This window comes from Paraburkholderia unamae (assembly GCF_003268775.1).
Classification (GTDB): domain Bacteria; phylum Pseudomonadota; class Gammaproteobacteria; order Burkholderiales; family Burkholderiaceae; genus Paraburkholderia; species Paraburkholderia unamae.
Window position 1 is genome coordinate 170717 of the sequence record NZ_QLSU01000006.1, and the last position, 115343, is coordinate 286059.

Below are 115343 nucleotides of genomic sequence, written 5' to 3' on the forward strand. Positions count from 1 at the left end.
GTGCCCGCTGAACTCGTTGCCTGGCAGCCGCCTGTTGATCACCGCGTCAAGGCCCTGGTGCTGATGGATCCGCTGGCCATGATGTTCGGAGCCTCGGGCTTGTCCGTTGTGCACGTTCCGGCGATGCTCTATCGACCGCAGGATGACAGCTACCTGGGTGCCGCGAGAAACGCGCTTGCCGTTGAGGCGAATTTGCCTGGCCCACCGGCGGTGCATGTCGTGCCGGGCAACCACTTCGTCTTCATCGATCCGTGTCCGCCGTCGGTCGCGGCCAGTGCGGCGCTGATTTGCCAGGATGCGCCCGGGATTGACCGGGTGGAGATTCATCGCCAGATGGACCACGAGGTCGTGGATTTCCTGCGCGCGCATCTATGACCCACCCGAGCTTGATCCATCGGCGGGGCACGCGGCCCTAAGGTTCGTCCTGGCTGTTTGTTCGCGCGGTGAGCGCCGCATCGAGCGCCCAGGTTTTCACTTCGTGGCGCGCGGGGCAGGCGATTACATTTACGCTGCGCCGGGCTTCTCCCGTGCCGTCGGCCTGGTTTGCCGGGGCGGCTAGCCAGCCGCGCTGTTCCAGCGCCTGCACACGCTGGCGGAACGCAATCTGCAAGGCGTCCGATTTCACCGATACTTCGTTATGCCAACCTTGCGGCACGCATTCGGGGCGAATCCTGCGCAGCACCGCGTGGTCTTCGGCAAAGATGCGCAGGTTGCGCCGGCGAAAGCGCGCGTCGAGCAGCGGGCTTCGCAGGAAGGTGCGGCCCATCATCCAGACGGTGCGCGTGTGGAGCGCATCGACCGGGACATGCGCCGACGCGATAAAAATTTGCCAGCCGTTGCCGAGGGTGAGTTCCAGCGTGGCGCACGGGCCGCTCAGATGAAAACCCGTGCGCGTGACAACATCGACGTGTTCGCCGCTGGGCGTGCGCCGGAACACGCCCTTGCGCACGGGCCGCCGCATGACGAGCTTCGCTTGCGCGCTCCAGTCGTCTTGCGCTTCGACGTCGAACGTATCGATGTCGGGCCGATCCGGGGCGCCGAACGACGTCCCGTGCACGAATGGCGCGTGCGCGAAATCGAGTCCGTTCTCGACGATGCGCTCCCAGTTGGCCGCCCACTCGAACGTCCCGTATATCACGCGCACACCGGGATCGTCGGCCCACGACAAATCGGGCAGCGGTGGGCGCGCCTCCTCGGGTAGATCGCCGAGAAACGCCCAGACCCACCCGTGTCGTTCGACTACCGGATAGCCGTCCACGCGGGCGCGCGCCGGAATGCGCGCCTGCGGCTGCGCGGGAATGTGCACGCAGACGCCGTCGCCGCCATAGCGCCAGCCGTGATAGGGGCACTGCACGGTGCCGTCCACGCGCCGCCCCGCGGACAGCGATGCGCCGCGGTGTACGCAGATGTCGGAGAGCAGGCGGGCGTGCCCCGCGTTGTCGCGCAACGCCACGAAGCGATGGCCGAGTACGGTGACGGGCAGCAGCGCGTCGCGCAGATCGGCCGACGCGGCTACGGCATACCACAGGTTCTTGAGCATGAAGATCGGGGCATGTTGAAACTGTCATGCAGTGTAGAGGAGTGTGTGGCGCTGTCGCAGAAGCCGTGCAAGCCGCGCAGCACACGTGAGAACTGTCCTCACTGAGCCCATGCAGCCGCTCCTCACAGCGGATATATCCGTGGCGCTGGATTTTCCATTCAATGCACGGGATTTCGCGTCACGTTGGTGCGCGGGTCGGCAGCCACGGTGCATGGGAAACGTGGATGACCGGCGATGCGACGCCCACGCGCGTAATGCGCTTCTTCTATCAGGCCCGGACTGGCATGCCTCGAACGACAGTCGTATCACTATATTGATACATGATATTCTTATAGTGGCACATCTCTTGCGATTGAACTATGGCCAGTGCATCGATTTGCACTGGCGTACATTTCAAACTTCAAGAGGATTGTGATGGCGGATTTTTTTGCGACACGACGTAAAACCCTGCAAGGACTGGCACTCGGTGCAGCGGCGCTGTCCGGCGCAACGTCGGCACGGGCAGCCGACACCAGCAGCAAGACGATTGGCGGCATTCATGCCATTCCAGAGATGGCGCCGCAATGGAGGGAACTCGATCTCGCTGAGATTCTGTCCCGTCCCGCTGCCTATTGTTCCGTTAGCCAGACGAAGTCCGTCTACGATCCGGGCGGCTTGCAATCCGGCGAGGGCCACAGGCAACGCGGCAGTCTGGAAGCCACCATCAAGGTCGTGCAGGCTGCCCGGAAGAAAAAGAATTTCGTGTCTTTTAACTGGATCGGCTACGAGCTTTTCCGTCAATCCTATCCGCAGAACGACTTCGATCATGCGCAATTTGGAACATGGACGAAAGGCATTAACTGGACGAAGGAGCAGCAGGCCCGGGATAACGAACTCGTAGGTGAACTGCGTGCGCTGGTGCGTCCCGGCGATAACGAATTCAACGAACGCGCCTTGCAGTCGGCGTGGATCGGCACGGCCATGCCACTTGAACTGACACGGAAGCGGGTTCAGGTGATTGTCCTCACCGGAATCCACCTCGACTGGTGCATAGAAGGGAACACACGGATAGCGCGAGATAATGGCTATCTTCCTATCGTCATTGGCGACGCATGTGGTTGCCAGAAGCCGGAACAGGAGCCCGCAGCGATGGAGCGAATCAACAATTTCTTCGCGCCCGTCATTTCGGCCGATACATTTGTGAGCTACCTGAATAAAGCCACCTAAAGCGAAACGGCCATGACGACGACTGACCCGGTTTCATGGCCGTCCTGACGATTCAAGTAACCATTATGATGAACGATGACAGAAGAGATTGATCGCCGCATTGGCGCGCGGATACGGATTGAACGGGAAGCCCGTGGATGGTCGCTTTCGGAACTGGCTGAGCGAGCCTCGGTGTCACGCGGGATGATCTTCAAGGTCGAGCGGGGCGACAGCAGCCCGACAGCAACCCTGCTCGGAAAATTGTCTGGCGCGTTCGGCTTGAGCATGTCAACGTTGATCGCGCGCGCTGAGGTCAGCAAGGGAAAACTCTTGCGCAAAGCCGACCAGCCTCTCTGGGTCGACCCCGACACAGGCTATGTGCGTCGGCACGTTTCGCCGAACTCTGATCTCCCGCTCGATCTGATACACATCACCTTGCCTGCTCGCGAAAGCGTTGCCATGCCGGCATCCGCCTATGCCTTTCTACGTCAACTCATCTGGGTGCTGGAAGGGGAACTTGTGTTCAGCGAAGGAGAAGCAAGACACGTCATGAGTGAGGGCGATTGCCTCGAACTCGGGCCGCCCACTGATTGCCTGTTCAAAAACGAAAGTGACCGCACGTGCGTCTACGCTGTTGCCGTGCTGACGGGTAGCTGACCCGCGCTTCACATCTCGCTCTCATCGAGGTCGGACGGATCAGCCGACCGCTCATGGTGATGTGTTCATTCTTGAATACTCCAGCGCACGGCTGAAACATACGGCGCCAAGGCCAGTTCGCCCACCAGCGTTTCCAGCGCACCGGCCTGCCTCTCCAGGCCAAGCACGACGGCATTGACTTCGGATTTTCCGCCGCCCTTGAGGCCGTGACTTTCGAGACTTTGCAATGCGAGGCCCTGCTCATTCAACTTGAGCAGAAGTGCGGAGCGAACCAGTGCTTCCTGCTGACCGTCGACCACGATCTCCACCTCGAAGAGGCACTGAACGACAGTCTCCGCAGGCGCGACCCGATAGACCCATCGGGCCAGATACGGCAGCGACAAGTTGCAGAAGACGATCATCATCGTAGAGAGCACTGCGCCCCCCAGAAGCCCGCATCCCGCCATGACGCCTACCGCACCTGTGCACCAGACGGTAGCGGCTGTGCTGAGCCCCCGGATGCTCACGCCATCACGCATGATGACGCCTGCACCGAGAAACCCTATCCCCGTCACGACTTGTGCAGCCATGCGCACCACATGTTCCTGCGCACCCAGCAGGAACGGCAGCGCTGCAAAGGTGGCGGCGCCGATTGCCACCAGCGCATGCGTCACGACACCTGTGAAACGTTGACGCCACTGACGCTCGAAACCGATTACCGCACCCAGCAAGAACGCGGTGAATATGTGCACGGCCATCACGTAGTACATGACTGACTCGCTTGGCAAGGGTAAAGCCCGTCGTGGATCAGCGCCTGGATGGCGCGAAGGCAGAGGGTGGCTTCGCCGGACCCGGAAATGATAGCGTGTGCCGCTGTTATCGAGAGGCTGGCCGTCTGTGACCATCTACGGCCGCGACCCGGCAAATCCCGCCATCCCACCCGTCACACGACGCACAATCGAAACACGCTAAGATTATCTTTTCGATTCCGCATGGGAGCGCGAATGGCGACGGCTTCACACGACATGGATCGCTACGCGAAGCGGCGCGATCCCGTCGACGTCGAGATCGCCGCTCATGACGGCGTGCTGACGACGCTCGAAGGCCCGGTCTCCTATCGCGCCGGCGACGCGCTGCTCACGGGGGTGCGCGGCGAGCGCTGGCCGGTCGCGCGGCAACGCTTCGAGCGGACCTATGAGCCCGTAGCGCCCACGCAGGCGGGGCAGTCGGGCCGCTACGCGCGTTTGCCCAACGAGGTGCGGGCGCGCAAGATGCCCGAGGCGTTCAGCGTCGCGACGAGTAGCGGCGACACCTTGCAAGGGCAGCCCGGGGACTGGCTGCTCGAATACGGCCCCGGCGACTGGGGCATTGTGGCGAACGATATTTTTGCGCAGACATACGTGCGCATTCAGGATCCGGATTAAAGCGCGCCGCGACAATGCGCGGCGCATAACGACAATAACCTGACCAACTATCCATGCAAGCAAGCTACCGGCAAGCGCATGTTCCGGCAGTATTCGGGGTTGCCGTCGCCGCGCAGGCGACGAATTCATTCGTGGAAGACCTGCTCGGCGCACTGGAACCGTCCTTCACGCATACGGACTGGATCATCGTCGTCGCGAACGGCACGGACTGCGTGCACGTCCTCGCCCGCAATGCCGCGGGCACGCTGGTGGAGCGCGAGCGCGTCGATCCGCGCGCGAGCCTGCCGCCCGACGAAGACATCGCGCCGGACGTCGCCAGCGCCACCTACCTGCTGCGCAGTTGCGCCGTGGTGTTCGTGGCGACGGGCGCCGCCGCGCCTCCCGGCACGTTACGCAAGGCGCTCGACGATCATGCGGGTGCGCTGCCGCTCAATACGCCGAACGCCGGCAACCAGGTCTCGGTATTCAGCCTGCCCGAACCGGCGCCGATCGTGCGCGTGCCCGACGATCTGCCCTTGCCGCGCTTGAGCGCCGACGCCGCGCGCGCCATCGACGGCTTGCGCGCGCGCCCCGCACGCGTGGCGGCGAGCCTGCTGTATGGCGAGCGGGAGGTGAAGGCGCCCAGACACGATCCCGCGCTTGCGTTGTTCCGCACGCGGGAAGTGCTGCGCCAGTGGGCGAGTATCGAAGAATTCAATCGCGACGCGCGCGCGGCGGAGGCCGAACATGGCGCGCGCGGCGCGGTCCCGGACGGTTCACCGCTCGGCGAGCGCGCCAAGGCGCTGGGCAGCCTCGGCGTCACGCCCGAGCCGCGCCCGGATCTCGCGGCGATGAACCGCGCCTTCGTGGCGGCCGACCAGCTCTCGGGCGAACGGCAACGCGAATGGAGCCGCTTGCGGCTGACCGAGGTGAAGGCGCTCGCGGGCGGATTCGCGAGCGCATGGCCGCGCATGCTCTCGCTCTTCGTGCTGGCCATTGTGGCGGCCTTCTCGCTTGCGGTCGCCTCCGAGTTTGCCGAGACGTCGCCGTTTCCGCATGGCCTGCTGCCCGAGTCGCTCGAGCGGCTGCCGGGCTCGCTCTTTTTCATTGCGTACGCATCGATCCTGCTGTTCGGGCTGGGGCGTTTGATCCTTCACCGCGCCCGACGCATCGAGGGCCGCCACCAGGATTACCGCTTGCTGGCAGAGGGCCTGCGCATCCAGTTCTTCTGGTCCGCCACGGCGCCTTATGGTTCGGAGGCGAGCGGCGCGATGCGCTCCTATGTGGCCGACCACATTCCGCTCGCGCGGCGCAGTGCGATGTTCTGGGTGCGCGCCGCCTTGCATGCGATCCGCTTTTCGGCTGCGCCCGCGCGCGGCCTCTACGCCGACGCGCCGCAGCGTGCGCAGGCCGAGTGGGATTCGATCGCCAAATCGCTGATCGAGCATCAGCTCCACTACGGCGAGAACACCTTGCTCACGCGCCGCCGCGCTGCCCTGCGCAGGCTGCACATCTGGTCCCGCGTTTGCCTCGTGACCTTCCTGCTGTGCCTGGGCGTCCTGCTCGCACGCGCGGTGGTGCAGGTGGTGGAATCGTTGCACGGCGGCCTCTTGCCCGAGGCCATCGTCCAGTTGTTCGAGCATCCGGTGGCGGGGCACTGGTTCGTGGTCGGCATGGTGGTCTCGCTCGTGATCAGCCTTTCGGCGGGCGAAGCCGCGGAGGGCTTCGGGCTCGAAGCCGAGATCCGCCGCGGCGAGGCGACCAATGCCATGCTGCTGTCGGCGCAATGCCACTGGGGCGCGACGCAGGAGGCCGCGGCGGCCGACCCGCGCGGCCTCGCGCGCGCCGTCAAACAGCGCGAAAAGCTGCTGTTCGACCTGGGCCGCCTGATGATCGACGACTACACCGAGTGGTTCCACATCCATCGCGAACGTCCGGCGCAGCCAATCCACGGCTGACGAACGCGGCATACGGTTTTCCCCTCTTTCACAACGACTGGAACGGAGTACAGGCGATGCGCGCAGATTCCCCGGAGCTTTGGCAACTCAGTACGGCGGAACCGGAGCCGCCGGTCGATCACGACGACCTGCGGCTCTCGCCCGATTCGATCGAGATCGATCGCGACGAGCACACGGCGCTGATGCTGCTGCGCGAGCGTCACGGCGAGTCGACGTGGGTGCTCCAGCAGCCGGATGGGCGGCGCGAGCCTTTCACCGAGAACGAGGCGCGCTTCGCCATTCCGTCCTATACGCAGCAGCGCGAGATCCGGGTGTTCCTCTCGTCGACGTTTCAGGACATGCAGGCCGAGCGCAGCTATCTGGTGAAGGTGGTGTTTCCACGGCTCAAGCGCCTCGCGTCGTCGCACGGCATCGTGCTCAGCGAAATCGACTTGCGCTGGGGCGTGTCGCTCGAAGAGGTCGAGCGCGGCGAGACGGTGGCGATCTGCCTGGACGAGATCGACCGCTGCCGCGCGTGCCCGCCGTTTTTCATCGGCCTGCTGGGCGAACGCTATGGCTGGACGCCGGAGCCGGCGGCGCTCGACGCGCTCGATAACGCCATGGCCAGCCGCGCCGGCGGCGGCGCCAGCGAAGGGATTCGCCAGCGCGCGCGCAGCGAAGCCCTGAGCGTGACCGAGATGGAGATCCGCTACGGGGTGCTCGACACGCCGCAAATGCAGCCGCACGCGTTTTTCTACCTGCGCTCGCCCGCGCTGTCGAAGCAGCTCGCCAGCGCGGTGGCGGGCAGCGCCGGGCATGACGCCTGGTTCGACGAAGCCCACGCGGCGCGCCAGCACGCGCTCAAGGACGCGCTGCGCGAGCGCGGGCTCGTGCGCATGGACGGCTATCGCTCGGTGGTGGAAATGGGCGACGACATCGAGCGGGCCGTTTCGGCGGCCATCGTCCGCCTCGCGCGGCAACTCTCGGCGGTGGCGCGATTCACCCAGGGGCCGATGCCGGGCGGCTGGGAAGTGAACGAGAGGCTCACGGAGGCGATCCGGGCGCAGACCTTCTACATCGTGCGCAACGAGCCGGTGCTGTGCGCGGCCGATGCCTGGGCGGACCGGGAGAACCCGGGCCGCGTCCGGGTGATCGTGACGGGGCCGGCGGGCAGCGGCAAGGCGACGGCGGCCGATTACCTTACGCTCTGCACGCGCGCGCGCTGGCTGGCCGCCCCGGAAATTACCTTGCACTGTCGCACCGGCGTGGCCGTCAACTCCGACGACGCGTTCTATTACCTGCGCACGATGATGAGCGCGCTGGGACTGTTACCGCCGTGGGAGGGCGCGGCGCGCGTGGGGCTCGTGGAGGCCCTGACGGCGATCGAGCGGCCCGTCATCCTGACGGTGACTGACATCGACCTGCTCGACAACTGGCAGGACCTGATCCAGATGCTGGGCGCCAACGGGAATCCGAAGGTGGCGGTCATCCTGACGACCAGCGAAGCAGATCTGAACGTCCCCCCCGCGATGTTCCAGGTGACGGCACTGCGCGAACTGGACCCGGACGAGCGCCGGGGCTTCGTGCGTGACTATCTGGCGCGCTTTCGCAAGTCGCTCGATGCGGCGTTGCTGGAGCACGTCGTCGCGATGCCGCTGGCCGGCTCGCCTTACTTCCTGCAACTGCTGATGGACGAACTGCGCCGCGGCGCCGTGTTCGAAACGCTGGACGCGGCCATCGACGCTTACGCGAACCTGCGCACGCTGGATGACGCCTTCGAGCGTTCGCTGGCGGGCTGGGTGAGCGACATGGCGTCTGACGCAACGAGCCTCGCGCGCTGGCGCGTCGCGCTCGAAGCGCTGGCGGTGGCGCACCACGGCGTGCCGAACGACTTCTTCGTTTCGGAGCATGGCGCGGCGCTCAGCCCGCTACAGTGGTGGGCGTGGCAGGGCCGCGCCGAAACGGCGCTGCTCGACGTGGGGGGCGCTTCGCGCTTGCGCGACAAGACATTGCGCCACAGCCTCCTGCGCTACTGCTTCGGCGCCGAGACGGACTCCGCGCCCGCACTCGCGGCTCAGGCGGCGGCACGGCGCCGCTTCGCGGCCTGGCTGGGCGCGGGGCGCGGGCTCGACGACGTAACCGGCTTGCTGGAGCGCATGGACCAGTTGCTCTGGCTGAGCGCCCACGACGACAACCCCGACGACCTGGCCGCGTTGCAGGCGACGCTGGCGATCCCTGAGAACGCCGTCGCGCTAATGGCGTACGGCACCGGACGACTGATGGCGGGCTGTCGCCAGCTTCTGGCCCGCAATGGTTCGCTGACTCCCCTGGCGGATGCAGCCCTTGCGGCGAAGAACGTGGTTTGCCTCGAATACGTCTGCCGTACCTACGCGGAACTCGGCAAACCTAAGGATACGGAAGCGCTTGCGCGGCGCGTGCTCGCCGAAGTCGAGCCTGCCGATGCCGCGACATTCGAGTTCTTCGTGAGCGACGGGTTGTTCTTGCAGGATCGATGGGACGAAGTGCTCGCCTATATCGAACCGGGCCTGCGCAAATGGGCGGCCGCGCCGGGCGGCACGCCGCCGCTCGCGCTTGGGGTGCTGGCGTCGTTGGTCGCCGACGGCCATGCGCCGCTCGAACCGTGGATTGACGCGATCAATGCAGGCGTCGCGGCCGTGCTTGCCATGGAACCGACGCAGTCGCCCGATTTCCAGGTTCGCATGCTATCGAGCGTGCTTCCGATCGTCGCGAGCCAGCAGAACGCGGAACTGACCTGGTCCCTGGCCATGCGCGCGCTGTCGCTCTCTTATGGCATGCCGAACCCTGGTGGCCCGAGGATGCGCTGCACGGTCGGTCCTTACGCCGTCGACGCGCTGCGCATGCTCGGACGTTACGACGAGGCGGTGGCCGTTGGCGGGAGCGTGCTGATGACGGATGTCGGGGATTTGCCGGTGCTCGAACACTCGCGGGCACTGTGCGCGCGGTGTGTCGGCCACACGTTCGTGGAGATGCAACGGTTTGGCGACGCGGTGGAGTTGCTCGAATATGCCCTGGAGGCCGAGCCGATCGACGAGACCGATTACGTGCCGAAGATCGTGGGCACGGGCCTGCTTGCTGTCTGCATGTTCCATCTGGGCGAAGAGGCGCGCGCGCAGGGCTACGTCGATGCGTTTGCCGCCTGGTATCCGCATGCGCTGGGCGCCGGCATTGCCGTGAAAGGGATGGTGAAGGCGCATCTGGAACACCTTGGGCGCGCGGACGCCGTCAATCGGCTGGAGGCGATGTGTCCCGCCGTGTGATCGACTTTCAGCGCTTGCCCGCAAGCCCGAGTGCGCCCGCCGCGAGTGCGGCGACGCTCAAGCGGGTTTGAGCGGGCAATCCGTCCTCCCGCATCCACAGGGCGGAAAGGCCCGACCAGGCGAGTATCCATTGCAGCAGCCTGCGCCGGTCGAGCCTGGCGCAGTCGGCCACGAGCGCCACTCGCCGGGCGAAGCGAAGCGGATCGACGGCGATGTGATCGTCCGGATTGCAGAACAGATTGGCGTAGTCGAATGTCCGTTCGCCAAGCAGTCCTTTGGGATCGATGGCAAGCCATCCCCGCGCGCCGAAATAGAGAATGTTCTCGTGATGGATGTCACCGTGCAGGACGGCTTCATCGGTGCGCGGCTCACGCAACAGGGTGTTCGCGACCGTGGCGCAAAGCCGGAGGACAGGGTCCGCAGGCGCTGACAAGGACCGTAAGGGCTCGAACCATTCGGCCAACGGCACGACGCCAGGCCGGTGCGGAGATCGGTGCGCGTGCAACTTGTTGACCACGGCGCACGCAATGCGCGTGGCGTCGTCGTCGCGTCCTGAACGGGACATATCGGCAAGCGACGAAGCCGGTTGCGCGCGTTCGATCAGAACGGCGTCGTCATCGTGGGCCCACACGCACGCCGCGCCGTCGCCATTCCACCATGTCATGAGCGCATTGCCTCGGCGCTCTTCGGCGCAGGCGGCGACCTTCAGCATCGCTTCGCGCTCCTGATACTTCACCGGCAGCAGATGACTGGTCGCGCTCAGAATGGGCGAGCCGTCCGGGATCAAGTCCCACAGGCGGAGGTATTGGTCGAACATGTCCGCAATGGTACAGCCCGATTACTTGCGGAGCGGCGAATCCGAAAAAGACCCAGACCGGAGCGGTCTGGGTGAAACCAGCGGGGACGGGGCCCCCGTGGTGGAGGTGTTCGTACTGCAACGACGCCGGAACAGCGCGAAAACAGCGCGGAGAGCGGTTCGCTGCGGGCTTCGTTGCGGGAGTGCTCAGGTCACTCTATCGGGAGGCGCGCGACTGCGGCGCCTCCCTGGGGATATTCGCTAATGCGGCGGCTTACTGGCCGAAATAGACGGGCTTCATGCCGTCGAAGGCAGGGCGAGCGGCGACCGGCACAACCGGTGCGCCCGAGGCGCTCGAGCCGTTCGCCACACCGCCAACGTCGCGGTTTTGCGCGGCAACCTTCGCTTCCGCAGCCAGCAGGTCGTCGGGGTAGTGCGGGTCTTCGCCGCGCGACGGGCTATAGCCGGCCTTTTCGAGCTGTACCAGTTCGGCGCGCACCTGCGCGCGGGTGATCGGCGCATTCGACTGGGCGAACGAGGCAACCGGAACGACGATGGCAACAGCAAGGGCAACCGCTTGAATCAGGGACTTCATGATGACAACCTCCATTGTGCTTTGGTATTCGGTGCGCTGTGTTGCCGCATCCGATGAACAAAGTCTAGGAGTTTCATTGCCTGGGGTTAACCATGTATTCAGGAAAGTATCCTTTCACCCCGTAGAAGGATCCGCCTCACTCGCGCGCCGCCGCATTCCTGCCTGGGCTTAGTGGAGAAGGCCCCCATGTAATTGCTTTACGACGAATACCGCGAGGATGCGCGGCTCATCGAACATGGTCGCGAGTTCGAAGAAGAACAGGAAGGCGAGCATGTACCCCACGGCCGGCCGAAGTTCCATGAAACGCAGAAAGAACGGCGCGATGCGGCTGCGGATCGGCGCGCGCGTGAAGAGCCATGCGCAAAAGGCGCCGATGGCCGCACCCGCGATGACATCGGTCGGATAGTGCAGTCCCAGGTAGACGCGAGGCAGGCACACGAAGAGCACGCAATGCGCGATCGCAAGCACGCCGATCCATCGCCAGACGAGGAAAATGCCGACGGCCACGGCCATCCAGAGCGCCGCATGGTCGCTTGGGAACGAACTCCACAGCCGCATGGTTTCGGGGGTTTCGCTGGCGACCGGAAACGACAGATGCACGGCAGGGTCGTAAAGCGGACGAAGGCGGAACGGTAATGTCAGCGCGAACAGGCGGCCGAGCAGGAACGCCGAGAGCGCGCCGCACAGCGTCGCGACGACAATCTCGCGATGCGATCGCTGGGCGTCGCCCGGATGGAACCAGATGGCGCAGAGAATCGCGAGCGGCACGACGCCTTTGGTGAAATAGAACTCGGCGATCGCGTGAACCGCGTGGGTAAACGCGAAGGACGATGAGCCGATATGAACGAGCCAGGCCTGAATGGCCGTATCGAATGCGTTCATGTCCCGCGTCTCCGTTCGAATAGGTTGGTTGTCTTAACAGCTTGTGTGGTCGGCGGTTTAATTGAGGGGAGCCGGTTGCGTCTTTATGCGGCGTGGTCGTTTTCGCCCCCGGCGGTGTTACTCGGCCGCAGCGACTGGCGACCCGCTGCTTGCGTGGAGCGTGGGGAGCGGTCCGGTTGGGGCGTGTGGCGCTCCGTAGAGGAGAGGCTTGGGCGAGCGCATGCCCGCGACGACGTAGTAAGGGGTGGACCTCGTGGCGAGTCGTCGTACGCCAGGCGCCGCGAAAGCCGCGCCGACCAGAACGAGGACATCGCCCGTCCGGGCGGGAGAGGTCTGGTGGCGATATGACATGGCAGGGCCCCCCTTGCACAGGTTCATGTATCGCAGCCAGCGTTTCGGCAAGCCACAAACAACGATGACTTCGACACGTGCGCAACCGCCGTGCCGATGGAGCAAGCCACTGGCACTTCATTCGGACGATGAAGCGCGCCGTCTTCTCGTCACTTGTAAATCATTCGCATTCCGAACGAAATGGTTAGCATTCGTTCACTGCGGTTCACATGATCGCCCGAAAGCGCTGCACAAGACGCCACCTGGTCGCGCACGGCTGTGTTTTGGCGGCGAGCGACTAGTGGCCGCGGTAGCGTGCGAGCGAGTTTTGCGCGTCGTGCAGGGAAGTCTATACCCGCTGCAACACCGGCGAAATGGCGGCCTGCCCTAAGCGCGGCGGTCGGCGCGCCGCACAAAAAAAGGCGCCGCGGGCTGAATGCCCGCGGCGCCTTTGCGTGTCGCTGCAACGAGAACTTACGACGAAACCATCGCGTCGCAGCCCGACAGCATGCTTACACCGTTACGGTGTCGGCGACTTCCTTGAAGTCTTCGATCTGGTCGAAGTTCATGTACTTGTAGATCTTGTCGCCGTTGGCGTTGATCACGCCGATGTCGGCCATGTACTCTTCCTTGGTCGGGATGCGGCCCAGACGCGAGCAGATCGCCGCCAGTTCCGCCGAGCCGAGATACACGTTCGTGTTCTTGCCCAGACGGTTCGGGAAGTTACGGGTCGAGGTCGACATGACCGTTGCGCCTTCACGCACCTGTGCCTGGTTGCCCATGCACAGCGAGCAGCCCGGCATTTCGGTACGCGCACCCGCGGTGCCGAACACGCCGTAGTGGCCTTCTTCGGTCAGTTGCTTCTGGTCCATCTTGGTCGGCGGCGCGACCCACAGCTTGACGGGGATGTCACGCTTGCCTTCGAGCAGCTTCGACGCGGCGCGGAAGTGACCGATGTTGGTCATGCACGAGCCGATGAACACTTCGTCGATCTTGGCGCCAGCCACGTCCGACAGCGTCTTCACGTCGTCCGGGTCGTTCGGGCAGGCCACGATCGGCTCATGCACGTCTGCCAGATCGATCTCGATGACGGCCGCGTACTCGGCGTCCGCATCCGGTTGCAGCAGTTGCGGATCGGCCAGCCACGCTTCCATTGCCTTGATACGGCGCTGGAGGCTGCGCGGGTCCTGGTAGCCCTGGGCGATCATCCACTTCAGCAGCGTGATGTTGCTGTTGAGGTACTCGATGATCGGTTCCTTGTTCAGGTGCACCGTGCATCCGGCAGCCGAACGCTCGGCCGATGCATCCGACAATTCGAACGCTTGCTCGACCTTCAGATCGGGCAGGCCTTCGATTTCGAGAATGCGGCCCGAGAAGATGTTCTTCTTGCCTTGCTTGGCGACCGTCAGCGTGCCTTCCTTGATGGCCCACAGCGGAATGGCGTTGACGAGGTCACGCAGCGTGACGCCCGGCTGCATTTCGCCCTTGAAGCGCACGAGCACCGATTCCGGCATGTCCAGCGGCATCGTGCCGGTGGCGGCCGCGAAGGCGACCAGGCCCGAACCTGCCGGGAAGCTGATGCCGATCGGGAAGCGCGTGTGCGAGTCGCCGCCGGTGCCGACGGTGTCGGGCAGCAGCATGCGGTTCAGCCACGAGTGGATCACGCCGTCACCCGGACGCAGGGCGATGCCGCCGCGCGTGCTGATGAAGTTCGGCAGCGTCTGGTGCGTCTTGACGTCCACGGGCTTCGGATAAGCGGCCGTGTGGCAGAACGACTGCATGACGAGGTCGGCCGAGAAGCCGAGGCACGCCAGGTCCTTCAGTTCGTCGCGGGTCATCGGGCCGGTCGTGTCCTGCGAGCCGACCGAGGTCATCTTCGGTTCGCAGTACGTGCCCGGGCGCACGCCCTGGCCTTCCGGCAGACCGCAGGCGCGGCCGACCATCTTCTGCGCGAGCGAGAAACCCTTGCCGCTGTCGGCGGGCTGTTGCGGCAGGCGGAACAGCGTCGACGGGGCGAGACCCAGCGCTTCACGCGCCTTGGTGGTCAGGCCGCGGCCGATGATCAGCGGAATGCGGCCGCCGGCGCGCACTTCGTCGAACAGCACGTCGGACTTGACCTGGAATTCGGCGATCACGGCGCCGTTCTTGAGCGCCTTGCCTTCGTACGGGCGCAGTTCGACCACGTCGCCCATTTCCATCTGCGACACGTCGAGTTCGATCGGCAGGGCGCCGGCGTCTTCCATCGTGTTGTAGAAGATCGGGGCGATCTTGCCGCCCAGGCACACGCCGCCAAAGCGCTTGTTCGGGATGAAGGGGATGTCTTCGCCCGTGAACCACAGCACCGAGTTGGTGGCCGACTTACGCGAGGAGCCCGTGCCGACCACGTCGCCCACGTAGGCGACCAGGTGGCCCTTTTCCTTGAGCGATTCGATGAACTTGACCGGGCCGCGCTTGCCGTCTTCTTCCGGCGTGATGCCGGGACGCGCGTTCTTCAGCATGGCCAGCGCGTGCAGGGGGATGTCCGGGCGGGTGGTCGCGTCCGGTGCCGGCGAGAGGTCGTCGGTGTTGGTTTCGCCCGTGACCTTGAAGACCGTGATGGTCAGGCTTTGCGGGACTTCCGGACGGCTCGTGAACCATTCGGCGTCGGCCCAGCTTTGCAGCACGGCCTTGGCGTTGGCGTTGCCCTTGTCGGCCAGTTCCTTGACGTCGTGGAACTGATCGAACATCAGAAGCGTCTTCTTCAGCGCGTCGGCGGCCACGGTGCCGACTTCGGCGTCCGACAGCAGCTCGATCAGCGGGGCGATGTTGTAGCCGCCCAGCATCGTGCCGAGCAGTTCGGTGGCGCGCTGGCGCGAGATCAGCGCGCAGGCGGTTTCGCCCTTGGCGACCGCGGCGAGGAAGCCGGCCTTCACGCGCGCGGCTTCGTCAACGCCTGCCGGTACGCGGTTGGTGATCAGGTCGACCAGGGTTTGCTCTTCGCCGGCGGGCGGATTCGTCAGCAGTTCCACCAGCTCGGCGGTTTGCTGAGCCGTGAGAGGCAGGGGGGGGATGCCGAGCGCGGCGCGTGCGGCTACGTGAGCACGAAAGTTTTCAAGCATGGGGGACCTGCTGATTTTGCGTTTCAGGGGAAGGCTTTTCGGGCACTACGATGCTGTGCCGGTACGGCTTCGAACGCGATTTTAATTGCAATCGCCCCGTAGCGTCAAATGTCTTATGTCTTATATAAGAGTTGGCGGGCGAGCGTGAAGCGGATCAGGCCCGAGGGGCGGGCGATCCGCGCGATTGCGGCGCCGTCCGCCCCCTTGCGTCATGGTGCGGCCCTTTTAGCGGCTTCCGGCGCGTGTTGCTGACGATCCATGCCAGGCAGCGGCACAAGACCGGGTTCGCGCGCATGAAGGCGGCTTTCAGGCCAACTTCAAGCCGACATCAGGCCGACAGCTTGCGCATCTCGGCAAACAGGTCGGCCTTGCCTTCGAAGCCGATGCCGGGCAGCTCCGGCAGGGTGATGTAGCCGTTGTCGACCTTCACGCCATCGGGAAAGCCGCCGTACGGCTGGAACAGGTCCGGATAGGACTCGTTGCCGCCAAGGCCGAGACCGGCCGCGATGTTCAGCGACATCTGGTGGCCGCCGTGCGGAATGCAGCGGCTCGGCGACCAGCCGTGTTGATGCAGCATGTCGAGCGTGCGCAGATACTCGACGAGGCCGTAGCTCAGCGCGCAGTCGAATTGCAGCCAGTCGCGATCGGCGCGCATGCCGCCGTAGCGAATCAGGTTGCGCGCGTCCTGCATCGAGAACAGGTTCTCGCCGGTCGCCATTGGCTTGTCGTAGTAATTGCGCAGCGTCGCTTGCAGTTCGTAGTCGAGCGGGTCGCCCGCTTCCTCGTACCAGAACAGGTCGTATTGCGAGAGCGCTTTCGCGTACCGGATGGCGGTGTCGAGATCGAAGCGGCCGTTCGCATCGACAGCGAGTTTCTGGCCGTCGCCGAGCACGCTCAGGATCGAGTCGATGCGGCGCAGGTCTTCGTCGAGCGACGCGCCGCCGATCTTCTTCTTCACGACCGTGTAGCCGCGGTCGATGTAGCTGCGCATCTCGTCCTTGAGCTTGTCGTGATTCTGGCCCGGATAGTAGTAGCCGCCCGCCGCATAGACGAAGATACTGCGATTCGGCTGGCCCTGGCCGTAGCGCTCGGCCAGCAACTGGAAGAGCGGCTTGCCTTCGATCTTGGCCGCCGCGTCCCACACCGCCATGTCGATCGTGCCGATGGCCACCGAGCGCTCGCCGTGGCCCCCCGGCTTTTCGTTGGTGAACATCGTCGCCCAGATCTTGTGCGGGTCGAGATTGTCGCCGGCGTCGTTGACGAGCGAAGCGGGATCGGCTTCGAGAATGCGCGGGATGAAGCGCTCGCGCATGAGTGTGCCCTGACCGTAACGGCCATTCGAATTGAAGCCGTAGCCCACGACCGGCTTGCCGTCGCGCATCACGTCGGTGATCACGGCGACGAGGCTCAGCGTCATCTTGCTGAAGTCGATATAAGCGTTGCGGATCGGGGAGCTGATCGGAACGGTGTGTTCGCGAATCTCGACGATTTTCATGAAGGTGTCTCCTGGTCTGACACGTTGGCTGGATCTCTGGGTGGCATGCGGCGCCGCTGCAATGGGACCCAAGCATAGCCGCGCAAGCCCCGCCTATACTTCACTTCAATTCATTTCATTTTTTACCCAAAGTGAGAACTGACTCCACCACCGACTTCGAGTTTTTCGTCCAACTGGCGAAGCTCAAAAGCCTTTCCGGCGCGGCGCGCTCGCTAGGGCTCACGCCTCCGGCGGCAACCAAACGGCTTGGCATTCTCGAAGAAAGATTCGGTACGCGGCTGGTCAACCGGACGACGCGCAGCGTGAGCCTGACCCCCGAGGGCGAGACCTACGCGCGCTACGCCGCGCAGATTCTCGATCAGGTGCGCGAGATGGAGGACGCCATTGCGGGCACGCCGGCCGATCCGCACGGCCGCCTGCGCGTCAATGCAACGCTTGGATTCGGGCGCACGACGATTGCGCCTTTGGTGTCGGAATTCGCAAAACGCTATCCGCACGTCGATATTCAGTTCGTGGTCACGGATCGTCCTGTCGATCTCGTCGAAGGCGCTTTCGATCTGGCGATCCGGTTTGGCGAGTTGCCCGACCAGCGGTTGCGGGCTCGCCGCCTGATGAGCAATCGCCGGTTTCTGTGCGCGTCGCCGAAGTATCTGGAGCGGCACGGCGTTCCGCGGCGCATGGAGGATCTGGTCAATCATCGTTGCATCATCCACACGCAGAACGACGATGCCTTCGGCGTTTGGAGATTCATGCAGGACGATCGTCTGGAAGCGTTGAAGGTGCACGGCTCGCTCTCCAGCAATGACGGCGATATCGTGCTGCGGTGGGCGCTGGACGGCCACGGCATCCTGATCCGCTCGGAGTGGGATCTCGCGAAGTACGTCCAGAGCGGGAGGCTCAGGCTGGTGCTGCCCGACATCGCGCTGCCGTCGGCGGATCTGTTCGTCTACTATCCGGGACAACGCAACGAATCCACTCGCGCGCGTGCGTTCATCGACTTTCTCGTCAAGCACTTCGAGGCGCCGTTTGTTCCGGTCGATGTGGGCAAGGCCAAGGCGGTTGCGGCCCGCAAGAGAGCGGGGCGCGCAAAGCGCTGAGGCGAGGCACGGACGGTGGCCATACGAACCTGCGGGGCGAGGCAGCGAGCGGTCGCTCATCTGCTCACGGCCCGGCGCATGGGAGCCGTGCGCTTTACGCCTTCAGGTTCAAAGCAGGCGCGCCCTTGCGGCTGCTGGTCCAGCGCTTTCCTGGACCGAGCCTGTCCACGTGGCGTTGCAGGTTTTTTCCCCACGCAAAGCCGCTCGCGTCGCCAAGGTCCCGCACGAGTTTGACGACCTTCACTCTCGTACAGTGGGCAAGGAGGGTGCCGAGCACCTTCGGCCGCAGATGGCTCAGCGAGGACGCGATATGGAACGCCTCTTCGAGTGACTGGCCTTTTGCGTGCCGTTTGCCGATATCGCTCGCGAGTTCGAGCAGCGCCCGCTCGGGCTCGGAGACAAGGATCGACGGATCCAGATGGGGAAGCGGCGAGATGGCGAAGCCATCGGGCAGGTCTTCATCGAACAGTTGCGTCGTCTGTAGCGTGTGGGACAGTGCCTCGCCGACCCACGCAGGCATGACATAGGGCCGCCCGGCCCAAAGTGTGACGCGTTCACGGATATTCGGAGCGTGGCGCGCGCCCTGCCAGTCGAGCGCGGTCTTGCCGCCTACATGCAGATCCGTCACATGCCGGCTGAGGTACGCGAGTACGCCGTCGCGCGCCGGCGTGTCGCCCGCGAGCAGGTAGGCCCCTTTCGAAAGGCGCTGAAGCCAGCCGGCGTTCACCAGGTAGGTGGTCTGCTGGGCGCTGACACCGCAGTCGCGGAGCATCTGAGGATCGAGCGGCTGTCCGCGCAGGGCGGTTTCCATGAGCCGCTGGAGCGTTTTACTGGCCATTGTTCGTAGAGACGGGAATCCGAGGCTGGATTTGCCGTCAGTGTATGCGATCCGGGACCGGTAGACACATGATTTATTCGAGGTTGGTTCGGAAAAGTTTGTATTTACGAAGAAAAATGTATGAAATAGATAGGCGATCGCCTTGGTCGGCGTTCGGAGTTCATAGAGGCATATCGGCCAATATGTTGCAACTAACCGCCAAGCCGTGCCGCAGTCTCCAAACGCCTTTCGGCGACAACCACGGTTCGACAACGGGGAACCGCGCATGTACCACGAGCCTGACTTTGCCGTTCAGGCATCGCTTTGCGGCGGACACATCATCGCCTGGTACTTCAGCGGCGTGACATTCAGCACGCGCTTGAACATCACAGCGAAGGTGTTGGCGTCGGCGTAACCCAGGCGCGCGGCGACCTCGGGTATCGGCGTGCCGGTGGAAAGCTGGCACATGGCCTCGGACACGCGCATCTGCTCGCGCCACTTCGCGAACGGCATGCCCGTTTCGCGCTGGAAATGGCGGGCGAGCGTGCGCGAGCTCGCGCCGAGCCGGTCGCCCCAATGCTCCAGGGAGTCGGCGTTGGCGGGATGGTCCACCAGGACCTGGCAGATCTTGCGCAAACGCGGGTGCTGCGGCATCGGCAGGCGGCCCGCCTCGGCGGCGGTGTCGGCGAGGGCGCCCGTTGGCGTGGCCAGGGCATGGGCCGCCTCCAGAAGGGACGTGGGCGTGCCATTGATTTGCAGCGCGCTTTCGAGCAGCCGCGCGATGAGCTGCGACAACACGTCCGCCAGGCTCCCCGGCTCGCGGGGGCGCGCGGGCTCGACCACCATTTGCAAGATCGCTTCGCGCAGCAGGCCGCTCACGGGCAGCAGCCGTCCTTCCACGTCGCCCAGCGCAGGGCAGGGCTCGATATAGAGCGTGCGAAACGCGACCTTGCCGACCATCTCCAGTTCGTGCTCCACGCGCGGCGGCACCAGTAGCGCGCGATTGGGGCCCACTACCCAGCTTGCTGCGGGCGTGCGCACGCGGATCAGGCCGCTCGTCGCGTAGAGGAGCTGCGCGCGCGGGTGCGTGTGCGCGATCTCGCGGGCGCCCGACTCGTATTCGATCGACTGGCCGAACACGTTGGGCAGTTCGCGCCGCGCGGCGCCCGTCCGCGAGCGCGACTCGTGCACTCCGGCGGGCAGGGCGGTGTCGGGCATGGTGTCCATTTGATGTGAAATTGCTGTCAATTCGTTTAGGGCGGACGATTCTCGTCCTCGTGCGGCCTCAGGTTGTCCGTCTCTATGGCCGGGGCCCCGGTCTCAATTGCAACAGACAGGCTTGCTTTCGCCTTGGGCGCCGCGGGCAGTTTTCCCACAAGAAGTCCGAGTCCCTTCAAGCACGCGCATTTGCCGAATCCCACGGCCTCCATTGTCCGGGAATTCGTGGTATCTGCATAATTAATAAGACTCATTATCATTCAAGTTCGATCGATAGATCGACGATGAAGCGACGCGAGAGGAACAAAATGACGGGGCGGCACGGGATTTCGGCGCGCCTGGCCGTGCCCGGCGTGCCGCTCGACGATTTCGTGGCGAGCGATCCCGCAATGATCGCTCGGGCGCAGGCGATGATCGAGCGCCTTGAAATCGCGCACAAGGTCAGCGTGGAAAACGGTGCGTTCACGACCACGGATCTATCCACGGGCCAGCGCAAGCGGCTCGCGCTCGTCCAGGCGATGCTGGAAGCGCGGCCGGTCATCATGCTCGACGAATGGGCGGCCGACCAGGATCCGACGTTTCGCGCCGTGTTCTACCGTGAGTTCCTGCCGGCGCTCAAGCGCCTCGGCAAAACGGTGATCGCCGTGTCGCACGACGACCGCTTCTTCGACGCCGCCGATCGCGTGATACGCGTGAGCGAGGGGCAAATTGTCGAAGTCATCGGGCAAGGGGCGGAGCGCGCATCGGTGGCTTGAAGGTCGCCGCCGCGAGCGCGTGGAGGGACGCATCTCCCTCCACGTACAACGGCAGACGGTTACTGCGCGAGCCAGCCGCCGTCCACCTTGAGCTCCGCGCCGCGCATTTCGGCGGCCGCCTCGGAGCACAGAAACGCGGCGACGCCGCCAATCTGCTCGACGCTCGCAAAGCGCGCCGACGGCTGCTTTTCGCCGAGCAGTTTCAGCGTGGCGTCCTCGACAGAGATCGATTCGCGATGGGCGAGATCGTCGATCTGCTTCTGCACGAGCGGCGTGAGCACCCAGCCCGGACAGATCGCATTGACGGTGACGCCGCTGCGCGCCGTCTCCAGCGCGGCCACCTTGGTGAGCCCGATCACGCCGTGCTTGGCCGCGACATATGCCGACTTGCCGACCGAGCCGACGAGCCCGTGCACCGAGGCGATATTGATCACGCGTCCCCAGCCCGCCGCGCGCATGATGGGCAGCGCCGCGCGTGTGGCGTGAAACGTCGCGCTCAGATTGATCGCGATGATCTGATCCCAGCGTTCGACCGGGAAATTCTCAATCGTTTCGACGTACTGAATGCCCGCATTGTTGACGAGGATGTCGAGGCCGCCGAACGTGCTCGCCGCGAAGGCCACGAGCGCTTCGATCTCGGCGGGGCGGCTCATGTCCGCGTTGTGATGCACGGCGCGCACGCCGGTCGCTTCGATCTGGGCGAGTGCGGCCGCCGGGTCGCCGAAGCCGTTGAGCACGATATTGGCGCCCGCCCGGGCGAGCGCCGTTGCGATGCCGAGTCCGATGCCGCTCGTCGATCCGGTGACGACGGCTGTTTTTCCGGCGAGGGCAGGCGTGTTGAGGAGTTGCATGAGTGAGCCTCGTGTGAGTGCCGGTCAGACGATACCGGTGAGATAGAACACGGCGATGACGAAGAAGACGGCAAGCGTCTTGATGATGGTCACCGCGAAGATGTCGCGATACGACTCCCGGTGCGTGAGGCCCGTGACCGCGAGCAGCGTGATGACCGCGCCGTTGTGCGGCAGCGTGTCCATGCCGCCGCTGGCCATGGCCACGACGCGGTGGAGCACTTCCATCGGAATGTGCATGGCCTGCGCGGTCTTGATGAAGGTGTCCGACATGGCCGCGAGCGCGATGCTCATGCCACCCGATGCCGAGCCCGTGATGCCCGCGAGCGCGCTCACCGAAACGGCGGCGTTCACGAGCGGATTGGGAATCGCCTTGAGCGCGTTGCCGATCACGAGGAAGCCGGGCAGCGCCGAGATCACGCCGCCGAAGCCATACTCCGACGCCGTGTTGAGCGTGGCGAGCAGCGCGCCGCCCACCGCCGTTTTCGTGCCGGTCGCGAAGCGTTCCTTCACGCGGCCGAACGCCGTGACGATGACGAGCAGAATGCCGAGCAGCAGCGCGCCCTGCACGGCCCAGATGGCCACGACGCTCTTGACCGGCACGGTCACGGGCGCATGAATGCCGGGCAGCACATCGGGCGCGACGGTGAAGCTCTCGCCGTACCACTGCGGAATCCACTTGGTCAGCAGGAAGTTGGCGACGCCAACGAGCACGAGCGGTGCGATGGCGAGCAGCGGGTGCGGAAGGTTGCCCGTTTCCACGCGCTCCGGCTCGTTCACGAGCGACGTGCCATAGCCTTCGCCCTTGGCCATCGCGCTGCGGCGGCGCCATTCGAGGTAAGTGAGACCGACCACGATGATGAAGACCGAGCCGATCACGCCGAGCCAGGGCGCGGCCCACGCGGTCGTCTTGAAGAACGTGGTGGGGATGATGTTCTGGATCTGCGGCGTGCCGGGCAGCGAATCCATCGTGAACGTGAAGGCGCCGAGCGCGATCGCGCCAGGCATCAGGCGTTTGGGAATGTTGCTCTGGCGATAGAGTTCGGCCGCGAACGGATAGACCGCGAACACCACGACGAACAGCGACACGCCGCCATACGTGAGCAGCGCGCACACCGCGACGATCACGGCGTTGGCGCGCGAGCGGCCGATATAGCGGATTGCCGCGGCCACGATCGCCTCGGAGAAGCCCGATAGTTCGATGACCTTACCGAATACGGCGCCGAGCAGGAACACGGGGAAGTAGAGCTTCACGAAGCCCACCATCTTCTCCATGAAGATGCCGGAGAACACGGGCGCGACGGCGGCGGGATCGATCAGCAGGACGGCGCCCAGTGCGGCGATGGGCGCGAAGAGGATGACGCTGTAGCCACGGTAGGCCACGAGCATCAGGAACGCCAAAGCGGCGATCACAATCACAAAGGACATCTTGTCTCCAGTTGGTTTATTCGTGTGCAGGCACGTTTGCTTGTTCCGCGCTTCGAAGACGGCGCGACTGCGCTATAGAGCACGATATGTGCCAATGCGCGGCAAGCCTTGCGGGAGGCGGCGCGGCGAGGCTTGCGGCAGGGCGCGTGGCATGCGCCGGATGGTTGCGCGGGCAAGGTGTCTCAAATCCGGGACGGCCTGGGTGCGTGCGCACGCCGCCGCCGTCAGGCGCATGCGAAAAGGCCTTGAATATCAGGCATGCGGCGCATTCTCATTTCTGAGATAATCTGTCCCGAAAACGAGAATCCACGGGCCGGAACAGGCCACGACCTGCCAAAAGAAATCGAATGGAAATGGAAACGACCGCGCTGCTGGCCGACTACGACCACGTGCGCAAACTGGCGATGCAGTCGCTCTTTCAGTCGCTGGAAAACTTCAGCGAAGGCACCGTGATCGTCGATCGCAACGCGCGCGTGGTCTGGATCAACAAGCACTACGCGGCGCGCTTCGGGTTTGACGACCCGGCGGCGGTGATCGGCCTCGACTGCGAAAGCGTCATTCCAAACAGCATGATGCGCGACGTGGTGAAGGGCGGCGAACCCATCCTGCTCGACATTCTCGAAACCGATCGCGATCCGATCGTCGTCACGCGCCTGCCGATCAAGGACGATACCGGGGAAACGATCGGCGCGGTCGGCTTCGTGCTGTTCAACGAGCTCAAGGGACTGTCGCCGCTCTTTAGCCAGTACGCGCGGCTGCGGGCCGAACTCATCAGCACGCGCCAGTCGCTCGCACAGGTGCGGCGCGCGAAGTACAGCTTTTCCAGCCTGATCGGCACCAGCGCCGTGAGCCTCGAAGTCAAGCGCCAGGCGCGCCGCGCCGCGCGTCTCGCGTCGCCGGTGCTCCTGCTCGGCGAAACGGGCACGGGCAAGGAGCTGCTCGCGCACGCCATACACGGGGCGTCCGGGCGCGCGGACGGCCCGCTCGTCACGGTGAACGTGGCGGCGATTCCCGACACGCTGCTGGAGCTGGAGTTCTTCGGCGCCGAAGCCGGCGCGTACACGGGCGCGGAGCGCAAGGGGCGCATCGGCAAGTTCGAGCTGGCCCAGGGCGGCACCCTTTTTCTCGACGAGATTGGCGACATGCCGCTCGCGCTTCAGGGCAAATTGCTGCGGGTGTTGCAGGAACAGGAATTCGAGCCGCTCGGGTCGAATCGTATCGTGCGCACCGACGCGCGCATCATTGCCGCGACGTCGGCGGATCTGCCCGCGCTGGTCGCGCAGGGCCGCTTTCGCGCGGACCTCTACTATCGCATCAACGTGCTCACGATCCGCGTGCCGCCGCTGCGCGATCGCCTCGCCGACATCGAGGCGATGGCCTATGCGATTCTCGACAAGCTATCGGTGGAAAGCGGGGCCGTGCATCTCGAACTCGACCGCGACGCGCTCGCGGTGCTGTGCGCGTACCATTGGCCCGGCAACGTGCGCGAGCTGCGCAACACGCTGGAGCGTGCCGTGCTGCTCTCGGAGAACGAGCGGATCGACGCGCGTTCGCTCGCGCGCTTCATCGGTGACGGGCGCGACGAGCGCAACCCGCTCGACTCTCGCGCCGGACAGCAGACGCCTCACGCGCCGCTCGCTACGCCGCTTGCCGCGCCGCCGGATCAAGCCGATGCACAGCAATATGACGAGGCGATGCAGGCGTTCGAACGGCGCTTTCTCACCGACGCGCTGCGTGCAGCGGGCGGTCACGTGACGAAAGCCGCCGCGCAGATCGGCATGGCGCGCGCGACGCTATATCGTCGCATTGTTGCGCTGGGCATCGAGGCCTGATGGCGCGCCTTCGCGCCATCAACCGCCTGCAATGAGCTTGCGCCGCGCGGCCTTCACGCGCGCGAAATGCGCTTCGTCCCAGTCGTAGAAGCCCGCGCCGCTGCGCACGCCCACGCGGCCCGCACTGACTTGCGCGCGCAACAAATCGATCACGTCTTCGTCCTTCGCGAGTTCGGGCATGAGGTGCGAGGAGATGTCGACGAAGGTGTCGAGGCCGCCCATGTCCGCGCTCTCGAACGGGCCGACGATGCCCCAGCGGCGGCCAAGCGACGCCTTCATCACGCGATCGACCACCTCGGGGCTCGCCGCGCCCGAGCGCACGATATTGAGCGCCTCGCGCAGCACCGCGAACTGCAAGCGGTTGCCGACGAAGCCCGGAATCGCCTTGGCGAGCACAACGGGCTCCATGCCGATCGCGCGCATGAGCGCTTCCGCCCGTGCGGTCACCGCGGGCGTGGTGGCGCTTCCCGGCACGACTTCGACGAGCGGGATCATGTGGGGCGGATTCCAGAAGTGCGCGATCACGAAACGCTCGGGCGCGGCCAGCGGCTGCGCGAGCAGGTCGGGCTCGAAGCCGCTCGTGTTGCTTGCGAGAATCGCATCGGGGGCGAGCACCGCGCCGAGTTGCGCATAGAGCCGGTGCTTGAGATCGAGCACTTCGGGCACGGCCTCGAAAACGAACTGGGCGTCGGCCATCGTGTCGAGCGACGCGCTCGTTTCGATACGCGCGAGCGCCGCCGCGCGAGCAGCCGCGTCGATGCGGCCAGCATCGATCAGCTCGTCGAGCACGGCTTCGGCTTTTGCCGCCACGCTCACGAGCCGCGCGGGATCGACGTCATGCACGATCGTGCGCAGGCCGTGCAGCGCACACTGTGTCGCGATGCCGACGCCCATCAACCCTGTGCCGACCACGCCCGCCACTGTTACCGTTTCGTTCATGCCTTGCGTTCTCCATGCTGTTTCTGATCCGGGGCCGACAGCATAGCGCTTCGTGCGCGCTCATGCGACGCAAGCCCCGGCGCTCGTGTAAAGCCCGCTCTATTGCGGGTGGTCCACGATTGAATAAAAACAATTCCTGTTGCATATTAGGTTCCGTCGATTAATCGACTCAATCTTTTCTCGCCGGGAACGCCGCTTTGCTGAAAGCCGGCCGAAGCGAAGAAGGATAAAGCGGCATGAAATCGTCAAAACCTGCTACGCTAAAGCGCACGTCAACCAGGCTTGCGGGTCTTGTACCAAGGCGTTGCCGGCCGTACCGCAGAGCAGGGTGACGCTGTTGCGCGAGACTCATGCGCCCCCGTTTTATCCGCTTTCCGAAGATTGAATGATTCGTCGATCGACATTGAATGGCTGTTTAACTAAAACGCGGTTTCAATTGCTTTACGGTGAATCACCAGTATGGATGAGCTACTTGAACGGCTTTCGCAAAAGGTTGTGTCGGCGGATAATCTCGAAGGTCTCGTGCGGCCGCTGCTCGAGATGCTTGGGATATTGACCGGACTCGAGTCGACATACCTGACTTCGGTGGATTTCGGCCGCGAGGTACAGACCGTCCTTTATTCGCGCAACGAAGGCAACGTGCAGATCACGGAGGGCTTGCAGGTCCAGTGGTTTGACACCTTGTGCAAGCGCAGTCTGGAAAGCGGGCGGCGCGTCGTGAGCAATGTGCGCGAGATCTGGGGCGATTCGCGCGCGGCCTCCGAGCTCGAGATCTGCACGTATGCGAGCGCGCCGGTGTGTGCGGAAAGCGGAGCGGTGATCGGCACGCTATGCGGCATCAGCCGGGAGAGCCTGGAAATCAGTTCGCGTGCGCGCGGTGCGCTGAACGTGTTCGCCAAGCTGATTTCGGAGCATATCGAGCGCGAGCGGCTCATCGAGCAACTCACGCTTGCCAACGAGCATCTCGCGCGCCGTGCGCTCATCGACGAAATGACGGGCCTGCCGAACCGGCGCGCGCTGCATGAGGAACTCGGTCGCCTGATGGCAAGCGCCGCATCGGACGGCGCCTATGTTGCGGTTTGCATGATCGATCTGGACGGCTTCAAGGAACTGAACGATCGACGGGGTCATGCGGTCGGCGACCAGTTTCTGCAAACGTGCGCCGAACGGCTGTTGACGGCGACCTCGGGCAAGGGGCTTCTCGCGCGCATTGGCGGCGACGAGTTCGCGTTCGTTGCGGCTGCGTCCGCCGACTACGATGAGGCTGCGAGCCTGGCGGAAGTCATCGCCGGGAGCATAACGGCCGTGACCACGGGCGACTACATTTTGCCGAACGTTCGTCTGCATTACGCGGGGGCGACGGCCGGCTGCGTGGCGGTGCGCTTCGCCACGATCCAGCAGGCGCTCGATCAGGCGGACCAGGAGATGTATCGCGTCAAGCGTTCGCGTCACGCCGCACGCGGCGGCAAAAGTACATGGACATTCAACCAGGGCAGCGCGTGACGGTTGCGCGCACCGGTCCAACAACAACCGCCGGCAGGCTGTTCGCACTGCCGCACCGATCGCCTACGGGGGAGCCATGCGTCCCGAAGTGGTGCTGGATACCGAGAAGCAGGCACTGCAACGCCTGCTGGACATCGCGCGGGGCAATACGGGCCAGGCCCTGCGCGTGGCCGACTTCCTGCTTGCCTGGTGGAACCCGGCGGCCTGCGGCCGTTACGATCTGACGACGGCGTGGAGTCTTGACGACGACATCGTGGAGGACGTGATCACGGTGTTTCGTCTTGCGTCGCGCGTGAAGCGCTACCCCGATGCGCTGGGCTATGGCGCGCAGTTCGAAGCGGTCGTGGCCGCGTGGCGGCCGGAACTCGTGCACGAAGAACGCGGCGCGCCGCGTTAAGCGGTCAAGCGCAGGAGAAGCGCAGGTCAGGCGGCGCGCAACGTTCACCGGCAATGGAAAGTTGCCGTGGCTACCCGTGCCGCAGCACATAACCAAGACTGAATATCAATCAGCAATGAGCACGGCATTGAACGACGATTCGCCCCACACATACAACATCGTCGCGACCGTGCCCGGTCGCCTGTTGCTGCCGCCGGAACCACCCACGCTCGCGCCCGGCATCGTCCACAGCAGTTTCAGCGTTCAAGGAGACGCGCGCCGAAGCTTTCTGGCCTGGCAGGAGCGGATGAGTCCCGTCTACGACATACGGCCTGCGTCGAAGCAGCCTGAAGACACGTTCGACGCATCGCTGTCGCGTTACACGATCGACGACATGAGCCTCTTCGACTTTCGCACCGGACCGAACGTGGCGGTGCGATCGTTGGGCCGGGTGTCGACAGAGAGCATTCGCGACATCACGTTCAGCGTGTTTCTGGAAGGACAGCCGGGGCAGTTCCTGGACGCAAAATCGCGCTCGCAAGCGGCTCAGTCGTTCCCCACGCCGCACACGCCGTCCATTCTCGCGCTGGACATGGACCAGCCGTGCACGATCCGGAGTTTCCCCGGCCGGATATTGCTCCTGTTCGTGCCCCGCGCCTTGGTGGAAAGATCGATTCCCGATGCAGCCTCGCTGCATGGTCGCTGGGTTCACGCCAACACGCCGCTGACGCGTCTTCTGATCGAGCAAGTGGTGGCGCTCAGGCGAAGCATCGTTGGATTGAGCCAGGCGCAAGCGCACGCGTCCTTCTTGACGGCGGTCGAGCTGGTCCTGGCGGCTTTCAGCCGTCAAGCTGGTCTTGCCGGTAACGCGCGCGCCGCGGTGCGCGCGGCGGCATACGGGCAGGTCCGGCGATACATCGAGGCCAATCTGCATGATCCGGGCCTGTCGCCCGATAGCGTGCTGGCGTCACTGCATCTCTCTCGCGCCAGCATGTACCGCCTATTCGAGCATGAAGGCGGCCTGGCCGCTTATATCCGCAACCGCAGGCTGCGAATGGCGGCTGATGAACTGGTGCGCTTTCCTCATGTGGCGATCCGCGACATTGCCGCGGGGCTGGGTTTCAATGATGCGTCCAGCTTTACGCGCGCCTTCCGCCGGGCCTTCGACGTCGCGCCGCAGGAGTTGCACGAGTACGCGCCGTTGCTCCATCGCGGGTACGCGGAGCGCGTGCGTTTCAAATAGCGCCTGCGCCGCTCTCCACAAACGCAATCAACGCCCGCACGCCCGCACCGGCTCGGTGAAATCCCTGGCTCGCATTTAGCCAGGTATTACCTGCTCGGGCGCTTCAGTCGCTACATTGCTTCCCAACGGCCGCCATCGCGGCCGGGCAACGGCGACCCCCACAATGTCCCCGCAAGAGCGGCCCATGCCGATCTCGACCCGTCCCCGCGCGCGCTCCGTGCGGCGCATTGCGGCCTGCCTGCGCGAGCGTCTCGCCCCCATTCCATCACGCAAACCGAGAGGAAACGAAACATGTCCAAGCGCATTCTCATCATCGCCGGCGACTTCGTCGAAGATTACGAACTGATGGTGCCGTTCCAGGCGCTTGCGGCCGTTGGCCATACGGTGCACGTCGTCGCGCCCGACAAGCGCGCGGGCGACGCCATCCGCACCGCGATCCACGACTTCGAAGGCGATCAGACCTACACCGAAAAGCGCGGCCACAACTTCACGCTGAACGCCGACTTCGCCTCGACGAATCCCGCCGACTACGACGCGCTGCTCGTGCCCGGCGGCCGCGCGCCCGAATATCTGCGTCTGAACGACACGGTGATCGAGTGGGTGCGCCATTTCGCCGAAGCGAAGAAGCCGATCGCCGCCGTGTGCCACGGCGCGCAACTGCTGGCGGCGGCGGGCGTGATCGAAGGCCGGCGCATCGCCGCGTACCCGGCCTGCGCGCCGGAAGTGAGGCTCGCGGGCGCGCAGTACGCCGCGCTCGACTGGCCCGACGCGATTACCGACGCGAACTTCGTCACCGCGCCCGCATGGACCTCGCACGCAAACTGGCTCGCGCAGTTCCTCGCGCTGCTCGGCACGCGCATCACGCATTGAAGGAGCACGACGTGGCCAAGCTCATTCACACCATGATCCGTGTGCGCGATCTCGAACGCTCGCTTGCCTTCTATGACGCGGTGCTCGGCATGACGCCGAGCCATCGCCTCGATTTCGACGACTTCTCGCTCGTGTATCTGCGCAACGCCGAAGCCGACGCCGAAATCGAACTCACCTGGAACAAGGGCCGCGAGACGCCGTACACGCATGGCGACGGCTATGGCCACGTCGCGGTGGTGGTCGACGATGCGCGCGCCGAGCGCGAGCGCCTGCTCGGTCTCGACGCCGGCCTTGGCGTCGCGCCGAAAGATTTGCGCGAGTTCAGGAACGACGCGGGCGACTTGCTCGCACGCTACTTCTTTATCGAAGACCCCGACGGCTACAAGATCGAGGTGCTGGAAAAGCACGGGCACTATCGCTAGCCCGGCACCTGCCCGCGCGTAAGGACGCCAACAGTCCGCGCGCCAACATGGAAGGAGACGACGATGACAGGCAAGACCATAGGCATTGCTCTCGATGAGCGGGCGGCGGGCGACACGCGCGCGCGCATCGCGCTCACGCGCCGCGAATGGCTCAAGGGCACGGGTATTCTGATCGGCACGCTCGCGGTATCTTCCTCGCTCGCGGTGTTCGCCCCCAGCCGCGTGTGGGCGCTCGAACTCCAGCATCTCGACACGCATCAGGGCGCCGTACTGCTCGCGATGACAAAGCAACTGTTCCCGCACAAGACGCTCGACGACGCCGTGTACGCGCTCGCGGTGAAAGATCTCGACGCCAAGGCGCAGGGCAGCGCGGCCGTGCGCAAGCAACTCGCCGATGGCGTACAGGCGCTCGACAAGGCGGCCCCCGGCGGCGACTGGACGAAGCAGTCGGGCGACGCGCAGGCGCGCGACGTCGCCGCCATCGCGGGCACGCCGTTCTTCGAGACCGTGCGCAGCACGGCCGTGGTGTCGCTCTACAGCAGCACGCTCGCGTACCAGCACTTCGGCTATGGCGCGAGCGAGGGCGACGGCGGCTATCTCTTCAAGGGCTTCAACAATCTCGCGTGGCTGCCTGACCCGCCCGCACAGGACAGCGGCCCTGTTCCAGCGGCGTGACTTCGGGAGACCCAACATGGCAACGACTCAAGGCAGCACGCAAGGCAGCAAGCGTTTTTCGCTCGACGACAGCCATGTCGTCGTCATTATCGGCTCGGGTGCGGGCGGCGGCACGCTCGCGAACGAACTCGCGCAAAAGGGCATCGACGTAGTCGTGCTCGAAGCGGGCGGACACAACACCCAGGCCGATTTCAAAACGGAAGAGTGGGACGCGTTCAAACTGCTCTCCTGGCTCGACACGCGCACGACCTCGGGCACCTGGCGCGTCGCGAAGGATTTCCCCAATCTTCCCGCGTGGATCTGCAAGACGGTGGGCGGCACGACCACGCACTGGGCGGGCGCGAGCCTGCGCATTCAGCCGCACGAATTCAAGGCGCGCACGACCTACGGCGCGATCGACGGCGCCACGCTGCTCGACTGGCCCGTCACGCGTGAGGATCTCGATCCGTACTACGTCCGCGCCGAGAAAAAGATGGGTGTGACGCGCACGAACGGTTGGCCCGGCCTGCCCGGCAACAACAACTTCAAGGTGATGTTTGCGGGCGCAACCAAAGTGGGCTATCGCGAGTGCAACACGGGGCACATGGCGATCAACAGCGTGAATCGCGACGATCGCAGCCACTGTTACCAACGCGGTTTCTGTTTTCAGGGCTGCCGCTTCGGCGCCAAGTGGTCCACGCTCTACACCGAGATACCGAAGGCGCTGGCAACGGGGCATATGGAATTGCGCCCGCGTTCGCATGTCGCGCGCATCGAGCACGACGCGCACGGCAAGGTGAACGCCGTGCTCTATTACGACGACAAGGGCAAGCTGCAACGCCAGAGGGCGCGCGTGGTGGCGGTGGCGGGCAATTCGATCGAAACGCCGCGCCTGCTGCTCGCCTCGGCGTCGAGCCGCTATCCGAACGGCCTTGCCAATTCGTCTGACCAGGTGGGACGTAACTACATGCGCCACACCACGGGCTCCGTGTATGCCGTGTTCGAGGACAAGGTCGAGATGTACAAGGGCACGACGATGGCCGGCATCATCGAGGACGAGGCGCGCTTCGACCCGAAGCGCGGTTTCGCGGGCGGCTATCACATGGAGACGATCTCGCTGGGCCTGCCGTTCTATGCCGCGTTTCTGAATCCCGGTGCATGGGGCGCGGATTTCACGCGCGCGATGGATGCGTATCCGTACACGGCGGGCATGTGGATCGTTGGCGAGGACATGCCGCGTGCGAGCAATCGTGTTACGCTCAATCACGGCGTGAAGGATCAGTACGGCTTGCCGGTCGCCAACGTCCATTTCGACGACCATCCCAACGATCAGGCCATGCGCGAGCACGGCTTCAAGCAGGGCGCGGCCGTGTACGACGCGGCGGGTGCGAAGACCGTGTATCGCGTGCCGCCTTACCCGTCAACGCATAATCTCGGCACGGCGCGCATGAGCGCTCGCGCGCAGGATGGCGTGTGCAACAAGTTCGGCCAGGCGCACGATATGGCGAACCTGTTCATTTCGGATGGCAGTCAGTTCACCACCGGCGCGGGCGAGAATCCCACGCTGACCATCGTGACGCTCGCAATCCGCCAGGCCGACTATATCGCCGGGCAGATGAACCGGCGCGAAATCTAGTGGCCGCGCGTCGCGGCGCGCCAGATGCGCCGCGACGCAGCCACACTTCCATGAGGTTGACCGCATGTGCAATGTTTATGTCAACGCCGATCCGATCCTGTATGAATCGCGCACGCGCGCGCTGCGCATTCATGGCGTCGTGACCACGGTGAGGCTCGAAAATCTCTTCTGGGACGTGCTCCAGGAAATCGCCAACCGCGAGAACATGACCACGACCCAGTTCGCCGTGAAGCTCTACGACGAACTGCTCGCGCTGCGCGGCGAGGAGCCGTTGAATTTCGCGTCGTTCTTGCGCGTGTGCTGTTTGCGTTACCTGTCCACGAGCGCCGCGCGCAACGAGGCTGCGGGCGACGTGCCGCGCAATGCCGCGTTTCAGCCCCGAGTCGTGAAAGCGGCCGTGTGAGCGCTCGCGCGCTTACTGCGTTTCGGCGCTCAACGCATCCTGGGGCTGCGTTTGCATCGTGTCGGGCGTATTGAGTGTTGCATCGCGCACGCGGCGCCCGCCAATCCATTCGTCGAGCCAATAGGCGCCGTGCTGGTGCCGCGCGATGCCATTGCAGCCTTTCACGAGCAGGCTGCCGTCCACGAGATTGCTCAGGCCGGTGATCGGGCCTTGTTCGTGGATCGTCCAGTACGCGCTCGCGCGTCGAGCCGGATCATCCGGATTGCCGTTTAACCGAAAGACGCTCTCGCTCACGGTGACGCTGGGCTGCCCCGTGGTCATGCAGGCGAGCGGAGTGCTGTCGCGGTACACGCACGGCTGCCTCGATGGATCGAGCAGGTCGTGGATGGCGATACTGTCCCTGCGTATCTCGACGATCGTGTGCGCGTCGGCGGTCCCGGCGAAGCGCGTGTCCTCCCATACCCGGCCGTCAAGCGTCCGGATCGGGCCGCCCGTTTCATCGAACACGCACCAGCTCGTCGTGCCGAATACGGCGAAAGCGGGGCGCGGCGATGCGGTGGAGCGTGCCGTCGCGCCTTCGGTATCCAGATCCGCTGGCGGGCGCGCATCGGCATCGATCGCGGGCAGGCCGCTGAGCCTCGTTTGCCGCCCGGCGGCGCGATCGATCACGTCCACGTGCTGCTCGTCGCCGCGCCGCATTTCGACGAAGAACCGCTGCGTGGCTCCGGCGCTGATGCGCGTGAGCGCAAACCCGCGCGCGGGCACGCCTTCCACAAGGCGCTCAAAGGAAGCCGCGTTGTAAAGCGCGTAACGGGATGCGGACGCGATCATCAAACTCCCGCGCGCCACGACCGCCTCGCGAATCTTGCCGCCTTCGATCGTCAGTGTGTGCAGGCGCTCGGCGTTTTCCGCCCAGATGTGGACCGCCTCCTTACCGATCGTGGCGAACCGGCGGCCTTCGAGCAACTTCACGTCGAAAACCTTTTCTTCGCCTGCGCAGAGGATCTGCGGCGGGTCTTCCCGGTCGAGTCGCACGAGCGACGCGCTGCCCTGGTGCACCAGCACGATCGCATTTGCGCCGATCGCGAAGCCTTTGGCGTGGTCGTCGCCGGTCAGCGACAACATGCGATGTCCGACACACGCGCCGTCGTCTAGGCGATAGGCGAGCGCATGCAGGCATTCGGCATTTGTGTCTTCGTACAGGCACACCGCGACGTCGTCGTGCAGCGTGACGTGGGTCTGGCTGCGCACATCGTGGTCTTGCGGGAAGGCCAGCGTGGCTATGCCGTCCGCGTCGAGTCCTTCGCCACGCCGTTTCCAGAGCGACCAGCAGATGTCGCTGTCGTCCCAGAGCAACAGGTGGTCCGGTGTGAGCAGTCGTGCCTCGGCAAGGTTGCCTGAGTTAGGCACGCTCATGAGCGGTTCGCGGTCGGCGCAGCGCCACAGCACAGCGTCCTGATCGTCCTCCCAGGTGAGCGCGTGCGCGTCGCCCACCTGAAGGCCGCCGCAAATACGCGGAGGCGGCGCGACATACGCGCAGTCGAAGCGCACGAGCGTCGACCAGATCGCGATCAGCACGGTGCCGTCGTCGAGCGGGCGAACCGCGTCGACCCATGTGCGGCCGTCGAACACGGCGCGCGGCTTGCCCGTGTGGGGTTCCCACGTGCGCACCACGCCTTCGTCGAGCGCCCACGAGACGATCGTGCCGTCGGGCAGGTCGATCGCATCGTCGATGAAATGGGCGTGCCCTGTCATGCGCGCCACGACGCGGCCGTTGATCGGGTCGCGGCGTTCGAGGCTCCGGTCGGCGTCGAGCCTGCGGTCGCGCCAGAAACGTTGAAGGAGCATGCCGTCGCGGCACAGCGACATGCCGGTGATCTTGCCGTCGCCGGGCCAGTCGGCTAGCAACACGCCGCCCGCCGACCAGCGGCGCAGGGCGTGGTGCTCGTCGTCGCTGTGCCAGTCGCAGAGTTCGCCGTTGGGCAGGCGCAGCACGCCCTGGAAAAAGTATTGGCCTTCGTCGGCGCTCACCGTTGTCGTGCGGCGCGGGTCGAGCACCGCGAGCGCGGGGCGGCCGGGCCCGTCGAGCACGACGATGCGGCCGTCCTCCAGCCAGAGCGCCGCGCTGCCGTCGCCGAGCGAGGTCGCGCTTCGCACGGCGACCGGCGCGCCGGACTGCCCGGAGGCGTCGCCGGTAGCTTGCGCCACGAGCGGCGCGAGTTCCTGCGACTCGCCGTTCCACGCGATGCGCGCGGGGCCCTCTGCGTCGGCACTGCTCCAGCTCAGCACGCGCGGCGATGTGGCAGAACCGGTTGCGCTCGCAACGATCAGGTCGCCGCCATCGAGCAGGCGCAGCGTGTCGGCAGTTTCGACGTTCCAGAGCCAGCGCTCCACGACATCCTCTTCGCGCTTGGCGCGCACGATCACGCGTTGCGCGTCGAACGCTTCCAGATCGGCGTAGTCGCCGCCGTGATCCAGCCGCGCGTGGGGCTGGAAGTCCGCGATGCGACGCGACTCGACACACTCGCCATAGGTGATCGCAAGGTAGTCGGCGCCGCAGCGGACCATGCCCTGCAACGGCGCGCCGCCCGTGTCGAACACGCCCGTGCAGGCGCCGTCGTCAAGCGACCAGATGCGCAGCGTCCCGTCGAGCGAGGTGCTGGCGATGCGAGCGCCGGGCAGTTCGACAAAGCAGGTCACGCTGTTACGATGCCCGTGCAGTTCGAGTTCGACGAGGCCGCTTTCGAAGTCCCAGATGCGCACGAAGGTGTCGTACAAGCCGCGGCGTCCTTCGAATCTTTCGGTATCCTTATCGGCGTCTGGCGCGTTGCCGAGCGTGGCGAGCCGGCCGCCTTCCAGCACGCGCAGGTACTCGAAGCTGCGGAAGTTCGCATAAGGCTCGGTGGAGAAAAAGCGCGCGCGCACGGCGGGCGCTGAGGCGTGTGCGGCGCGCTCGCGCAAGCGGAACCAGCGCCAGTCGCACGCGCCCGAGGCCAGCCAGCGATCGGCGGCCATGCCCGGCACGCTGTCCACGGCCTCTTCCGCGGCGAGCTGGAGCAAGATGCGGTGCGCCGGCCAGTCGTCGCGCGCGTGTTCGAGCAACGCCGCGTTCGAGCGCAAGAATGCATGCCACGCGCTCAACGAGGCGGGAACGTTCGCGAGTGCCGCACGGGCAGCCGCGAAACTGTCGAGGAGATCGGGCAGGCGCCGCGCGGCGCATGCGGCCAGCAGGTAGGTCAGGTCCGTGAGCGTGGCGGCGGCCGCCTCGGGGTCGCCCGCAGCGTTGAGTTGCCAGACCTGTTCGGTGAAGCGGCGCAACGCGCGCGGTTCGTCGTTGAGCGCGGCTTGCAATAGCGCTTCGCCCTGCGGTGCGGCGAATAGTGCGGCGATACGGCGGCGGCACGCGTTACGCCGTACATCGCCCACGCGCGCGAGCGCCGCGCTCGCGAATTCGCGGTGAAAATACGTGCACAGCAGGCTGCCGTCGACGCGCTTCTCGGTCAACCAAGGCGCGAGATCGAGCCGCAAACGCGACCCGATGACGGGCGGCAGGCCGTTCGCCTCCACGTCCCATGCGTAGTAGCTGCCCGCGCGGAATTCCTCGACCACCTCGGGCGTCGCGGCAAGCAGCCGGGCGAGTTCGGCTTCGCTTAGCCCGTGGCGGCTCGTGGCCAGATAGCCGAGCGCATGTTCGAGCAACGCGCGTGGATGACGCGCGCTCAACGCGTCGAACGTCGCGCCGATCATCGCTTCCAGTGTTGGCGGCAACGGCGCGGGCGTGGCGGCGGCGTGCCAGCCGGCCGCGCGCTCGAATGCGAGCTTGAGCCAGAGCGGCAGCGGGCACGCCGCGAAGCCGTCGAGCACGGTAGCGCGCTGCAAGGGCGTGAGCGTGCGTGCGCGGCTTGCCAGCCAGCGCGTGAGCAGACGGTCGGCGTCGGTGTGCGCAAGCGGCGCGAGCGGCAGCGAGTCCGCGCGATCGGGCACGGTGAGCGTGTCGCGGCACGAGAGCAGCACGCGCACGTGGCGCGGCAGATTGGCCGGCAGCCACAGCAGCATCCATGCGCGGTCGCTGGCGGGAAACTGGTCGAGCGCGTCGACGATCAGCACGATGGGCCGCTGCGCGCTCGCGCGTTCGAGCCGCGCGGCAAGGGCGGCTTTCGGCGACTGCGCGACGCTCGCCTCCATTTCCGGCGGCGGTCCGCCGAACCGATGATCCAGTTGCGCGCAGAGATCCGCGATCATCGAGGCGAGCGCGCTACTGGCGGCCGTCGTGCCGACGAATCGCGCTACAGCAACACTGCCCGCAGGCGGGTTGGCGCACGCCGCGGCCAGCACGCTCGACTTGCCCGCGCCGCCTGCGCCGGTCAGCACAAGCGGGAGGCGCTTGCGTTTGGACGGCGCGAGATACCGCGCGATCTGTTCGAGCACGGCGTCGCGACCGGTCAGGTCGCGCGCGCGTTCGGCGGCGAAGTGCGCATGGGCGGCGTTCTCGACATCGAGCGCGCTTCTTTGTTCGAGCGCGCGCATTTCCGCGCGAATCAGCCGTAGCAGGCGCGTGAGCACGTGCCGTGCGAATGCGTGGAGATAGGCCGCGCGTTGCGGGCTCTCCTGGGCGAGCGTATCCAGGGAAAGCGAGCGCCCGCTCACGAGCACCGGGTCCACACGCTCGCGCACCTGCGCCTTGAGCGCGACGAGTTCGTCGTGCGTGGCGCGGTCGAGCGCGCCGTCTTCCTGGTAATCGGCGAAAAGCGTGGCGGGCGGCTGCGCCGGATCGATGCGCGCGGGCAGTCCGTCGAGTTCGCGAAACCAGCCGATGACGTGATTGCTCGCGTCGGGATGCGTGAACACGCCTTCGACGATTTCCTGGTGCGTCGCGCCGCCTTCGAGCTTCAGGCGCACCGGCGTGTCGCAATGCCGGGCCGCGAGGCGAAAGTGTTGTGCGAGACGTCGCTCCAGCGCGGCGGCCTGCGCGTCGCCGCCGGCGCATGCGGCCAGCGCGTCGGTCGCCTTGAGCATGTAGCGCGCGGGCACGGCGTTATCGTCGCGCAAATAGGCGAGCGCAAGATCGGCGCGCGCCGGTGCGTCGAGCGTCGACGTGATCGCTTCGTACACCGCGAGGGGCAGGCTGTCGGGCAGTGGTCGCCAGCCGTAACGGTCGCCGAGCAGGGCGAGGAAATTCGGGCGTGGCGACAGCAAGCGGCTGCGCTCGATTTCGGCGAGACAAATCTGCATGGTCTGCCGGTCGCGCGCCTGTTCGTCGCCAATGCCCCAGCGTAAATCGATAGGTTGAAACGTTGCGCCGTGGCGCTCGCAATAGCGCCGCACGCGCGGAAAGACCGCATTCTGAAGCACGGCGCGCTCGAACTGAAAGTCGCTGAACGTGGAGCTGACGAAGAGGCGGAATATTTTTGTGCCGAGCATGGGGCGCACCGAGTTTCACCGGGATCGCGACATTCTACGGGCAGTCAGCGTTGCGGTCGTCCCTGGGATCGTGGAGGCATGCGAGCGTTGCGGGCCGTCGTTGCGTCCGTCGCGCATCAGCTTCGTACGCGCGGCGCTTGCCAGGCGGAGTCGCGTGCGAACTCAACGAATGAATTCAGATAATCGACCACGGCGTCGCCTTCGCGCGTGCCCAGAAAGATCTGCTTCGCGATGCCTTGCTTGCCGAGTTTCAGGCTCACGATCGGCATGCGCTCCGCGTATTCCTCCGCGAGCCAGCGCGGCAACGCCGCCACGCCGCGACGGCTCGCGACCATCTGCAACATGATGTCGGTCGTTTCGATCGTCTTGTGACGGCGCGGCGTGATGTTCGCGGGCCGCAGGAACTGGTTGTAGATATCGAGCCGGTCCGTTTCCACCGGGTACGTGATGAGCGTTTCGTCGACGAGCTGTTCCGGCTTCACGTAGTTCATGTTCGCGAGCCGATGGCCTTCGGCCACCACGAGCACCTGCTCGTAGTCGAACACGGGCTCGAAGCACAGGCCGGGCCGGTTGAGCGGGTCCGGCGTGACGAGCACGTCGATGTCGTAGCCGAACAGCGCGCCGATGCCGCCAAACTGAAAGCGCTGCTTTACGTCCACATCGACATCGGGCCAGCGCGCGAGATAAGGCGACACCACCTTGAGCAGCCACTGGTAGCACGGGTGACACTCCATGCCGATGCGCAGCGTGCCGCGCTCGCCGGCGGCGTACTGCTTCATGCGCTCCTCGGCCAGCTCGAACTGCGGCAGCAGTCTTTCCGCGAGCGAAAGCAGATACTGGCCCGCCTGCGTGAGGCGCAGGCTGCGCCCCTCGCGGTCCCAGATCGGCGTGCCCAACTGCTGCTCGATCTTCTTGACCGTATGGCTCAGCGCGGATTGCGTGAGAAAGAGAGAGGCGGCCGCGGCGGTCAGCGAGCCCTGGCGGGCCACTTCGCGGACGATGACGAGATGAACGCGTTCGAGCATGGAAAAGGACAACCCCGGAACAACCGCGCGCCAATTGGGCGACAGATGAAAGAATCTAATGGATGGATGAAATAATGCCATTTTTCTTCATCGGACGATAGCCTTATGATCGCTGCCACTCTGGATCGTTTTCAGCACTTTTCTATCGGATGGCAGCGCATATGGTCACCACGCACAATCTCGGCTTTCCGCGCATCGGCGCGAAACGCGAACTCAAATTCGGCCTCGAACGTTACTGGAAGGGCGAGTCCTCGCGCGACGAACTGAAGGCGCTCGGCGTGCAACTGCGCGCGCGCCACTGGGAGAACCAGAAGGGCCTCGACCTCGTGCCCGCGGGCGACTTCGCGTTCTACGACCAGGTGCTCGACATGAGCTTCACGCTCGGCAATCTGCCCGAGCGCGTGCAGGACTTTCACGGCGACAAGCTCGACAACTACTTCCGCGTGGCGCGCGGCCGCTCGGCGGCGGGCGCCGAGGATCACGCCGCGTGCTGCGGCGGCGTGGCGGCTGGCGAAATGACGAAGTGGTTCGACACGAACTATCACTACATCGTCCCCGAGTTCACGGCCGGCACGCAGTTCAATCTCGACACTTCGCGCCTTTCCGAGCAACTGCGCGAAGCGCGCGAACTGGGCGTGAAGGCGAAGCCTGTGATCATCGGGCCGCTCACGTACCTGTGGCTCGGCAAGGCCAAGGACGATTCGGACAAGCTCGCGCTGCTGCCGCGACTCATGCCCGTGTATCGCGCGCTGCTCGATTACTTCCGGGTCATGGACGTGGAGTGGGTGCAGATCGACGAGCCGATTCTCGTGACCGAACTGGATCCGGCATGGCGCGCGGCGTTTGCCACGGCGTACGAAGGCTTCGAGCAGCGCAGCGTCAAGCTGTTGCTCGCCGCCTACTTCGGCCAGCTTCAGGAAAACCTCGACCTCGCGTGCGCGCTGCCCGTCGACGGTCTGCATATCGACGCGATCAACGCCCGTGCCGAAGTCGCGCTGGCCGCGCAAAAGCTGCCCGCGCAGAGCGTGCTTTCGGTTGGCGCGATCAACGGCCGCAACATCTGGAAGACGGACCTGAGCGCCACGCTCGAATGGCTCGAACCGCTCGCGCAGCAACTGGGCGAGCGGCTGTGGATCGCGCCGTCGTGCTCGCTGCTGCACGTGCCGGTCGATCTCGCGAGCGAAGAGAAGCTCGACGCGGAAATCCGCTCTTGGCTCGCTTTCGCGCTGCAAAAGCTCGACGAAGTGAAGGTGCTCGCCACCGCGATCAACGAAGGCCGCGACAAGGTTGCCGCCGAACTCGCGGCGAACGCGGCCGCCGTTCAAGCGCGCCGCCAGTCGCCGCGCGTGAACAACCCGGCGGTGAAGGCCGCGCTCGCGCGCATCGATGCGAAGCTCGGCAATCGACAGCACGCCTACCCCGAGCGCGCCGCGAAGCAGGCCGCGCGCCTGAAGCTGCCCGCGTACCCGACCACGACGATCGGCTCATTCCCGCAAACGGCGGAGATCCGCCAGGCGCGCAGCCAGTTCAGGAGCGGTGCGCTCGACAACGCGGGCTACCAGGCCGCGATGCGTGCCGAGATCGAGCGCAGCGTGCGCGAGCAGGAACAACTGGGCCTGGACGTGCTCGTGCACGGCGAAGCCGAGCGCAACGACATGGTCGAATACTTCGGCGAGCAACTCGACGGCTACGCGTTCAGCCAGTTCGGCTGGGTGCAGTCGTATGGCTCGCGCTGCGTGAAGCCGCCTATCCTGTTCGGCGACATCAGCCGCCCGGAGGCCATGACGGTGGAGTGGATCACCTACGCGCAGTCGCTCACGAACAAGCCCATGAAGGGCATGCTCACGGGCCCGGTGACGATCCTCAACTGGTCCTTCGTGCGCGACGACCAGCCGCGTTCGGTCTCGTGCTACCAGCTCGCGCTCGCGATTCGCGAGGAAGTGCTCGACCTGGAGAAGGCCGGCGTGCGCGTGATCCAGATCGACGAGGCCGCGTTGCGCGAAGGCCTGCCGCTGCGCCGGGCGCAGTGGGGCGAGTATTTGCGCTGGGCCGTGGAATCGTTCCGCATCACCGCGAACGGCGTGGAAGACGAGACGCAGATCCACACGCATATGTGCTATTCGGAGTTCAACGACATCATCGCGTCGATCGCCGATATGGACGCCGACGTGATCACGATTGAAACGTCGCGCTCGGACATGGAACTGCTCGATGCGTTCGACGACTTCAAGTATCCGAACGAAATCGGGCCGGGTGTGTACGACATTCACTCGCCGAACATCCCGACCGAAGCGCACATCGTGCAGTTGATGCAGAAGGCTGCCGGGCGGATTCCGGCGGAGCGCCTGTGGGTCAACCCCGACTGCGGCCTGAAGACGCGTCAATGGGCCGAAGTGATTCCCGCGCTGACCAACATGGTTGCCGCCGCCAGGGTGCTGCGCGCTCAGGCGCGCTAGGGAAAACGCGGAGGCAAACGCGGAGGCAAACGCGCTCGCCGACGGCAACGCCGATGCCTGCGTCCCGAGCCCGGCTCGGGACGCATCAGGACATCGCCCGCACCCGCCGCGACGCCGCGCGCATGCGCCGGCACTTCTGTTCCTCCAGCCATTGCAGCGATTGCTGCACGACCTCAGGCGGCACCTCGCTGAACGACGCGCTGCGAATCAACGTTTCGCTTGCGGCAATGTCGTTGAACTGCCCCAGTTTGTTCTGCACGGCCGTCAACGTCTTGATGGTGCGGCCATGCCCGCCTTTGATAACGGGCTGAAAAAATTCGAGCAGATAGCGCAGCTTTTTGCCCGCCTTTCTAACATCGTGAAGATCTTCCTCGTGTGTGGCCTCGCCGCGTGCCGCGCGCCGGCTCCGCTTTTGCAGCGCGCGCTGCGCGAGACGCACGCGCTTTCTCGCGAACGCCCGAATCGGCAGATCATTGCAACGCGATTGCAGTGCGGTTTGTGCGTGCAGCAGGGCGTCGTTCAGGAACGCTTCGACGGCGTCGCCCTGGATCATCGTCTGGCTATGCGCCACCGCCTGTGCGCGCTTCTCGCGCGCCGCGGCCACGAGCGGTTCGACCGATGCGCCGGACGCCTGGGCGGCGCTCAGGAGCGCGCCTGCAATGTCCCAGTCACGCGTGCCGCCTGCCACCGCCGCGAGACGCTTGAATTCTTCGGTGGCGTGCGCGGTCGCTTCTTCCCCGAGGTAGGGGGAGTACGCCCAGTACAAAGCCCTAAGCTTTCTGAAAGCGACGCGAAGCTGATGAAAGCCCTCAACGTCGCTCGTGGTGGATAGCGCTCTCGCTCGTTGCACGGCCTCGGCCACGACCGGTGTGGCGAGTGACGAGAAGGTGCTGGCGATAGAACTCGACTTCGATAGTGATGAACCGGCTGGCCGGTGGTTGACTTTGAAGAGAGTGTTTGGCCGGGGCAACAGCCAGTCACCATCCATATCCATTGCAGCCTCGAGTCGGACAAGAAATGTGCTTTGCCCAGACCATACCACAGCTAATTTCGTGCACCGTCATTGTGACGCTTTGATGAAACACCTTAAGGTATCGCGCGTAAGTCGCTATCGCTTCAGAATATTTCCGGCTTTTCATTTTCTGTATTAGGATACTGGGCAACGTCTAGCACCGCCCGATACGCTGCGGCGTCGAGCGTGCCTCGAAACTATCTGGGGCATCAGTGGGAGTCCGGCTTGAAGAAACGCGCCACCGTGATCTGTCGCAGAGGTAAGCGAATCCTCCTTGTCGCACGTAGTCAAGCCAAGTGGGCTTTGCCGGGCGGGATTCTCAAGCGGGGTGAGCATCGCACGGACGCCGCGCTTCGAGAACTCAAGGAAGAGACTCAACTCGCCGGCAAGGCGGCCAAGCATCTCTTCGACTTCCGTGGCAAGCAGAAGCACCATCACGTGTTTTCCTGCGAAATCTCCAATCGCGCCAAAGCGCGCCCGAGTAATGAAATCGTCCGGTGCCGCTGGGTCCATCTGGACGACATTGCGCGCCTCCTCACCACCGGACCGACGAACGATATCGTGAAGCTGATGAGCCAGCGGCGCAGGAAGTAGACCTCTGCGTCCCGCGGGCATGCCATCTGCACTATCTGATGCTTTCGAAAGCGTAGGAGTGCTGTTTAAATCCGGCTGCGTGATTCCGCCGTTCGATTCCCGGTGCGATAGCGCGTGCATCATCGCATCTTGCGGCCACCAGGCGTTGCCGTTTCGCTTAGTTCGCGGGTGCAGCCGTGATCGGTTCGAGCCCGCTTCTCGCAATCGCGGGCGCCGCGTCGGGCGACGACAGAAAGCGGATCAGTGCTTCGGCTCCCGCTGGGTTCCTTGCCGTGGTGACAATGGCCCCTGAGAACACCGTGTACCGCTGCACCTCGGCGGGCAAACTGCCGGCCACCGCCACGCCCTTGACCGGCAACAGTTCCACGACCTGCTGCAATCCGAGTTCCGCATCGCCGCTCGCGACGAGCGTGGCGACTCTTCCGGACGGCACCATGCGGCTCTTGCTTTTGACTCGTCCGTCAATGCCAAGACGCGAAAACAACTCGCCGGCTACGTAGACGCCGGTCGCGTTGTCCGGATAGACGATGGATTTCGCCGCAAGCAGCGCGCGGCGCAATCCATCGACTGAACTGATATCCGGTTTCGGCGCGCCCTCGCGAACCGCGACGCCGATGGGCGAACGCGCGAAATCCACCTTGCTGCCCGGTACGATGCTCCCGGCGTTGCTCGAGTCGTCGAGCGCATCGCTCGCCACTATCAGCACGTCGGCCCACTCGCCGCGTGCAAGCCGCACGGGGATGGCATTCAGGGCCGTACCCACGGCAGGCCCCCAGACCGTGACCAGCGTATCGCCGCTCGCGTCCTGATATTGCGGGCCCAACTCACGATACGCGGGCGCAAACCAGCCCGAAATCATGACCTTGACCGGGTCTGCCCATGCCGTGCCGCTGCCGAATATCGCGAGCGTCACGCAGAACGCGAGTGTGCGAATCCTCGGCTTGTGGATGGTCACGGCTGCGCCCCGTTACGTGCTTCGCTGATGCTACGACGAAACGCGCATGCCTCGTGCACGGGATGTGCCTGGTGCGGTGCACCAGTCGACATCGCCCGACGTCGCCGAAGGTGCCCTTGAGGAATCTTTCCGTGCTGTTGCTATCGTGTTGAAATCGACGTGACGTGCGGCTTTTATCGCTATAGTTAAAGTGCTTTCTCAAACGCTTGATGCAATGCGGCAGCGATTGCGCCATGCATCAAACGTCCCCGGTTTGTGCGGGGCCCTTTCGCCGTGATCCGGCAAAGAGGGCTGCAAAAGTAACCGATCTCCGGGAGGAGTCGATGAGAAACACAAAGACGCAGTCGCTGCGCTACCAGGTCGAGAAATGGCTGGCGCCCACCACGCCGGTCCATGTGACCGCATTCGGGCACACGCGCTCGGGCGGGGCGCGCTACGTGTGCGTGGAAACGCGTCAGGCGACGGGATTTCACGCGCTGTTCTTTTTTCGACACGACGACGGTTACTGGAACGTGTTCCCGCCCGCGTAATGCGCTGATACCGGATCGCAGTCCATGACTCACCCAGGATTCGCTTTAATCAATTAGCTTTGCTTGCTAATGATGTTAGCAATCCTGGACAATCTGGATTGTCGATCCAGCTATTGCAGACGCACAGAGCCATACGCCATCATGGTGACGGTCGGCCTGATCCTGCGCGATCTCGCGTAGCGCGCCAGCGGGCCATGCGTCATGATCCGCTTGACGGATAACGGCAACACGCTCGCATCGCTTCGAAAGCCTCCTGTTTCCAGGAGGCTTTTATTCGAGCGGCCAGGGATGACTACCCCGGCAGGAAACCACGCGGGTTAGTGCCCGTGCGCTTCCTGAAAACCGATGTCTTTCTTGAGTCGACGGCCGCGGGAACCGGCATGGAATCCCGCTGAGATCACGAAGAGAACCCCGGCGAATGGCCAGGTGTAGATTGCCAGCGAGAAGCAAAGCCAGCATGCGTCCTGTGGGGGGTACGCGTTGAGCGCCCATATGAGACAGGCAACTGGAAACATCAGCAGACACAGCGCCGACCGGTTCAGAAAAGTGGCGGCTCTTGCTTTTTTGAGCGTTTCAGATTGCATGCCGGGCTCCATAGGGAATGGCACTGCGGTATAGAGTCGCACGGTAGCCACTTTACGAATACTTGGTAATATCCCTGACATGCGCCCGTGCTGCGGGCAGTAGCGCCATGTGGCGAGAAACGTGGCAATAGCGCGGCCACGCAGATATTCAGATATCTTGATCGATTGGGATAGAACAGTAAGTAAGCCTTGATATTGCGGGCCGGGATTTGTTGCGAAGCAATGCACAACAAACGCATGCGCATCACATTTTGGCCCCATTTTATCCTTTTCAGCTTCCACGGCGCTAACGTTTTGTTCGCCTTTCTGTTTATCCAATCTCTCGCAATAAAATACGGAATACTAATTAATCGTGCGTGGTCGATCGTCGTTTTCGGTTCGCGTGTGAGTGGCGCCAGGGCGCGATTGCCAGGGGGGGCACGCGGCCACGACGCGTAGCTTCGCCGGCCTCGCTTCGCGAGTGTGGTGCAGCGCTTGCCGCTTGTGCCGGTTCAGGCTGAATGACGGCCTTTCCGGTAGACTCCGCATCTTCGAAAATGACAAAGGGCGGGGGGCAATTTGGCCCGGCTTGAACCTATTCCGATGAACGTGACGCTTCGGCAACTCAGTGCTTTCGTTGCCCTTGCAAAGACGGGCGGATTCACCGGCGCGGCCGCGCGACTGCACGTCACGCAAAGCGCACTCAGTGCATTGATCCGGGATCTCGAACAGGCGCTGGACGTGCAACTGGTCCATCGCACCACGCGCAGCGTTCAGCTTTCGGAAATCGGCGAACAGTTCCTGCCGTTGGCGCAACGGATCCTGGACGACCTCGAGCTTGCCAAGCACTCCATTTGCGACCTGAAATCGCTGAACGCCGGATACGTGCGGGTCGCGGTGCCGCAATTGATGGCGTGCACGCTGATGCCCCAGGTGGTGGCTGCGTTCAGGCAGAAGCACCCGAAGGTCGAAGTGCGGCTCGTCGATTGCATGGTGGAAGACGTCGCGCCGCGCGTGCTGACCGGCGAAGTCGATCTCGGCGTGGGCCCCGCGCGCGCCGTGAACGAGGAGTTTGTCACGCTGCCTTTGTTCGACCAGCCGTTCCTTGCCGTTTTCCCCGAAGGACACGCGCTGGGCAAGCAGGCGCAGGTGTCGTGGGCGGATCTCGCGCGCTATCCGCTGATCTCGCTGCGGGACGACTACACGCGGCTCTTGAACAACCAGTTGGTCTCGATCGGCCAGCGCGCGCTCGAACCGGCGAGCGAAGTGGGATTCATGACCACCGCCTTGAGCATGGTGGCCTCCGGTCTGGGCGTCACCACCTGCCTGCCGTATGCCGCCTCGCTGCTCGATTTGCACCGGCTCCAGCGGCGCGAACTGGTCGAGCCGACCATTACGCGCCAATTCTTTCTGTACGGCCGCGCGGGCGTGCGGCTTGGCCCGGTGGCCCAGGGATTCGCGGACTTCCTCTGCGCGTACTTCAACGAGCAGCATGCGCATGCCTCGTAGCGCCGCTCGCGCGCGTCAAGCGCGGTGAGCACGCTCACTCATCACTTCTTCCGATCAATCCACAAGAAAAAACTGTTTGTCCTCGCGAACGGCTTGCGCTTGAATGAGCGTCGCTTCGAGGCAAGGCGTGAATGCGGCCTCGTGCACAGATAAAGCGAGATCGGTATCAGCGTTCCAGAGGAGACAGTCGTGGTCGAAGCAAGAAGTGACCGGCATTCGGTCGAAAAAAGCACTATCCGGAAGATAACGTGGCGGGTCGTTCCGTTCCTCACGCTCTGCTATATCTTCGCCATCCTCGATCGCAACAACGTCGGTCTTGCCGCGCTACAGATGAACAAGGACATCGGCTTGTCGAAGTCGGTGTTCGGATTCGGCAGCAGCCTGTTTTTCATCGCCTATTTCCTGTTTGAAGTGCCGAGCAATGTCTTGTTGCAGAAGGTCGGCGCGCGGCGCTGGCTTGCGCGCATCATGATCAGCTGGGGGCTGGTCGCTGCCGGCATGGCTTTCGTCAATGGTCCGGTTTCGTATGGCGTGGTGCGATTCATCCTCGGGGCAGCCGAAGCCGGCTTCTTTCCCGGCGTGATTCTTTACCTCACGTACTGGCTGCCTTCCGCGTGGCGCGCGCGCATCATCGCCTGGTTCATGGTGGCCATTCCGCTCGCGGGCTTTATCGGCTCGCAGTTGTCGGGGTGGCTCCTGTCGCTGGACGGCCTGCTCGGTTTGCGCGGCTGGCATTGGCTGTTCATCGCGGAAGGACTGCCCGTATTCGTGTTCGGCCTGATTTGCCTCGTCTTGCTGACTGACCGGCCCGAGGACGCCAACTGGTTGTCGCCCGAGGAAAAGACCTGGCTGATCGCCCGCATCAAGCAGGAGCGCGAGGCGGAGCGTCCGATGAGCGCGGTGTCGCTCGGTCAACTCGCGCGCAACGGATACGTCTGGGGGCTCATGCTCGCCTGCGCCGCGGCGTTGGCGGCGGGAAGCGTGCTTGGCGTCTGGCAGCCGCAGTTGATCAAGGCGCATGGCTTCAGCGACATGCAAACCGGCCTGATCAATTCCATTCCCTACGGTATCGCGTCGGTATTGATGATTGTCTGGGGCTGGAGTTCGGACAAGCTGAACGAGCGCCGCTGGCACACGGCCATCCCGTTGCTGATGATCGCGGCAGGGTTTTCCGCGGCCGGCACGACGAGCAGCCTCACGGTCATCATCGCCCTGCTGTCGGTCGTGCTGATCGGTGCGTATTCGTTCAAGGCGCCGTTCTGGGCGCTGTCGCTGGAGGTTCTTCCCCCGCGCGTCGCGGCGGTCGGGCTCGCGGCGATCAATGCCGTCGGCACCCTCGTTGGCGGGCTCATGGTCAACGTCTACGGCGAGATACTGGAGCGCACGGGAAGCACCAACCTCGCCATGTTGCCAACCGCCGCCATGGGGCTGGCCGGCGGCCTGGTCATTCTGGCGATGGCGGCCAATCGCCGCCGCCTCGTGGCGTCCGGCAAGGGCGCGTGAAGCGAGAACATCTCACACCCTCGCGGAATCGTCCCGATTCCGCAGCGCGTCTGCGTGCGTTTCGTGAATCGAAACGCACGCAGACGCTCAACACTGGCAACTGCACGCGGCGCTGCTTCGCAAGCTCGCCTCGCAGTTTGCCTGGCAGTTCGCCTGGCAGTTCGCCTCGCAGTTCGCCTGGCAATTTGCCGGCAATTCCTGATTCGTTCCCACATAATCCAACGCTGTCGCGTTGATTGCTTCGCGCGATTCACAACTGGCGCAGCATCCGACCGCTTCGTGCGCGACGACTTCGCTGACCGGACGGAAAGCGCGGCCGTGGATGGACATGATCAGGAAGAAGATGAAGATTTCGTTTGTTGCCGTCTGCATGCTCGCGGCGGCGCTAGTCGGCGGCTCCGCGCGCGCTGCGCAAGCCGTTGCATCGGATACCGCATCGTCGAACGAGGCATCGTGGTGGTCGCGCGGCGTGCAGCTCGAAAAAAAGACCGCGGACAACACGTGGACCGTGCGCTGGTTCGACGATCTGACCGTGCACGGCACGCCGAAGTCATACGCCGGCAATCCGCAGGACGAGCCCTGGGTGGAGATCACCGCCCTGCGAAGCGCGGATGAAGCGGGCGACGCCCGCTCGATCGTGGTCCGCTGTCTGGGCACGTACGCGCGCCGCGTCGTCGTTGCGGCCGTTGTGGTGCAGGCGAGCGACATCGAGCCAAAGTGGATGCAGCAGTTCCGGTGTGGCGGCGGCGAATGGCGGGTGAGAACGATCAACGTGGGCAAGTTGCCGTCGGCCACGCATTGACGCAAAGCGCGGGGCAAACGGCCTAATCCGCCGCCATGCGCTGACGCGCGCTCATGAAAGGGCCCACCGGCCGCCGCTCCGGCGCGAAGCGGTCGAACCCCACGGGGCCCGGCATGTCGATATAGACCGCTTCCATGCCCTGACGGCTATAGCTTTCATGCCAGAAGCCCGCGCCGCCGCTGTCGCGCAGGAATTCGCGCCACCAGCGCGAGTGGGGTTCGCTGCGCGTGAACGCTTCCAGACTCGGGAGATCGCGCCAATACTGGCGAATGCCCACATGGTTGAGGGCAAACAGGAACTGCTCGCTCGACAGCAAGCCGGGCGGCGGGTTCGACTCGATCTGCCGCAGCCCCTTGCCGATGCCGAGCACGGCGGCGATGCCGCGCAGCCGGCGCACCCGGAACCCCAGAATGACGACCACGAGATCCGGATAGGCGCTGAGGTCGACGGACCTGCGGGAAACAGAGGCTTGCATGGCGGCTCCTTGCTGTTTACGCTGTAAGCATAGTCTCGAATGATTACGGTGTAAACAACGATGAGCGAATCCGTAGTGTCCCTTCATGACCGGCTGGTCGACTGCGCGCTGGCCTTGCTCGAAGCGGGGGAAAGCGATGTGAGCCTGCGTGCGGTGGCGCGGGCGGCGGGGGTGTCGGCAATGGCGCCGTACCGGCATTTCGAGGACAAGGTCGCGCTGATGGGCGCTGTCGCGCTAAAGGGCTTTGCCATGCTGGAGGCGGGCGCGGCGCGCGCCAATGAAGCGGCCGATCCTGGCGAAGCGCTCACCGCGCAGGGACTGGCCTATGTGGGCTTCGCGCGCGCGCATCCCGCGCTGTTCCGGTTGATGTTCGCGGACGGGGCGGGGCTCGACCTGCCGCACGACGATTGCAAGGGCGCGTACGCGTTGATGGTGCGGCGGGTGGCGGAACTCGCGCCGCATCAGGCCGAGGCCGGGGCGCTAGCCTGCTGGGGGCTGGTTCACGGACTGGCGACCCTCGCGCTCGACGGGCGTATTCCGGCCGATCCGGACGGCGAGCGGGCGGCGCTGGCCCTGATGACGCAAGCGCTGCGGGCGCCGCCGCCCGCTGTCACGGGTTCCTGATTCGACCTGCGGGAACACAGGCCACGGTCATCAAAGCAGGCCCATTGCCGACGCCTTGAGCGTCGCCGCCGCGCGCGTGGAGCATTCGAGCTTGCGGAACACGCTCTCCACGTGCGTGCGCACCGTGCTCGGACTGAGCGTCAATTCCCGTGCGGCTTCCTTGTTGCTCGCACCACGCGAGATGGCGCGCAGCACGTCGATCTCGCGCGCCGACAGACGCGCGCGCGGCTCCGCCGCGCTCACCGGGCGTTTGACGGCGCGCGCGCCTTCGGCCAGCAGCGCGTCGACGGCTTCGCCGCACAGGCGGCCGGCTTGAACTTCGGCGCGCAGTGCTTGCGCGGCGGCTTCGGCGCCGAGCGCGGCGCGCCACGGCCGCGCCGAGCGCAACGCAACCCATGCCACGGAAGCGGCCAGCACGCGCGCCTCCGGCGTCAGCGCCGCTGCGCTTACGCCACGAAAATAGCCCGAGCCGTCCAGCCGTTCATACGCATACGACGCGAGCTCGGCCGCATCATGGAGCGCGCCCGCCTGCTTGCCCGCGCGCGAGGTCCAGTACGGCGCAAGCCGCACCTTCTCCCAGGCGCTTTCGGGCAATCGCGTGTTGAGGTTCCAGATGCCGTTGGGCACCGCCGCCCGCCCGATCCCGTGAATCAACCCGGCGCGATAGACGCGCGCGTGCGCCGCCTTGTCCGTCGTGAGACGTTCGCAACAGCGGGCCGCCGTTGCCGCGACCGCGCGCGAAAAGCCGGTCATCCAGGGCAGCTTGAGGTCGATGACGTCCGCGATCAACTCGGCCGACGTGGCCTGCTCCATGTGCGGCGTCGTCAGCGCGGCGTCGAGATCGGCGGGCGACGCATGTTCGAGTTCCTGAAGCCAGCGGAGCGCATGGCGCGCCGCGATCTCGACGAGCTGCCTGGGATAGCGCGCGTCGGCCCGTTGCGCGAGCAGGCCCAGGGCCTGTTCGACGCCATACGTGCGGCTGAAAATCTCCAGATCGCCGGCAAGCGCGACGACGAACACCGGCGCCGGCACCGCCTCGCGCGCAAGGTGCGCGGGCAGACCGCCGCCGTCCCACGTTTCGAAGATGTGACGCAAGACCGTTTCCGTCGCGCGCGGCAGGCCCAGCATGCGCGCCACCTCGCCCGCCACTTCGCAGTGAATCTGCGCGAGCGGCGAGAGCACCGCGGCCGCGCCACCGAGCGACTGGAGCGGCGCGGCCCAATCCGAGCCGCCTTCGAGCATCGCGACGCGAATCTGGATGTCGTCGCCGAACACATCGGCAAAGCCGGCCGCGTTTGCCGTGCATCCCGACCAGCGCAGCAGCGCCGTTTCCCGCACGGCGTCGAGCGTGGGCGCGTCGAGCCGGGCGGCCTGGGCGAGGCGCGCCGCGAGCCATGCGGTGCGCGGCGAATGGTCGGTGGGCTGCCCCATGCTCAGGTCGCCGATGAAGGCTAGGGCTTTCACGGCATCGAACACGCGCAGCGGGGAAACGTCGGCTGTGTCGTCAGTCATCGAGGTGGGAGGAAAAACGCTCGTCAAGCGTTCGGCCACTATACGTCACATCGTCTTCCGGCCGCGCAACGTTCGGGCAAGCCCCCGCCTGGGTCGGTCATTCGACCGATGCCGCCGCGGCGCGGCGAGTGCGATCCTTGCGTCCAGCGCAATGCGTCATATCGGGGTATCCGTTTACCGGGACGCGCGCTAACCAGGCAACGCGCACGGTTGCCATTCATTGCTAAGGAGTCGACATGGTTGATCGTCACGAAGATACCGATCTCGCGCAGGAAGGAAGCTGGCTCAAACGCTACTATTTTTCCCGGGCCGCGTTTTCCGCGGTTTGGGTCGCGCTCGCTTTCTCGCTGGCGCAGCATTCGCCGGTCAGCCTCGTCGTACTGCTGATCGTCTATCCGGCGTGGGACGCGCTGGCCAACTACATCGACATGCTGCGTAGCGGCGGCGCGACGGCCAATCGCACGCAGGCGCTCAACGTCGGCATCAGCGTCATGACGATGATCGCCGTGATCGCGGCGTTGAAATTGGGCGCGCACTGGGTGCTGGGCGTGTTCGGCGTTTGGGCCATACTTTCCGGGCTGCTCCAGCTTGGCACCGCCGTGCGCCGCTGGAAGCGCTTCGGCGCGCAATGGGCGATGATCTTGAGCGGCGCGCAATCGGCGCTGGCGGGGGCATTTTTCATCGTGCAGGGCGGTGCGCCCTTGTCCGCCGCAATCGGCAGAGTGGCCGGCTATGCAGCGGTGGGCGCCGCCTACTTTCTCATTTCCGCGTTGTGGCTGTCCGCCGGTCAACTGCGCATCAAGCTTGCCCGAACGTCTTGAAGCGCCGGTTCACTTTGCCGGACAATTGCGGGAAGGCTGGATGGACGGTCCACGCCCGGCGAGGTGAACAAACTTCGGGAGACGCGCATGCGCTGTGCGGGGCATCCAAAAGCGGGCGACGCGGCATGGCGGCGGCTTCTCGTTCTCTGGATGGGGGCCGCCGCGCTCATGCTCCCCGGTTTTGCGCGCGCGATGGACTTCAGTCTGTACTACCAGCCGCAACTCAAACTGAAGATGGTGATCGGGGAGGGGAGAATCGAGGACGGCGACGCGGATAAGTTTCTGGCGCTTGCCGGAAAGGCCGATCGTGACGACGACGGGTTGATCGTCCTCGTGTTGAGCAGTCCGGGCGGCAATGTCGAGGCGGCTTTCCGGGTCGTCGATGCCATGGACAAAGTGCGCGTGCACACGCTGGTTCCCGACGACGCCCGATGCGCGTCCGCCTGCGCCTCCATCCTGTTCGCCTCGGGCGAGCGCCGAAGCGTGCTTGGCAGCGGGCTGCTCGGCTTTCACAGTTGCTATCGGCGCGCAGGCTCCGCCTACGCCGCGGACTCGCTTTGCAACGAGATCATCGCGGCAAACGCCATGCAAAGGGGCGTCAGCCACGCGGGCATCAATCGCTTCGTCAAGCAGTACGGCGCGCAGGACATGGCGTGGGTCGGCCGCGATGTCGCCTGCCAGTCGCTTCAGGGGCTTTGCAAGCCCGGTCGGCTCTCGGCGCGCCCGGAAACCCGCACCGCGCTGATGCATAGTCTTGATTGCAGCAAGCTCCTGTCGGTCCAGGCGCAGCTTGTTTGCGGGGATGCGGAGCTTCTTCGCGCCGATAGTGAGCTTTCCGAAATATATCGTCAGAAGCTGAGCGCATCGGCAAACAAGTCGCGGTTGCGAGCGGATCAACGCGCGTGGCTTCGCAATTCACGCAATGTGTGCAGCGATAAACCTTGTTTGTTGCGCAGTTATCGTCTGCGTATCAGCGAACTCAAGAGCGCACGGTCCTGAGGGCGACCGGTTCAGCCGCATGCCGATCCGCAAGCCCCTGAACCTGTGATCCGGTTATTCGGGCAGCGCCGCCCACTGGAAGAACGTGCGCGTATCGGTGTCGAGTTTCGCAAACCATTTTCCGTAGAGGCCGTCGAATTCAGTAGACCTGAACAGACGGCTCAGCGTGCGGTCCACCAGCAGGCGCAGATCGTCGTCGCCGCGCGCCATGCCGATGGCGACGGAGGTCGTCGTGAAGCGCCGGTCGAGGACGACGAGGTCGTTCGCCGCCGCACTGTCGTGCGTCACGGCCAGCAGCAAGGCGCGATCGGCGAAGAAGACATTCGCCTGGCGATCGATGACTTTCTGCACGCCGGCCTGCACGGAGGGGACGGCAACGACCGTCGCCGGAATCGAGAAGTCGCTGAGCCTGGCCGCGAGCCAGCGCTGCGCCGGGGAGCCCGCGATAACCGCAACGGTCTGCCTGGACAGCAGTTGAGCGGGCGCGGCGCGCCAGATCGGGTGCGAGGGGCCCGCGCCCGAGAGAATCTCGCGCAGCCCGGCGGGCGCGTCGGTGCGCAGCACCGCCCCGATGCCGCCCGGGTACACGGGAATCGAGAAGGACAGGGTCTGCCTGCCCGTGAGCGTGTCGGGCGCGCCGCAAAGCAGATCGATGTGGCGCCCCTCCGGCACGCGCACGCCGTCGCCAGGCGAAAGCGCGATCCACTGGATCTTGAGCGCGCCGAGGCCCGGCACGTTGCCGATTTCGTCAGCGATCTTGCGGCACAGCGCCACCGTGTAGCCCGTGACTTGCCCGCTGTCGTCCTTGTAGGCGAACGGGCGCGCGTCGCCGAGGTAGCCCAGCGTGAGGTTGCCCGACTGCCTGATGCGCGCGAGCGCGCTGCCGCCCGCCGGTTCCTGCGCGCGCACCGGCGTCGGCATGAAGGCCAGCAGCAGGGCCAGGAACAGGGCCGCAGGCGCAAGCATGCCGATGACCATCGCCGCGGCTGCGGAGTCGGTGGCCGTGCGCCCGGAAGAAGCCGCCGGGTCGTGGCGCGTCGCTGCGAAGCCATAGACCGCGTAGCCGATCACCATGACCAGCATCGCGCCCAGCACCGCGTCCTTGCCCGACGCGTAGATCGCATAGACGGAATAGGCGAGCGCCACGACCGTCACCGCCGCGTTGAGCCGGTACTTCGCCGCGGGCGTGCCCGCGTTGCGCATCATCACGAAGAGCGCCGAGAGCGAAATAATGTAGGGAATCACATTGGTCACGACGGCCAGGTTCACGAGCGCCGCGAACTGTTCGCTCAGGTTCGGCGACATGGTGGAGAGCGCCATCAGCGACTGGAGTATCGCCATGACGATCATGCCCGCAATGGGCGCGCCCGCGCGGTTCGCCTTGCCGAACACGGCGGGGAACATGCGGCTGTCCGCGGCGTCCTTGGCGGTCTGCGCGAGCGTGAACTGCCAGCCGAGCAGGGAGCCGACGCACGCCATGGCCGCAAGCGCCATGACGATGGAGCCGACCGTGGGATTGAACATGTGCGCGAAGGCGAGGCCGAACGGGCCGGTCGAACTGGCGAGATCGGCATTGGGCACGATGCCCTGGATCACGGCCGTGGAAAGGATATAGATGACCGCTGCGCCCAGGGTGCCGAACATGCACGCGAGCGGGACATCGCGCTTGGGATTTTCGACCGCCGACGAATTCTGGACGGCGGACTCCATGCCGAGGAACGCCCAGAGCGTCAGCGCGATGCTCGAACCCATGCCTTCCGTCAGGCGCAGACCCTTCGGATTCCACGCGGCCGCGAACGTCTCGCTGTGAAACCAGAACCAGCCGGCAACCGAGATGAAGCCGACGGGCAGGATCACGCCCCAGACTGTCACGGCGCCGATGCGGCCCGTGAGCTTCGGTCCGCCGAAATTCGCAACGGTCGTGAGCCACAGCAGGCCGATTACGCCCATGCAGGTTGCGACCGGCGTGGATGTGAGCACCGGGAAGAAGGCGGCAAGATAGCCGAGCGCGGAACTCGCGACCGCCACGTTTGCAATGGCGATGGAGAGGAAGTAGAGCAGGAAAACCTGGAAGTAGCCGTCCTTGCCGTAAGCTTCCTCCGCGTAGGCGGCCATGCCGCCCGCCCGCTGGTTGAGCAATCCGGCTTCGGCAAAGCCGTAAGCGATGGCAAGCGAACCGATCGCCGTGACGACCCACGACAGCAACGAAATCGCACCGACCTTCGCCATGTTCGCGGGGAGCATGATGATCCCCGAGCCCATCATGTTGACGGTGACGATGAACGTCAGTTGTACTACGTTCATCCTTTTGGGTTGATCGACCACGGCGATGCTCCTTGTGGCTTCGCGGCCCTGATGCGTGCAAGCGCATGGTGGAGTGGATGTGGCAACGAGCGGGGCAACGGCTCCCGGTCTGTTTTTTTTATGCGCTCTCGTATGAACGTGGCGTCTATTTGGCCTGCGCGGTGACGTCGCAGCCGCCGTGGGCGCCGCTGCCGGTGTTCTTCAGCGTGAGCGTCAGCCGGCTGCCCCGGTTTGCCGTGATGATCTGCCCATAGCTCACCGTGGGAATGAACTGGATATCCGGCGCGACGGCCACTGGCGGATTCCTGGCGCCGTCGACAGTCAGATCGAGCTCCACGGTGACCGATTCGATGGCGACGCCCAGATCCTCCTTCTTGCCGGCCTGTTCTTTGCGGAACGTGCACAGCCCTGTGAGGACCTGCTCCAGCGCCGTCGGTATGTCGACCGGCTTGCCCGGCGGGATCGGCGGCGTATTGCAGGCTACGATCATGAAGGGCAAAGTGCCAAGGACCACATATCGGCAGGCTCGCATCGGCTTCCCCAGTTGGTCTGCTACATGTCGATTGCGCCGTCGCTCGATCCGGGTCACGCCGGCGCACGTGAGCGCGAACGCTCAATACTTGATCTGCCTTGCCGCCTCGCGGCCGTTCTGCTTGGTTTGCCGCTTGTCCTGGCGGCATTGCGAATTGCTTGTCTGGTTCGCGGCCCTGCAATCCTGCTTGGTGTGCCGCGACCCCTGGCGCGTTTCCTGGCGCACGTCGCGCCCGGCGCGGCGTTGCTGGGCCTGCTCGGTTGACCAGGAGGTTCCCGCCGAAACCGTCACAACCAGGGTGATGACCGCGAGCGCGAACTTCCTGCGCCGTGAAGACATGGTGACCTCCGCAATTGCTTTCCATGAACCGGGAGACAGCTTTGTCGAAGGTTGCCACGTGTGATTCGCCAGTCAATCGGACGTAGGTCCTATGGCCGTCGCGATGACTGTGTCAGGGGGAGGTGGGTGCGGGTACGCGCGAGGTACCGGCAGACACCGGCAGACCGTGCCGGTGTCTGCCGGTCGGCGCGGCGCAGAATGTCACTGCGACGGCCATTCGGGCGCCGCCGCGCCGAAATCGGTGGCCAGGGTCACGGCTTTCCACTTTTGCTGGCTTTCGCGGCGCGCGAGTTCCTCGGCTTCGAATACCTGCCAGGCGTCCGAGCCGAGCATCAACCGCGCGGGCACGGTCTCCCGCGACGCGAGCATGACGATCAGCTTCGCGATGCGCTCGGGGTCTCCCACTTCATGGCCCACATACGCCTCTACCAGCGCCTTGAATTGCGCCATCGACGGCCGATAGTCCTCAGGCAGGTCTTGTAGTGTCGAGCGCGCCTCGCGTCCCCATTCGGTGCGCATGCCGCCCGGTTCCAGCGTGCACACGCGGATGCCGAACGGTGCAACTTCCTTGCCCACGACGTCGCTGAATCCGCCCACGGCCCATTTCGCCGCCTGGTAGGCGGCGAGCCCCGGGCTGCTGATGCGCCCGCCAATCGACGAAACCTGAAAGACGTGGCCGCCGCCCTGCGCGCGCATGACGGGAATGGCCGCGCGCGTGAGGTTGACCACGCCGAACAGATTGGTTTCGAGCTGCGCGCGGAAATCGCCGGAAGGCGTGGACTCGAACGGCTGAATGTGCCCGTAACCGGCGTTGTTGACGAGCACGTCCAGACGTCCGAAGCGGCGCGCCGCTTCGGACACGGCGCGCTTCGCCTGTTCTTCGTGCGTCACGTCCAGCTCGAACGTCGCGAGGCGCTCGCCGTGACTCGTCTGCAAACCGGCCAGCTTCGACGTGTCGCGCGCGGTGGCCAGGACCTTGCCGCCATCGAGCAGTGCGGCTTCGAGAATGGCGCGGCCGAGGCCTCGGGACGCGCCGGTGATCAACCAGACTTTTGACATGATCGTTTCACCCTTCGTCGGTCATTGGGGATTGAATCCAGCCTTACCCTCGAACGTCACCGAGCCGGCGAGTTCCTTTTGCGCCTGAAGCGCGGCGAGGCTGCGGGTATAGGCGGCTTCCAGCACGGCATAGGCGTCCGCGCCGAGCACGGTGCGCAGCGGCGGCTCCGGCAACTGGCTGATCGTGTAGATGGCAGCCGCCATTTTCACGGGGTCGCCCGATGCATATTCGTCGCCGACTTCCTTGATCTGCTGGCGCAGCTTGCCGACGACGCCGTCCTTGTAGGCGCCAAGCTCATCGGTCCAGCGGATATTGGCCACGAAGCCCGTTTTGATGGAACCCGGCTCGACGATGAGGGTGTTGATGCCGAATTCGGCCACTTCCTGGCTCACCGACTCCGCAAAACCTTCCAGGCCGTATTTGGCCGCGTGATAGAGCGAGCCGCTCGGGAACGCGGCGCGCCCGCCGACGCTCGTGACATGGATGAACGTGCCGTGCCCGCGCGCGCGCATCGCGCCGAGGAAGGCCCGCGTGACGTGGATGGGCGCGAGCAGATTGAGCGCGATCTGCTGCTCGATGTCGGCCTCGCTCATTTCCTCCATCGCGCCAATGACGGCGCCGCCCGCGTTGTTGACGACGACGTCCGCGTCGGCGTGACGTGCTGCGACGGCCTGCACCTGCTCGGGACGGGTCACGTCAAGCGACTCGACTTCGAGCGCGTCGGGCCACGCATCCTTGAGCGACTGCAAGGCGGCGACGCGCCGCACGGCGGCCACCACGCGATGTCCTTCGGCCAGCACCTTCTCGGCGAGCGCCAGCCCGAGACCGCCCGATGCGCCGGTAATGAGCCATTTTTGACTGCGCATGACGACTTCTCCTTTTACTTAATGAGCGCGTACGCACTCAATTAAAAACCAAAAAAACTGCCCTGGTTGACGTGGTATGGCGGCCCTAGCGGGTAATGGCTCGCCAGGCCGCCCGAAATCCCAGTTGCCGATGACGTTCGGCGCCTTCCGGCTCCTTCTCGATGTACTCGATCGTGGTGTCGGCGATGCGTTCGATCACGGCATAAAGAAACGCGATCGGCGCGTCGACCAGAATGCCGCCATGCACCGCGTCCTCCATCATCCGGGACACCGCCAGGAACGGCTCCATGCCTCGCGTGCGCGTGCCGTCCTGCAACACCCCGGAAGCGGAGAGCTTCGAAACCGCAAGACGGCCGGCCGAATTAGCCACGCCCCAGCCGACATAACGCTGGAAGATATGCTCCATGCGCGGCTCGAAGCCCGCCTGATGAGGGTAGCCGGGCATGACGTATTCGGCCAGATCGTTCTTGAGGTGCAGGTACAGGTCCTGGAAAAGGGCTTCCTTGTTCTCGAAGTAGGTGAACAGCGTTCCTTCCGCCACTCCCGCGCCGCGGGCGATGCTCGCGGTGCTGGCCAGCACGCCCTGTTCGGCAACGGCCTGCGTGGCCGAGAGCAAAAGGGCGTTGCGCTTTTCCGGACTGAGCGGTCGTGCCATCCTGATTCGAGTCAAAATAGAGTGAGTACGCGCTCAATTATAGGCGAGCCTCGGGATCGAGGCAAACGGTTCGTTTTGTCGCAGCGTGCGGTTGTCACCGTGAAGCGCATTGCGTCATGTTTCGCCTGCGATCACGGGAAACGCCGACACCAGCGTATCGAGCAAATGGCGAACGGCGGGCACCATGCCTCGGCGCGAGGGAAAGATCGCGTGCACGAGCCCCGGTGCCGCCGACAGATCGGGCAACAGGTGCAGCAGACGGCCCGCCTGGAGATCGGCTCCCACCTGCTCGCGCGGGAGCATCGCGACGCCGACACCGCGTATCGCCGCGCGCCGCAGCGTCGCCAGATCGTCCGTGGCGAGGCGCGGGCGGTGTGTCCATGCAATTGCCTGTCCGCCGGCGTCCACCAGGTTCCAGATGTACTTTTCGCTTGCGCTCGCCATCGAGAGCGACGGCCAGGTTTTCAGCGATTCGATCGACACGGGCGCGGGATGGCGCGCAGCCAGTTCGGGGCTCGCGACCAGAATCCGTACCGACAAGCCCAGTTGCCGCACCGCCAGGTCCGTGTTCTCCAGCGGCGGCAGCCTGACCCGGATGGCGAAGTCCAGCCCTTCCTCGATCACGTCCACACGCCGGTTCGTCGCGTCGAGCAGCACCTGAACCTGCGGATTGTCTTCGAGATAGCGCGCCAGGATCGCGGCGATGCCGGAGTCCAGCAACGCCACCGGGCAACTGATGCGCACGGTGCCCTGAGGCTGCGTGCGCGTCTGGTCGACGAAGTCCTTCGCGGCCTTCGACTCGGCGACCATCGCGACGCAATGCTGATGGAACTGCCGCCCGGTTTCCGTCAGCGACAGGCTGCGGCTCGTGCGATTGAGCAGGCGAATGCCCAGTTCCTCCTCCAGCGCACGGATGCGCCGGCTGAGCTTCGACGTCTGTACGCCCAGGCCGTGGGCGGCGGCCGTGAAGCTGCCATGCTCGACGATCAGCGCGAATAGCCGCAGGTCGTTGAGGTCGGTGATCTGGTTGGGCGGCACGTCGCCTCCGGAAGTCATCGTTGCTGTCAGGGCAATGATAGCTTGCCAGTCTGGAGATTGGCGTCGAATCATTGCGTGGATAGCATCTCTCCATCGCAAGCCTCATACGGGGCGCAAGAACGAGGAGGTTGCCATGCTGGAACACCGGCGCTGGGCATTGCTGGACGGAGCCGACTACGGCTGGCTGCGCGCGAAATATCACTTCGCGGTCAGCGCGCAGGGCAATGACGCGCATCGCGCGCTCGGCCCGCTGATCGTCTGGAACGACGACGAAATCGCCGTCGGCCGCGGTTTTCCCATGCACGGGCATCGCGACATGGAAATCGTCACCTACGTGCGCCAGGGCGTTCTCGGTCATCGGGACACGCTCGGCTCCGAAGGCACGATCCGCGCGGGCGACGTGCAGGTCATGAGCGCGGGCACGGGCATTCGCCACGCGGAGGTCAACCAGGGCGACGAGCCGCTCAAGGTCTATCAGATCTGGCTGCGCCCGCGCGAAGCCGGGGGCAAACCGGCATGGGACACGAAGCTGTTTCCGGCGCACGACCGCTCCGGGCGCTTCGTCGTGCTCGCGAGCGGCTTTCACGGCGACGCAGGCGCGCTGCCGATCCAGGCGGACGCACGTTTGCTCGGCGCGACGCTGGAGGCGGGCGAGCGCTTGCGCCACGCGTTGCCGATATCGCATCGCGCGTATCTCGTGGTCGCCTCGGGACGCATTGAGGTGAACGGCGAGCGCATGGACGCGCTGGACGGCGTCGCGATCTCGAACACGCAGGCGCTTGAGATCAGCGCTATCGAAGATTCTGAACTGGTGATGGTGGACGCCGGTTGAGCGTTTCTCTTTTCATTTTCCACCACCGGGTTGTATTCATTTCTGGAGAATTTCATGGATCGTTACAAGTTTCTGCCCTTGCTCGGGCGTGTCCTGATCGGCGCCCCGTTCCTGATGAGCGGGCTGGGCAAACTGGCCGCGCATGCCGCGACCGTCGGGTATATCGCGTCGGCCGGGCTGCCGGTTCCGTCGCTTGCCTACGTCGTCGCGGTGCTGGTGGAGGTGGGCGGCGGCCTGTTGTTGATGTCGGGCTATCGTGCGCGCTTCGTGGCGGTGGCGCTGGCGGTGTTCTCGGTGATGACCGCGATCTCCTTTCACCACAACTTCGCCGACCAGAACCAGATGATTCACTTCCTGAAGAACGTGATGATGGCGGGCGGCCTGCTTCAGATCGCGTACTTCGGCGCGGGTGCGTTCAGTCTGGACGCGCGACGCGAACGCGCGCTCCCGCATGCGGCCGCGTTGAGCGCGGGCTGAGGCGACGCAGGCCGGGAGCGTGCCGGTTCGGCCTGCCGGAGTCGATCGATTGATCAGGATTGGGAAATAAATGTCAGGCGATAACACATCGCAAAGGAAGCCCGTCATGGACGAACGGATTCACGACCTGCTGTATCGCAATCTTCAGGAGGTTTTTGGCGAGGGCGACGCCGCGCGACGTCGCACGGCCATCGAGGCGCTTTATACCGAAGACTGTGTGCTCCATGTGCCTCCGGGCGAATATACCGGGCACGACGCGCTCGACAAGTTTGCTGGAGCGCTTCGCGCGACGCACCCGCATTTTGCCTACACGCCGCACAGCAAGGCTCAGGCGCTCCAGAACGCAGGCCGGCTGGCATGGGGCTCGGGACCGCGCGGCGAGGCGCCCGAGTACACGGGCGTGGATATGATTATCGTTCGGGACGGAAAAATTGCGGCACTCTATGTGTTTCTGGATTCCACGCCTTCCTGACTACATTATGTTGTCCATGGCTTTTTAACGGCGGTCTCGCCGCCTGCGTGTAAAAGGAGAGGGAAATGTCGAAAGTCCTGGTGCTGTATTACTCAACGTACGGACACGTCGAAGCGCTGGCGGACGCCGTGGCCGAAGGGGCGCGATCGACCGGCGCCACGGTCGATGTGAAGCGGGTGCCGGAAACGGTGCCGGAGGAGGTGGCCAAAGGCGGCCACTTCAAGCTCGACCAGAAGGCGCCGGTTGCGAGCGTCAATGATCTCGCCGACTACGACGCGATCGTGATTGGCACACCGACCCGTTTCGGCCGTATCTCGTCGCAGATGGCGGCGTTTCTCGATCAGGCGGGCGGCCTGTGGATGCGCGGCGTGCTGAACGGCAAGGTTGGCGGCGCCTTCACCTCGACGGCCACCCAGCACGGCGGGCAGGAAATGACACTGTTCTCGGTCATCACGAACCTGCTGCACTTTGGCATGACGATCGTCGGGCTGCCGTATAGCCACCAGGGGCAGATGACGCTGGACGAGATTGTCGGCGGTGCCCCCTATGGCGCGACGACCATCGCCGGGGGGCAAGGTCAGCGGCAGCCGAGCGCCATCGAACTGGAGGGCGCACGTCATCAGGGCGAACTGATCGCGAAGACTGCCAACAAGCTGTTTGGTTGAGCTTCGATGCGCTAATCGTTGTGTTGGCGTGTGAACGGGACGCTCGCATGCTCGGCGAGCGCCGTCCCGTGCGCGGGTGCCGGGCTTTCCGGTGTGGGAAACCGTGCAACAATATGCGACATGCAACTTCCAGACCTTGAACGTCTCGTCACCCTCGCCATGCCCTTCGGCAAATACAAGGGCCGGCTCATTGCCGACCTGCCAGGGCATTACCTCAACTGGTTTGCCCGCGAAGGCTTTCCGCAGGGCGATATCGGCCGGCTGCTCGCGCTGATGCACGAGCTGGATCATAACGGGCTGAGGGAACTGCTCGAGCCGTTGCGCAAGCGCGGATAGGAGCGGGGCAGACGCACGCTTCGAGAGCAACCGTGCGTGAGTTTTGAACCGCCTTGAATTGAACGTCGCGCTCCAAGCCGTCTTTCAGACAAAGACGGTCGAGCGCCTCGGCAGCCGACGGCCCGCCCGTCAAAGCTGGGCGGAATCCGTTCGGGTTGCTAAATGATGAGCGACGACCTCACTCGCTTATCGATGTCGTAATCGAAGTATTTCTTTTGCAGCGGGTCATACGTCCCATCTTTGCGGATCGCTGCGATTGCAGTGTCGACGCTCTCCGAGGCCGTGCTGGCCGCCGAGAGCACGAGCCTCAAAGCTTAAGTCACCCCAATCTCAAACAACCGATGTGTCTCATCGCGTTCCGTACCGGCTGCGCGCGCCCGCACCCAGCCGAGCGAGCGGCCGTAGCCGCCGAGCGACCCGCCTCGCACGAGTTGCGCTTCGTCCACGGCAACGTGCGCGTCCGCGAACGGGTGCACATACAGCGCGTCAGCCGGGCAATACAGCTCGCACATGAAGCAGGTCTGGCAGGCGTCGGGGCGTGCGATGACGGGAATGCCTCCCTTCACCGCATCGAAGACGTTGGTCGGGCAGACATCCACGCAGCGGTCGCAGGCGGTGCAGCGCGATTCACTAAGGAGTTCGATCAAAACAGTCGTCCGGTCAGTTGGCGGCGGATTCGGCAACGGCACGCCAGCGCACCGCAGGTTCCTGCACGCCGCCGATCAGCAGGCGGCGGGCGTCGTCGCTGCATAACGGAAAGTCCTCGCGCCGGTGCAGGCCTCGTGTCTCGCGCCGCGCCAGCGCGCTCGTGTACGACAGCTTCGCCACGTAAAGCAAGGCGCGGGCGCTGCGGCGAGCGGCAAGCGACGTGTCGACGTCGGGGCGCGCAACGAGCGCATGGTCGATGGTGCGCAACGCGGCGGCAAGCCGCCGTTCGCTGCGAAACAACTGCACGGCGATCGGACGCACCTCGCGTTCGAGCGTCTCGGCGGCGGCGTGCGGATCGCTCGTCGCGAGTTGCGCATAGTGAGCATCGAAGTCGATAGCGCGGGTTTCGCCAAGCGTCTTCGCGAAGCGGCTCGCCGCCTCGCCCGTCCAGCTTCCCGTGGCAATGGCCCACGCCCCGTTCGGCGAGCCGCCGCCCGTGCGCGCCCCGACGATCGCTTCGCGCGATGCCGCATCGCCCGCCGCATAGAGGCCGGGCACATCGGTGCGTCCATCGGTATCGACGAGACGAATGCCGCCGGTGCCGCGCACCGTGCCTTCGAGCCGCAGGCCGACAGGAAAGCGCGTGCGGAACGGGTCGATGCCCATCCGGTCGTACGGCAGGAAGGCATTGGCCTGGCCCGAGCGCAGCCAGCGTTCGATGTCGGGTGTCGCGCGGTCGAACACGGCGAACACGGGCTCGTTGACCAGCGTTCTCGCCACGGGAATGAAGGCGTCTTCCTCGTCGATATGAACCGGCCTGCCGTCGCGCGTCGAATAACTCGCCCACACGAACGGCAGCCCCTTCGTGACCGACGAGAACGCCGCCGTGAGCCCGTACTGGCTGGAGAATTCCATCCCCGAAAAGAGCGCGCCTGCTTCCGCCGCCGCAAGATGGCCGTCGCCCGTGCAGACGTTGGTACCGAGCGCGCCGCCCAGAAACGCGCAGCCGCCGGTTGCGATCACGCAGGCGTTCGCGCTCACGTGCCAGCGCGACCCATCGCGACGCACGCCGAACGCGCCCGTCACGCGGCCTTCGCGCTCGTCGCGCACGAGCCCGAGCAGCGGCGCGTGGTCCAGAATCGTGACGCCGGCGCGTTTGATCTGCTGACGCATGAAACGCATGTAATCGGGACCGCGCAGCGTGGCGCGGTTGGGCGTGCCGTCGTCCTTGCGCGCAAAGGGATAGCCGAGGGTTTCGAGCCGTTGCAACTGGCGCGCGGAGGTTTCGAGCACGCGCGAGGTCCACGACAGTTCGCTCAGTGCGCCGCCGCTGCGATAGCGCTCCTCGAAATGGCGCGCATGGTCCTCGGGGTCCGGCACGTACCAGACGTTGTTGTTCGACGCGGCCGCGGCGCCGGACGTGCCGCAATAGCCCTTGTCCGCGAGCACGACCGTCGCGCCGCTGCGTGCCGCCGTCAACGCGGCCCACGTGCCCGCCGGACCGCCGCCCGCGATGAATACGTCGGCGCGCAAGGCGATGTCGTTCGCCGGATCGTGTGATGCGCTCATGCGTGTCCATCCCATGGCACGAGTGCCTTTTGTACGCGCCGCAGACCCCATTCGATCGAGGCCGCGATCAGCGCGATCACGATGATGCCCATGATGACCACGTCGGTCTCCAGAAATTGTCCGGCGGACTGGATCATGAAGCCGAGTCCGCGCGTGGCCGCAATGAGTTCGGCCGCGACGAGCACCGACCAGCCCACGCCCAGCCCGATGCGGATGCCCGTGAGCACGTCCGGCGCGGCGGAAGGCACCACGACGTAGCGCACGATCTGCCAGCGCGTGGCGCCCAGGGCTCTGGCGCCGCGAGTGCGTCCGGGCTTCACCCGGCGCACGCCCTGTTGCGTTGCGATCGTGAGCGGCGCGAAGATCGCGAGCCAGATGAGCAGCACTTTCGACGGCTCGCCGATGCCGCACCAGATCACGATGAGCGGCAGATAAGCCAGCGGCGGAATAGGCCGGTAGAACTCGATCAGCGGATCGACGATCGCCTGCGCGACGCGGTTCATGCCCGTGAGAATGCCCACGGGGATCGCCGTGACGATCGCGAGCAACAGCGCCGCGAGCATGCGATCCAGGCTCGCGAGCGTGTGCTGGAGCAGGGTGGCGTTGCTGGAGCCGTCGGTGGCCACCGTCACGAACTTCTGCGCGACGGCCGCGGGCGACGGCAGGAACACGGGGCTCACGAGTTGCAGGCGCGCGGCGAGCGCCCATGCCGCGATCAACACGACCACGGTGGCCGCGCTGATGCGGCGCGATCCTGCGAAGGCGCCGCGCGGCGCTCGCGGCGCGCGGTGCGCGCCGGTGGGCGCCGCGGTCTGCGCCAAAGCGGAAGGCGCGCGCGCCGGATGATCCGCTGCATTCATATCTTTTCTCCCTCGTCGGCGAAGAACGCGGTTTCGAGTTCGTCGCGCAGGCGCCCGAACGCCGGATCGTTACGGATTGACCGCGCGCTTTCCCCCGCCGCGAAACGCTGCCCGAAATCGAGCGCGCGCACCGACTCGATGCGGCCCGGACCGCCTCGCATCAGCACCAGATCGGTCGCCATGAAAAGCGCTTCAGTGATGTCGTGCGTGATCATCAGCATGCCCTTGTCGTAACGCGTCCAAAGCTGCAACAGATACTCCTGCATGCGCTGGCGCGTGAATGCATCGAGTGCGCCGAGCGGTTCGTCGAGCAACAGGTAGCGCGGGTCCACGGCCAGCGAGCGCGCGAGGCTCACGCGCTGGCGCATGCCGCCTGAGATCTTCCACAGCGGGTAATTCGCGTAGCTGGCGAGACCGGTCAGCGCGAGCAGCGAGTCGACCTTCTCGCGCTGCGCGTCGCGCGGCACGCCGCGAAGCTGCAAGCCGAATGCGATGTTCTGGGCGACGTTCTGCCAGGGCAGCAACGCGTCGTCCTGCGAGACGACGCCGCGATCCGCGCCCGGTCCCGCAATGGCGACGCCATCCAGCGTGACCTTGCCCGCCGTGGGCGCGATGAACCCGGCGATCACGTTGAGCAGCGTGGTCTTGCCGCATCCCGAAGGACCGAGCACGACCGTGAAACTGCCGTCGCGCAGATCGAGATCGATATTCGAGAGCACCGTGTGGTGCGCCGGGCCGGCTTCAAAGTCGACGCAAACGGATTCGACGCGGATCATCGCTATGTCTTTCGCCTGTGCTTACTGTTTGATCGCCTGCTGCACATAGGCGGCAGTGACGGTCGGACGATAATCGGGCAGCAGCGTGTCGAGGCGCTTCTGGCTCTTGAGGAACTTCGAGGTGTCCGCGAGCGCGGTTGCCGTGCCGCCGCCGAGCAGTGTGCTGCCGGGTTGCTCCGCGAGCAGCGGATACGTTGTACCGTGCAGCAGCGGCGGCACGTCGGCCGGGTCCGAGCCGCTCACGCGCGCGATCGCCGCCACTTCCGGCGAATTCGCCGTCCAGTTCGCGCCGTTCTTGCGGTAGTCCTCGTTCACCTGACCCGTCACCCTGGCGAAGCTCACCAGAAAGTCGGGATGCGCCTGGGCGAAGTCCTTGCGCGCGACCCACGCGAGGAACGTGGGCGAGCCCCACTTGCGCACCTCGGCCGAGGTGGTGAAGATCTTGCCGGTCTTCTGGATCTTGCCGAGCGCGGGCTCCCAGACATACGCACCGTCGATGTCACCGCGCTGCCATGCGGCCGCGATCTCGGGCGGCGCGAGGTTGAGGATCGTTACGCGATCCTCAGGAATATTCCAGTGCTTCAGCGCGGCGAGCAGGCTGTAGTGGGTGGTCGAGACGAACGGCACGGCGATCTTCTTGCCGATCAGGTCCTGCGGCGTATTGATGTTGCTGCCGTTGCGCACGACGAAGGCTTCGGCGGAGCCGATTTCCGCCGCGACGAAGAACGTTTCGATCGGCAGGCCGCGCGTGACCCCGGCGGCCAGCGGACTGCTGCCCGTGAAGCCGACCTGCACGTCGCCCGAAGCCATCGCGGCGATCACGTCGGCGCCCGTGTTGAATTTGCGCCAGTTGATCTGGTAGCCGCTGTCCTTCTCGTAGCGTCCGCTGGCCTGCGCGATCTTGGATGGCTCGATGTCGGTCTGATAACCGATGGTGACCGTCTTGTCGGCCGCGTGTGCAGGCGACAAGCCAATGAGCGCTGTGGCGAACAGCGGAGCGACGAGTCGAGCGAAAAGCCGTGTATTCATTGCATGAATTCCTGATGGATAGGCAAAGGCCGTTTGAGCGCGGGGCAGCCCTCAGCGCGCGGAGTACAACACGACATCGATCTCGACACGCGCGTCGCGGCCCAGTTGCGCAACGCCGATCGTGGTGCGCGCGGGCAGCCGCGCCGCGTCGCCGAAGTGGGCGTCATAAACGCGGTTGAACCCGGTGTAGTCGCCGTTGAAGTCGCGCAGGTAGATGCGCACGAAGACCGTATCGGCCAGCGTAAAACCCGCGTGCCCGACGATCTGCACGATGTTGCGAAAGCACAGTTGCGCCTGGGCCTCGATGCCTTCGGGCAAGGGCTTTTCCGGCGTGTCGGGGTCGACGGGAAGCTGGCCGGTCACATAAAGCCATCCGTTGGCTTCCACCGCATGGCTATAGCGCGCGGACGGCGGCGGCGGGGCAGCGGAGGGCGACTGATGAAACACAATGGCAGACATGACTTTCCGGCTCCCCGAGCGGCTTGAATGCGGCGTTACGGTGACGTCGTTGTTATAACAACGCGACGATGAGGCGAGTATAGATTTGCCTCTTTTGGCCCCCAAGCGATCATTTCTGACATGCTTATCTGGCCATCGGGTTTGGATGTTTGGCACAATGGAACACGCATTCCTGTATTGCCCCTTTCACCTGCTTGCCTATTGATGACACGAACCCGAAAATCGACCGGCCCGCTTTATGAGCACGTTAGCGAGACCTTGCATGCGCGCATTCTCGACGGCACCTATGCACCCGGCGCGCGTTTGCCAACCGAGCATGCGCTGTGCGAGGCGTATGGCGTCAGCCGCATCACGGTGCGCCAGGCATTGGAGCGACTGCGGCAGGAAGGACTGGTCGAGAAGGTCCACGGGCAGGGCACCTTCGTGCGCAGGTCGCGCGCGGCGCAGAATATCGGTGCGCTGCAAAGCTTCTCGGAAGCAATGACGCCGCTCGGACACCGCGTGTCGAACCGGGTCGAGAGCGCGCGGTTCGTGTGCGTCAACAGCGAGTTGACGCGCCGTCTGCAATTGGGCGAGGCAACCCAGGTGGCGGAAATCCAGCGTGTACGCATGCTGGACGGCGCAGCGGTGTCGTTCGAAGTGACGTACGCGGCGCGCGAAGTGGGCGAGACGTTGATCGCCGCGGACCTCGACGCTCGCGACATCTTTCATGTGATCGAGGAAAGCGGCGTGCGAATCGGTCACGCCGATCTGTCGATTCGCTCGATGCCTGCCAGCGAAGCGGTTGCAGCGGCGTTAGGCGTGGAACCCGGCAGTGCATTGCTTGGAATCGAGCGACTCGTGTATGACCGCGACGGTACGCCGGTGCTTTTCGAGGCGCTGAGTTATCGCGGCGATGCGTTCCAGTATCAGTTGCGGATCGATCGCGCGAAGCGCTAGCTGCTGCGTGCCGCTTCGCGTTGGCATACGAACCGATCATCACATTGCTTATGCTAGATCATTAGCGTAAGCAGCGGTTCGCGGGGCCTTTCGCAAGTCGTCGCCATACCCCGAATTAGTGTTGCGTCCGATTTACGTCCTGTGCATACTACGCGCTGATCGAACGGGGCGCTTCGCCCGCGCCCGAGAGGTCGATTTCACAACGATCTCGCGCAATTCCGCGGTTTTGTACTGCCATCGAATCGGAAGCGGAAAGCGTCGCGCAGCCTCGCAGCATGTTTGAAGCATGCCGCCGAGGCCACATCGAACGAACCGCGGCCGGTTGTCGGCGCTTTGCGCCACTTGCAGTTCGTCCTGAGGTGCACCGATGAAGCGCCATCCTTCGCCAAACACGTCTCAAGGTCTCCGTGATATACGCTCGCTGAAAGCGGTCGTGGTGCATCCGCTGGATCAGGACGGCGAGGAGTTGATGGCGCAGCTTCGGCGCATCGGCAGTCGCGTATGCCGCTTCTGGCCCGCGCCCGATGCGTTGCCCGAAGGCACCGACATCGTCTTCATGGCAATCCGGCCCGAAACGATTTCGAAAGCGTTGCCCTGGCTCGAAGGGCCGGCCGCGCATCCCGTGATACCCGTCGTCAGTTACGAGAACCCGATCTTCATCGAGATCGTGATCAAGCTGAATGCGTACTGTGCCGTGCCGTCGCCGGTTCGGTCGTCGGGCGTGTTGACGGCGATTGCGGTATCGCTGCATCAGCACAAGAGCCGCGTCGCGCTGGAGCGCTACGCGCAACGCGTGACCGAGAAGTTCGCGGATCAGCGCAAGATTCAGCGCGCGAAATCGATACTGATGGAAACGCGCAATCTGACCGAGCCCGAAGCGCACGATCTGTTGCGCTCGCGCGCGATGGGTCAGCGGCAATCGCTCGAAGCCGTATCGGACACGATCATCAAGGCGCACGAAGCGTTGAACTTCTGATGGGAAGCGGTGGCCTGTGCTGTTCGCTAAGGATGCACCGTGCACGATAAGTGTGCTTCGTATCGCCATGATGGGGAGCGCGGGATTTGATTGACTGCGTGATTGACCACGCAAACCCACGCGGTATGGCGTTCAGCCAATTGGCACAGCTTTTGCGTCTAACCCGTTACTCATGTGAGATGTGAGGCTACGCAGCCTCGCACTTGCAGTTGCATTCCGTCGTACACGACAAAGGCGTCGTGGGCGACACAGGCCACACAAGCCCGACAGCCAGACTCGCTCTGGCTTCGGGCTTTTTTTTCGCCCGCGCTCAGGCAGGCACCCACAGACATGCGGGGCACGGGCGTCGCACGACGTTGATTCATCTGATCCGAAGGAATCGATATGGACTCTTTGCAACGAGGCATCGCGGCGACATGAAAAACCTTCCTCTTTCTTCCGCGTCCGGTGAGGCCGGCAATGCGCCGGTTCCGACCGCGCCGGGCGCCCGTATTGGCTTGCTGGTCGAGCGTCATTCGGTCTTGATTCTCGCGCTGCTGCTGCTGATCGCCGTGCCCGCCTTGACGGGCGCTTTCCGGCTCGGCCTGTTCGCGAAGTATCTGAGCTTCGCGTTCTGCGCGGTCGGTCTCGTGCTGACATGGGGCTACGGCGGTATTTTGAGCCTCGGACAAGGCATTTTCTTCGGCCTCGGCAGCTACATGATGGCGATGTACATGAAGCTGGAGGCAAGCGCGAACGACCCCGCGGCGGCCGTATTCGGCGGGGGCGCCACGGTGCCGGACTTCATGACGTGGAACAGCATCGACAAGCTGCCGTGGTGGTGGGTGCCGTTCGAACACGCCTGGTTCACGCTGCCGATGATCATCGTGTTGCCCGCCCTGGTCGCCTTCGTGTTGGGCTACGCGAATTTTCGCAAGCGCGTGGGCGGCGTGTATTTCTCGATCGTGACGCTGGCGCTCGCCTCGATCATGTCCATCGTGATCATCGGCCAGCAAGGCTATACGGGCGGCGTGAACGGCATCACCAATCTGCCGACGTTCATGGGCTACAGCGTGCAGAGCAACACGGCGACGCTCGTGATGTACTACGTGACGGTTGTGCTCCTGCTGTGCGCGGTGCTGGCCGGCCGCTTCATTCTGAAAAGCCGTCTCGGCAAGGTGCTGATCGCGATTCGCGACCGCGAAGACCGCATCCGCTTCTCGGGCTACGACCCGGCGCTGTTCAAGGGCTTCATCTTCGCGGTGGCCGCCATGTATTCGGCGATCGGCGGCGCGATGTTCACGCTGCAAGTGGGTTTCGCATCGCCTTCGGTGTGCGGCATCGTGCCCTCGATCGAAATGGTGATCTATGCCGCGGTGGGCGGGCGTCTTTCGCTCGTTGGCGCGGTGTACGGCACGGTCATCATCGGCGCGGCGAAGAGCTATCTGTCCGAGAACTTCGTCGGTTTCTGGGTCTATTTCATCGGCGCGCTCTTTATCTTCGTGCCCATGCTGCTGCCCAAGGGGCTTGCCGGGGTGGTCGACTGGCTGCGCGAGCAGCGGCCCGCGCGTCGCAACGGTGCGCCCGGCGCGCAGGAGGCCACGCAATGACGTCGATGATCCTGGCCGTCGAGGGCCTCACCGTATCGTTCGACGGCTTCAAGGCCGTGGACGACCTCAACTTCTATGTCGAGGAAAACCAGCTACACGTCGTGATCGGCCCCAACGGAGCGGGCAAGACGACGCTGCTCGACATGATTTGCGGCAAGACCAAGCCGACCTCGGGCACCATCGAATTCAAGGGCATGTACCTGGAGAAGATGCTCGAATATCAAATCACGCGGGCGGGCGTGGGACGCAAATTCCAGAATCCTATGGTGTACGAAGATCTTACGGTTTCGGAGAATCTGGAAATCTCCTATCCGCGCAAGCGCGACGTGATCGGCAGCCTGTTCTTCCACCGCAGTCAGGTGGTGATCGACGAAATCGACCGCGTCGCGCAGATGATTTTCCTGAGCGACCAGCTCGATCGCAAGGCCGCGTTGCTCTCGCACGGCCAGAAGCAGTGGCTCGAAATCGGCATGCTGCTCATGCAAGACCCTGAACTCCTGTTGCTCGACGAGCCGGTGGCGGGCATGAGCGCGCGCGAGCGCGAACTGACGGGCGAATTGCTGAAGACGATCGCGCAAGGGCGCTCGGTCGTCGTGATCGAGCACGACATGGAGTTCGTGAAGTCCGTTGCGCACAAGGTGACGGTGCTGCACCAGGGCAAGACGCTGGCCGAAGGAAAAATGGACGTGGTCCAGAACGACCCGCGCGTGATCGAAGTGTATCTGGGACATTGACGATGCTGAAGATCGACAACCTGAATGTCTTTTACGGCGAAAGCCATGTGCTGCACGATCTGAGCTTCGACCTGTCGCCCGGCGAAACGGTCGCGGTGATGGGCCGCAACGGCATGGGCAAGACCACGCTGCTCAAGTCGCTGATCGGCATGATCGCGACCCGCAGCGGCAAGATCGAGCTCAACGGGCGCGAACTCGCGAAGGCGAAGAGTTACGAGCGCGTGGCTGCGGGCTTCGGCTTCGTGCCGCAAGGGCGCATGATCTTTCCGTACCTGAGCGTCGAGGAAAACATTCTCTCGGGCATGGACCGGTTCAAGCGCGCGGAGATTCCCGAGTACATCTACGACGCCTTTCCCGTGCTTTACGACATGCGCGCGCGGCGCGGCGGCAACCTCTCGGGCGGGCAGCAGCAGCAACTGGCTATCGCGCGCGCGCTCGTGTCGGAGCCGAAGGTGCTGATTCTCGACGAACCGACGGAAGGCATCCAGCCGTCGATCATCAAGGACATCGCCCGCGCGCTCAATCGCCTGAAGAAAGAGCGGGATTTCGCGCTGATCGTGTCCGAGCAGGTGCTCTCGTTCACGCTCGACATCGCCGACCGTTTTCTCATCATCGAAAAAGGCCGCTTCGTGCATAGCGACACGCGCGCGAACGTCGACGCGGACCGCATTACCCGTTACCTGACAATCTGAAGCCGTTCGAAGCGGTTGCAGCGCCGCCGGCGCACAGGGCAATGAGCCCTCCAGTCCATCCAGGAGTCAAGCATGCAGCATGGTGACATTTCGAGCAGTCTCGACACGGTCGGCGTTGCCGTCGTGAACTACAAGATGCCGCGTTTGCATACGCGCGCCGAGGTGCTCGCGAACGCGCGCAACATCGGCGAGATGGTCAAGGGCATGAAAACGGGCTTGCCGGGTCTCGATCTCGTCGTGTTTCCGGAGTACAGCACGCACGGCATCATGTACGACCAGCAGGAGATGTACGACACGGCCAGCGCGATCCCTGGTGAGGAAACCGAAATTTTCGCCGAGGCTTGCCGCAGCGCGAAAGTCTGGGGCGTGTTTTCGCTCACGGGCGAGCGGCACGAGGAGCACCCGCAGAAGGCGCCGTACAACACGCTGATCCTGATGAACGACAAGGGCGAGATCGTGCAGAAGTACCGCAAGATCATGCCGTGGGTGCCGATCGAAGGCTGGTATCCGGGCAACTGCACGTATGTCTCGGAAGGGCCGAAGGGGTTGAAGGTGAGCCTCATCATCTGCGACGACGGCAACTACCCGGAAATCTGGCGCGATTGTGCGATGAAGGGCGCGGAGCTGATCGTGCGCTGCCAGGGCTACATGTACCCGGCGAAAGAGCAGCAGATCACCATGGCCAAGTCGATGGCGTGGGTCAACAACGTCTATGTCGCGGTCGCGAACGCCGCGGGTTTCGACGGCGTCTACTCGTATTTCGGCCACTCGGCGCTGGTCGGCTTCGACGGCCGCACGCTCGGCGAATGCGGCACCGAGGAAATGGGCATCCAGTATGCGGCGCTCTCCAAGAGCCTGATTCGCGACGCGCGCAAGAACATGCAGTCGGAAAACCATCTGTACAAGCTGCTGCATCGCGGCTACACGGGCAAGATCAACTCGCGCGAAGACGCGAACGGCGTTGCCGAATGTCCGTTCGAGTTCTACTCGAAGTGGGTCACGGACCCCGAAGGCACGCGCAAGATGGTCGAGGCGCTCACGCGAAGCACGCCCGGCACGGAGGAATGCCCGATTCCCGGCATTCCGAATCCCGCCGATCTCGCCCACCGGTGAGCGCCGATGATCACTTACACGTCGATCATCGGCAGCGCATCGGAGCCGCGCATCGCCGAGCGGCTGCATGCGCTCGAACATCGCGGCAAGGTCGACACGCTCACGCTGAGCGGCGACGACATCCGCCGCCGCCGGCTGCGCGCGAGCAGCGACGCGGGCATTGAGTGCGGAATCGCGCTGGACCGGCAGGCGCAGCTTTTCGACGGCGCGGTGCTGCACCTCGACGGCGACGCGGCACTGGTCGTGCGCACGGCGCGCACGCCATGGCTGTGCATGACGGCGCGCGACGCGGCGGCGGCGCTCGAACTCGGCTATTTCGCGGGCAACATGCATTGGGCCGTGCGCTTCGACGGCGCGCTGCTCGCCATCGCCGTCAAAGGCCGCGTCGAGGACTATCGCGCGCGGCTCGCCCCGTTGCTGGAGTCGGGCCGTATCCGCGAGGTCGAAGCGCCGGAAGCGAACCACGGACATCACGCGCCTCTTGCCCCTCACGCTCACGACCACCATCACGCACACGACCACGACCACGTTCATGGCTGACGCGATGGGATGGCTCGCCGGCCTGCAACAGGCGGACAGTTTCTTTCCGGGCGGTTCGATGGCGTTTTCCTGGGGCCTCGAAGCGCTGCAACATGCCGGCTACGTGAAGGACGCGGACTCGCTTGCCGTGTTCGTCGAGGCGCAGGCGCTGGAGCGCTGGGCGTCGCTCGATCAGGGCATCGTGTGCGCGGCGTGGCGTGCGGAATCGTTCGATGCGTGGTGCGAGGTCGACGCGACGGCGGAAGCCGTGACGCTCGCCGCGCCGATGCGCGAGGGCGCGCGGCGCCTGGGCCGCACGCTCGCCGACGTGCATGCGCGGCTCGGCTTGCCTGTCGCCGCGCAGATTCGCGCGGCGATAGGCGAAGGCCGCACGCCGGGGCATTTGCCCGCCGTGCAGGGCGCGATCTGGCGCGTGCTCGGCATCGGCGAGGATCACGCGCGCGCGATCTCGGCGCACACGGCCTGCACGGGCGCGGTGAGTTCGGCGGTGCGGCTTGGCATCGTCGGGCACCTCGACGCGCAGCGCGTGCTGAGCGGCCTGCGCCCGCAACTGGCCGCCGTGCTCGACGCTCCCGCGCCATCGCTCGACGCCCTGTGGTCCAACACCTTCGCCGCCGACATTGCCACGATGCGCTGGCAGCGTCACGACGCGCGGCTCTTCGCCAACTGACCCCAACTGACCCCGACGGACCCCAACGGACCCATACGGATGCGCGAATGCTTCTGACACCGACCGAATACGAGCGCCTGACGCTCTACACCGCCGCGGAACTCGCGCGGCGTCACCGCAACAAGGGGCTCAAACTGAATCATCCCGAAGCCGTCGCGATCATCGCCGACGACATTCTCGAAGGCGCGCGCGAAGGGCGCAGCGTCGCGGACCTGATCGCGTGGGGCTCGACGCTGCTCACCGAGGATGACGTGCTGCCGGGCGTGGCCGAACTGCTGCCGGTGCTTCAGGTGGAAGGCTCGTTCCCCGACGGCACCAAGCTCGTGACCGTGCATCAGCCGATCCGCCCCGGCGTCGCGCCGCGTCCCGCCGACGCGGTGGTGCCCGGCGAACTGGTCGCCGCGCAAGGCGATATCGAACTGAACGCGGGCCGCGCGAAGGTCGTGCTGAGCGCGATGAACACGGGCGACCGGCCGATCCAGATCGGCAGCCATTTTCACTTCTTCGAAGTGAACCGCGCGCTGCGCTTCGATCGCGCGGCGGCGTGGGGCATGCGCCTCGACATTCCGGCCGGCACGGCCGTGCGGTTCGAGCCGGGCGACAGCAAGGAGGTGACGCTCGTGGCGATCGCGGGCACCCGCGAGATTTATGGGCTAAACGGTTTGACGGACGGCGCGCTCGACGAGCCGGGACGGCGCGAAGCCGCGCTCGCCCGCGCCGCCGCACACGGTTTTCAGGGAGCCTGAATGGTCACGATGACACGCAAGGCCTACGCCGAGATGTTCGGCCCGACCACGGGCGACGCGATCCGGCTGGGCGACACGTCGCTGTTCGCGCAGATCGAGCACGACTACGCGGTGCCCGGCGAAGAATGCCTGCACGGCGGCGGCAAGACGTTGCGCGACGGCATGGGCCTGAAAGCCGGCCACGACAGCGCGGACGGCGCGCCCGACATGCTGCTGTGCAACGCCACGGTGATCGACCCCGTGCTCGGCGTCGTGAAGGGCGACATCGGCATCAAGGACGGGCGCATCGTCGCCATCGGCAAGGCGGGCAATCCGCAGGTCATGGACGGCGTGCATCCGAAGCTCGTGTGCGGCGTCTCCACCACGGTCAGGGACGCGGAAGGGCTGATCGCAACGCCGGGCGGGATCGACGTGCATGTGCATTTCGATTCGGCCCAGCTATGCGAGCACGCGCTCGCCTCGGGCCTCACGACGCTCATTGGCGGGTCGCTCGGGCCGATCACCGTCGGCATCGATTGCGGCGGCTCGTGGAACGTGGGCCGCATGATGCAGGCATCGGAACACTGGCCGCTGAACTTCGGCTTTCTCGGCCGCGGCAATTCGAGCAAGCCCGGCTCGCTGATCGACCAGTTGCGTGGCGGCTGTCTCGGCTTGAAGATCCACGAGGACTGGGGCGCGATGCCCGCTGTGATCGACACGTGCCTGAGCGTGGCCGATCAATACGACTTCCAGGTGCAACTCCATACCGACACGCTCAACGAATCGGGCTTTCTCGAAGACACCGTTGCGGCGATGAAGGACCGCACGATCCACATGTATCACACGGAAGGCGCGGGCGGCGGCCACGCACCCGACATCATCGCGGTCGCGGGGCGGCTGAACTGTCTGCCCTCGTCGACCAACCCGACCAATCCGTACACCGTGAATACGTTCGACGAGCATCTCGACATGATCATGGTGTGCCATCACCTGAATCCCGCCGTGCCCGAAGACGTCGCGTTCGCGGAGTCGCGCGTGCGCGCGCAGACCATCTCGGCGGAAGACATCCTGCACGATCTGGGCGCGATCTCGATGCTCGGCTCCGATAGCCAGGGCATGGGGCGTATCAACGAAGTGATCTGCCGAACGTGGCAGCTTGCCTCGAAGATGAAGGACCAGCGCGGACGGCTCGACAGCGAACGCACGACGCTCGGCGACAACGAGCGCATCAAGCGCTACATCGCGAAGTACACGATCAACGCGGCGCGCACGTTCGGCATTGCCGATACGATCGGCTCGCTCGAAGACGGCAAGCTCGCCGATATCGTGCTGTGGCGGCCGGCGTTTTTCGGCATCAAGCCGGAAGTGGTCATCAAGGGCGGTTTTATCGCGTGGGGCGCGATGGGCGACTCCGCCGCGTCGCTGATGACCTGCGAGCCGATCGCGATGCGTCCGCAATGGGGCGCCTTCGGGCGTGCGCCTGCGGCGCTTTCGGTGAACTTCGTGAACCAGCTTGCGATAGAAGCGGACGCGGCGCGGCGGCTCGGGCTCGCGCGGCAACTGGTCGGCGCGCGCGGCACGCGCAACCTGAGCAAGCGCGACATGCTGCACAACGACGCCTGTCCGAACATCACCGTGAATCCGCAGACATTCGAAGTCTTTATCGACGGCCAGGTGCTGCGTTGCGACCCGGCGCGCGAGGTGCCGCTGTCGCGGCGCTACATGATGCGCTGATCGAGTCGCCCATCGTCCGAAAACCATTGAATTGAACGGAAGAGATTCGCCATGCACGCTCTCACGACGTTTCCCGATTTTTCCGCAGCGCCGCTCGCGACGTTGCCGCGCGCCGCGCGCGTCGGCATAGGCGGCCCGGTCGGCTCGGGCAAGACGCGCCTGCTCGAACGGTTGATTCCGCGCTTCGCCGCACGCGGGATCGAGCTCGCCGTCATCACCAACGACCTCGTGACGCGCGAGGACGCCGAACGCGTGCGGCGCAGCGGCCTGATCGATCCGGCGCGCGTGCTGGCCGTCGAAACGGGCGCCTGCCCGCATACGGCGATCCGCGAAGACCCGACGTTGAACCTTCAGGCCGCCGACGAACTCGACGCGCAGATCGACGGCCTGCAACTGGTGCTGATCGAATCGGGCGGCGACAATCTCGCGTCGTCGTTTTCGCTCGATCTGGTCGATTACTGGATCTTCGTGATCGACGTCGCAGCCGGCGACGACATCCCGCGCAAGCGCGGGCTCGGCGTGCTGTCGTGCGATCTGCTGGTGATCAACAAGTTCGATCTCGCGCCCCATGTGGGCGTGGATCTGGACCGGATGGTGCGCGAGGCGCATGAGGTGCGCAACGGGCGCGCCGTTGCGTTGACGAACTGCGCGACGGGTGACGGCGTGGATGCCGTCGTGAACGCGATCATGGCGGACGTGCTGTTCGATGCGCATTGACGCCATGCCGCTGCCGCCGCAATCCGGCGTGAACGAGCCGCAACTCGATCTGTGCTTCACGCGCGGGCCCTCCGGCGCGGTGTATCTGTCGCGCCAGCGGGCCGGCTATCCGTTTCACGTCGGGCGCATGCTCGACGCGGCGTCGGGCGGGCGCGTGATCGTGCAATCGACCTCGGGCGGCCTGTTCGAGGGCGAGGACGTGGCGCAGCATGTCGTCGCGACGCAGGGCGCGCAGGCGCGCGTGGAAACGGCGGCGGCGACCATCGTGCATTCGATGACGCACGGCATGGCGCGCTCGCGCGTGCGCCTGGAGGCGATGCCCGGCGCGCAGCTCGAATGGCTGCCGCAGCCCTCGATTCTCTTTCCTGGTGCCCGCCTCGTGAGTCACATCGACGCCGTGTTGCATCCGGGCGCGCGCATGCTGTTGATGGACAGCTACATGAGCCACGATCCTTCGGGCGGCGCGCAACCCTTCGGCGTGCTCGAAGCGTCGATCGACGTGCGCAGCGCAGCGGGGCGGCTGCTCGCGCGCGACGCCTTTCGGCTTGCCGGGTCGGCCTCGCGGCCTTCCGGCGCGGTCTTGCGCCCGCTGGGCGGCGTGCGTGCGCCGTTCGCGGTGCATGGCGGACTCATGGTGCTCACGCTCGACGCGCACGAAGCCACAGCCGCGTTGCATGCGCTCGAAACGCTTGCGCGCCACACGTGCTATGCGGGCGCGAGTCTGTTGCCGAACGGCTGCGGCGCGTTCATGCGTTTGCTCGCCGTGGATGGCCAGACGATGCGCGCCGCGATGCAGCAGGCAGTGGAGGCTGTTCGCGAACGCATGTTGGAAGCGCTAACTTCGACACAAGGCGCGGGAAATGCGCCCATTCCCCACATCGCCCGCGACAAGGAACGCGCATGACGAGGCCACACGCCACCGACCACGCTTTGCCGATCGACGCCTGGCGTCTCGCCCAGGCGCCCTGGTACCGCCCGTCGGGCGACGAGGCCGACTGTTTCGCGGCGGCCTGCGCGGCGCGCCTGCCGATCCTGCTGAAGGGGCCGACGGGCTGCGGCAAGACGCGCCTCGTCGAACACATGGCATGGACGCTCGGGCGTCCGCTCGTGACGATCGCCTGTCATGAGGACATGACGGCGGGCGACCTGATCGGCCGCTATCTGCTCGACGGCAACGGCACCTACTGGCAGGACGGCCCGCTCACGATGGCGGTGCGGCACGGCGCGATCTGTTACCTCGACGAAGTGGTCGAGGCGCGCAACGATACGACCGTCGCGATCCATCCGTTGACGGATGCACGCCGCTTCCTGCCGATTGACAAGCATAACGAAGTGATTGCCGCGCACCCGGATTTCCTGCTCGTGATGTCGTTCAATCCACAGTATCAGCACCGGTCGAAGGATCTGAAAACCTCGACGCGACAGCGCTTCGTCGCGCTCGACATGGGCTGGCCCGATGCGCAGGCGGAAGCGCAGATCGTCGCGCACGAATCGGGCGCCGACGCGGCGCTCGCGCGGCAACTGGTCGAACTCGGCGCACGCACGCGCACGCTCGCGGCGGCCGCGTTGCAGGAGGGCGCATCGACGCGTCTGCTGATCTACACGGCGACGCTGATCGCGGGCGGCATGGATGCGCGCACCGCATGCCGTGTCGCGGTGATCCAGCCGCTCTCGGACGACGCGGACCTGTGCGCCGCGCTGAGCGCCGTGGTCGACAGCCTGTTCGCCTGAGATGACGGCCGCGCGAACCTTCGACGCCGCCGCGCGAGCGCTCGCGCTGTATCTGGAAGCCGGATGGCAAGTGAGCCCGAAGCTGTTGCCGCTCGCGGTGCCGGACGACGATGCATGGTCTAACGCGCGCACGGCCGTGACGGAAGGTGCGCTGCTGCTTCCCGAAGCCGCGCGTGTCGAATCGTCCGGCGATGCTTCGCGCTTTTATCTTGCATGCGCAGCGCACGCAGCCGCGCATCTGACATGGTCCACGCAGCCGTTCGAGCGCGGCAAGCTCACGCCGTTGCAGATCGCGCTGGTTGGCACGATCGAGGATGCACGCGTGGAACGTCTCGCGATGCGGCGCTTTCCCGGCTTGCGCCGCTGGTGGCGGCCGTATCACACGACAGGCCCGGACAGCGCGCGCACCGCGAGCGCGCTCATCGCCCGCCTCGCGCGGGCGCTGTTCGACCCCGAGTACAGCGATAGTGATGGATGGGTCGGCAAAGGGCGACGCCTTTTCGAGGAGGCGTTTGCGAGGACGAACGGCGCGGATGCGTCGATCTCCCGGCACATCGGCAATCTGCTTGGCAACGACCTTGGGCAGATGCGCGTGCAGTTCAATGCGAAGACCTACGCGCAGGAAGCGGCGTATCGCGACGACAACGTATTTCTGTGGGTGGCCGAGCCGCAGCCCGTTGCGCCTGCGCCTGCCGATGCGAACGACGCCCGCAGCGTGTCGGCGGACGCGGTTCCATCCGGCAGCGGCGGCGAAATGCGCGAGGACGAACCGGAGCCGACGCAAGCGGGCGCGGTAGCGGTTTCGGTCGCCCGGTATCGCGAATGGGACTACCTGATACGCCGCTACCGCAACGACTGGTGCCGCGTCGAAACCTTGCGCCCGGCAGCGGGCCACGGCGCGTTCGCCGCGTCGCACGCGAGCGCGTTGCAGGAGCAACGGATGCGGGGATCGTTGCGCGCCGCGCGCCGACGCATGCGTGCCGGGACAACACGCGCCCATGAAGGCGACGCCATTGACCTCGACGCGTGCATTGCCGCGCGCGTCGAAGCGCGGCGCGGTTTGCAACCGGATCTGAAGCCCTTTTTCGTGGCGAACTGGCGCGCGCGACCGCATCCGGTTGCGGTGCTGCTGGATCTTTCGGCATCCTCAGGGTTCAGCGGAACGATGAATGGCGCACTCGCCCTGGGTCGCGTGCTCGGCCGCGCACTGGGTGCCGACGCCTGGCCTTTCGCCATGTACGGTTTTCACTCCGATGGCCGGCAGCGCGTGCGCTTTCACGTCTTCAAGCCCTTCGACGAACCCTGGAGCGAATCGACCGAAGCCGCGCTGCGCGCCGCGCAACCGGGCTTGTCGACGCGTTTCGGCGCCGCGCTGCGCCATCTCGCGACGCAGCTCGCACCCGAAATGCACGACGACATGCGCGCCAGCGTCATCGTGGTGTCGGACGGCGAACCGTTCGACGTCGACAGCTTCGATCCTCGCTATTTGCGCGAAGACATGCGCTGCGCGTTGCGCGAACTCGCGGCGCAGCGTATCGATTGTGTGTGCCTGTCGCTCGATCCGGCGTCGATTGGCGTGGCGGCGGAGATGTTCGGCCGCACGCGCGCCGCCGTGGTCGGCGGCGAAGACGGCGCGGCCGACGCACTGCGCCGCGTGCTTGCCTTCACGAGCTAGCGCGCGTGCGGTAGAGGATCACGAAGCGCGCCGGCCCGTCGCCCGCAGGCAAGGGCGCGCGCGTGAGGCGATAGCGCGACGTCATGAAATCGACCACGGTTGCGGCGGCGGCGGCGGACTGAGCGGGCTTCCACATCCAGATGTCGTCGCGCCGGTCGATCGCGCAGGCGTTGAAGAGGGCGCGCTCGGGGTCGCTCGTCACGCCGATCACCCACTCTTCCATGCGCGCGCCGAACTCCTTGATATAGCTGAAGCATTCGAACTTGATCTGTTGCACGCTGTAGTTCATGACGTTCTCTCTTGCGATGGAATTGCGCGCCCGCTCAGGCCGCTGCGGGCGTCGCGCGCGAGCGCCATTGATCGAACAGACTCGCCCCCGCGCGCTTTTCTTCGGCGGACATATCGCCAAGCACGTTTTCCAGCGCGTTCAGCGCATTGCCGACGCCATGCTGGGCCGCAAGCGAAAGCCACACGAACGCCTGCACGCGGTCGCGCTCCACGCCGCGCGCGCTCGCGTAGCAGAAGCCAAGCCGCGCCTGTGAAGGGTAGTGTCCCTGTTCCGCCGCACGCCGCAGCCAGCGCGCGGCGGCCGCGTCGTCCTGCGCCACGCCGCGGCCTTTCGCATGGAGATTCGCGAGATTGGCCTGCGCAAAGGGATCGCCGTTTTCGGCCGCGCGCTGTATCCAGAGCACGCCTTGCGCCTCGTCGTGCGCGACGCCGGGCGACGAGATGAGCATTGCGCCGAGATTCGCTTGCGCGAGTGCGTGGCCTTGTTGGGCGGCCTTTTCGTACCATTCGAGCGCGCGCGACGTATCGGCCTGGGTGCCTTCGCCGTTTGCATGGAGGGCGGCGAGCCAGGCCTGCGCGTTGGCGTCGCCTGCCTCGGCGAGCACGGAAAAGGCTGCAAACGCGGCCTCGAACTGGCCTTTCGAATAGCAGTCCACGGCGTGGTCGAGTTCGTTGTTCATAGTCTCTGTGAGTAGGATGACGAAGCCGCTTGCGGCGCGAAGTGCGCGATGCGCGCCGCAAGCGTGGTTTCGAACCATTGAACGGCATCGGAATGCATGTTGGCATCTGCATCGGCAATCGCCGCGCGCCGTTGCAGCAAGTCTTGCCAATGCGCGAGCGAATGCGCGCCGTATGTGCTGATGCGGCACAGTACGCTTTGCAGCGCGGTGGGTTGCAGCACCACGAAGCAACGGCTTGTGCTCGTGCGGATGTCGAGCAGGTTCGGATAACGCCACGTAACGGTCAGCGTCTCGTCCGCGTGTCCAGCGTGTCCTATGCGATCACGACTTTCGAACACGGCTTGCACGTTGTTCGCCTCGCCTCGCTGAACGCCGGCTGCAATACGCTGGCCTGCATGCTTCCAGTTCACGTCGAGTTCGAGCCAGGCATGCTCGCGCCGTATGCCTGGCGGCGGGTCCGCGAGCGACGGCGCGAACGCGTTGGCGGCCGGATCGAGATGGACGAAGATCAGCGGACTGTCGCGCGCCACGCGCACGCCGAGCAGTCGCTCGGGCCGCAGCCCGAGATACTGGTACATGCCCTCGGAAGGCGCGCCCGTTTCCGTCGCCTCCAGCGGTGCACTGTCGCGGCTGTAGCCACACGACGTAAACGAGCACGACGTCTTCGCGCCTTGCCTGCATTGCAGCGGCACGACCCGGCAGCCGCCGTGCTGCGCCAGATTGAAACGGCCGGCCAGGCGCCCGCCCGGCATCCGCTGCACATGCACCGCATGATCGCCCGCCGTGAACGGCAACAGGTCGCCCTCGCGACGAAGATCGTCGATCACGCCGATGCAGATCCACTCGCGCGTCCACAGCACGTCGTCTTCCGTTTTGGCGAAGGCGAGCGTGCGGTAGGCGTCGGCTCCGAGTACGGACGCGCTCGCGCCGTGCGCGAGGGGACTTTCGACGATGGCATTCATCGCGTGGGCTCCCTTGCGTCAGGCGGTCGTGACGACGGACGGCGACTCGTAATCCGCGCGCCCGCGATGCTTGTGCGCGCTGGAAGGCGCGGCGGGCAGCGGGCCGTCCGCGGCGAAGCGGTCGAGCACGTTCTTCGTGAGGCGCGAGATGTTGTTATCGCAGTCATTCCACGGCAGCGAACCGCAATAGGCGATCGAGCTGAACGCGAAACATCCACCGCCGTTCGGCGTTTCGTGGAACGTGATGTCGGCGCGCACGCGCGGGTGTACCGTGCCGTCAAGCCCTTGCTGATTGAAGCCGAAATCCTCCATCACGAGCAGATACGCTTCCGTGTGCCGTCCCGCCGAGGTCGCCACGGTCAGGATATGCGGCGGCGAACCCAGCATGGTGTCGACGATATCGAGTTCGAGGCCCGCCGCGCCGCCGCCCACGAGCCCGAAGTTGCCGAGCTTCTCGTCGTAGTCGATGCCTTCGAACGCCCACGCGACGCGCTCGTCGAGACTTTCCGGCGTGCGCGAAAAGTAGGTGGAAATATCGAAGCCTTCCGACGACATGCCCGTACCCGCCACCGAATGCAGATAGCGCCCGCGAAAGCGCCACATGCCGCCCAGTTCGCCCGTTCCCTGGTGATAGTACTCGCCGGGATCGGCGCGCCACGTGCGAATGCCCGATTCGCAGCGGCGCATTTCGGTGATGACGCCGCGGCCCACGTCGTCATACGCGGGATGATACGAATGGACCCAGTACCAGCCGTCCGCGCCCATATACATGATGCGTCCGCCGCGCTGCGTGTAGTCGTGCAGCGCGTCGAGCTGCGCACCGGAATTGTGCTCGGGGTGCGAGCCCGTGATGATCACGTTGTAGTCTTCGAGCCGTGCGAGGCCGTCGTAGGTGAGGTCCTCGTCGGTGAACACGTCGTACTCGTAGCCGAGCGTTTCGAGCCAGCAGATCAGATGCAGGTCGGCGGGATATTGCCACGGCGCCTGCGCGAGGAAGTGATCGTATTTGGGCCGGATGCTGAGAATGGGGCGCAGCCGCGACGACAGGCAGATGCCGCTGCCGTCCGTGTGCGTGTCGTAGATCGAGCCGGCGTATTCGCGATGCTCCGCGAGAAACATGTTCTGCTGCTGCATGATGGGCACGCGGTAGACGAACAGTTCCGCGCCGCCCGCGTTGCACGCGACGTGTTCGTTCGCATAGGCCATGTAGCTGATGGTCGGCACCATGACCGCGATCTTCGACTTCTTCGCGTCGAGTTTCGGCACGATCCAGAACGGGATATAGTCCTCGTCGCCTTCGGCGGTCGTGAGCTTGGCCGCGTAGAAGCGGCTCTTGATATCGTCCGGCACGGTCCATTCGAAGCTCACGTCCCAACGCGCATTGTCGAGATCGTCGTCGTGAAAGTGGATCGCGCCATATTCGCCTTGCGCGTGCTTCCAGTCGAAATTGCGGCCCGCCCAGTTGAAGCCCGTCATCGCGCGAGTCGGGCAATTCACGAGCTTCGCGTCGAATTTGTAGGGGCCGTGGTCGCGGCACACGATCGTGTCGATGCCGTCCGAGAAGTCCCACGCGGCCACGATGCTTTCGGATAGCGGCCCGGTCGGTCCCGAATGGCGGCGCTCGCTCAAACCGGGCTGCACGCCGGCCTTCATCGTTTCGATCTCGAAGCGCGAGAGCGCGCGATTGCACAGACGCGGGCTGTCAATCTTGCCGTTGTAGTGACCGCCGATCAACACGCCTTGCGGCAGCGACGAACGGCCGAGCGGGCCGGGCTCCAGACCCTTGACGTAGCCCGCGATCACGAGCGGCGCGTCGTCGTGCTCGACGGGGCCCGCGTATTGCGCTTCCACGGGGGCGATCGCGGGGTCGAGCGCATAGACGATCTGCGGTTCGTGATACAGCGTGACGGCGCCCGTTTTCGCGTCGTAGGTCGCCGCGAGAAAGTGCCAGGCGTGATCGCGCAGGCGCACGCCCGTGGTGAACGTTCGGTCGTTGATGCGCAGTTCCGCGCAGCCGTCGGCGTTGATGAACAGGCCATAACCCTTGCCTGCGGACCATTTGGTGACGAGCCCCTGTTCGCCGTGCTTCCAGTAGCGTGCGTCGGTGCGCGGCGTGGTGGGCCAGATCCAGCATTGGAGCGTGAAGCTTTGCACGCGCAATTGCGGGGCGTCGTCGACATAGCCGTACGAGCCGCCGTAGACGGCTTGCGCGCGGCCGTCGTAGGTCGCTTCGCAATCGGCTTCGACGGGCTTTTCGATAAAGCCGGGGCCGCGCGGGTTGGTGTCGCCGTTGATCATCTGCACGATCGACGCGTGATACTGCGAAGGGCCGTCACAGTTGACATAGAACCGGATCGTTTCGCCGGGATGAACGCTGAATCGGTCCGCGTACCCGGTGAGTCGCATTGCACACATGGGGAGTTGCTCCTGCCATCAAGCCGCGCAGTGACGCGGCGGTCGTCGGGATTGCATGCGCCAGGCGGCGCACGAAGGAAGGGAAGGCCTCGCGTGGTTCAGGTGACGGGCCAGTTATCGTCGCGGCGTTTGTAGCCTTCGGTGTAATGCTCGGGCATGCCGTCGGTCTCCGACATTTCGTCCAGACGCATCAGAAAGATGGCGTGCTGGATATCCTGTTCGCTGGTGTAAACGTCGTCGGTGGCGAACACGGGCGGCACGCCGCGAATGCCCGAGAGGCGGCCGATGCGCCACGTTTCATCGACCTTCGTGCAGATCACGACGAGCTTGCCTTTGGGCGAAGCGCCGCGCATGCGCAGCAGCACGCGGCGCAGATCGTGGTGTTCGTGCGTGCCGCCCGTTACCACGGTCGTGTCGCCGGGCGTTTCGCACTTGAGGACGGAAAAGCCCGCGACACCATGCATCGAGTCAGTACATTCCTTGTGCAGCGCGATCAGCCGTTCGCGCTCGGGCGTACCTTTTTTGGGGATCGGAATCATGAAATGAACCTCATCACGAGTTGGACAATGTGCTCGCGCTACAGTCGAAAAAAAAGCCCGGCATCCCAGCGTGTGCTGGCATGTCGGGCTTTTTGGCCTTGGGCGGCGAGCAACGTCTTTGTCGCTCGCCGCTATCGAATCGGTTTCGGTTGCGCGCCTGAAGCAGGTGAGCCGTTCAGGCGGAACGCGAAAATGACTGAAGCGACGGTTTAAATGCAACAAGCGTGCCTGTGAACGCGATTCGAGTGGCGACGGCTTGTGTGGACTGTGTTTGCAGGTAATTCGGATAACTGGACAACGTTATGTGACGCTCGAAAAGCAAAAAAAGCGCGCACTGGCTGTGTGCCCGTTCGCGCATCGACGGTGCGCGGCGCACAGCCTGTGGGCGCTCAATGTCGCAACGCGCCCACTCTGACGACTTCGCTCGCCACGGTTTCGATCAGCGCCTGGTCGTCGCGCGCGCGCGAGCAGAGCACGCGATAGGCCTCGTCGTCGGACAACTGGCGCGTCTTCATGATGATCGACTTCGCCAGTTCAATGGTGCGCTGACGCGAGGCCTTGTCTTCGGCGCGCTGAATGAACGTCTGCAACGACTTGCGCTTCTTGTGCTGCGCCATTGTCAACGCAATGGCGGTCAGTACGCCGGAGGAACGAACGGGCGACGGTATGAAGCCGAACGCGTTCAACTGCATGACGGCTTCGATCACCACCGGGTTCTCGTAAGTGATGACGGGAACGATGGGCGGCGCGTTCGCGTCGTCGAGCCACGCGTGATGCGTCGCCATCGTCTGCGGTGTGACGGCCATGACGACCAGATCGGTTTCGTCGAGCGCGGCGTCGAGTTCGGGCCAGCAGACCCGAACCTTGCAGCCGATCCGCTTCAAATGCCCGAGCAGTTCCTCGCGGTCCTGGTCGTCCGGATGCAGCACGGCAATGCGCAGCGACCGGATCGCCTGAAGCGATTCGGGTGTTGGCGGCTTGCGCGTCATGACCAGCCCCCGGCGGCGATTCCGTAGCCGGGGCCGGTGCTCGCGCCGTCCGCCGGCGTGTGGGCAATCACGAAAGGATCGGCGCGCACGCGTTCCGGCGACGCGCTCACGATATCGAACTGGCCCGTGCGATCGGTACGCCCGATGCGCGTGTGCAGCCACGTGTGGTGATTCTCGTCGTCGATGCGCACACGGCCCTGCGGCGCGTCGTATTCCATGCCGGGGATCGCGCGCAGCAGGGCGACGGGATTGTCGCTATTCGTCTTGCGCATCGCATTGGCCAGCACATGCATCTGGAAATACGCGGCTTCCCAGCACATGTTCGTAACGACGTCGCCGCCCATGAAGCGTGCGTAGTTGGCGATGCACGCGCGATTGGCGGGTGAATCGATCGACTGGAAATAGGAGGCCGAAGCAAAATGCCCTTCGCCGAGATGCGCGCCCATGGCCGCAATCTCGGCTTCCGAGGTGGTGACGCTGGCAATCGGCGTGCGGCTGGGGTCGAGGCCGCTGCGCGCGAAGCTGCGATACAGGCGCTCGACACCCACGCCCACCACCGTCGAAAACACGAAGTCGGGCGCGAGCGCGGCAATGCGCGCGGCAATCGCGCGATAGTGCTCCTCGGGCGCATCGAGCGGGACGTAGGTTTCCTCGACCGTTTCGCCGCCGCGCTCGAAAACGAAATCCTTCATGATGCGATTGGTCTCGTACGGATAAATATAATCCGAGCCGATCATGAATACGCGCGAGCCGAAGTTTTCGAGCATGTAATCGGCGAGCGGCACGCAGGTCTGATTCGGCAGCGTGCCCGTGCAAAACACATTGCGGCTGTATTCGAAGCCTTCGTAAAGCGTGGGATAGAAAAGCAGCGCGTTGTGACGCTCGACCACCGGAATCACCAGCTTGCGCCCGCTCGACATATAGCAGCCGACGATTAAACGCACGCCCTGCTCGACAATGAGTTCTTCCGCCATTGCCGCATAGTTGGCCGCAACAGAACCGGGGTCGCGCACATACAGCTGAATCTCGCGGCCGTTCACGCCGCCTGCCCGGTTGATTTCATCCGCGGCAAAAAGCGTGGCGCTTTGCTGCGACGATTCGATGAGGCCGGTCACGCCGCTCGTCGAATACAACACACCGATTTTCACGGGTTCATGCTTCGCTGAAGCCATATTGATTTCCCTGTTACGCCGATGCGTTCTTCGAAGCGCCATCCACCAGACTTGTGCATGCCACGCGCATGTCGCACAGCCAGCGTGCATGTCTGCTGCAAGTTGGCGTGTCGATCGAATGCGCGCAACGCAGCGGGCGAGGCTTCGAAAGCCGGTTGCATCGACGTTGACTCAACATATAAGGCGATGCCGGAAGTGTCGGGGCCGACAGCCGCACCGTATGGCATGGACCTTGCTCGTTCTCGTTCGTGATCAGCAGCAGTGCGCCAGTCCTGCACGACGATCATAGTGAATTCCGCCGCGTCTGACAAAGGTGTCATATACGGCGAAAGGCCAAAAAGCCCGCCAGTCAAGCCTTGCTTGGCTGCGGGCTTTTTTTTGTCCAAAAACTTTATAGATAAAGCCACCATGAAGAATTCTCGTCGCGACTTTCTGAAACAGGCAGTTGCCGCAACAGCCGCCACCGCGCTGCCGGGTTCGATGTTGCTGGGCTCGAATTCGGCGCAGGCCGCGGAACCCATCAAGGTTGGCATTCTGCATTCGCTCACGGGCACGCTGGCGATTGCGGAAGCACATGTCGTGGACGCGGAGAAACTGGCGATCGAAGAAATCAACGCGTCGGGCGGCATTATGGGCCGCCAGATCACGCCGATCGTCGAAGACGGCGCAAGCGACTGGCCGACGTTCGCCGAAAAGGCGCAAAAGCTCGTGGAAAGCGACAAGGTCGCGGCGGTATTCGGCTGCTATACGTCGGCGTCGCGCAAGGCAGTGCTGCCCGTGTTCGAGCGTTATAACGGACTGCTTTACTATCCGACGTACTACGAAGGTCTGGAGATGTCGAAGAACATCATGTACACCGGACAGGAAGCGACACAGCAAACCATTCCCGCGGTCAACTGGCTCGCGAAGAACAAAGGCAAGAAGTTCTATCTGATCGGCTCCGACTATATCTGGCCGCGCACCACGAACCGTATCGCCAAGGCCGCGATTGCGAAGGCGGGCGGCACCGTGCTCGGTGAAGATTATTTCCCGCTCGGCGCAACGGAATTCTCATCGGTCATCAACAAGATCAAGGCGGCCAAGCCCGATGTCATCCTGTCGACCATCGTCGGCGGCTCGAACGTCGCCTTCTACAAGCAGTTGAACTCGCTCGGCATTACCGGCAAGAATCAGCCGATCATGGCGCTGGCCGTGACCGAGGAAGAGGCGATCGGTATCGGCAAGGACAATCTGGTCGGCGTGTATTCGTGCATGGGCTATTTCCAGAGTGTGAAGAACCCGCAGAACGACAAGTTCGTCAAGGCGTTCAAGGCGAAATACGGACAGGACCGCGTGCTCGGCGACACGCTCGAAGCGGCTTATACGGCGGTGTATCTGTGGAAGCTAGGCGTGGAGAAAGCGCAGAGCACGGACGTGCCGAAGGTGGTTGCGGCGTCGTCGGGGCTCGCGTGGGGCGCGCCTGAAGGCGACGTGCATTTCCACGTGAGCAATCACCACTTGTGGAAGCACTCGCGTATCGGCGCGTTCCGGCCGGACGGGCAGGTGGACATCGTCTACGAATCGCCGCTGGTCGAGCCGAATCCGTTCCCGAAGCTCGGCTAAGCGCGCGGGACTCGCTGCAAGGCGGGGGCCGCGTGCACGCTGCACCCGCGACAACATTCAACAAGGTCGCGATCATGTCTCTCGATGTGTTCCTCGTACAGGTATTCAACGGCCTGTCGCTCTTTACCGTGCTGGCGTTGATGGCAGTCGGGCTGGCTATCGTGTTCGGCCTGATGGGCGTAATCAACATGGCGCACGGCGAGTTGATGGCGCTGGGCGCGTATATGACGTATCTGACGTCGCTCGTGTTTCAGAAGCTGTTTCCTTCGCTGATGGGCGCGTATTTGCTCGTCGGCATTCTGGTGGCCTTCGTGGTGACGGCGGCCGTGGGTTTCGTGCTCGAACGCGTGCTGATCCGCCGGCTCTATCACCGGCCGCTCGATACGATGCTCGCCACATGGGGCCTGTCGCTCGTGCTTCAGCAGGTGTACCGGCAGGTTTTCGGGCCGATCGACGTGAGCGTGCCCACGGTGTCCTGGCTGCGCGGCGCCTGGAACGTCACGCCCAATATCGCCTTGCCGCTCAGCCGCATCTTCATTCTGTTTCTCACGCTGGTCGTGGCGCTCGCCGTTTATCTGTTCCTGTTTCGCAGCCGCTGGGGCCTGCGTATCCGCTCGGTCATGCAGAACCGCGCGATGGCGGGCGCGGCGGGCATCGACACCGAGCGTGTCGACGCCGTCACGTTCGCCGTGGGATGCGGACTGGCGGGCATCGCGGGCAGCGCATTGACGATGCTGGCTTCGACGGGGCCGGTGACAGGCCAGCAATACATCGTCGATACCTTCATCGTCGTGGTGTTCGGCGGCATCGAAAGTTTGCTCGGCACCTTTCTTTCCGCGTTTGCGATCGGCCAGCTTCAGTCGATGTTCGAACTGCTGCTCAGCGGTTCGATGGCGAAGGCGAGCATTCTTTTGCTGGTGATCGTGGCGCTGTATTTCCGTCCGCAAGGGTTGTTCGCGCTGAAGGTGCGGCGCTGATGCAGGCCTGATGTGCAACGCCGCTGGATCGACCGTACCCGTACACGTGGGAGAGTTTCGACATGAGTGAACCGCAGGCAGTGACGCAGCAAATGGATTTCGATCTGGACAATCTGACCATCGCGAGCGTGCAGGAAGGTTTCGCGCAAGGGCGCTTCACGGCGGAGTCGCTGGCCGCCGCGTGCTTCGACAGAATTGCGTCGTACAACGAATCGTATAACGCGCTGGTGTTCCTCAACCACGCCGCGCTCGACGACGCGCGCGAGATCGACCGCCGCCGCGCGGCCGGCGAAGTGCTCGGGCCGTTGGCGGGCGTGCCCGTCGTGATCAAGGACCCGATGGACATGGTGGGCTTCCCGACCACGGCGGGCTGGTCGCTGCTCTACAGCAAGACGGGCGGCGTCGATCTGATGCCCGCAACCGATTCGCCCGTCGTCGCGCGAATGCGCGCGGCGGGCGCGGTGATGCTCGGCAAGACCAACGTGCCCGTGCTCAGCCACACCGGCTCGCACGCGAACGATAGCTGGGCGGGGCCGACGCTCAACGTGACGATGCCCGACCGCGTGCCGGGCGGCAGCAGCGCGGGAACGGCATCGGCCGTCGCCGCGGCGATGGCGGTGCTCGGACTCGCGGAAGAAACCGGCGGCTCGATCCAGAACCCGGCGTCGGCGCAGGATCTCGTCGGCATCAAGCCGACCATCGGGCTCGTGCCGAACGCGGGCGTCGTGCCCTTGTCGGGCAATCGCGACGTGGTGGGCCCCATCGCGCGCAACGTGCGCGACGCGGCGCTGTGTCTCGATGTGCTCGCCGGGTATTCGCCGGAGGACCCCAAGACGCTCGCGGGCGTCGGCAAGACGCCGCAGGGGGGCTACGCGGCGAATCTGCGCGGCGATGCCCTGAAGGGCATGCGGATCGGCCTGTATGGCCCGGGGTGGCGCACGCAGCCGCTTTCGGAGGAGGCGTCGCAACTCTACGCGCGCGTGCAGCGGGAATTGCTGGAAGCGGGCGCGATTCTCGTAGACGATCCGTTCGCGGGCTCGGGTTTCGCGGACCTGCGCGAGCCGACCGCGCCGCTCGCGAATTTCGATGCGCGGGGGCTGGAGTCGATTCCCTACGATGTCGAGCAGTATTTGCGCCGTCTGGGTCCGAACGCGGCGCTCAAGACATTCGCCGACTTCGCGAAGGCGACGGAATCGCAGGATGCCTTCGGGCCGAATGGCGTGCTGAGCTTCATGCACAGCCTGCCGCAGTTCGCGGCTGCGCTGGCCAATCCCTCGATGCCGCCCGACATTTCGGAATTCATCGAACTCAAGGCCAAGTATCTGCGCATTTTCGATGCCGTCATGACGGAATACGCACTCGACGCGCTGGTGTTTCCGCAGATGCGCTGCGAGCTACCGGCGCTGCACGGCAAGGAGACGATCCAGGAGACCACGGTGGGCGAGATCAATATCGCGGGCCTGCCCGGTGTCACGGTGCCGGCGGGATACTATGCATCGGGCTCGCCGTTCGGCGTGATTTTCGTGGGACGGCAGTGGGATGAGGCCGCGTTGATCGGGTTCGCGTACGCGTACGAACAGGCGACACATCATCGCAAAGCGCCTGCGTTGATCTGAGCGGCGCCTCGTTGCGGGAGACCGGAAGCCGTGCCGAACGCGCAACGGCTCGCCGGTCTCGATCGAGTTTCACGAGACGCTCAAGGGCTCGCGTTCTGCCACTCCGTCAATCCTTCGCGCGTGTTGAGTTCCATGAATGACGGCGTGGCGCGCAGCCGCTCCACATAGCGCGCAAGATTCGGCCACGACGTAGCGGGGCGCGGCATATTGCGGGTCCAGCGCATGAGCATGAGGGCGAGGAAGTCGGCGGTGCTCAGGCGATCGCCGACCAGATACGGACGTCCGTCGCCAAGCGTCTTGTCCAGGCGCTCCATCGACGCTTCGATCTGCCGGCGCGCAAACTCCTTGATTGCCGTAGCGTCTGCCGGTTCACCGTCGGTCGCGGCGTAGAACCAGCTCCGCATGGCCGGCAACAGCGCGTTGGCCAGATAGATCATGGTCTCGAACCACTCCGGGCGTTCGGCGGCATTCGGCAGCGGGGCAAGCCCGGACTCGGGATGCCGTTCCGCAAGCAGCATGAGCAATGCCGTCGATTCGCCGCGCGGCGTGCCGTCGATCACGAGTGTCGGCACGCGACCGGTGGGATTCAGGCGCAAGTATTCGGGCGCGTGCTGTGCGCCGGCGTCGATGTCGACGAGCCGCGTTTCGAAGGGCACGCCCAGTTCCAGGAGCATCCAGTGCACCGCCATGCTTGCCGCACCGGGGCTGTAATAGAGAATGTAGGACATGATGGGGTTCCGGTATCAGGTTGCGCTGCCAGTCATACGCCCGCCATGTTAGCAACGAAGGGCGCGCGGCGGCGCGGCGAGCGGCATCGCCAACTCACGCGGCCGTCTTGCCGCCCAGATCGATCGCACCGACAAAGTCCTCGGTCACGCGCGGCAGCGTCCGGCCGCGCTTCTTCACGAGCGCAATCGGGCGCACGAACGCCGGATCGTCGATCGCCCGCGTGACGAGCCCGCGCTCGGCATGCACTTCGCGCGCGGATTCGGGCAGCACCGAGATCCCCAGGCCGCCGCGCACCATCGCCACCGCCGTCATCATGTACATCGGCTCGCACGCGATATCGGGCGTGCAGCGCGCGTTCGACAACGCGGCGTCCACGACCGCGCGCACGCTGGTGCCCGGCGCGGTCAGCACGAGCGGCATCGCGGCGAAGTCGTCGACCGTCACGGTGCGCTTGCGGGCAAGCGGGTGCGTTTTCGGGCACACGATCACGAGCCGGTCCTCGCCCGTTTGCAGGACGTCGAGCGTCGCATCGACGCTATGGCCGCCCGTCAGGCCGATATCCACTTCCTCATTGCGCACGAGCGCGTTGACGGCGCTCGCAACGACGTCGCGAATCTGAAACCTCGCCTGCGGCACGCGCTTGCGAAACGCCTGAATGAGTTCGGGCAGCGCGCTGGCCGCGAAGGTCGGCAGGCACGCGAGGCGCACCGTGCCGCTCGAACCGTCGCCGAGTGCGCGCGCGTCGCGCAGGGCCTGCTCCATATCGCTTAACGAGCGCGTGAGGATAGGCAGCAATTCGCGGCCCGTTTGCGTGAGCGCCACGCTGCGGCTGTTGCGATCGAACAGGCGCGCCCCGACCGTTTCCTCCAGGCGGCGAATCTGCACCGTGAGCGCGGGTTGCGACACATGCAGCCGCGCCGCCGCGCGCGTGAAATTGCCCGCCTGCGCCACGGTCACGAAAGCCCGAATATCGCGAAGATTGAGATCCATAACAAAGAGTGATAGCTGCAATCAAATCATTTCAATTGTGTTATTGCAGCGCCGAACTTACGCTGATCGGCACTAAAAGACAAGACTGGAGACACACCATGCTGGCTTTGCTGGGGCTCGTGACGATCGGGGTGCTGCTGGCCGCGATTCTTTCGAAGCGCATGTCGCCGCTCGTCGCGCTCATCATCGTGCCGATCGTCGCGTCGCTGATCGGCGGCTTCGGGCTGCAAACGAGCAAGTTCGTCATCGACGGATTGAAGAGTCTCGCGCCCGTCGTCGGCATGTTCGTGTTTGCGATCCTGTATTTCGGCACGATCACGGACGCGGGCACGCTCGATCCGATCATCGACCGCATCCTGCGCACGGTCGGCACCAAACCCACGCGCATCGTCATGGGCACGACGCTGCTCGCGCTGCTCATTCACCTCGACGGCTCGGGCGCCGTGTGCTTTCTCGTCACGATTCCCGCCATGCTGCCGCTCTACGAGCGCCTGAACATGGACAAGCGCGTGCTGGCCGCGGCCGTTTCAATGGCGGCCGGCATCAACTTCCTGCCGTGGACGGGGCCGATGATCCGCGCTTCGGCGTCGCTGCATCTGCCGATTTCGGCGCTGTTCAATCCGCTGATTCCGGTGCAGATCGTCGGCCTCGTGTTTGTGTTCGGCATGGCGTGGTGGCTCGGTCGGCGCGAGGAAAAGCGCCTCGGCTATTCGTCGGCGAGCGGCGCCGTCCCGCTGCCCAGGCGCGAGTTGACGCCCGAGGAACAGGCGCTGCGCCGCCCGAAGCACTTCTGGTTCAATATCGTGCTGACGATCGTCGTGCTCGGCACCATGGTCGCCATGGGCGAGAAGATTCCGCCCGCGATCATGTTCATGGTGGGCTTGTGCATTGCGCTGATGGTGAATTACCCGAACGTGGACATGCAGCGCAAGCGCGTGGACGCGCATGCGCGCGCCGCGCTGATGATGGCCGGTATCCTGCTCGCAGCGGGCGTGTTCACCGGCGTCATGCAGGGCAGCGGCATGCTCAAGGCGATGGCGCAGGCGGCGGTTGGCTTCGTGCCGCCCGCGTTCGCGGGGCACATTCCCGTCGTGCTCGGCATGCTGTCCATGCCGCTCTCGATGCTTTTCGACCCCGATTCGTTTTATTTCGGCGTGCTGCCTGTGATTGCCGAAGTGGCGTCGCAGCTCGGCGTGCCGGCGGTGCACATCGGCCAGGCCGCGCTGCTTGGCCAGATGACCACCGGCTTTCCCGTGAGCCCGCTCACGCCCGCGACCTTTCTTGTCGTCGGCCTGTGCGGAATCGATCTCGCGGATCATCAGAAGTTTACGTTTCCGCTGCTGTTTGGCGCCTCGATCGTCATGACGATCGCATGCGTCGTGCTGGGCGTGTTTCCGCTGTAAAGAGGAGTTGTTGACGTCATGAACCGGACCGAATCATCAAGGCGCGTGCGCATCGGCGCGGGCGCGGGCTACTCGGGCGACCGCATCGAGCCCGCCGTCGAACTCGCGGAGCACGGCGCGCTGGACTACCTGGTATTCGAATGCCTGGCAGAACGCACCATCGCGATCGCCCAGCAAACGCGCCGCCACCATCCCGAACTCGGCTATGACCCGTTGCTCGAAGCGCGTATGCGCGCGGTGCTGCCGGTCGCCGCCCGCAAGCGCGTGCGGATCATCTCGAACATGGGCGCGGCCAATCCGCGCGCGGCGGCGATCAAGACCGCGCAGATCGCGCGGGAGCTAGGTCTGCAAGGCCTGAAGATCGCCGCCGTCACGGGCGACGATGTGCTCGACGTCCTGATGCAATCCCCGCTGCGCTTCGAAGAATCCGGCGACGATGTGAGCCAGTACGCGGCGCGCATCGTCTCGGCCAATGCGTATCTCGGCGCGGCGCCCATTGTCGAGGCGCTCGCGGCGGGCGCGGATATCGTGCTGACCGGCCGCGTCGCGGACCCGTCGTTGTTCGCCGCGCCGCTCATCCACGAGTTCGGCTGGCGCATGGACGACTGGAACACGCTTGGGCAGGCGACCGTGGTCGGGCATCTGCTCGAATGCGCGGGTCAGGTCACGGGCGGCTATTTCGCCGACCCCGGCTACAAGGACGTGCCCGATCTCGCGCGGCTGGGCTTTCCCATCGGCGAAGTGAGCGCCGACGGTAGCCTCGTCGTGACCAAGGTGGCGCACGCGGGCGGCTGCGTGACCGAGGCGACGTGCAAGGAGCAGTTGCTCTACGAGATTCACGACCCGCAGCGCTACTTCCAGCCCGATGTCGTCGCGGACTTTACCGGCGTGCGCGTGGAGCAGGAAGCGCAAGACCGCGTGCGCGTGACGGGCGGACGCGGCCGCGCCCGCACGCCAACGCTGAAGGTGTCGGTCGCGTATGTCGACGGCTACATCGGCGAAGGACAGATTTCCTATGGCGGACCGGGCGCGCTCGCTCGCGCGCGCCTCGCGCTCGACATCGTGCGGGAGCGGCTGGCGCTCACGGGCGTCGATACGAGCGAACTGCGCTTCGACCTGATCGGCGTGAATGCGCTTTACGGCGACGCGCTCGCCGCGAATCGCGATGAGCCGTACGAAGTGCGCGTTCGCGTGGTGGGGCGCACGGCCGATGCCACGCAGGCGGCGCGCATCGGCAACGAGGTCGAAACGCTCTACACCAACGGACCCGCGGGCGGCGGGGGCGTTACCAAAACGACTCGCGAAGTGCTCGCCGTGCAGTCCGTGCTGCTGCCGCGCGACCAGGTGAATCCGGTCTTTCAATGTGTCGAGGCAAGCGATGAAACTGCGTGAACTGGCCCACGGCCGCACCGGCGACAAAGGCAATACGCTGAATATCTCGGTGATCTGCCACGACCCGAAACACTACGCGCATTTGCGCCACGTCCTGACGCCGGAGCGCGTCAAGGCGCATCTCGCCGACGTGGTCAAAGGCGACGTCGCGCGCTACGAACTGCCGCTTCTGGGCGCGTTCAATTTCGTGCTCGGCAACGCGCTGGGGGGCGGCGTCACGCGCTCGCTCGCGCTCGACGCGCACGGCAAGTCGGTGAGCATGGCGCTCCTCGATATTGACGTGGGCGATCTGCCCGGGTGAGCCACACGCCTCAAGACGGCACAGAGGCGTCCTCGCCGATACCGAGCGCATTCAGGAGCCACGCCTTGAAGGTCTCGAAGGCCTCGTGGCGGTGCTGCCTGCGCGGGTGCACGAGATAGTGCCCGACGTATTCCACCTCGCGCGTCGTACCGGCGAGCGGGCGCACCAGTTCGCCGCGTTGCAGTTCGCGCTCCGAAAGCAGCGTCGATTCGAGTACGACCCCAAGGCCGTCCACGGCGGCGGCAATCGCCATTGAGCTGCGGTCGAAGCGCAGGCCATAGTGCGTCGGCGGGGGAAGCTGGTTGGTTTCGAACCAGCCTTTCCACTGGTACATCTGCACCTCGCACTGGATCAGCGGCAGGTGATACAGATCCTCGGGCTTGCGGATGCGCTCCGCGAGCGCCGGGTTGCACAGCGGCGCCAGGCCCTCCAGCGCGAGCGGAATTTTCTCGTGCGGCGAAGGCTTCGGCTCGCCGTAGACGATATCCAGGTCGAAGTCATCGTCGAACCGTGCGTATTCCGTGCTCGCGGAAAAACGCAGGTCGATATCCGGATGATCCCTCACGAAGCCCGCCAGGCGCGGCAGCAGCCATTGCGTCGCAAAGCTCGGTGCGGTGTGCAGCCGCAGCGGCGTGCGCTCGTTGCCCGCGAGCAGCGCGAAGCCGCGCTGGATCTCGTCCATTCCGCGCTGAATGTGCTCCATGAGCATCGCGCCCTCGCGCGTGAGGCGCACCTCCCGCGTGCTGCGCTGGAACAGCCGTTGGCCGAGTTGCTCCTCCAGCTTGCGCACTGAATGGCTCACGGCGCTCGGAGACAGATTCAGGTCGCGCGCGGCGTCGGCGAAGGAAAGGGTCCGACCGGCCGCTTCGAAGACGCGGATATACGCCAGCGGGATCTTGCGAAAGATGTCCATGAGGGGGGATTCGTGAATGGCATTCACGAGCTAGTGTAATCTTTTCTTTTGTCAGGCGCCCTGGAGACCGATACATTGGGGTCACCTCGTGCCCACACCGGTCCGATTGCTGAACAGGAGACAACTGCGGCAATCACCGGTTATCGGGGACTTTTCTCCCGTCTTCCGCTGGAAATGCCATGACAATGATTACGGAGGCCGAGCCGCAAAGCGGCTCGACATCGGTGCCACTTTCGAAAATCGCCGATCACGCGTATCGCATCCGCCGCTTCGCGCTGCGCATGGGCGAAGTGCAGGGCCAGGGCTACATCGGCCAGGCGCTCGGACTCGCCGACGCGCTCGCCGTCACCTGGTGCCACGCGATGAACCTGCGCCCCGAAGATCCCGAATGGGAAGGGCGCGACCGCTTCCTGCTCTCGCACGGCCACTACGCCATCGCCCTGTACGCCGCGCTGATCGAAGCGGGCGTCATTGCGGAAGCGGAACTGGAAACCTACGGCTCCGACGACAGCCGTCTGCCGATGTCGGGCATGGCGACCTATACGCCCGGCATGGAAATCTCGGGCGGCTCGCTCGGCCAGGGCCTGACGATCGCGGTCGGCATGGCGCTCGGCCTGCGTTTGAAGGGCAATCCGGCGTTCGTCTACAACTCGATGTCCGATGGCGAGCTCGACGAAGGCGCCACGTGGGAAGCCGCGCTCTCCGCCGCGCACCACGGCCTGGGCAATCTGATCGCGCTCGTCGACATCAATCGCCAGCAGGCGGACGGCCCCTCGCACGACGTGCTCGGCTTCGAGCCGCTCGCGGACAAGTTCGCGTCGTTCGGCTGGCATGTGGAGCGCGTGAACGGCAACGATCTGCCCGCGCTCGTGCAAGCCTTCGACCGCGCCCGCGCGCTCAAGGAAGCGAAACCGCGCGTGATTCTGCTCGACACGCTGATGGGCAAGGGCGTGCCGTTCCTCGAAACGCGCGAGAAAAATCACTTCATTCGGGTCGACGCGCAGGAGTGGCAGCAAGCCATCGCCGTGCTCGACGAGCATCACCAGCAAGCCCGGCAAGCCCGGCAAGCCCGGCAAGGAGACGCGGCATGAGCGCCGTCATCGAAAAGAAGCCGCGCCTGACGACCTCCGCCATGATCGCGTCGATCGCCTCGGAAGGCCAGCAGACGCGCACCGCGCCGTTCGGCCACGCGCTCGTGGCCGAGGCCGAAAAGCGGCCGAACATCGTCGGCTTGACGGCCGATCTGTCGAAGTACACGGACCTGCATATCTTCGGCCAGGCGTTCCCCGAGCGCTTCTTCCAGATGGGCATGGCCGAACAGTTGTTGATGGGCGCGGCGGGCGGCATGGCGAAGGAAGGCTTCATTGCGTTCGCGACGACCTATGCCGTGTTCGCCACGCGCCGCGCGTATGATTTCATCCATCAGATCATCGCTGAGGAAAATCTCAACGTGAAGATCTGCGCCGCGCTGCCGGGTCTCACGACGGGCTATGGCCCGAGCCACCAGGCGACCGAAGACGTCGCGCTGATGCGCGCCATTCCCGGCATGACCGTGATCGATCCGTGCGACGCGCTGGACACCGAACAGGCGGTGGCCGCGATCGCCGCGCACGAGGGCCCGGTTTACATGCGGCTGCTGCGCGGCAAGGTGCCCGTGGTGCTGGAGGACTACGATTACCGGTTCGAACTCGGCAAGGCGAAGATGCTGCGCGACGGCACCGACGTGCTGATCATTTCGTCCGGAATCCTGACGATGCGCGCGCTCGAAGCCGCGCAGGCGCTGGACGACGGTTCCGCGAGCGTGGGCGTGCTGCACGTGCCGACCATCAAGCCGCTCGACGAGGCCACGATCATCGAGCAATGCCGCAAGCCCGGCCGCCTCGTGATCGTCGCGGAAAACCATAGCGTGATCGGGGGCCTGGGCGACGCCGTGACGAGCGCGCTGGTGCGCCATCGCGTGATGCCCGAGTTCCGGCAGATCGCGCTGCCCGACCGGTTCCTCGACGCGGGCGCGCTGCCCACGCTCCATGACCGCTATGGCATCTCGACGGCGTCGATCGTCGACAACATCAAGACGTGGCTCAAGTGACCCAGGAGACGCAGCGAAAATGAACGTGACATTCATTGGTATTGGCGCCATCGGTTTGCCGATGGCTTTGCAGGTCAAGGGCGCGGGCCACAGCGTGACGGGCGTCGATCTGTCGAGCCACGCGCGCGAACTCGCGCAGGAAAACGGTCTCGCCGCCGTGGACAGCTTCGCGGCCGCGCCTTCGCCCGACGTGGTCGTGGCCATGGTCGCGACGCCGCAGCAGCTTGCCGGGCTGGTCGACAGCGTCGGCACGCGGCTTCACGGCCAGACGTGGGTCATCATGTCCACGGTCGGCCCCGACGCCGTGCGCGAACAAGGCGAGCGCCTCGCGGCCGCCGGCGCGCGCGTGGTCGATGCGCCCGTGACCGGCGGCACGGCGCGCGCCAAAACGGGCCAGCTCGTGATCTTCGCCTCGGGCGCGCAAGGCGATATCGATTCGGTGCGCGCGGTGCTCGACGCGATGGGCAGCGTGCGCGTGACCGGCCCGAGGCTCGGCGACGGCCAGGCCATCAAGGTCGTCAATCAGCATCTGTGCTCGGTGCATATCGTGGCGGCGGCCGAAGCGCTCAATCTGGCGCGCTCGCTCGGCCTCGATCCGGCGGCCGTGCTCGAACTGGTCGAAAAGGGCGCGGCCGGGTCGTGGATGCTCTCGGACCGCGGCCCGCGCATGCTGCAAGGCACCGACGTGACGGTCACGAGTTCGATCAACATCTTCGTGAAGGACAGCGACCTGGTCGCCGCGGCCGCGCAAGCGTGCGGCGCCGAGGTGCCGCTGCTGTCCGTCGCGAACGCACGCTATCACGAGGCGGCGCAAGCGGGCCTAGGCCTGCGCGACGACAGCCGCGTGATCGAAACCTGGCGCTGATACACCGCAGCGGTAGAGACTTTTCAGGTCGTGTAAGACGCTCGACGAAAGCTCGACACGATCCGGCCGCCTGCACGACAGGCGGCCGGGCACCAGCAGTGGAGACAACTCACGATGAGCACCAACAACGAAGGGCGCGCGGTCAAGGTGGCCGTTGCGTCGATGATCGGCTCCGCAGTCGAGAGCTACGACTTCTTTATCTATGGCACCGCCGCCGCGGCGTGGTTCGGCAAGATCTTCTTTCACGCCACCGAACCGATCATCGGCATTCTGGCTTCGTTCGCCACGCTCGCCATCGGCTTCCTGATGCGCCCGCTCGGCGGCTATCTGGCGGGCCACTACGGCGACAGCCTCGGCCGCAAGGCGGTGCTGTTCTGGTCGCTCGTCGGCATGGGCGGCGCGACCGTGCTGATCGGCGCATTGCCGACCTACGAGCAGGCGGGCGTGCTCGCCCCGATCCTGCTGATCCTCCTGCGCATGGTGCAGGGCGTCGGCTTCGGCGCGGAATGGGGCGGCGCGGTGCTCATGGCGTGCGAGCACGCGCCTGAAAAGCGGCGCGGCTTCTTCGGCGCGGTGCCGCAGCTCGGCATTCCGCTCGGCCTGCTGTTCGCCAACGGCGCGTTCCTGCTCTCGGGCGCACTGTTCGAAGGCGACTGGATCTGGCGCGCGCCCTTCCTGCTGTCTTTCGTGATGGTCGCGATCGGCATCTTCATCCGGATGAACGTATCGGAATCGCCGGAATTCGAAGCGATCAAGGCCGAGAACAAGGTGGTGAAGCAGCCCGCGCTCGAAGTCATCAAGAGCGACTGGCGCAGCATCCTGAAGATCGTCGGCCTGCGCATGGCGGAAACGGGCGGCTATTACATCACGACGAGCTTCATGCTCTCGTATGTGGCGCTCGCGCATGTCTCGACCACGCGGCACATTCTGTGGGGCACGCTCATCGGCTCCGCCATCGGCCTCGGCAGCCATCTGTTCTACGGCGCGCTCAGCGACAGGATCGGCCGCCGTCCGGTGTTCATGTTCGGCGCGATCTTCACCATCGCGTTCGGCGTGCCGATGTTCATGCTCATCAACACGGGCGCGGTCATCATGGTGATCGTGGCGGTGGCGCTGTCGCTGCTCTTTAGCCACGATCCGATTTTCGCGGTCGAGGCGAGCTGGTTCTCCGAGCAGTTTCCGGCCAACGTGCGCTCGTCGGGCATTTCGCTGGGCTACAACGGCGCTTCGGTGATCGCGGGACTGCTGCCGATCGTCGCGACGGGAATGTACGGCGCGTTCGGCTGGATCGGGCCCGCGCTGATGTTCTCGGCGCTCGGCGTGGTTTCGACCTGGTGCGCGCTCGCCATGAAGGAAACGGCCCCCGCCGTGATCGAGAAAAACAAGCCGAATCCCGGCACGGAGCGCCGCTTCGCCGCCTGAAATCCGGATTCGCTCCGAACGCGCCACGGATTATTGTCGTCTCGCGCGCCGGCCGCCAATGTCCCACAATGGCGGCATGGCGCGCGAATCGCAGCGATGCGTGCCTGACGATTGACGAACACGGGGCACGACGTGGAAGAGACGGAACTGATGTGGCGGCAACTGCTGAAACTCGACAGAAGTCCCGGCACGGCGTTACAGATCCAGCTTCGCTCCTCACTCGCCAACGCGATACTCGACGGCCGTCTGCCCGACGGCCTGCGCCTGCCCTCCAGCCGCGATCTCGCGCGCATTCTCGACATCTCGCGTAACACGGTCTTGCTCGTGTACGAGCGGCTCGTTGCCGAAGGCCACCTCGAATCGCGCACGCGCGAAGGGCATTTCGTGCGCGCCACGATCAAGCGCACCGGCGTTGCGCCGCTGGCCGCCGAACCCGTCTCGCGCCTGCCCGCGTGGGAGCGCCATTTCAGGCAGCCGGGGACGTTTCGCTGGCTCGACCGGCCGAGCGGCTGGCAAAAGTACCGCTACGCATTCGTGTACGGCCAGTTCGATCCGAAGCTCTTTCCGCTTTCCGACTGGCGCGAATGCAATCGCCTCGCGCTCGAAGTGGGCGCGGTGCGCAACTGGGGCCAGGATGACGTGGACGGCGGCTCGGGCATGCTGATCGATCAGCTCATCCGCACCGTGTTGCCGCGCCGGGGCATTTCGGCGAGACCCGAAGAAGTCATGCTGACGATGGGCACGCAGCACGGCCTTTACATGCTGTCGAAGTTGCTCTGCACGCCGGGGCGCGTGGTCGGCGTGGAGGACCCCGGCTACATGGACGCGCGCAATATCTTCTCGCACGACGGCGCGCGCATCGTGGCGCTGCCCGTCGACGAAGAGGGCTTGAGCATGACGCCAACGCTTGGCGCTTGCCAGTTCGTCTATTGCACGCCGAGCCATCAATGCCCCACCGGCGTCACCATGAGCACGCAGCGGCGGCTCGAACTGCTCGACCATGCGTCGCGGTACGACCAGCTGATCATCGAGGACGACTACGACCCGGAAACGCAATACGTCGGCCAGCCGCTGCCCGCATTGAAGGCGATCGACAAGTGCGACCGCGTGATCTATCTGAGCAGTCTCTCGAAGCTGCTCTCGCCGGGCTTGCGCGTGGGCTTCATCGTGGCGCCGGCCGTGGTGATCGAGCGCCTGCGCGAGTTGCGGCGGCTCATGATCCGCCAGGTGCCCGGCAACAACGAACGCACCGCCGCGCTGTTCATTCGCCACGGCCATTACGACCGGCTGCTGCACAACACGCGCGAATCGTTGCGGCAACGCGCCGGACTCCTCACCCATGCGCTGCGCGAGACGCTGCCCGACCTGACGTTTCGCGAGCCGCAAGGCGGCGCGTCGCTATGGGTGACGCTGCCGGGCCAGATCGATCAGCGCGCGCTGTTCGGGGCGTGCAGCGCGAGCGGCCTGCTGTTCGACCCCGGCGAGCCGTTCTTTCACGAGCCTTCGCACCCGCCGTGCGTACGCCTGGGTTTTTCGGTGATCGACGCCGAGCGCATCGTGCCCGGCGTCGAGGAGTTCGCGCGCCACGTCAACGCGCTGCGCAGGCGGCCGGGCCGCGCTACGCGCGCGAGGTAGCGGCGGCGCGCGGTTTCACGCCGTGCGGCGTGGCGTGCGGCTGCGCCGCGATCGCGCGGGCAAACGCGCCGGCCGCGCTTGCGAGCAGCAACGCCGCGAGCACGTTGGCCGCCGAGACGATCGCGAGCGCCCAGCCGAGCGTGTCGTGACCGAGCGCTTTTGAAAGCGTGTCGTTGATCGCGCCCGTGACGATGGGGCCGAGTCCCGCGCCGATCGCAAGGATGCCGAAGTTATACATCGAGACGATGGTCGCGCGCCGGTCGGCGGGAAAGAGCTGCGTGACGGCGGCGTAGGTCGGCGCCATCCACCACATGCCGAACACGGACATGCCCAGAATGAAGAGGCCGACGAGCGGAACGCTCATGTGGCCCACAGGCAGCGCGAGATGCGCGGGCGTCAACGTGAACGCCACGGCGAACGGAAAGGTCAGCAGCGCGCCGAGCACCGGCACGCCGATTTGCCAGCGTGCGTCGCGCTGCGTGAGCCGGTCGGCAAGCCAGCCGCTCGACAGCGAGCCGATCACGGCGCCGGGCCCCGCCGCGATGCCCATCAGCGTGCCCGCCTCCTTGATGTTCATGCCGTGCGCGCGCACGAGATACGCCGTGCTCCAGGTGCCGAACGCGTAGCCGGAGAAGGCGAGCAGCGCGCCCGCCGCCACGATCATCGCGAACGGGCGGCAGGCCAGCGCGTCGCGCAGCACGGCCCGCGTGGATGCGGGCGCGAGCGTGTGCGGCTGCGTGTGCGCGTTCTGCTGCGCGGCGTCGTGCGTGCGCGCGGGCTCGGCAACGGTGAGCCGCAGCAGCAGCGCGACCGCGAGCCCCGGCAGGCCGAGCCAGAAGAAGGCCGCGCGCCAGCCGTGATACCAGGTGAGCCACGCGCCCACGGTCATGCCGATCAGCGCGCCCGCGGGCGCCGAAAGCATCAGCACGCTGATCGCCCGCGCGCGGCGCTGCGGCGGGTAGAGATCGGCGAGCAGCGACATCGAAGGCGCATTGCTGCCCGACTCGCCAACCGCCACGCCCATGCGCGCGAACGCCAGTTGCCAGTAGCCCGTGACCGTACCGCAGACAATGGTCATGCAGCTCCATGCCGCGCAACTGAGCGCGACGACGTTGCGGCGATTGGCGCGGTCGGCATGGCGCGCGATGGGAATGGCGCAGCAGCAGTACACGGCGGCGAAGGCGAGGCCCGTGAGCAGACCCATGGCTGAATCCGATACGGCGAATTCGCGCTTGATCGGCTCGATGACGACGCCCATCACCTGGCGGTCGATCATGTTGACGGTGGCGATGGCGAAGAGCAGCAGCAGCGTGTAGTGCCGCCGCGCGCCGGTGGGTTCCTGTTTCATTGCATCGTGTCTCCAGGGAGGGCGCGCCTCAGGCGCGGCTGGCGGTGGCGAAGTCGAGCGTGGGCAGCGCCCACGGCCACGCGCGTTCGAGCTGGCCCGCGAGCGAGAACAGCAGGTCCTCGCGGCACAGCCCCGCCGTGAACATCATGCCGACGGGCATGCCATCGGCGGCGAAGCCGCTCGGCACCGACATCGAAGGCTGACCGCTCACGTTGGCCACCACGGTGAACGCCGCGCTGTTCATCATCTTCGCGGCGTACGACTCGAACGGCTGGCTCAGCACGAGTTCGCCGATGTGCGGGGTCTGTCCTGCCGTGACGGGCGAGAGGAGCACGTCGTAGCGCTGCATCAGCGTTTCCATGGCGAGCGAGATCTGCTCGAACGCGCGGCGCGCGCGAAAGAGCGCTTCCGATGTGGCGAGCCGGTTGCGTGCGTAGATGTGCAGCGTGATCGCTTCCAGGTCCGCCTCGGTGGCTTCGCGGCCCAGTGCGGTCTCGCGCTCGCGCAGGGCGGTGACGAGCGCGGCGCCGCTTGCCGTGCCGTGCGCGGTGAAGAGATGCTGCGCATCCACGGGCAGCGTGACGGGCTCGATCGCATGGCCGAGCGATTCGAGGCGGCGCGCGGTTTCGTCGAGCACGCGCTGGATTTCGGCGTCGAGCGGCACACCCGTGAGCGAGGCCGTGACGAGGCCGATGCGCAGCGGCTGCGGGTCGCGTTCGCAGCATTGCGCGTAGGGTGTCGGCGGGGCGGGCAGCCAGTAGGGACTGCCGTGCTCGTGACCGTGGCTCGCGTCGAGCAGCCCCGCCGAGTCGCGCACGCTGCGCGAGACGACGTGAGCGCAACTCGCGCCGAACCAGCCTTCGAAGGCGGCCGGTCCTTGCGGTGTGCGATAACGCGTGGGCTTGAGGCCGAACACGCCACACCACGCGGCGGGAATGCGGATCGAGCCGCCGCCGTCCGTCGCGTGCGCGGCCGGCACGATGCCCGCCGCGACGGCGGCGGCCGCGCCGCCCGACGAGCCGCCCGCGCTGCGCGCGAGGTTCCACGGGTTGCGTGTGGCGCCCCACAGCGCCGATTCGGTGGTGGTGGCGAGGCCGAACTCGGGCGTGGTCGTCTTGCCGAAGATCAGCATGCCCGCGTCGAGATAGCGCTGTGCGAGCGTGTTCGTGTACGAGGCGGGATCGCTGCCCGCGAAGAAGCGGCAGCCGTTCGTGGTGACGGTGCCCGTGAGCGCGGTGTTGAGGTCCTTGAGCAGCATGGGCACGCCCGCGAACGGGCCTGACAATGCGCCCGCGCGCGCGGAGTCTCGCGCCTGCGCGAGGCTTTGCAGGGCGAATGCGTCGTGCCGCAGATTGACGGCTTGCACGAACGGATCAACGGCGTTGCAGCGCGCGATGGCGGCGCCCAGCAGGTCGGCGGGCGCGAGTTCGCCGCTGCGCACGGCGGCGGCCATGGCGGTGGCGTCGAGCGAAAGATAGTCGGCTTGCGTGAGCGAAGCGGCCGGAGCGAGGGATGGGGTAGCGGACATGGCGATAGTCAAACGATAGAGGTGAGGGACCGGCCGCGCTTGCATCGAAGCGCGGCCGGTGCGTTCAGAACGTGAAGGTGAGTGTTTCCTGGAGCAGCAGCGCATCGGGATGATGCGGCGCGAACACGGGGTTCTTCGTATAGGTGAGGCTGCTGATGAGGTACGCGCCGCGAATCACGCGCGCCGCGTACGAAGCCGTATAAGCCATCGTGTAGGCCGCCGGATCGGCGTGATACGACGCGTAGACGTCGCGCAGCACGCCGCTGTACAGGCTCTTTGTGATGCCCACGGCGAGCATGTCGAACGGGCGGCTCGCGAACGGACCGATATAGAACGCCGAAACCTGCACGGCGCGGTTGAGCGCGTTGCGGTCGGCGGGCGACCAGTCGAACTTGGAATCGACATAAAGCCCGCGCGCGTCGTGCCAGGGCCGCGTGAGCTGCCAGGTGCCGGCCACGTAGAACTCGTAGTTGTTGCTCGACGGCGTGGCCGAATTGAAGCGCGTATAGCTGCTCGTGTTGTAGAGCGTGCCGAGGCGCAGCCACATCGCGCTTTCGGTGGGCGAGGCGGCGCGCTTGTAGCCGAGCTCGTTGATGAAGAGCGCGCGTGCGCCGGGCACCGAGAGCCGGAAGCCCGAGGGGTTGTAGTCGATGTCCTTGAGGATGCCCTCGGGGCTCATGCTGCGCGTGACGGCGAAACTGTCGTAGAAGCGCAGCGAGGGGCTGCGCATGATCACGTTGAACGTCGGCGTGGGTTCCGAGGCGGACATGCCCGCCTGGAACGGCACCACGCTCTGCGGCCCGAGCGCGGAAGTCGAGGCGTTGCCGCCGAGCGTCATGCCATAGAAGAGGCGAATGCCGGGAATGAAGCCGTAGATCAGCTCGATGCGCCGGTCGAACAGCGGCTGGTCGATGCCGAAGATCGTCATCGTCGCCACGTGCGGATTCGCGGACCGGTAAGTCGAGGTGGCCCACGACCCCGAGAGCGTGAACTGCGCATTCTGGCTGAAGCCGATGCGCGAAAGGTCGTAGGTCAGGTAGACGTTGGTCGTCTGGTTGTACGTGGGGTCCTGGCCGTTATAGGCCTGTTTGGGCGCGTTATTGCCGTTCAGGTCATAGGCGTAGCCCAGCATGGAGACGAGGCCGAAGCCGAAGCCATGCTCGGCCATCGCGCCGCGCACGCCGCCAAGCTCGGGCGCGACGCGCAGGCACACCGGAAGCGGCACCGTGGCGACTTCGATGCGCGTGGTGTACTGGCTGTAGCCCACGCAGGGCGGCGGCGTGGCGCTTGCCGCGGCGGCGGGCGTCAACGAAGGCGCGGTCGCCATGGAAGACGTCCCTGCGCCGTTCGCGGGAAACGCCGACTGGGCGAGGCTCGCCGCAGCGGGCGCGCGGGTGTCGGACGCGTTGGCCGGATCGGCTGCGTATGCCGTCTGCGCTGTCTGGAAGACGATCCCCGCCGCGACGGCCAGCGCCGTTTTATATAGGTAAGACTGTGTGCTCACTGATGACGTCCTTTGTTCGAATAGTAAGGGAAGGCGTAGCGGCGAAAAAAATGCAGGTTTCAGACCTGTCGATGGAGCCAGCAGCGGTTATCTCCAGGGCCAGCGCGCCGGCGGGGCGCTGGCCGGGCCTGGCTGGCGACTTACGTTGCGGGCTCAACAAATTTCGCTCGGCCGTCGGCGTTCAATCCGGTGCGCGGGCACTGACTGCGGGCGTCGAACATGCACCACGAAGCATCACTATTTCAATTCGGATTGCTAATTAACCGGCATGATTTTCGCCGCTTGTACGCCTGCACCGCACCCAGCACTTAGAGCACTTCGTCGTTCAGGTGATACCAGCGATAAAGGAAACGCTGGCCAATACGCCGGAACGGCGCGAACAACGGCGAGCGGACGCTGCCGAAAATATTCGGGTATTGGAGCCCCGAGTCGTAGATCGGCAAGTCGAATGCCGCAGCGGGCTGGCCGGCGATGCGCTGCGCCATGCGCCGCCCGGCATGCGCCGAAAACGACACGCCATTGCCGCCGTAGCCGAGCGCGTAGAACACGTTGTGATTGCGCTCGGGCTGGGCGATGCGGGGCATCATGTCGTGGCTCACGTCCACCCATCCCCACCACGAATGATCGATGCTCACGTCGCGCAACGCGGGAAACTTGCGGTGCAGGCCGTTGACGAGCACGTCGAAATGCTTCTGGCGCGTGGCGTCGGCGCCCGTGACCGAACTGCGGCTGCCGATTTGCAGGCGATAGTCGGGCAGCAGCCGGTAATAGAAGCGCAGCGTGCGCGTGTCCGTGATCACCTGGTGCGTGAGGAAGTTGGTCGCGCGCCGCTCGCTTTCGGTGAGCGGGCGCGTGACGAGCGAGTTCGAGAGGATCGGCATGATGCGCGAATCGAGCCGCCGGTGCAGGCCGTTGCTCGTATAGCCGCCCGTGGCGAAGGCCACGGCGCGCGCGCGCAGCACGCCGCCCGGCGTGCGCACGTCATAGCCGCCGCCGCGCGCCGTGACGTCCAGCACGGGGCTCGCGGGATGAATCTTGACGCCCAGGGCACGCGCCATGCGCATATAGCCGAAGGCCAGCTTGAGCGGATGCACGCCGATGCCGTCGGGCTCGTGCAGCGCCCCGCAATTTTCGGCGTCGTTCACGTAGTGGGTGCGCACGTCTTCGGCGCTGAGCATGCGTGTGTCGTAGCCGAACACGTCGCGCATGACCTTCGCCTCGTGGCGCAGGAAGTCGAGCTTCTTCTCGCGGTGCGCGATATACAGATGGCCGCCGGGCTGCGGGTCGCAGGGCACTTCGGCCACGAGGCTCTTGAACGTCTCGAAGCCCTCGCGGATCTCGGCGTCGAGGCGCAGCGCCGTTTGCTTGCCCCAGCGCTCGATCCATTGCGAGCGGTAGAGGCGTCCGCTCGCGTTTTGGCCCTGGCCGCCGTTGCGGCTCGTGCAGCCCCAGGCCACGCGGTTGGCTTCGAGCACGGTGGCGCGTATGCCGTGCTCGCGCGCGAGAAAGAGCGCCGTGGCGAGGCCCGTGAAGCCGGAGCCGACCACCACGACGTCAACGTCGGCACTGGCGCGGATCGGGCCGTCGTCCTCGGGGGGCGCGCCCGCGCTCGCCACCCAGTAAGTCGGCGCGTAGTCCACGCCGTGGCCGGGGTTCGCGGCGACGAGCGGATCATAGGTGGGATCGTAGGGCGCAAGGGGCTCGCTCGCGGCGAGTCCGGCGAGCGTTTGCATGGGGTTCATGAGCGGGTTCCGTTGGGTGCCGATTGGGATGGAACCATCTTGCAACGAAAGTCCGCAGGCTCATGGTGCCAACAAAATAAGGCGATGGTGCCAGCGGCGCGGCGGGCTTGCCGGGGCGGGCTGGTTCCATCGCCGGACAGGCCTGGTACCACGGGCCGCGCCCGGCATTGTTTAAGATGGGCGTTTTCGAACCGGGCCGCCGGCACCACGGCGGCAACGGACAGTTTGACCCTCTGACGAGTACCGACTCATGTCATCGAATTCCATCAATATCGCATTCCTTACTGATTTTTCCAGCGCGTGGAATCGCCACGATATCGACGCGTTGATGCGTTTCATGCACGACGACTGCGAGTTCCACGCGGTGGCGGGACCGGACGTCATGGGCCGCAGTTTCATTGGGCGCGATGCGGTGCGCGCGGGCTTCCAGCTTGCCTGGGAGACGTTTCCCGACGCGCGCTGGCTCGACGCGGATCACTTCGTGGCGGGCGCGCGCGGCGTGACCGAGTCGACGTTCCACGGCACGCGCGCGGACGGCAAGCGCGTCGAGGCGCGCATGGTGGACGTGTTCACGTTTCGCGACGGCAAGATTCTGGTGAAGAACGCGTTTCGCAAGGACCGGCCCGCCGCATGAACCGCGCAACGTTGAGCCGGGGCGACCTCGCGGCGGCGGCGGCGGTCGTGGTGATCTGGGGATTCAACTTCGTCGCCATGAAAGTCGCGCTGCGCGATTTCACGTCGATGCAGTTAGGCGCGGTGCGCTATGTGTTCGCCGCCTTGCCGATGATCCTGCTCGTGAGGAAGCCGGCCGTACCGTGGCGCTGGATCGTGGCGTATGGTCTGGTGCAGGGCGTGGGCCAGTTCGGCCTGCTATTTCTGGCGCTGCGCCTGGGCATGACCTCGGCGCTCGCTTCGGTGCTGCAACAAACGCAGGTGTTCTTCACCGCGCTGCTGGCGGGCGCGTTTCTCCACGAAAAGCTGAGCCGTCCGGCCAAGGTCGCGCTCGGGCTGGCGGCCATGGGTCTCGGCTGCTTTGCGATGAACCTGAGCGCCACGGGAGCAGGCTCCGGCTTGACGCTCGCAAGCCTGTTGCTGAATCTGGGCGCGGCGGCGATGTGGGCCGTCGCCAATATTTTCGCGCGGCAGTTGCAGCGGCGCTTTCCCGGCTATTCGCCGTTCGAGTTCGTCGTGTGGTCGAGCCTTGCGCCCATCGCGCCTTTCGTCGCGCTGAGCCTGTATTTCGACGGCGCGGCGGTGTGGCGCGACTGGTCGCATGTTTCGGTGGGGGGATGGGTGGCCGCCGCCTATCTCGGCTGGCTCGCCACGCTCGCGGCCTATGGCTTGTGGACCGGCCTGCTCGCGCGGCACCCCGCCAACCGCATCGCGCCATTCAGCCTTGGCGTGCCGGTCGTCGGGCTGGTTGCGGGCATTCTCGTGCTGGGCGAGTCGATCACGCTGTGGCAGGGCGCCGGTGTGGCGTTCGTCGGCGCTGCGCTGGTGTATTTGCTGTTCGGGCGTTAGCGGCGTCGGCTTCCGCCGTAGGGCGCGCGCTCAATGAACCGGCTGCGCCACGCCGCGCCGCACGGCGTCGCGCAGGGCGCGCGCCGGATGGTGATCGGGCAGGTTCGGGCCGCGTCCGTGAATCTTTTCGCGCAGCGTGCCCGGAGCGTACTCCGTTTGCATCAGGCCGCGCTTTTGCAGCACCGGCACCACGTGATCGACGAACTCGGTCCACCAGCCCAGCGTCGTGACCGGCACCACGTTGAAGCCGTCCACGCCCGCGTCCGCGTAGCGCTGCACTTCGTCGGCAATCTGTTCGGGCGTGCCCGCGAAGCGCCCCGAAACCGTCTCCTTCAGCAGGTCGCCGAACGTGACCGTGCGGTCCGGCGCGGCCTCGATGAAGGCGCGCACGTTGCCGCGCACATGGTTGGTCAGCAGCAGTTCGGATAGCGGCCGGTTCGGATCGATGTCGGACAGATCGACGCCCAAGCTGCCGCTATAGAACGCCTGGAGCGCTTCGAGGCTCAGCCATTCCTTCAACTCGCGGCGGCGCGCGTGCGCCTCCTGTTCCGTCGCGCCGATCACGGGCGCGAGCGACACGATGATCTTCAGTTCGTCCCCGGCGCGGCCGAACGCGCGGGCGCGCGAGCGCAGGTCGGCCACATGCTTCGCGGCGCTCTCGGGTGTGCGCGCCGCGATGAAAGTCGCTTCCGCATGGCGCGCCGCGAACGCGTGGCCCGCTTCCGAGCCGCCCGCCTGGAACAGCAGCGGCGTGCGTTGCGGCGAGGGCTCGGCCAGATGCGGGCCCTCCACGCTGTAGCGCGCGCCGCGATGCAGGATCTTGCGCACCTTCGACGGCTCGGCGAATACGCCGCTTTCGAAGTCGGCGACGAGCGCGTCGTCCTCCCAGCTTGCCTCCCACAGCTTGTAGACGACCTCGACGTACTCTTCGGCCCAGCGATAGCGCTCGTCGTGCTCTTCGAGCTTGTCCTGGCCGAAATTACGCGCGGCGTTGTCGAGGTACGAGGTGACGATATTCCACGCAATGCGCCCGTCGGAAAGATGATCCAGTGTGGACATGCGGCGCGCGAAGTCGAACGGATGATCCTGGATCACCGAACTCGTCACCGCGAAGCCAACGTGCTCGGTGGCCGCCGCGAGCGCCGAAACGAGACTCGCCGGGTCGAGGCTCGGAAATTGCATCGCAGTGCGAATGGATGTGTCGCCGTTGCCGCGAAAGCGGTCGTACACGCCCACCACATCGGCCAGAAACACCGTATCGAAGCGGCCGCGCTCCACGGTCTTCGCGAGTTCGATCCACGGCTGCAAGCGCTTGTATTCCAGTTGGCCACGCCCTTGCGGATGCCGCCAGTAGCCGTGACTATGATGATTGGGCGTGACGTGGGTGAAGGCGTTGAAGATCAGGCGTTGGCGGCTCATGAAGACAGTTCCGTAAGCGGGGCGCGCGACGCCGGTGCGGCCACGCGCACGGGCAGCACCGCGTCGAGCAGGCGCAGCGTCGAGGGGTGCCGCGCGTTGGCGCGCAGATTGGCGGCGTCGAGTGTTTCGATAATGCGTCCGCGCTCCATCACGGCCACGCGGTCGCACAGGAATTCGATCACGGGCAGGCTGTGACCGATGAAGAGATAAGTGAGGCCGAGCGATTCGCGCAACGCCAGCAGCAGGTTCAGGATCTGCGCCTGGATGGAGACGTCGAGCGCGGACGTCGGCTCGTCGAGCACGATGAATTCCGGCTTGACGACCAGCGCGCGCGCAATGCCGATGCGCTGCCGCTGGCCGCCCGAGAAGGCATGCGGATAGCGGTTCAGATGCCGCGCTTCGAGGCCCACGCGTTCGAGCGCTTCCTGCGCCAGCTCGCGCGCGTGCTCGCGGTCGCGCGCGACGCCGAGGCGCAAGGCGGGATCGGCGAGTTGTTCGAGCAGCGTGCGGCG

106 protein-coding genes and 1 pseudogene (2 of these 107 running past the window's edge) are annotated in these 115343 nt (G+C 65.2%); 58 read left to right on the forward strand and 49 right to left on the reverse strand.

Features of this window, described 5'->3' with window-relative positions:
- Positions 1–375: the 3' end of an alpha/beta hydrolase family protein gene (locus C7401_RS12190; RefSeq protein ID WP_112171628.1), read on the forward strand. 636 nt of this gene lie to the left of the window's left edge; only the last 375 of its 1011 coding nucleotides appear in the window; its start codon lies beyond the left edge, outside the window; its stop codon occupies positions 373–375.
- A gap of 37 nt (positions 376–412) precedes the next feature.
- Here the strand turns inward: C7401_RS12190 and C7401_RS12195 are convergent, their stop codons facing one another.
- Complete coding sequence (locus C7401_RS12195) at positions 413–1540, reverse strand: aromatic ring-hydroxylating dioxygenase subunit alpha (RefSeq protein ID WP_112171629.1); 1128 nt, start codon at positions 1538–1540, stop codon at positions 413–415.
- Positions 1541–1954: 414 nt separating this feature from the next.
- Here C7401_RS12195 and C7401_RS12200 point away from each other — a divergent pair, with 414 nt between their 5' ends.
- Positions 1955–2746, forward strand: a complete 792-nt coding sequence (locus C7401_RS12200) for a cysteine hydrolase family protein (protein ID WP_112171840.1) — start codon at positions 1955–1957, stop codon at positions 2744–2746.
- Between the two features lie 75 nt (positions 2747–2821).
- A complete protein-coding gene (locus C7401_RS12205; protein WP_112171630.1) occupies positions 2822–3382 on the forward strand; it encodes a helix-turn-helix domain-containing protein in 561 nt (186 codons plus the stop codon).
- Between the two features lie 65 nt (positions 3383–3447).
- On the opposite strand, the gene C7401_RS12210 is transcribed toward C7401_RS12205, so the two are convergent.
- Entirely contained in the window at positions 3448–4131 is a 684-nt protein-coding gene (locus tag C7401_RS12210; protein ID WP_112171631.1) for an MgtC/SapB family protein, read from the reverse strand.
- Positions 4132–4365: 234 nt separating this feature from the next.
- Here C7401_RS12210 and C7401_RS12215 point away from each other — a divergent pair, with 234 nt between their 5' ends.
- Genes C7401_RS12215 through C7401_RS12225 form a run of 3 tightly spaced genes read left to right on the forward strand, consistent with a single transcriptional unit; the run spans position 4366 to position 10000 of the window.
- Complete coding sequence (locus tag C7401_RS12215) at positions 4366–4785, forward strand: PGDYG domain-containing protein (protein ID WP_258397006.1); 420 nt, start codon at positions 4366–4368, stop codon at positions 4783–4785.
- 53 nt (positions 4786–4838) lie between these two features.
- A complete protein-coding gene (locus tag C7401_RS44940) occupies positions 4839–6722 on the forward strand; it encodes a hypothetical protein (protein WP_181565562.1) in 1884 nt (627 codons plus the stop codon).
- A 56-nt stretch (positions 6723–6778) separates the two neighbouring features.
- The gene (locus C7401_RS12225; protein WP_181565564.1) at positions 6779–10000 is read left to right on the forward strand and encodes a DUF4062 domain-containing protein; all 3222 of its coding nucleotides are present in this window, start codon (positions 6779–6781) and stop codon (positions 9998–10000) included.
- Between the two features lie 7 nt (positions 10001–10007).
- Here the strand turns inward: C7401_RS12225 and C7401_RS12230 are convergent, their stop codons facing one another.
- From C7401_RS12230 to C7401_RS12250, 5 genes are all read right to left on the reverse strand, one after another.
- Positions 10008–10817, reverse strand: coding sequence for an aminoglycoside phosphotransferase family protein (locus tag C7401_RS12230; RefSeq protein WP_112171635.1), 810 nt, complete (start codon positions 10815–10817; stop codon positions 10008–10010).
- Between the two features lie 253 nt (positions 10818–11070).
- Entirely contained in the window at positions 11071–11391 is a 321-nt protein-coding gene (locus C7401_RS12235) for a DUF4148 domain-containing protein (RefSeq protein WP_112171636.1), read from the reverse strand.
- 168 nt (positions 11392–11559) lie between these two features.
- On the reverse strand, positions 11560–12273 hold the full coding sequence (locus C7401_RS12240) for a phosphatase PAP2 family protein (protein WP_112171637.1): 714 nt from the start codon (positions 12271–12273) through the stop codon (positions 11560–11562).
- 842 nt (positions 12274–13115) lie between these two features.
- Positions 13116–15701, reverse strand: coding sequence for a bifunctional aconitate hydratase 2/2-methylisocitrate dehydratase (acnB, locus tag C7401_RS12245; protein WP_112171638.1), 2586 nt, complete (start codon positions 15699–15701; stop codon positions 13116–13118).
- 328 nt (positions 15702–16029) lie between these two features.
- The gene (locus C7401_RS12250; RefSeq protein ID WP_112171639.1) at positions 16030–17196 is read right to left on the reverse strand and encodes a mandelate racemase/muconate lactonizing enzyme family protein; all 1167 of its coding nucleotides are present in this window, start codon (positions 17194–17196) and stop codon (positions 16030–16032) included.
- 131 nt (positions 17197–17327) lie between these two features.
- Here C7401_RS12250 and C7401_RS12255 point away from each other — a divergent pair, with 131 nt between their 5' ends.
- Positions 17328–18293: a LysR family transcriptional regulator gene (locus C7401_RS12255; protein WP_112171640.1), complete on the forward strand. Its 966-nt coding sequence runs from the start codon at positions 17328–17330 to the stop codon at positions 18291–18293.
- Positions 18294–18387: 94 nt separating this feature from the next.
- Here C7401_RS12255 and C7401_RS12260 read toward each other — a convergent pair whose 3' ends face one another.
- Positions 18388–19131, reverse strand: a complete 744-nt coding sequence (locus C7401_RS12260; RefSeq protein ID WP_112171641.1) for a type IV toxin-antitoxin system AbiEi family antitoxin domain-containing protein — start codon at positions 19129–19131, stop codon at positions 18388–18390.
- 291 nt (positions 19132–19422) lie between these two features.
- Positions 19423–20328 carry an AraC family transcriptional regulator gene (locus C7401_RS12265; protein WP_181565565.1) on the reverse strand — a complete coding sequence of 302 codons (906 nt, stop codon included), beginning with the start codon at positions 20326–20328 and terminating at the stop codon, positions 19423–19425.
- Positions 20329–20690: 362 nt separating this feature from the next.
- Between C7401_RS12265 and C7401_RS12275 the strand changes: the two are divergent.
- Positions 20691–21083 (forward strand): annotated as a pseudogene (locus tag C7401_RS12275) (ATP-binding cassette domain-containing protein); the annotation flags it as partial.
- Between the two features lie 59 nt (positions 21084–21142).
- Here C7401_RS12275 and C7401_RS12280 read toward each other — a convergent pair.
- Both C7401_RS12280 and C7401_RS12285 read right to left on the reverse strand, forming a co-directional pair.
- Positions 21143–21934, reverse strand: a complete 792-nt coding sequence (locus tag C7401_RS12280) for a 3-hydroxybutyrate dehydrogenase (protein ID WP_112171645.1) — start codon at positions 21932–21934, stop codon at positions 21143–21145.
- Between the two features lie 24 nt (positions 21935–21958).
- Positions 21959–23359, reverse strand: coding sequence for a GntP family permease (locus C7401_RS12285; protein WP_112171646.1), 1401 nt, complete (start codon positions 23357–23359; stop codon positions 21959–21961).
- A 347-nt stretch (positions 23360–23706) separates the two neighbouring features.
- Between C7401_RS12285 and C7401_RS12290 the strand changes: the two genes are divergently transcribed.
- The gene (locus C7401_RS12290) at positions 23707–25191 is read left to right on the forward strand and encodes a sigma-54 interaction domain-containing protein (protein ID WP_112171647.1); all 1485 of its coding nucleotides are present in this window, start codon (positions 23707–23709) and stop codon (positions 25189–25191) included.
- Between the two features lie 18 nt (positions 25192–25209).
- Here the strand turns inward: C7401_RS12290 and C7401_RS12295 are convergent, their stop codons facing one another.
- On the reverse strand, positions 25210–26130 hold the full coding sequence (locus C7401_RS12295; protein ID WP_112171648.1) for a 3-hydroxyacyl-CoA dehydrogenase family protein: 921 nt from the start codon (positions 26128–26130) through the stop codon (positions 25210–25212).
- A gap of 459 nt (positions 26131–26589) precedes the next feature.
- On the opposite strand from C7401_RS12295, the gene C7401_RS12300 reads away from it, so the two are divergent.
- From C7401_RS12300 to C7401_RS12335, 8 genes are all read left to right on the forward strand, one after another.
- The gene (locus tag C7401_RS12300) at positions 26590–27633 is read left to right on the forward strand and encodes a GGDEF domain-containing protein (protein ID WP_112171649.1); all 1044 of its coding nucleotides are present in this window, start codon (positions 26590–26592) and stop codon (positions 27631–27633) included.
- A 76-nt stretch (positions 27634–27709) separates the two neighbouring features.
- Positions 27710–28030 carry a DUF7673 family protein gene (locus tag C7401_RS12305; protein ID WP_112171650.1) on the forward strand — a complete coding sequence of 107 codons (321 nt, stop codon included), beginning with the start codon at positions 27710–27712 and terminating at the stop codon, positions 28028–28030.
- A gap of 127 nt (positions 28031–28157) precedes the next feature.
- Complete coding sequence (locus C7401_RS12310; protein WP_258397008.1) at positions 28158–29252, forward strand: helix-turn-helix domain-containing protein; 1095 nt, start codon at positions 28158–28160, stop codon at positions 29250–29252.
- Between the two features lie 291 nt (positions 29253–29543).
- Positions 29544–30122: a DJ-1/PfpI family protein gene (locus C7401_RS12315; RefSeq protein WP_112171652.1), complete on the forward strand. Its 579-nt coding sequence runs from the start codon at positions 29544–29546 to the stop codon at positions 30120–30122.
- 11 nt (positions 30123–30133) lie between these two features.
- Positions 30134–30544 carry a VOC family protein gene (locus C7401_RS12320; protein ID WP_112171653.1) on the forward strand — a complete coding sequence of 137 codons (411 nt, stop codon included), beginning with the start codon at positions 30134–30136 and terminating at the stop codon, positions 30542–30544.
- Positions 30545–30607: 63 nt separating this feature from the next.
- Positions 30608–31219 carry a tat (twin-arginine translocation) pathway signal sequence gene (locus C7401_RS12325; RefSeq protein ID WP_112171654.1) on the forward strand — a complete coding sequence of 204 codons (612 nt, stop codon included), beginning with the start codon at positions 30608–30610 and terminating at the stop codon, positions 31217–31219.
- A gap of 16 nt (positions 31220–31235) precedes the next feature.
- On the forward strand, positions 31236–32834 hold the full coding sequence (locus C7401_RS12330) for a GMC family oxidoreductase (RefSeq protein ID WP_112171655.1): 1599 nt from the start codon (positions 31236–31238) through the stop codon (positions 32832–32834).
- Positions 32835–32898: 64 nt separating this feature from the next.
- Positions 32899–33237, forward strand: coding sequence for a ribbon-helix-helix domain-containing protein (locus tag C7401_RS12335; protein ID WP_112171656.1), 339 nt, complete (start codon positions 32899–32901; stop codon positions 33235–33237).
- 12 nt (positions 33238–33249) lie between these two features.
- Here C7401_RS12335 and C7401_RS12340 read toward each other — a convergent pair whose 3' ends face one another.
- Together C7401_RS12340 and C7401_RS12345 are read right to left on the reverse strand one after the other, a co-directional pair.
- Positions 33250–38658, reverse strand: a complete 5409-nt coding sequence (locus tag C7401_RS12340; RefSeq protein WP_112171657.1) for an AAA family ATPase — start codon at positions 38656–38658, stop codon at positions 33250–33252.
- Positions 38659–38774: 116 nt separating this feature from the next.
- On the reverse strand, positions 38775–39683 hold the full coding sequence (locus C7401_RS12345; RefSeq protein WP_112171658.1) for a LysR family transcriptional regulator: 909 nt from the start codon (positions 39681–39683) through the stop codon (positions 38775–38777).
- A 161-nt stretch (positions 39684–39844) separates the two neighbouring features.
- Here C7401_RS12345 and metE point away from each other — a divergent pair, with 161 nt between their 5' ends.
- Positions 39845–42139 carry a 5-methyltetrahydropteroyltriglutamate--homocysteine S-methyltransferase gene (gene metE / locus C7401_RS12350; RefSeq protein WP_112171659.1) on the forward strand — a complete coding sequence of 765 codons (2295 nt, stop codon included), beginning with the start codon at positions 39845–39847 and terminating at the stop codon, positions 42137–42139.
- An 85-nt stretch (positions 42140–42224) separates the two neighbouring features.
- On the opposite strand, the gene C7401_RS12355 is transcribed toward metE, so the two are convergent.
- A complete protein-coding gene (locus tag C7401_RS12355) occupies positions 42225–43133 on the reverse strand; it encodes a CHAD domain-containing protein (protein WP_112171660.1) in 909 nt (302 codons plus the stop codon).
- Positions 43134–43376: 243 nt separating this feature from the next.
- Between C7401_RS12355 and C7401_RS12360 the strand changes: the two genes are divergently transcribed.
- Complete coding sequence (locus C7401_RS12360; RefSeq protein ID WP_112171661.1) at positions 43377–43745, forward strand: NUDIX hydrolase; 369 nt, start codon at positions 43377–43379, stop codon at positions 43743–43745.
- A gap of 157 nt (positions 43746–43902) precedes the next feature.
- Here C7401_RS12360 and C7401_RS12365 read toward each other — a convergent pair whose 3' ends face one another.
- Positions 43903–44700 carry a substrate-binding domain-containing protein gene (locus tag C7401_RS12365; RefSeq protein ID WP_112171662.1) on the reverse strand — a complete coding sequence of 266 codons (798 nt, stop codon included), beginning with the start codon at positions 44698–44700 and terminating at the stop codon, positions 43903–43905.
- A gap of 323 nt (positions 44701–45023) precedes the next feature.
- Here C7401_RS12365 and C7401_RS12370 point away from each other — a divergent pair, with 323 nt between their 5' ends.
- Positions 45024–45230, forward strand: a complete 207-nt coding sequence (locus C7401_RS12370; RefSeq protein WP_112171663.1) for a hypothetical protein — start codon at positions 45024–45026, stop codon at positions 45228–45230.
- A gap of 317 nt (positions 45231–45547) precedes the next feature.
- Here the strand turns inward: C7401_RS12370 and C7401_RS45565 are convergent, their stop codons facing one another.
- Positions 45548–46132 carry a hypothetical protein gene (locus C7401_RS45565; RefSeq protein WP_258397010.1) on the reverse strand — a complete coding sequence of 195 codons (585 nt, stop codon included), beginning with the start codon at positions 46130–46132 and terminating at the stop codon, positions 45548–45550.
- Between the two features lie 264 nt (positions 46133–46396).
- Between C7401_RS45565 and C7401_RS12380 the strand changes: the two genes are divergently transcribed.
- From C7401_RS12380 to C7401_RS12390, 3 genes are all read left to right on the forward strand, one after another.
- Positions 46397–47302: a LysR family transcriptional regulator gene (locus tag C7401_RS12380; RefSeq protein ID WP_112171665.1), complete on the forward strand. Its 906-nt coding sequence runs from the start codon at positions 46397–46399 to the stop codon at positions 47300–47302.
- Between the two features lie 189 nt (positions 47303–47491).
- On the forward strand, positions 47492–48805 hold the full coding sequence (locus tag C7401_RS12385; protein WP_112171666.1) for an MFS transporter: 1314 nt from the start codon (positions 47492–47494) through the stop codon (positions 48803–48805).
- Between the two features lie 343 nt (positions 48806–49148).
- Positions 49149–49607 (forward strand): hypothetical protein, encoded by a 459-nt coding sequence (locus C7401_RS12390; RefSeq protein WP_146757912.1) that lies wholly within the window; start codon positions 49149–49151, stop codon positions 49605–49607.
- A 22-nt stretch (positions 49608–49629) separates the two neighbouring features.
- Here C7401_RS12390 and C7401_RS12395 read toward each other — a convergent pair whose 3' ends face one another.
- Entirely contained in the window at positions 49630–50082 is a 453-nt protein-coding gene (locus tag C7401_RS12395) for a monooxygenase family protein (protein ID WP_112171668.1), read from the reverse strand.
- 60 nt (positions 50083–50142) lie between these two features.
- Between C7401_RS12395 and C7401_RS12400 the strand changes: the two genes are divergently transcribed.
- Entirely contained in the window at positions 50143–50706 is a 564-nt protein-coding gene (locus tag C7401_RS12400; protein WP_112171669.1) for a TetR/AcrR family transcriptional regulator, read from the forward strand.
- 30 nt (positions 50707–50736) lie between these two features.
- On the opposite strand, the gene C7401_RS12405 is transcribed toward C7401_RS12400, so the two are convergent.
- Positions 50737–52218 (reverse strand): HD domain-containing phosphohydrolase, encoded by a 1482-nt coding sequence (locus C7401_RS12405; protein WP_112171670.1) that lies wholly within the window; start codon positions 52216–52218, stop codon positions 50737–50739.
- 236 nt (positions 52219–52454) lie between these two features.
- Here C7401_RS12405 and C7401_RS12410 point away from each other — a divergent pair, with 236 nt between their 5' ends.
- Positions 52455–53039 (forward strand): DUF308 domain-containing protein, encoded by a 585-nt coding sequence (locus C7401_RS12410; RefSeq protein WP_112171671.1) that lies wholly within the window; start codon positions 52455–52457, stop codon positions 53037–53039.
- 63 nt (positions 53040–53102) lie between these two features.
- On the forward strand, positions 53103–54038 hold the full coding sequence (locus C7401_RS12415) for a lysozyme inhibitor LprI family protein (RefSeq protein WP_258397011.1): 936 nt from the start codon (positions 53103–53105) through the stop codon (positions 54036–54038).
- A 54-nt stretch (positions 54039–54092) separates the two neighbouring features.
- Here C7401_RS12415 and potE read toward each other — a convergent pair whose 3' ends face one another.
- The 7 genes from potE to C7401_RS12450 form a co-directional block, all read right to left on the reverse strand.
- On the reverse strand, positions 54093–56342 hold the full coding sequence (gene potE, locus C7401_RS12420) for a putrescine-ornithine antiporter (protein WP_112171673.1): 2250 nt from the start codon (positions 56340–56342) through the stop codon (positions 54093–54095).
- A 145-nt stretch (positions 56343–56487) separates the two neighbouring features.
- Entirely contained in the window at positions 56488–56832 is a 345-nt protein-coding gene (locus C7401_RS12425; RefSeq protein ID WP_112171674.1) for a hypothetical protein, read from the reverse strand.
- A gap of 123 nt (positions 56833–56955) precedes the next feature.
- Positions 56956–57213 carry a hypothetical protein gene (locus C7401_RS12430; protein WP_112171675.1) on the reverse strand — a complete coding sequence of 86 codons (258 nt, stop codon included), beginning with the start codon at positions 57211–57213 and terminating at the stop codon, positions 56956–56958.
- Between the two features lie 201 nt (positions 57214–57414).
- Positions 57415–58272 carry an SDR family NAD(P)-dependent oxidoreductase gene (locus C7401_RS12435; RefSeq protein ID WP_112171676.1) on the reverse strand — a complete coding sequence of 286 codons (858 nt, stop codon included), beginning with the start codon at positions 58270–58272 and terminating at the stop codon, positions 57415–57417.
- A 21-nt stretch (positions 58273–58293) separates the two neighbouring features.
- On the reverse strand, positions 58294–59139 hold the full coding sequence (locus tag C7401_RS12440) for an SDR family NAD(P)-dependent oxidoreductase (protein ID WP_112171677.1): 846 nt from the start codon (positions 59137–59139) through the stop codon (positions 58294–58296).
- A gap of 85 nt (positions 59140–59224) precedes the next feature.
- Positions 59225–59794 carry a TetR/AcrR family transcriptional regulator gene (locus tag C7401_RS12445; RefSeq protein ID WP_112171678.1) on the reverse strand — a complete coding sequence of 190 codons (570 nt, stop codon included), beginning with the start codon at positions 59792–59794 and terminating at the stop codon, positions 59225–59227.
- 114 nt (positions 59795–59908) lie between these two features.
- On the reverse strand, positions 59909–60850 hold the full coding sequence (locus tag C7401_RS12450) for a LysR family transcriptional regulator (protein ID WP_112171679.1): 942 nt from the start codon (positions 60848–60850) through the stop codon (positions 59909–59911).
- Between the two features lie 115 nt (positions 60851–60965).
- Between C7401_RS12450 and C7401_RS12455 the strand changes: the two genes are divergently transcribed.
- From C7401_RS12455 to C7401_RS12475, 5 genes are all read left to right on the forward strand, one after another.
- Positions 60966–61664, forward strand: coding sequence for a pirin family protein (locus tag C7401_RS12455; RefSeq protein ID WP_112171680.1), 699 nt, complete (start codon positions 60966–60968; stop codon positions 61662–61664).
- Between the two features lie 54 nt (positions 61665–61718).
- Positions 61719–62141, forward strand: a complete 423-nt coding sequence (locus C7401_RS12460) for a DoxX family protein (protein ID WP_112171681.1) — start codon at positions 61719–61721, stop codon at positions 62139–62141.
- A 106-nt stretch (positions 62142–62247) separates the two neighbouring features.
- The gene (locus tag C7401_RS12465) at positions 62248–62613 is read left to right on the forward strand and encodes a nuclear transport factor 2 family protein (RefSeq protein ID WP_112171682.1); all 366 of its coding nucleotides are present in this window, start codon (positions 62248–62250) and stop codon (positions 62611–62613) included.
- Between the two features lie 65 nt (positions 62614–62678).
- Entirely contained in the window at positions 62679–63278 is a 600-nt protein-coding gene (gene wrbA, locus C7401_RS12470) for an NAD(P)H:quinone oxidoreductase (RefSeq protein ID WP_112171683.1), read from the forward strand.
- Between the two features lie 120 nt (positions 63279–63398).
- A complete protein-coding gene (locus tag C7401_RS12475) occupies positions 63399–63614 on the forward strand; it encodes a DUF3820 family protein (RefSeq protein WP_112171684.1) in 216 nt (71 codons plus the stop codon).
- Positions 63615–63928: 314 nt separating this feature from the next.
- On the opposite strand, the gene C7401_RS12480 is transcribed toward C7401_RS12475, so the two are convergent.
- Genes C7401_RS12480 through C7401_RS12505 form a run of 6 tightly spaced genes read right to left on the reverse strand, consistent with a single transcriptional unit; the run spans position 63929 to position 68955 of the window.
- Complete coding sequence (locus tag C7401_RS12480) at positions 63929–64261, reverse strand: 4Fe-4S binding protein (RefSeq protein WP_112171685.1); 333 nt, start codon at positions 64259–64261, stop codon at positions 63929–63931.
- A gap of 13 nt (positions 64262–64274) precedes the next feature.
- The gene (locus tag C7401_RS12485) at positions 64275–65831 is read right to left on the reverse strand and encodes an FAD-dependent oxidoreductase (protein WP_112171686.1); all 1557 of its coding nucleotides are present in this window, start codon (positions 65829–65831) and stop codon (positions 64275–64277) included.
- Positions 65828–66691, reverse strand: a complete 864-nt coding sequence (locus C7401_RS12490) for an ABC transporter permease subunit (RefSeq protein WP_112171687.1) — start codon at positions 66689–66691, stop codon at positions 65828–65830. Before C7401_RS12490 ends, C7401_RS12485 begins: the two co-directional genes overlap by 4 nt.
- Entirely contained in the window at positions 66688–67473 is a 786-nt protein-coding gene (locus C7401_RS12495) for a taurine ABC transporter ATP-binding protein (protein WP_373864436.1), read from the reverse strand. Before C7401_RS12495 ends, C7401_RS12490 begins: the two co-directional genes overlap by 4 nt.
- Positions 67474–67488: 15 nt before the next feature.
- Positions 67489–68496 (reverse strand): taurine ABC transporter substrate-binding protein, encoded by a 1008-nt coding sequence (gene tauA, locus C7401_RS12500; protein ID WP_112171689.1) that lies wholly within the window; start codon positions 68494–68496, stop codon positions 67489–67491.
- Between the two features lie 51 nt (positions 68497–68547).
- On the reverse strand, positions 68548–68955 hold the full coding sequence (locus tag C7401_RS12505) for a RidA family protein (protein ID WP_112171690.1): 408 nt from the start codon (positions 68953–68955) through the stop codon (positions 68548–68550).
- 204 nt (positions 68956–69159) lie between these two features.
- Between C7401_RS12505 and C7401_RS12510 the strand changes: the two genes are divergently transcribed.
- From C7401_RS12510 to C7401_RS12575, 14 genes are all read left to right on the forward strand, one after another.
- Complete coding sequence (locus C7401_RS12510; RefSeq protein WP_258397013.1) at positions 69160–69894, forward strand: GntR family transcriptional regulator; 735 nt, start codon at positions 69160–69162, stop codon at positions 69892–69894.
- A 433-nt stretch (positions 69895–70327) separates the two neighbouring features.
- Positions 70328–70870, forward strand: coding sequence for an ANTAR domain-containing response regulator (locus C7401_RS12515; RefSeq protein ID WP_258397014.1), 543 nt, complete (start codon positions 70328–70330; stop codon positions 70868–70870).
- 416 nt (positions 70871–71286) lie between these two features.
- Positions 71287–72459 (forward strand): urea ABC transporter permease subunit UrtC, encoded by a 1173-nt coding sequence (urtC, locus tag C7401_RS12520; protein ID WP_112171693.1) that lies wholly within the window; start codon positions 71287–71289, stop codon positions 72457–72459.
- A gap of 5 nt (positions 72460–72464) precedes the next feature.
- Entirely contained in the window at positions 72465–73193 is a 729-nt protein-coding gene (gene urtD / locus C7401_RS12525) for an urea ABC transporter ATP-binding protein UrtD (protein ID WP_372460467.1), read from the forward strand.
- A 2-nt stretch (positions 73194–73195) separates the two neighbouring features.
- Complete coding sequence (gene urtE / locus C7401_RS12530) at positions 73196–73885, forward strand: urea ABC transporter ATP-binding subunit UrtE (RefSeq protein WP_112171695.1); 690 nt, start codon at positions 73196–73198, stop codon at positions 73883–73885.
- Positions 73886–73957: 72 nt separating this feature from the next.
- The gene (locus C7401_RS12535) at positions 73958–74998 is read left to right on the forward strand and encodes an aliphatic amidase (protein ID WP_112171696.1); all 1041 of its coding nucleotides are present in this window, start codon (positions 73958–73960) and stop codon (positions 74996–74998) included.
- A 6-nt stretch (positions 74999–75004) separates the two neighbouring features.
- A complete protein-coding gene (gene ureE, locus C7401_RS12540; protein WP_112171697.1) occupies positions 75005–75538 on the forward strand; it encodes an urease accessory protein UreE in 534 nt (177 codons plus the stop codon).
- On the forward strand, positions 75480–76208 hold the full coding sequence (locus C7401_RS12545) for an urease accessory protein UreF (RefSeq protein WP_146757913.1): 729 nt from the start codon (positions 75480–75482) through the stop codon (positions 76206–76208). Before ureE ends, C7401_RS12545 begins: the two co-directional genes overlap by 59 nt.
- 47 nt (positions 76209–76255) lie before the next feature.
- A complete protein-coding gene (locus C7401_RS12550; protein ID WP_112171699.1) occupies positions 76256–76954 on the forward strand; it encodes an urease subunit beta in 699 nt (232 codons plus the stop codon).
- 9 nt (positions 76955–76963) lie between these two features.
- Complete coding sequence (gene ureC / locus C7401_RS12555; protein ID WP_373864437.1) at positions 76964–78667, forward strand: urease subunit alpha; 1704 nt, start codon at positions 76964–76966, stop codon at positions 78665–78667.
- A 51-nt stretch (positions 78668–78718) separates the two neighbouring features.
- On the forward strand, positions 78719–79384 hold the full coding sequence (gene ureG / locus C7401_RS12560; protein ID WP_112171701.1) for an urease accessory protein UreG: 666 nt from the start codon (positions 78719–78721) through the stop codon (positions 79382–79384).
- On the forward strand, positions 79374–80288 hold the full coding sequence (locus tag C7401_RS12565; protein WP_112171702.1) for an urease accessory protein UreD: 915 nt from the start codon (positions 79374–79376) through the stop codon (positions 80286–80288). The genes ureG and C7401_RS12565 overlap by 11 nt, the downstream gene beginning before the upstream one ends.
- Positions 80285–81115 (forward strand): CbbQ/NirQ/NorQ/GpvN family protein, encoded by an 831-nt coding sequence (locus C7401_RS12570; RefSeq protein ID WP_112171703.1) that lies wholly within the window; start codon positions 80285–80287, stop codon positions 81113–81115. The genes C7401_RS12565 and C7401_RS12570 overlap by 4 nt, the downstream gene beginning before the upstream one ends.
- Position 81116: 1 nt before the next feature.
- Positions 81117–82790 carry a nitric oxide reductase activation protein NorD gene (locus C7401_RS12575; protein ID WP_112171704.1) on the forward strand — a complete coding sequence of 558 codons (1674 nt, stop codon included), beginning with the start codon at positions 81117–81119 and terminating at the stop codon, positions 82788–82790.
- Here the strand turns inward: C7401_RS12575 and C7401_RS12580 are convergent.
- From C7401_RS12580 to C7401_RS44355, 8 genes are all read right to left on the reverse strand, one after another.
- On the reverse strand, positions 82780–83079 hold the full coding sequence (locus tag C7401_RS12580) for a hypothetical protein (protein WP_112171705.1): 300 nt from the start codon (positions 83077–83079) through the stop codon (positions 82780–82782). The two genes, C7401_RS12575 and C7401_RS12580, sit on opposite strands and share 11 nt — an antisense overlap.
- A gap of 34 nt (positions 83080–83113) precedes the next feature.
- Positions 83114–83758: a tetratricopeptide repeat protein gene (locus tag C7401_RS12585; protein WP_112171706.1), complete on the reverse strand. Its 645-nt coding sequence runs from the start codon at positions 83756–83758 to the stop codon at positions 83114–83116.
- A complete protein-coding gene (locus C7401_RS12590) occupies positions 83755–84720 on the reverse strand; it encodes a hypothetical protein (protein ID WP_112171707.1) in 966 nt (321 codons plus the stop codon). The genes C7401_RS12585 and C7401_RS12590 overlap by 4 nt, the downstream gene beginning before the upstream one ends.
- Before the next feature lie 18 nt (positions 84721–84738).
- Positions 84739–87135: a N,N-dimethylformamidase beta subunit family domain-containing protein gene (locus C7401_RS12595; protein WP_112171708.1), complete on the reverse strand. Its 2397-nt coding sequence runs from the start codon at positions 87133–87135 to the stop codon at positions 84739–84741.
- 98 nt (positions 87136–87233) lie between these two features.
- Entirely contained in the window at positions 87234–87674 is a 441-nt protein-coding gene (locus C7401_RS12600; RefSeq protein ID WP_112171709.1) for a N,N-dimethylformamidase alpha subunit family protein, read from the reverse strand.
- Positions 87675–88063: 389 nt separating this feature from the next.
- Complete coding sequence (locus C7401_RS12605) at positions 88064–88663, reverse strand: ANTAR domain-containing response regulator (RefSeq protein WP_112171710.1); 600 nt, start codon at positions 88661–88663, stop codon at positions 88064–88066.
- On the reverse strand, positions 88660–89835 hold the full coding sequence (locus C7401_RS12610) for a transporter substrate-binding domain-containing protein (protein ID WP_112171711.1): 1176 nt from the start codon (positions 89833–89835) through the stop codon (positions 88660–88662). Before C7401_RS12610 ends, C7401_RS12605 begins: the two co-directional genes overlap by 4 nt.
- Entirely contained in the window at positions 89808–90245 is a 438-nt protein-coding gene (locus C7401_RS44355; protein ID WP_133254520.1) for a hypothetical protein, read from the reverse strand. The genes C7401_RS12610 and C7401_RS44355 overlap by 28 nt, the downstream gene beginning before the upstream one ends.
- Here C7401_RS44355 and urtA point away from each other — a divergent pair.
- The 3 genes from urtA to C7401_RS12625 all read left to right on the forward strand — a co-directional run bounded on the left by urtA (position 90244) and on the right by C7401_RS12625 (position 94030).
- On the forward strand, positions 90244–91437 hold the full coding sequence (gene urtA / locus C7401_RS12615; RefSeq protein ID WP_112171712.1) for an urea ABC transporter substrate-binding protein: 1194 nt from the start codon (positions 90244–90246) through the stop codon (positions 91435–91437). The two genes, C7401_RS44355 and urtA, sit on opposite strands and share 2 nt — an antisense overlap.
- Positions 91438–91511: 74 nt before the next feature.
- Entirely contained in the window at positions 91512–92414 is a 903-nt protein-coding gene (gene urtB, locus C7401_RS12620; RefSeq protein WP_112171841.1) for an urea ABC transporter permease subunit UrtB, read from the forward strand.
- 62 nt (positions 92415–92476) lie between these two features.
- The gene (locus C7401_RS12625) at positions 92477–94030 is read left to right on the forward strand and encodes an amidase (RefSeq protein ID WP_112171713.1); all 1554 of its coding nucleotides are present in this window, start codon (positions 92477–92479) and stop codon (positions 94028–94030) included.
- A gap of 80 nt (positions 94031–94110) precedes the next feature.
- Here the strand turns inward: C7401_RS12625 and C7401_RS12630 are convergent, their stop codons facing one another.
- Positions 94111–94758, reverse strand: coding sequence for a glutathione S-transferase family protein (locus C7401_RS12630; RefSeq protein WP_112171714.1), 648 nt, complete (start codon positions 94756–94758; stop codon positions 94111–94113).
- 94 nt (positions 94759–94852) lie between these two features.
- On the reverse strand, positions 94853–95749 hold the full coding sequence (locus tag C7401_RS12635) for a LysR family transcriptional regulator (protein WP_112171715.1): 897 nt from the start codon (positions 95747–95749) through the stop codon (positions 94853–94855).
- Between the two features lie 98 nt (positions 95750–95847).
- Between C7401_RS12635 and C7401_RS12640 the strand changes: the two genes are divergently transcribed.
- The 3 genes from C7401_RS12640 to C7401_RS12650 are packed head-to-tail and all read left to right on the forward strand — an operon-like array spanning position 95848 to position 98845.
- Positions 95848–97152, forward strand: a complete 1305-nt coding sequence (locus tag C7401_RS12640) for a CitMHS family transporter (protein WP_112171716.1) — start codon at positions 95848–95850, stop codon at positions 97150–97152.
- Between the two features lie 18 nt (positions 97153–97170).
- Entirely contained in the window at positions 97171–98544 is a 1374-nt protein-coding gene (locus C7401_RS12645) for an acyclic terpene utilization AtuA family protein (RefSeq protein WP_112171717.1), read from the forward strand.
- Complete coding sequence (locus tag C7401_RS12650; protein ID WP_112171718.1) at positions 98531–98845, forward strand: AtuA-related protein; 315 nt, start codon at positions 98531–98533, stop codon at positions 98843–98845. Before C7401_RS12645 ends, C7401_RS12650 begins: the two co-directional genes overlap by 14 nt.
- Positions 98846–98855: 10 nt before the next feature.
- Here the strand turns inward: C7401_RS12650 and C7401_RS12655 are convergent, their stop codons facing one another.
- Positions 98856–99758, reverse strand: a complete 903-nt coding sequence (locus tag C7401_RS12655) for a LysR substrate-binding domain-containing protein (protein WP_112171719.1) — start codon at positions 99756–99758, stop codon at positions 98856–98858.
- A gap of 185 nt (positions 99759–99943) precedes the next feature.
- Here C7401_RS12655 and C7401_RS12660 point away from each other — a divergent pair, with 185 nt between their 5' ends.
- The 5 genes from C7401_RS12660 to pdxR all read left to right on the forward strand — a co-directional run bounded on the left by C7401_RS12660 (position 99944) and on the right by pdxR (position 105769).
- Positions 99944–100849, forward strand: a complete 906-nt coding sequence (locus C7401_RS12660) for a transketolase (protein WP_112171842.1) — start codon at positions 99944–99946, stop codon at positions 100847–100849.
- A complete protein-coding gene (locus tag C7401_RS12665; protein ID WP_112171720.1) occupies positions 100846–101847 on the forward strand; it encodes a transketolase family protein in 1002 nt (333 codons plus the stop codon). Before C7401_RS12660 ends, C7401_RS12665 begins: the two co-directional genes overlap by 4 nt.
- A 19-nt stretch (positions 101848–101866) precedes the next feature.
- Entirely contained in the window at positions 101867–102712 is an 846-nt protein-coding gene (locus C7401_RS12670; RefSeq protein WP_112171721.1) for an NAD(P)-dependent oxidoreductase, read from the forward strand.
- A gap of 114 nt (positions 102713–102826) precedes the next feature.
- On the forward strand, positions 102827–104134 hold the full coding sequence (locus C7401_RS12675) for an MFS transporter (RefSeq protein ID WP_112171722.1): 1308 nt from the start codon (positions 102827–102829) through the stop codon (positions 104132–104134).
- A gap of 132 nt (positions 104135–104266) precedes the next feature.
- Entirely contained in the window at positions 104267–105769 is a 1503-nt protein-coding gene (gene pdxR, locus C7401_RS12680) for a MocR-like pyridoxine biosynthesis transcription factor PdxR (protein WP_224043150.1), read from the forward strand.
- Here the strand turns inward: pdxR and C7401_RS12685 are convergent.
- From C7401_RS12685 to C7401_RS12700, 4 genes are all read right to left on the reverse strand, one after another.
- Positions 105753–107117, reverse strand: coding sequence for a spinster family MFS transporter (locus C7401_RS12685; protein ID WP_112171723.1), 1365 nt, complete (start codon positions 107115–107117; stop codon positions 105753–105755). The two genes, pdxR and C7401_RS12685, sit on opposite strands and share 17 nt — an antisense overlap.
- Before the next feature lie 28 nt (positions 107118–107145).
- Entirely contained in the window at positions 107146–108645 is a 1500-nt protein-coding gene (locus tag C7401_RS12690; RefSeq protein WP_112171724.1) for an amidase, read from the reverse strand.
- Positions 108646–108709: 64 nt separating this feature from the next.
- A complete protein-coding gene (locus tag C7401_RS12695) occupies positions 108710–110149 on the reverse strand; it encodes a carbohydrate porin (RefSeq protein ID WP_146757914.1) in 1440 nt (479 codons plus the stop codon).
- A gap of 308 nt (positions 110150–110457) precedes the next feature.
- Positions 110458–111882: an NAD(P)/FAD-dependent oxidoreductase gene (locus C7401_RS12700; RefSeq protein WP_112171844.1), complete on the reverse strand. Its 1425-nt coding sequence runs from the start codon at positions 111880–111882 to the stop codon at positions 110458–110460.
- A gap of 259 nt (positions 111883–112141) precedes the next feature.
- Here C7401_RS12700 and C7401_RS12705 point away from each other — a divergent pair, with 259 nt between their 5' ends.
- Both C7401_RS12705 and C7401_RS12710 read left to right on the forward strand, forming a co-directional pair.
- Positions 112142–112525 (forward strand): nuclear transport factor 2 family protein, encoded by a 384-nt coding sequence (locus tag C7401_RS12705; RefSeq protein ID WP_112171726.1) that lies wholly within the window; start codon positions 112142–112144, stop codon positions 112523–112525.
- Positions 112522–113412: an EamA family transporter gene (locus C7401_RS12710; protein WP_112171727.1), complete on the forward strand. Its 891-nt coding sequence runs from the start codon at positions 112522–112524 to the stop codon at positions 113410–113412. The genes C7401_RS12705 and C7401_RS12710 overlap by 4 nt, the downstream gene beginning before the upstream one ends.
- Positions 113413–113442: 30 nt before the next feature.
- On the opposite strand, the gene C7401_RS12715 is transcribed toward C7401_RS12710, so the two are convergent.
- Both C7401_RS12715 and C7401_RS12720 read right to left on the reverse strand, forming a co-directional pair.
- Positions 113443–114831, reverse strand: coding sequence for an LLM class flavin-dependent oxidoreductase (locus tag C7401_RS12715; protein WP_112171728.1), 1389 nt, complete (start codon positions 114829–114831; stop codon positions 113443–113445).
- A protein-coding gene (locus C7401_RS12720) for a dipeptide ABC transporter ATP-binding protein (protein WP_112171729.1) crosses the window boundary here: on the reverse strand, positions 114828–115343 show its 3' end. Its footprint extends 1209 nt past the window's final position; 516 of the gene's 1725 nt are visible here — the last part of the coding sequence; its start codon lies beyond the right edge, outside the window; its stop codon occupies positions 114828–114830. The genes C7401_RS12715 and C7401_RS12720 overlap by 4 nt, the downstream gene beginning before the upstream one ends.

Bases quoted from the DNA above. Each gene is read 5' to 3' on its own strand.
- C7401_RS12650 (WP_112171718.1), top strand. From the start codon at position 98,531: ATGAAACTGCGTGAACTGGCCCACGGCCGCACCGGCGACAAAGGCAAT.
- C7401_RS12605 (WP_112171710.1), bottom strand. From the start codon at position 88,663: ATGACGCGCAAGCCGCCAACACCCGAATCGCTTCAGGCGATCCGGTCG.
- C7401_RS12260 (WP_112171641.1), bottom strand. From the start codon at position 19,131: ATGGCCAGTAAAACGCTCCAGCGGCTCATGGAAACCGCCCTGCGCGGA.
- C7401_RS12400 (WP_112171669.1), top strand. From the start codon at position 50,143: ATGAGCGAATCCGTAGTGTCCCTTCATGACCGGCTGGTCGACTGCGCG.
- C7401_RS12195 (WP_112171629.1), bottom strand. From the start codon at position 1,540: ATGCTCAAGAACCTGTGGTATGCCGTAGCCGCGTCGGCCGATCTGCGC.
- C7401_RS12510 (WP_258397013.1), top strand. From the start codon at position 69,160: ATGACACGAACCCGAAAATCGACCGGCCCGCTTTATGAGCACGTTAGC.
- C7401_RS12250 (WP_112171639.1), bottom strand. From the start codon at position 17,196: ATGAAAATCGTCGAGATTCGCGAACACACCGTTCCGATCAGCTCCCCG.
- C7401_RS12395 (WP_112171668.1), bottom strand. From the start codon at position 50,082: ATGCAAGCCTCTGTTTCCCGCAGGTCCGTCGACCTCAGCGCCTATCCG.
- C7401_RS12335 (WP_112171656.1), top strand. From the start codon at position 32,899: ATGTGCAATGTTTATGTCAACGCCGATCCGATCCTGTATGAATCGCGC.
- C7401_RS12405 (WP_112171670.1), bottom strand. From the start codon at position 52,218: ATGACTGACGACACAGCCGACGTTTCCCCGCTGCGCGTGTTCGATGCC.
- C7401_RS12295 (WP_112171648.1), bottom strand. From the start codon at position 26,130: ATGAACGAAACGGTAACAGTGGCGGGCGTGGTCGGCACAGGGTTGATG.
- C7401_RS12215 (WP_258397006.1), top strand. From the start codon at position 4,366: ATGGCGACGGCTTCACACGACATGGATCGCTACGCGAAGCGGCGCGAT.
- C7401_RS44355 (WP_133254520.1), bottom strand. From the start codon at position 90,245: ATGGTGGCTTTATCTATAAAGTTTTTGGACAAAAAAAAGCCCGCAGCC.
- C7401_RS12455 (WP_112171680.1), top strand. From the start codon at position 60,966: ATGCTGGAACACCGGCGCTGGGCATTGCTGGACGGAGCCGACTACGGC.
- C7401_RS12505 (WP_112171690.1), bottom strand. From the start codon at position 68,955: ATGTCTGCCATTGTGTTTCATCAGTCGCCCTCCGCTGCCCCGCCGCCG.
- C7401_RS12315 (WP_112171652.1), top strand. From the start codon at position 29,544: ATGTCCAAGCGCATTCTCATCATCGCCGGCGACTTCGTCGAAGATTAC.
- urtA (WP_112171712.1), top strand. From the start codon at position 90,244: ATGAAGAATTCTCGTCGCGACTTTCTGAAACAGGCAGTTGCCGCAACA.
- C7401_RS12700 (WP_112171844.1), bottom strand. From the start codon at position 111,882: ATGCAAACGCTCGCCGGACTCGCCGCGAGCGAGCCCCTTGCGCCCTAC.
- C7401_RS12435 (WP_112171676.1), bottom strand. From the start codon at position 58,272: ATGTCAAAAGTCTGGTTGATCACCGGCGCGTCCCGAGGCCTCGGCCGC.
- urtC (WP_112171693.1), top strand. From the start codon at position 71,287: ATGAAAAACCTTCCTCTTTCTTCCGCGTCCGGTGAGGCCGGCAATGCG.
- C7401_RS12625 (WP_112171713.1), top strand. From the start codon at position 92,477: ATGAGTGAACCGCAGGCAGTGACGCAGCAAATGGATTTCGATCTGGAC.
- urtB (WP_112171841.1), top strand. From the start codon at position 91,512: ATGTCTCTCGATGTGTTCCTCGTACAGGTATTCAACGGCCTGTCGCTC.
- C7401_RS12710 (WP_112171727.1), top strand. From the start codon at position 112,522: ATGAACCGCGCAACGTTGAGCCGGGGCGACCTCGCGGCGGCGGCGGCG.
- C7401_RS12340 (WP_112171657.1), bottom strand. From the start codon at position 38,658: ATGCTCGGCACAAAAATATTCCGCCTCTTCGTCAGCTCCACGTTCAGC.
- C7401_RS12665 (WP_112171720.1), top strand. From the start codon at position 100,846: ATGAGCGCCGTCATCGAAAAGAAGCCGCGCCTGACGACCTCCGCCATG.
- C7401_RS44940 (WP_181565562.1), top strand. From the start codon at position 4,839: ATGCAAGCAAGCTACCGGCAAGCGCATGTTCCGGCAGTATTCGGGGTT.
- C7401_RS12355 (WP_112171660.1), bottom strand. From the start codon at position 43,133: ATGGATATGGATGGTGACTGGCTGTTGCCCCGGCCAAACACTCTCTTC.
- C7401_RS12325 (WP_112171654.1), top strand. From the start codon at position 30,608: ATGACAGGCAAGACCATAGGCATTGCTCTCGATGAGCGGGCGGCGGGC.
- C7401_RS12685 (WP_112171723.1), bottom strand. From the start codon at position 107,117: ATGAAACAGGAACCCACCGGCGCGCGGCGGCACTACACGCTGCTGCTG.
- C7401_RS12590 (WP_112171707.1), bottom strand. From the start codon at position 84,720: ATGAATGCCATCGTCGAAAGTCCCCTCGCGCACGGCGCGAGCGCGTCC.
- C7401_RS12715 (WP_112171728.1), bottom strand. From the start codon at position 114,831: ATGAGCCGCCAACGCCTGATCTTCAACGCCTTCACCCACGTCACGCCC.
- C7401_RS12225 (WP_181565564.1), top strand. From the start codon at position 6,779: ATGCGCGCAGATTCCCCGGAGCTTTGGCAACTCAGTACGGCGGAACCG.
- C7401_RS12490 (WP_112171687.1), bottom strand. From the start codon at position 66,691: ATGAATGCAGCGGATCATCCGGCGCGCGCGCCTTCCGCTTTGGCGCAG.
- urtD (WP_372460467.1), top strand. From the start codon at position 72,465: ATGATCCTGGCCGTCGAGGGCCTCACCGTATCGTTCGACGGCTTCAAG.
- C7401_RS12330 (WP_112171655.1), top strand. From the start codon at position 31,236: ATGGCAACGACTCAAGGCAGCACGCAAGGCAGCAAGCGTTTTTCGCTC.
- C7401_RS12430 (WP_112171675.1), bottom strand. From the start codon at position 57,213: ATGTCTTCACGGCGCAGGAAGTTCGCGCTCGCGGTCATCACCCTGGTT.
- C7401_RS12475 (WP_112171684.1), top strand. From the start codon at position 63,399: ATGCAACTTCCAGACCTTGAACGTCTCGTCACCCTCGCCATGCCCTTC.
- C7401_RS12535 (WP_112171696.1), top strand. From the start codon at position 73,958: ATGCAGCATGGTGACATTTCGAGCAGTCTCGACACGGTCGGCGTTGCC.
- C7401_RS12305 (WP_112171650.1), top strand. From the start codon at position 27,710: ATGCGTCCCGAAGTGGTGCTGGATACCGAGAAGCAGGCACTGCAACGC.
- C7401_RS12450 (WP_112171679.1), bottom strand. From the start codon at position 60,850: ATGACTTCCGGAGGCGACGTGCCGCCCAACCAGATCACCGACCTCAAC.
- C7401_RS12595 (WP_112171708.1), bottom strand. From the start codon at position 87,135: ATGTGTGCAATGCGACTCACCGGGTACGCGGACCGATTCAGCGTTCAT.
- C7401_RS12445 (WP_112171678.1), bottom strand. From the start codon at position 59,794: ATGGCACGACCGCTCAGTCCGGAAAAGCGCAACGCCCTTTTGCTCTCG.
- C7401_RS12345 (WP_112171658.1), bottom strand. From the start codon at position 39,683: ATGCTCGAACGCGTTCATCTCGTCATCGTCCGCGAAGTGGCCCGCCAG.
- C7401_RS12390 (WP_146757912.1), top strand. From the start codon at position 49,149: ATGAAGATTTCGTTTGTTGCCGTCTGCATGCTCGCGGCGGCGCTAGTC.
- C7401_RS12640 (WP_112171716.1), top strand. From the start codon at position 95,848: ATGCTGGCTTTGCTGGGGCTCGTGACGATCGGGGTGCTGCTGGCCGCG.
- tauA (WP_112171689.1), bottom strand. From the start codon at position 68,496: ATGAATACACGGCTTTTCGCTCGACTCGTCGCTCCGCTGTTCGCCACA.
- C7401_RS12645 (WP_112171717.1), top strand. From the start codon at position 97,171: ATGAACCGGACCGAATCATCAAGGCGCGTGCGCATCGGCGCGGGCGCG.
- C7401_RS12630 (WP_112171714.1), bottom strand. From the start codon at position 94,758: ATGTCCTACATTCTCTATTACAGCCCCGGTGCGGCAAGCATGGCGGTG.
- C7401_RS12230 (WP_112171635.1), bottom strand. From the start codon at position 10,817: ATGTTCGACCAATACCTCCGCCTGTGGGACTTGATCCCGGACGGCTCG.
- C7401_RS12370 (WP_112171663.1), top strand. From the start codon at position 45,024: ATGAGAAACACAAAGACGCAGTCGCTGCGCTACCAGGTCGAGAAATGG.
- acnB (WP_112171638.1), bottom strand. From the start codon at position 15,701: ATGCTTGAAAACTTTCGTGCTCACGTAGCCGCACGCGCCGCGCTCGGC.
- C7401_RS12285 (WP_112171646.1), bottom strand. From the start codon at position 23,359: ATGTCCTTTGTGATTGTGATCGCCGCTTTGGCGTTCCTGATGCTCGTG.
- C7401_RS12580 (WP_112171705.1), bottom strand. From the start codon at position 83,079: ATGAACTACAGCGTGCAACAGATCAAGTTCGAATGCTTCAGCTATATC.
- metE (WP_112171659.1), top strand. From the start codon at position 39,845: ATGGTCACCACGCACAATCTCGGCTTTCCGCGCATCGGCGCGAAACGC.
- C7401_RS12425 (WP_112171674.1), bottom strand. From the start codon at position 56,832: ATGATCGTAGCCTGCAATACGCCGCCGATCCCGCCGGGCAAGCCGGTC.
- C7401_RS12440 (WP_112171677.1), bottom strand. From the start codon at position 59,139: ATGCGCAGTCAAAAATGGCTCATTACCGGCGCATCGGGCGGTCTCGGG.
- C7401_RS12600 (WP_112171709.1), bottom strand. From the start codon at position 87,674: ATGATTCCGATCCCCAAAAAAGGTACGCCCGAGCGCGAACGGCTGATC.
- C7401_RS12410 (WP_112171671.1), top strand. From the start codon at position 52,455: ATGGTTGATCGTCACGAAGATACCGATCTCGCGCAGGAAGGAAGCTGG.
- ureE (WP_112171697.1), top strand. From the start codon at position 75,005: ATGATCACTTACACGTCGATCATCGGCAGCGCATCGGAGCCGCGCATC.
- C7401_RS12210 (WP_112171631.1), bottom strand. From the start codon at position 4,131: ATGTACTACGTGATGGCCGTGCACATATTCACCGCGTTCTTGCTGGGT.
- C7401_RS12460 (WP_112171681.1), top strand. From the start codon at position 61,719: ATGGATCGTTACAAGTTTCTGCCCTTGCTCGGGCGTGTCCTGATCGGC.
- C7401_RS12205 (WP_112171630.1), top strand. From the start codon at position 2,822: ATGACAGAAGAGATTGATCGCCGCATTGGCGCGCGGATACGGATTGAA.
- C7401_RS12610 (WP_112171711.1), bottom strand. From the start codon at position 89,835: ATGGCTTCAGCGAAGCATGAACCCGTGAAAATCGGTGTGTTGTATTCG.
- C7401_RS12290 (WP_112171647.1), top strand. From the start codon at position 23,707: ATGGAAATGGAAACGACCGCGCTGCTGGCCGACTACGACCACGTGCGC.
- wrbA (WP_112171683.1), top strand. From the start codon at position 62,679: ATGTCGAAAGTCCTGGTGCTGTATTACTCAACGTACGGACACGTCGAA.
- C7401_RS12550 (WP_112171699.1), top strand. From the start codon at position 76,256: ATGCTTCTGACACCGACCGAATACGAGCGCCTGACGCTCTACACCGCC.
- C7401_RS12280 (WP_112171645.1), bottom strand. From the start codon at position 21,934: ATGCAACTCCTCAACACGCCTGCCCTCGCCGGAAAAACAGCCGTCGTC.
- C7401_RS12465 (WP_112171682.1), top strand. From the start codon at position 62,248: ATGGACGAACGGATTCACGACCTGCTGTATCGCAATCTTCAGGAGGTT.
- C7401_RS12675 (WP_112171722.1), top strand. From the start codon at position 102,827: ATGAGCACCAACAACGAAGGGCGCGCGGTCAAGGTGGCCGTTGCGTCG.
- C7401_RS12300 (WP_112171649.1), top strand. From the start codon at position 26,590: ATGGATGAGCTACTTGAACGGCTTTCGCAAAAGGTTGTGTCGGCGGAT.
- C7401_RS12660 (WP_112171842.1), top strand. From the start codon at position 99,944: ATGATTACGGAGGCCGAGCCGCAAAGCGGCTCGACATCGGTGCCACTT.
- C7401_RS12570 (WP_112171703.1), top strand. From the start codon at position 80,285: ATGACGAGGCCACACGCCACCGACCACGCTTTGCCGATCGACGCCTGG.
- ureG (WP_112171701.1), top strand. From the start codon at position 78,719: ATGCACGCTCTCACGACGTTTCCCGATTTTTCCGCAGCGCCGCTCGCG.
- C7401_RS12690 (WP_112171724.1), bottom strand. From the start codon at position 108,645: ATGTCCGCTACCCCATCCCTCGCTCCGGCCGCTTCGCTCACGCAAGCC.
- C7401_RS12485 (WP_112171686.1), bottom strand. From the start codon at position 65,831: ATGAGCGCATCACACGATCCGGCGAACGACATCGCCTTGCGCGCCGAC.
- potE (WP_112171673.1), bottom strand. From the start codon at position 56,342: ATGAACGTAGTACAACTGACGTTCATCGTCACCGTCAACATGATGGGC.
- C7401_RS12265 (WP_181565565.1), bottom strand. From the start codon at position 20,328: ATGCCCGACACCGCCCTGCCCGCCGGAGTGCACGAGTCGCGCTCGCGG.
- ureC (WP_373864437.1), top strand. From the start codon at position 76,964: ATGACACGCAAGGCCTACGCCGAGATGTTCGGCCCGACCACGGGCGAC.
- C7401_RS12380 (WP_112171665.1), top strand. From the start codon at position 46,397: ATGAACGTGACGCTTCGGCAACTCAGTGCTTTCGTTGCCCTTGCAAAG.
- urtE (WP_112171695.1), top strand. From the start codon at position 73,196: ATGCTGAAGATCGACAACCTGAATGTCTTTTACGGCGAAAGCCATGTG.
- C7401_RS12705 (WP_112171726.1), top strand. From the start codon at position 112,142: ATGTCATCGAATTCCATCAATATCGCATTCCTTACTGATTTTTCCAGC.
- C7401_RS12235 (WP_112171636.1), bottom strand. From the start codon at position 11,391: ATGAAGTCCCTGATTCAAGCGGTTGCCCTTGCTGTTGCCATCGTCGTT.
- C7401_RS12585 (WP_112171706.1), bottom strand. From the start codon at position 83,758: ATGAACAACGAACTCGACCACGCCGTGGACTGCTATTCGAAAGGCCAG.
- C7401_RS12565 (WP_112171702.1), top strand. From the start codon at position 79,374: ATGCGCATTGACGCCATGCCGCTGCCGCCGCAATCCGGCGTGAACGAG.
- C7401_RS12240 (WP_112171637.1), bottom strand. From the start codon at position 12,273: ATGAACGCATTCGATACGGCCATTCAGGCCTGGCTCGTTCATATCGGC.
- C7401_RS12200 (WP_112171840.1), top strand. From the start codon at position 1,955: ATGGCGGATTTTTTTGCGACACGACGTAAAACCCTGCAAGGACTGGCA.
- C7401_RS12670 (WP_112171721.1), top strand. From the start codon at position 101,867: ATGAACGTGACATTCATTGGTATTGGCGCCATCGGTTTGCCGATGGCT.
- C7401_RS12575 (WP_112171704.1), top strand. From the start codon at position 81,117: ATGACGGCCGCGCGAACCTTCGACGCCGCCGCGCGAGCGCTCGCGCTG.
- C7401_RS12635 (WP_112171715.1), bottom strand. From the start codon at position 95,749: ATGGATCTCAATCTTCGCGATATTCGGGCTTTCGTGACCGTGGCGCAG.
- C7401_RS12655 (WP_112171719.1), bottom strand. From the start codon at position 99,758: ATGGACATCTTTCGCAAGATCCCGCTGGCGTATATCCGCGTCTTCGAA.